At 60.5% G+C, this 115343-nt stretch carries 103 protein-coding genes, 2 tRNA genes and 1 pseudogene (2 of these 106 only partly in view); 58 read left to right on the forward strand and 48 right to left on the reverse strand.

Annotation, left to right across the window (positions count from 1 at the left end):
• Together EET67_RS00840 and EET67_RS00845 are read left to right on the forward strand one after the other, a co-directional pair.
• Positions 1–337 carry the 3' end of a type IV secretory system conjugative DNA transfer family protein gene (locus tag EET67_RS00840; RefSeq protein ID WP_210211080.1) on the forward strand. The gene continues 1268 nt to the left of window position 1, outside the view, so the window shows 337 of its 1605 coding nt (coding positions 1269–1605); the start codon falls outside the window, past its left edge; the stop codon is at positions 335–337.
• Positions 330–641, forward strand: coding sequence for a hypothetical protein (locus EET67_RS00845; RefSeq protein WP_128624305.1), 312 nt, complete (start codon positions 330–332; stop codon positions 639–641). The genes EET67_RS00840 and EET67_RS00845 overlap by 8 nt, the downstream gene beginning before the upstream one ends.
• A gap of 5 nt (positions 642–646) precedes the next feature.
• Here EET67_RS00845 and EET67_RS00850 read toward each other — a convergent pair whose 3' ends face one another.
• From EET67_RS00850 to EET67_RS00865, 4 genes are all read right to left on the reverse strand, one after another.
• Positions 647–901, reverse strand: a complete 255-nt coding sequence (locus tag EET67_RS00850; protein ID WP_128624306.1) for a hypothetical protein — start codon at positions 899–901, stop codon at positions 647–649.
• A gap of 130 nt (positions 902–1031) precedes the next feature.
• Positions 1032–1376 carry a hypothetical protein gene (locus tag EET67_RS00855; protein ID WP_128624307.1) on the reverse strand — a complete coding sequence of 115 codons (345 nt, stop codon included), beginning with the start codon at positions 1374–1376 and terminating at the stop codon, positions 1032–1034.
• Positions 1373–1582 carry a hypothetical protein gene (locus tag EET67_RS00860; RefSeq protein WP_128624308.1) on the reverse strand — a complete coding sequence of 70 codons (210 nt, stop codon included), beginning with the start codon at positions 1580–1582 and terminating at the stop codon, positions 1373–1375. The genes EET67_RS00855 and EET67_RS00860 overlap by 4 nt, the downstream gene beginning before the upstream one ends.
• Positions 1583–1611: 29 nt before the next feature.
• The gene (locus tag EET67_RS00865) at positions 1612–1845 is read right to left on the reverse strand and encodes a hypothetical protein (protein WP_128624309.1); all 234 of its coding nucleotides are present in this window, start codon (positions 1843–1845) and stop codon (positions 1612–1614) included.
• Between the two features lie 622 nt (positions 1846–2467).
• Between EET67_RS00865 and EET67_RS00870 the strand changes: the two genes are divergently transcribed.
• Complete coding sequence (locus tag EET67_RS00870) at positions 2468–3025, forward strand: hypothetical protein (RefSeq protein WP_128624310.1); 558 nt, start codon at positions 2468–2470, stop codon at positions 3023–3025.
• Between the two features lie 135 nt (positions 3026–3160).
• On the opposite strand, the gene EET67_RS00875 is transcribed toward EET67_RS00870, so the two are convergent.
• The 6 genes and pseudogenes from EET67_RS00875 to EET67_RS00895 form a co-directional block, all read right to left on the reverse strand.
• Positions 3161–5953 carry a TrlF family AAA-like ATPase gene (locus tag EET67_RS00875; RefSeq protein WP_128624311.1) on the reverse strand — a complete coding sequence of 931 codons (2793 nt, stop codon included), beginning with the start codon at positions 5951–5953 and terminating at the stop codon, positions 3161–3163.
• 12 nt (positions 5954–5965) lie between these two features.
• Positions 5966–9028: an Eco57I restriction-modification methylase domain-containing protein gene (locus tag EET67_RS00880; protein ID WP_128624312.1), complete on the reverse strand. Its 3063-nt coding sequence runs from the start codon at positions 9026–9028 to the stop codon at positions 5966–5968.
• Positions 9029–9032: 4 nt separating this feature from the next.
• Entirely contained in the window at positions 9033–10781 is a 1749-nt protein-coding gene (locus tag EET67_RS00885) for an N-6 DNA methylase (RefSeq protein WP_128624313.1), read from the reverse strand.
• Positions 10778–10978: a ribbon-helix-helix domain-containing protein gene (locus EET67_RS26380; RefSeq protein WP_128624314.1), complete on the reverse strand. Its 201-nt coding sequence runs from the start codon at positions 10976–10978 to the stop codon at positions 10778–10780. Before EET67_RS26380 ends, EET67_RS00885 begins: the two co-directional genes overlap by 4 nt.
• A 252-nt stretch (positions 10979–11230) precedes the next feature.
• Positions 11231–11535, reverse strand: a 305-nt coding sequence (locus EET67_RS25955; RefSeq protein ID WP_245450649.1) for a zincin-like metallopeptidase domain-containing protein, incomplete at its 5' end; no start/stop codon positions are given.
• A gap of 3 nt (positions 11536–11538) precedes the next feature.
• Positions 11539–12118: pseudogene (locus tag EET67_RS00895) on the reverse strand (ArdC family protein); the annotation flags it as partial.
• Positions 12119–12717: 599 nt separating this feature from the next.
• Here EET67_RS00895 and EET67_RS00900 point away from each other — a divergent pair.
• On the forward strand, positions 12718–12906 hold the full coding sequence (locus EET67_RS00900; protein ID WP_128624315.1) for a hypothetical protein: 189 nt from the start codon (positions 12718–12720) through the stop codon (positions 12904–12906).
• Here the strand turns inward: EET67_RS00900 and EET67_RS00905 are convergent.
• From EET67_RS00905 to EET67_RS00915, 3 genes are all read right to left on the reverse strand, one after another.
• Positions 12903–13634, reverse strand: a complete 732-nt coding sequence (locus EET67_RS00905; RefSeq protein WP_128624316.1) for a hypothetical protein — start codon at positions 13632–13634, stop codon at positions 12903–12905. The two genes, EET67_RS00900 and EET67_RS00905, sit on opposite strands and share 4 nt — an antisense overlap.
• Positions 13635–13718: 84 nt before the next feature.
• Complete coding sequence (locus EET67_RS00910; protein WP_128624317.1) at positions 13719–14096, reverse strand: stability/partitioning determinant; 378 nt, start codon at positions 14094–14096, stop codon at positions 13719–13721.
• Positions 14097–14098: 2 nt separating this feature from the next.
• Positions 14099–14785 carry a ParA family protein gene (locus EET67_RS00915; RefSeq protein WP_128624318.1) on the reverse strand — a complete coding sequence of 229 codons (687 nt, stop codon included), beginning with the start codon at positions 14783–14785 and terminating at the stop codon, positions 14099–14101.
• Between the two features lie 653 nt (positions 14786–15438).
• Here EET67_RS00915 and EET67_RS00920 point away from each other — a divergent pair.
• On the forward strand, positions 15439–16128 hold the full coding sequence (locus EET67_RS00920) for a helix-turn-helix domain-containing protein (RefSeq protein WP_128624319.1): 690 nt from the start codon (positions 15439–15441) through the stop codon (positions 16126–16128).
• Positions 16129–16262: 134 nt separating this feature from the next.
• Here the strand turns inward: EET67_RS00920 and EET67_RS00925 are convergent, their stop codons facing one another.
• The gene (locus EET67_RS00925; RefSeq protein ID WP_128624320.1) at positions 16263–16910 is read right to left on the reverse strand and encodes a DNA methyltransferase; all 648 of its coding nucleotides are present in this window, start codon (positions 16908–16910) and stop codon (positions 16263–16265) included.
• Between the two features lie 264 nt (positions 16911–17174).
• On the opposite strand from EET67_RS00925, the gene EET67_RS00930 reads away from it, so the two are divergent.
• Both EET67_RS00930 and EET67_RS00935 read left to right on the forward strand, forming a co-directional pair.
• Positions 17175–17435 (forward strand): hypothetical protein, encoded by a 261-nt coding sequence (locus EET67_RS00930; protein ID WP_128624321.1) that lies wholly within the window; start codon positions 17175–17177, stop codon positions 17433–17435.
• Positions 17432–19078 carry a recombinase family protein gene (locus tag EET67_RS00935; RefSeq protein ID WP_128624322.1) on the forward strand — a complete coding sequence of 549 codons (1647 nt, stop codon included), beginning with the start codon at positions 17432–17434 and terminating at the stop codon, positions 19076–19078. Before EET67_RS00930 ends, EET67_RS00935 begins: the two co-directional genes overlap by 4 nt.
• Here EET67_RS00935 and EET67_RS00940 read toward each other — a convergent pair.
• The 4 genes from EET67_RS00940 to EET67_RS00955 all read right to left on the reverse strand — a co-directional run bounded on the left by EET67_RS00940 (position 19049) and on the right by EET67_RS00955 (position 23142).
• A tRNA-Arg gene (locus EET67_RS00940) sits at positions 19049–19125 on the reverse strand. The two genes, EET67_RS00935 and EET67_RS00940, sit on opposite strands and share 30 nt — an antisense overlap.
• Positions 19126–19322: 197 nt before the next feature.
• The gene (locus EET67_RS00945) at positions 19323–20816 is read right to left on the reverse strand and encodes an ATP-binding protein (protein ID WP_128624323.1); all 1494 of its coding nucleotides are present in this window, start codon (positions 20814–20816) and stop codon (positions 19323–19325) included.
• A 36-nt stretch (positions 20817–20852) separates the two neighbouring features.
• Positions 20853–22283, reverse strand: coding sequence for a dihydrolipoyl dehydrogenase family protein (locus EET67_RS00950; RefSeq protein ID WP_128624324.1), 1431 nt, complete (start codon positions 22281–22283; stop codon positions 20853–20855).
• A 49-nt stretch (positions 22284–22332) separates the two neighbouring features.
• Positions 22333–23142, reverse strand: coding sequence for a TVP38/TMEM64 family protein (locus EET67_RS00955; RefSeq protein WP_245450650.1), 810 nt, complete (start codon positions 23140–23142; stop codon positions 22333–22335).
• Positions 23143–23509: 367 nt separating this feature from the next.
• On the opposite strand from EET67_RS00955, the gene rpmH reads away from it, so the two are divergent.
• The 5 genes from rpmH to yihA all read left to right on the forward strand — a co-directional run bounded on the left by rpmH (position 23510) and on the right by yihA (position 27430).
• Positions 23510–23644, forward strand: coding sequence for a 50S ribosomal protein L34 (rpmH, locus tag EET67_RS00960; RefSeq protein WP_128624325.1), 135 nt, complete (start codon positions 23510–23512; stop codon positions 23642–23644).
• 16 nt (positions 23645–23660) lie between these two features.
• Positions 23661–24014, forward strand: a complete 354-nt coding sequence (gene rnpA, locus EET67_RS00965; RefSeq protein WP_128624326.1) for a ribonuclease P protein component — start codon at positions 23661–23663, stop codon at positions 24012–24014.
• A 9-nt stretch (positions 24015–24023) separates the two neighbouring features.
• Positions 24024–25844, forward strand: a complete 1821-nt coding sequence (yidC, locus tag EET67_RS00970; RefSeq protein ID WP_128624327.1) for a membrane protein insertase YidC — start codon at positions 24024–24026, stop codon at positions 25842–25844.
• A gap of 282 nt (positions 25845–26126) precedes the next feature.
• Entirely contained in the window at positions 26127–26765 is a 639-nt protein-coding gene (locus EET67_RS00975; RefSeq protein ID WP_128624328.1) for a CatB-related O-acetyltransferase, read from the forward strand.
• Entirely contained in the window at positions 26762–27430 is a 669-nt protein-coding gene (gene yihA, locus EET67_RS00980) for a ribosome biogenesis GTP-binding protein YihA/YsxC (protein WP_245450651.1), read from the forward strand. Before EET67_RS00975 ends, yihA begins: the two co-directional genes overlap by 4 nt.
• 8 nt (positions 27431–27438) lie before the next feature.
• Here the strand turns inward: yihA and msrB are convergent, their stop codons facing one another.
• Positions 27439–27942, reverse strand: coding sequence for a peptide-methionine (R)-S-oxide reductase MsrB (gene msrB, locus EET67_RS00985; RefSeq protein WP_128624329.1), 504 nt, complete (start codon positions 27940–27942; stop codon positions 27439–27441).
• A gap of 179 nt (positions 27943–28121) precedes the next feature.
• Between msrB and argB the strand changes: the two genes are divergently transcribed.
• A complete protein-coding gene (argB, locus tag EET67_RS00990) occupies positions 28122–29015 on the forward strand; it encodes an acetylglutamate kinase (RefSeq protein WP_128624330.1) in 894 nt (297 codons plus the stop codon).
• A 346-nt stretch (positions 29016–29361) separates the two neighbouring features.
• Here the strand turns inward: argB and EET67_RS00995 are convergent, their stop codons facing one another.
• Positions 29362–29838 (reverse strand): Lrp/AsnC family transcriptional regulator, encoded by a 477-nt coding sequence (locus EET67_RS00995; protein ID WP_128624331.1) that lies wholly within the window; start codon positions 29836–29838, stop codon positions 29362–29364.
• A gap of 119 nt (positions 29839–29957) precedes the next feature.
• Between EET67_RS00995 and phhA the strand changes: the two genes are divergently transcribed.
• A complete protein-coding gene (gene phhA, locus EET67_RS01000; RefSeq protein WP_128624332.1) occupies positions 29958–30791 on the forward strand; it encodes a phenylalanine 4-monooxygenase in 834 nt (277 codons plus the stop codon).
• Between the two features lie 17 nt (positions 30792–30808).
• Here the strand turns inward: phhA and EET67_RS01005 are convergent, their stop codons facing one another.
• The gene (locus EET67_RS01005; protein ID WP_128624333.1) at positions 30809–31714 is read right to left on the reverse strand and encodes a DMT family transporter; all 906 of its coding nucleotides are present in this window, start codon (positions 31712–31714) and stop codon (positions 30809–30811) included.
• Positions 31715–31858: 144 nt separating this feature from the next.
• Here EET67_RS01005 and EET67_RS01010 point away from each other — a divergent pair, with 144 nt between their 5' ends.
• Positions 31859–32119: a DUF982 domain-containing protein gene (locus EET67_RS01010; RefSeq protein ID WP_128624334.1), complete on the forward strand. Its 261-nt coding sequence runs from the start codon at positions 31859–31861 to the stop codon at positions 32117–32119.
• A 69-nt stretch (positions 32120–32188) separates the two neighbouring features.
• Here the strand turns inward: EET67_RS01010 and EET67_RS01015 are convergent, their stop codons facing one another.
• Both EET67_RS01015 and EET67_RS01020 read right to left on the reverse strand, forming a co-directional pair.
• Positions 32189–32410: a hypothetical protein gene (locus EET67_RS01015; protein WP_128624335.1), complete on the reverse strand. Its 222-nt coding sequence runs from the start codon at positions 32408–32410 to the stop codon at positions 32189–32191.
• 66 nt (positions 32411–32476) lie between these two features.
• Positions 32477–32794 (reverse strand): hypothetical protein, encoded by a 318-nt coding sequence (locus tag EET67_RS01020; protein ID WP_128624336.1) that lies wholly within the window; start codon positions 32792–32794, stop codon positions 32477–32479.
• Between the two features lie 35 nt (positions 32795–32829).
• Here EET67_RS01020 and EET67_RS01025 point away from each other — a divergent pair, with 35 nt between their 5' ends.
• The 8 genes from EET67_RS01025 to EET67_RS01065 all read left to right on the forward strand — a co-directional run bounded on the left by EET67_RS01025 (position 32830) and on the right by EET67_RS01065 (position 41766).
• The gene (locus EET67_RS01025) at positions 32830–33864 is read left to right on the forward strand and encodes a BMP family protein (protein WP_128624337.1); all 1035 of its coding nucleotides are present in this window, start codon (positions 32830–32832) and stop codon (positions 33862–33864) included.
• Positions 33865–34024: 160 nt separating this feature from the next.
• On the forward strand, positions 34025–35548 hold the full coding sequence (locus EET67_RS01030) for an ABC transporter ATP-binding protein (RefSeq protein ID WP_128624338.1): 1524 nt from the start codon (positions 34025–34027) through the stop codon (positions 35546–35548).
• 243 nt (positions 35549–35791) lie between these two features.
• Complete coding sequence (locus EET67_RS01040; protein ID WP_128624340.1) at positions 35792–36841, forward strand: ABC transporter permease; 1050 nt, start codon at positions 35792–35794, stop codon at positions 36839–36841.
• On the forward strand, positions 36841–37785 hold the full coding sequence (locus EET67_RS01045) for an ABC transporter permease (RefSeq protein WP_128624341.1): 945 nt from the start codon (positions 36841–36843) through the stop codon (positions 37783–37785). The genes EET67_RS01040 and EET67_RS01045 overlap by 1 nt, the downstream gene beginning before the upstream one ends.
• Positions 37782–39071: an amidohydrolase family protein gene (locus EET67_RS01050; RefSeq protein WP_128624342.1), complete on the forward strand. Its 1290-nt coding sequence runs from the start codon at positions 37782–37784 to the stop codon at positions 39069–39071. The genes EET67_RS01045 and EET67_RS01050 overlap by 4 nt, the downstream gene beginning before the upstream one ends.
• Positions 39072–39148: 77 nt before the next feature.
• Entirely contained in the window at positions 39149–39406 is a 258-nt protein-coding gene (locus EET67_RS01055; RefSeq protein WP_170313202.1) for a hypothetical protein, read from the forward strand.
• 102 nt (positions 39407–39508) lie between these two features.
• Positions 39509–40429, forward strand: coding sequence for a DMT family transporter (locus EET67_RS01060; RefSeq protein WP_128624344.1), 921 nt, complete (start codon positions 39509–39511; stop codon positions 40427–40429).
• 170 nt (positions 40430–40599) lie between these two features.
• Complete coding sequence (locus EET67_RS01065) at positions 40600–41766, forward strand: Mrp/NBP35 family ATP-binding protein (RefSeq protein WP_128624345.1); 1167 nt, start codon at positions 40600–40602, stop codon at positions 41764–41766.
• Between the two features lie 120 nt (positions 41767–41886).
• Here EET67_RS01065 and EET67_RS01070 read toward each other — a convergent pair whose 3' ends face one another.
• Positions 41887–42339 (reverse strand): SRPBCC family protein, encoded by a 453-nt coding sequence (locus EET67_RS01070; protein ID WP_128624346.1) that lies wholly within the window; start codon positions 42337–42339, stop codon positions 41887–41889.
• 163 nt (positions 42340–42502) lie between these two features.
• Here EET67_RS01070 and EET67_RS01075 point away from each other — a divergent pair, with 163 nt between their 5' ends.
• Complete coding sequence (locus EET67_RS01075; RefSeq protein WP_128624347.1) at positions 42503–44305, forward strand: IlvD/Edd family dehydratase; 1803 nt, start codon at positions 42503–42505, stop codon at positions 44303–44305.
• Positions 44306–44493: 188 nt separating this feature from the next.
• Here the strand turns inward: EET67_RS01075 and EET67_RS01080 are convergent, their stop codons facing one another.
• From EET67_RS01080 to EET67_RS01100, 5 genes are all read right to left on the reverse strand, one after another.
• Positions 44494–45321 (reverse strand): ABC transporter ATP-binding protein, encoded by an 828-nt coding sequence (locus EET67_RS01080; RefSeq protein WP_128624348.1) that lies wholly within the window; start codon positions 45319–45321, stop codon positions 44494–44496.
• Positions 45318–46169 carry an ABC transporter ATP-binding protein gene (locus tag EET67_RS01085; protein ID WP_128624349.1) on the reverse strand — a complete coding sequence of 284 codons (852 nt, stop codon included), beginning with the start codon at positions 46167–46169 and terminating at the stop codon, positions 45318–45320. The genes EET67_RS01080 and EET67_RS01085 overlap by 4 nt, the downstream gene beginning before the upstream one ends.
• Positions 46170–46172: 3 nt before the next feature.
• Positions 46173–47081, reverse strand: coding sequence for an ABC transporter permease subunit (locus tag EET67_RS01090; RefSeq protein WP_128624350.1), 909 nt, complete (start codon positions 47079–47081; stop codon positions 46173–46175).
• An 11-nt stretch (positions 47082–47092) separates the two neighbouring features.
• Positions 47093–48097, reverse strand: coding sequence for an ABC transporter permease subunit (locus EET67_RS01095; RefSeq protein WP_128624351.1), 1005 nt, complete (start codon positions 48095–48097; stop codon positions 47093–47095).
• Positions 48098–48202: 105 nt separating this feature from the next.
• Complete coding sequence (locus tag EET67_RS01100) at positions 48203–49798, reverse strand: ABC transporter substrate-binding protein (RefSeq protein ID WP_128624352.1); 1596 nt, start codon at positions 49796–49798, stop codon at positions 48203–48205.
• Between the two features lie 454 nt (positions 49799–50252).
• Between EET67_RS01100 and EET67_RS01105 the strand changes: the two genes are divergently transcribed.
• The gene (locus EET67_RS01105) at positions 50253–52208 is read left to right on the forward strand and encodes a long-chain fatty acid--CoA ligase (protein WP_128624353.1); all 1956 of its coding nucleotides are present in this window, start codon (positions 50253–50255) and stop codon (positions 52206–52208) included.
• Between the two features lie 291 nt (positions 52209–52499).
• Here EET67_RS01105 and EET67_RS01110 read toward each other — a convergent pair whose 3' ends face one another.
• Positions 52500–53207 (reverse strand): HAD family hydrolase, encoded by a 708-nt coding sequence (locus EET67_RS01110; protein ID WP_128624354.1) that lies wholly within the window; start codon positions 53205–53207, stop codon positions 52500–52502.
• Positions 53208–53257: 50 nt separating this feature from the next.
• A complete protein-coding gene (pgi, locus tag EET67_RS01115) occupies positions 53258–54898 on the reverse strand; it encodes a glucose-6-phosphate isomerase (protein ID WP_128624355.1) in 1641 nt (546 codons plus the stop codon).
• A gap of 254 nt (positions 54899–55152) precedes the next feature.
• On the opposite strand from pgi, the gene pdxR reads away from it, so the two are divergent.
• Both pdxR and EET67_RS01125 read left to right on the forward strand, forming a co-directional pair.
• Positions 55153–56649, forward strand: coding sequence for a MocR-like pyridoxine biosynthesis transcription factor PdxR (gene pdxR / locus EET67_RS01120; RefSeq protein WP_128624356.1), 1497 nt, complete (start codon positions 55153–55155; stop codon positions 56647–56649).
• Between the two features lie 173 nt (positions 56650–56822).
• Complete coding sequence (locus EET67_RS01125) at positions 56823–58412, forward strand: trimethylamine methyltransferase family protein (protein WP_128624357.1); 1590 nt, start codon at positions 56823–56825, stop codon at positions 58410–58412.
• A gap of 289 nt (positions 58413–58701) precedes the next feature.
• Here EET67_RS01125 and EET67_RS01130 read toward each other — a convergent pair whose 3' ends face one another.
• On the reverse strand, positions 58702–59955 hold the full coding sequence (locus EET67_RS01130) for an oligosaccharide flippase family protein (protein WP_128624358.1): 1254 nt from the start codon (positions 59953–59955) through the stop codon (positions 58702–58704).
• 73 nt (positions 59956–60028) lie between these two features.
• Here EET67_RS01130 and hisH point away from each other — a divergent pair, with 73 nt between their 5' ends.
• Genes hisH through EET67_RS01145 form a run of 3 tightly spaced genes read left to right on the forward strand, consistent with a single transcriptional unit; the run spans position 60029 to position 62544 of the window.
• Positions 60029–60634, forward strand: coding sequence for an imidazole glycerol phosphate synthase subunit HisH (gene hisH, locus EET67_RS01135; protein WP_128624359.1), 606 nt, complete (start codon positions 60029–60031; stop codon positions 60632–60634).
• Positions 60635–61411: an AglZ/HisF2 family acetamidino modification protein gene (locus tag EET67_RS01140; protein WP_128624360.1), complete on the forward strand. Its 777-nt coding sequence runs from the start codon at positions 60635–60637 to the stop codon at positions 61409–61411. It abuts the gene before it with no gap.
• Positions 61408–62544, forward strand: coding sequence for an N-acetyl sugar amidotransferase (locus EET67_RS01145; protein ID WP_128624361.1), 1137 nt, complete (start codon positions 61408–61410; stop codon positions 62542–62544). The genes EET67_RS01140 and EET67_RS01145 overlap by 4 nt, the downstream gene beginning before the upstream one ends.
• An 87-nt stretch (positions 62545–62631) precedes the next feature.
• Here EET67_RS01145 and EET67_RS01150 read toward each other — a convergent pair whose 3' ends face one another.
• Both EET67_RS01150 and EET67_RS01155 read right to left on the reverse strand, forming a co-directional pair.
• Positions 62632–63909 (reverse strand): hypothetical protein, encoded by a 1278-nt coding sequence (locus EET67_RS01150; protein ID WP_128624362.1) that lies wholly within the window; start codon positions 63907–63909, stop codon positions 62632–62634.
• 318 nt (positions 63910–64227) lie between these two features.
• Positions 64228–64303 (reverse strand) — tRNA-Thr (locus EET67_RS01155).
• Between the two features lie 331 nt (positions 64304–64634).
• Here EET67_RS01155 and EET67_RS01160 point away from each other — a divergent pair.
• Positions 64635–65663, forward strand: a complete 1029-nt coding sequence (locus tag EET67_RS01160; RefSeq protein ID WP_128624363.1) for a hypothetical protein — start codon at positions 64635–64637, stop codon at positions 65661–65663.
• A 17-nt stretch (positions 65664–65680) separates the two neighbouring features.
• On the opposite strand, the gene EET67_RS01165 is transcribed toward EET67_RS01160, so the two are convergent.
• Together EET67_RS01165 and EET67_RS01170 are read right to left on the reverse strand one after the other, a co-directional pair.
• The gene (locus EET67_RS01165) at positions 65681–67282 is read right to left on the reverse strand and encodes a cisplatin damage response ATP-dependent DNA ligase (protein ID WP_128624364.1); all 1602 of its coding nucleotides are present in this window, start codon (positions 67280–67282) and stop codon (positions 65681–65683) included.
• 2 nt (positions 67283–67284) lie between these two features.
• Positions 67285–68295, reverse strand: a complete 1011-nt coding sequence (locus tag EET67_RS01170) for a ligase-associated DNA damage response exonuclease (RefSeq protein ID WP_128624365.1) — start codon at positions 68293–68295, stop codon at positions 67285–67287.
• 122 nt (positions 68296–68417) lie between these two features.
• Here EET67_RS01170 and EET67_RS01175 point away from each other — a divergent pair, with 122 nt between their 5' ends.
• Both EET67_RS01175 and pdeM read left to right on the forward strand, forming a co-directional pair.
• Positions 68418–70931: a ligase-associated DNA damage response DEXH box helicase gene (locus EET67_RS01175; RefSeq protein ID WP_128624666.1), complete on the forward strand. Its 2514-nt coding sequence runs from the start codon at positions 68418–68420 to the stop codon at positions 70929–70931.
• Entirely contained in the window at positions 70928–71629 is a 702-nt protein-coding gene (gene pdeM / locus EET67_RS01180; protein WP_128624366.1) for a ligase-associated DNA damage response endonuclease PdeM, read from the forward strand. The genes EET67_RS01175 and pdeM overlap by 4 nt, the downstream gene beginning before the upstream one ends.
• On the opposite strand, the gene EET67_RS01185 is transcribed toward pdeM, so the two are convergent.
• The 3 genes from EET67_RS01185 to EET67_RS01195 form a co-directional block, all read right to left on the reverse strand.
• Positions 71626–72420, reverse strand: a complete 795-nt coding sequence (locus EET67_RS01185; protein WP_128624367.1) for a TIGR02186 family protein — start codon at positions 72418–72420, stop codon at positions 71626–71628. The two genes, pdeM and EET67_RS01185, sit on opposite strands and share 4 nt — an antisense overlap.
• Positions 72417–73346, reverse strand: coding sequence for a sulfite exporter TauE/SafE family protein (locus tag EET67_RS01190; RefSeq protein ID WP_128624368.1), 930 nt, complete (start codon positions 73344–73346; stop codon positions 72417–72419). The genes EET67_RS01185 and EET67_RS01190 overlap by 4 nt, the downstream gene beginning before the upstream one ends.
• A gap of 181 nt (positions 73347–73527) precedes the next feature.
• Positions 73528–77274 (reverse strand): peptidoglycan-binding protein, encoded by a 3747-nt coding sequence (locus EET67_RS01195; protein ID WP_128624369.1) that lies wholly within the window; start codon positions 77272–77274, stop codon positions 73528–73530.
• Positions 77275–77678: 404 nt separating this feature from the next.
• Here EET67_RS01195 and EET67_RS01200 point away from each other — a divergent pair, with 404 nt between their 5' ends.
• The 9 genes from EET67_RS01200 to EET67_RS01240 all read left to right on the forward strand — a co-directional run bounded on the left by EET67_RS01200 (position 77679) and on the right by EET67_RS01240 (position 87560).
• On the forward strand, positions 77679–78143 hold the full coding sequence (locus tag EET67_RS01200; RefSeq protein WP_165899746.1) for a MerR family transcriptional regulator: 465 nt from the start codon (positions 77679–77681) through the stop codon (positions 78141–78143).
• 235 nt (positions 78144–78378) lie between these two features.
• Positions 78379–80166: an acyl-CoA dehydrogenase C-terminal domain-containing protein gene (locus tag EET67_RS01205; protein WP_128624370.1), complete on the forward strand. Its 1788-nt coding sequence runs from the start codon at positions 78379–78381 to the stop codon at positions 80164–80166.
• 17 nt (positions 80167–80183) lie between these two features.
• Positions 80184–81356, forward strand: coding sequence for an acyl-CoA dehydrogenase family protein (locus EET67_RS01210; protein ID WP_128624371.1), 1173 nt, complete (start codon positions 80184–80186; stop codon positions 81354–81356).
• Positions 81357–81567: 211 nt separating this feature from the next.
• Positions 81568–82776 (forward strand): acetyl-CoA C-acetyltransferase, encoded by a 1209-nt coding sequence (locus EET67_RS01215; protein ID WP_128624372.1) that lies wholly within the window; start codon positions 81568–81570, stop codon positions 82774–82776.
• 196 nt (positions 82777–82972) lie between these two features.
• On the forward strand, positions 82973–85195 hold the full coding sequence (locus tag EET67_RS01220; RefSeq protein ID WP_128624373.1) for an FAD-dependent oxidoreductase: 2223 nt from the start codon (positions 82973–82975) through the stop codon (positions 85193–85195).
• Positions 85196–85216: 21 nt separating this feature from the next.
• The gene (locus tag EET67_RS01225; RefSeq protein ID WP_128624374.1) at positions 85217–85525 is read left to right on the forward strand and encodes a DUF2218 domain-containing protein; all 309 of its coding nucleotides are present in this window, start codon (positions 85217–85219) and stop codon (positions 85523–85525) included.
• 9 nt (positions 85526–85534) lie between these two features.
• Entirely contained in the window at positions 85535–86098 is a 564-nt protein-coding gene (locus EET67_RS01230) for a thioesterase family protein (protein WP_128624375.1), read from the forward strand.
• A gap of 68 nt (positions 86099–86166) precedes the next feature.
• Positions 86167–86817, forward strand: a complete 651-nt coding sequence (locus tag EET67_RS01235; protein WP_128624376.1) for a S24 family peptidase — start codon at positions 86167–86169, stop codon at positions 86815–86817.
• Between the two features lie 8 nt (positions 86818–86825).
• The gene (locus EET67_RS01240; protein WP_128624377.1) at positions 86826–87560 is read left to right on the forward strand and encodes a thermonuclease family protein; all 735 of its coding nucleotides are present in this window, start codon (positions 86826–86828) and stop codon (positions 87558–87560) included.
• On the opposite strand, the gene EET67_RS01245 is transcribed toward EET67_RS01240, so the two are convergent.
• Together EET67_RS01245 and EET67_RS01250 are read right to left on the reverse strand one after the other, a co-directional pair.
• A complete protein-coding gene (locus EET67_RS01245; protein ID WP_128624378.1) occupies positions 87526–89175 on the reverse strand; it encodes a lysine--tRNA ligase in 1650 nt (549 codons plus the stop codon). The genes EET67_RS01240 and EET67_RS01245 overlap by 35 nt on opposite strands.
• Before the next feature lie 155 nt (positions 89176–89330).
• Entirely contained in the window at positions 89331–90317 is a 987-nt protein-coding gene (locus tag EET67_RS01250) for a diaminopimelate dehydrogenase (RefSeq protein WP_128624379.1), read from the reverse strand.
• Between the two features lie 190 nt (positions 90318–90507).
• On the opposite strand from EET67_RS01250, the gene EET67_RS01255 reads away from it, so the two are divergent.
• Positions 90508–90921, forward strand: a complete 414-nt coding sequence (locus EET67_RS01255; protein ID WP_128624380.1) for a tellurite resistance TerB family protein — start codon at positions 90508–90510, stop codon at positions 90919–90921.
• Positions 90922–90940: 19 nt separating this feature from the next.
• Positions 90941–91765 (forward strand): sterol desaturase family protein, encoded by an 825-nt coding sequence (locus EET67_RS01260; protein ID WP_128624381.1) that lies wholly within the window; start codon positions 90941–90943, stop codon positions 91763–91765.
• 105 nt (positions 91766–91870) lie between these two features.
• On the opposite strand, the gene EET67_RS01265 is transcribed toward EET67_RS01260, so the two are convergent.
• Positions 91871–92713 carry a transporter substrate-binding domain-containing protein gene (locus tag EET67_RS01265; RefSeq protein ID WP_128624382.1) on the reverse strand — a complete coding sequence of 281 codons (843 nt, stop codon included), beginning with the start codon at positions 92711–92713 and terminating at the stop codon, positions 91871–91873.
• Positions 92710–93042 carry a hypothetical protein gene (locus EET67_RS01270; RefSeq protein WP_128624383.1) on the reverse strand — a complete coding sequence of 111 codons (333 nt, stop codon included), beginning with the start codon at positions 93040–93042 and terminating at the stop codon, positions 92710–92712. The genes EET67_RS01265 and EET67_RS01270 overlap by 4 nt, the downstream gene beginning before the upstream one ends.
• Before the next feature lie 46 nt (positions 93043–93088).
• On the opposite strand from EET67_RS01270, the gene EET67_RS01275 reads away from it, so the two are divergent.
• Positions 93089–95035, forward strand: coding sequence for a glycosyltransferase family 2 protein (locus EET67_RS01275; RefSeq protein WP_128624384.1), 1947 nt, complete (start codon positions 93089–93091; stop codon positions 95033–95035).
• 28 nt (positions 95036–95063) lie between these two features.
• Here the strand turns inward: EET67_RS01275 and ppk2 are convergent, their stop codons facing one another.
• Entirely contained in the window at positions 95064–95963 is a 900-nt protein-coding gene (ppk2, locus tag EET67_RS01280; protein WP_128624385.1) for a polyphosphate kinase 2, read from the reverse strand.
• 207 nt (positions 95964–96170) lie between these two features.
• Here ppk2 and EET67_RS01285 point away from each other — a divergent pair, with 207 nt between their 5' ends.
• The 8 genes from EET67_RS01285 to EET67_RS01320 all read left to right on the forward strand — a co-directional run bounded on the left by EET67_RS01285 (position 96171) and on the right by EET67_RS01320 (position 105363).
• A complete protein-coding gene (locus tag EET67_RS01285) occupies positions 96171–97445 on the forward strand; it encodes an ATP-binding protein (protein ID WP_128624386.1) in 1275 nt (424 codons plus the stop codon).
• Between the two features lie 115 nt (positions 97446–97560).
• A complete protein-coding gene (gene phoU, locus EET67_RS01290) occupies positions 97561–98280 on the forward strand; it encodes a phosphate signaling complex protein PhoU (protein ID WP_128624387.1) in 720 nt (239 codons plus the stop codon).
• Positions 98281–98541: 261 nt separating this feature from the next.
• A complete protein-coding gene (locus tag EET67_RS01295; RefSeq protein WP_245450653.1) occupies positions 98542–99864 on the forward strand; it encodes a nucleotide sugar dehydrogenase in 1323 nt (440 codons plus the stop codon).
• A gap of 71 nt (positions 99865–99935) precedes the next feature.
• Complete coding sequence (locus tag EET67_RS01300) at positions 99936–101081, forward strand: Wzz/FepE/Etk N-terminal domain-containing protein (RefSeq protein ID WP_128624388.1); 1146 nt, start codon at positions 99936–99938, stop codon at positions 101079–101081.
• A 410-nt stretch (positions 101082–101491) separates the two neighbouring features.
• A complete protein-coding gene (locus EET67_RS01305) occupies positions 101492–102622 on the forward strand; it encodes a glycosyltransferase family 4 protein (protein ID WP_128624389.1) in 1131 nt (376 codons plus the stop codon).
• Positions 102623–102670: 48 nt separating this feature from the next.
• Positions 102671–103738: a non-hydrolyzing UDP-N-acetylglucosamine 2-epimerase gene (gene wecB, locus EET67_RS01310; RefSeq protein ID WP_128624390.1), complete on the forward strand. Its 1068-nt coding sequence runs from the start codon at positions 102671–102673 to the stop codon at positions 103736–103738.
• 58 nt (positions 103739–103796) lie between these two features.
• Positions 103797–104780 carry a Gfo/Idh/MocA family protein gene (locus tag EET67_RS01315; protein ID WP_128624391.1) on the forward strand — a complete coding sequence of 328 codons (984 nt, stop codon included), beginning with the start codon at positions 103797–103799 and terminating at the stop codon, positions 104778–104780.
• 13 nt (positions 104781–104793) lie between these two features.
• On the forward strand, positions 104794–105363 hold the full coding sequence (locus EET67_RS01320; protein WP_128624392.1) for an acyltransferase: 570 nt from the start codon (positions 104794–104796) through the stop codon (positions 105361–105363).
• Between the two features lie 81 nt (positions 105364–105444).
• On the opposite strand, the gene EET67_RS01325 is transcribed toward EET67_RS01320, so the two are convergent.
• On the reverse strand, positions 105445–106794 hold the full coding sequence (locus EET67_RS01325) for a DUF2793 domain-containing protein (protein WP_128624393.1): 1350 nt from the start codon (positions 106792–106794) through the stop codon (positions 105445–105447).
• Positions 106795–106970: 176 nt separating this feature from the next.
• On the opposite strand from EET67_RS01325, the gene EET67_RS01330 reads away from it, so the two are divergent.
• Together EET67_RS01330 and EET67_RS01335 are read left to right on the forward strand one after the other, a co-directional pair.
• The gene (locus EET67_RS01330) at positions 106971–108218 is read left to right on the forward strand and encodes a glycosyltransferase family 4 protein (RefSeq protein WP_128624394.1); all 1248 of its coding nucleotides are present in this window, start codon (positions 106971–106973) and stop codon (positions 108216–108218) included.
• 191 nt (positions 108219–108409) lie between these two features.
• Positions 108410–108925: a GNAT family N-acetyltransferase gene (locus EET67_RS01335; RefSeq protein WP_165899747.1), complete on the forward strand. Its 516-nt coding sequence runs from the start codon at positions 108410–108412 to the stop codon at positions 108923–108925.
• A 17-nt stretch (positions 108926–108942) separates the two neighbouring features.
• Here the strand turns inward: EET67_RS01335 and EET67_RS01340 are convergent, their stop codons facing one another.
• Both EET67_RS01340 and EET67_RS01345 read right to left on the reverse strand, forming a co-directional pair.
• The gene (locus EET67_RS01340) at positions 108943–109542 is read right to left on the reverse strand and encodes a sugar transferase (protein ID WP_128624396.1); all 600 of its coding nucleotides are present in this window, start codon (positions 109540–109542) and stop codon (positions 108943–108945) included.
• A 9-nt stretch (positions 109543–109551) separates the two neighbouring features.
• Positions 109552–110697, reverse strand: coding sequence for a DegT/DnrJ/EryC1/StrS family aminotransferase (locus EET67_RS01345; protein ID WP_128624397.1), 1146 nt, complete (start codon positions 110695–110697; stop codon positions 109552–109554).
• 221 nt (positions 110698–110918) lie between these two features.
• Between EET67_RS01345 and EET67_RS01350 the strand changes: the two genes are divergently transcribed.
• Complete coding sequence (locus EET67_RS01350) at positions 110919–112037, forward strand: DegT/DnrJ/EryC1/StrS family aminotransferase (protein WP_128624398.1); 1119 nt, start codon at positions 110919–110921, stop codon at positions 112035–112037.
• 186 nt (positions 112038–112223) lie between these two features.
• Complete coding sequence (locus tag EET67_RS01355) at positions 112224–113429, forward strand: O-antigen ligase family protein (protein WP_128624399.1); 1206 nt, start codon at positions 112224–112226, stop codon at positions 113427–113429.
• A gap of 129 nt (positions 113430–113558) precedes the next feature.
• On the opposite strand, the gene EET67_RS01360 is transcribed toward EET67_RS01355, so the two are convergent.
• Positions 113559–114077 (reverse strand): GcrA family cell cycle regulator, encoded by a 519-nt coding sequence (locus tag EET67_RS01360; protein WP_128624400.1) that lies wholly within the window; start codon positions 114075–114077, stop codon positions 113559–113561.
• Between the two features lie 341 nt (positions 114078–114418).
• Between EET67_RS01360 and EET67_RS01365 the strand changes: the two genes are divergently transcribed.
• On the forward strand, positions 114419–115343 hold the 5' portion of the coding sequence (locus EET67_RS01365) for an aspartate aminotransferase family protein (protein ID WP_128624401.1). 263 nt of this gene lie beyond the right edge of the window; 925 of the gene's 1188 nt are visible here — the first part of the coding sequence; the start codon lies at positions 114419–114421; the stop codon falls past the right edge of the window.

The following is a 115343-nucleotide window of genomic DNA, read 5'->3' on the forward strand; positions in this document are numbered from 1 at the left end:
CCAGGACCATGGGCTCGCGAAGATGCTGTCCGATGCGCTCGGTCAGCGCACCGTCAAGACCCTCTCGGTCAATCTCGGCCGCAAGGAAGACGACGACCCCGGCGAAAGCCGCGCGGAAGCGGCGCGCCCGCTCATGAGCCCGGACGAAATCCGGCTGATGCCGACGGGTCAGCAAATCCTGCTGATTCAATCTCACCCGCCGATCCGCGCGCAGCGCGTGCCATTCTGGACCGTCGCGCCCTGGCGCGACTGGGCCACACCCAATCCGGTCGAAGGCGCGCATCCGCGTCCAGAGCCGACATTCCGCCTGAACTACCGGGAGAAGCGCGATGACTGATCGTAGAGAGTTCGAGGTGAAGGTGGAGTCGGCCGCTTCCGACACCGCCATGCCGGACTGGGAGCGCCGCCTCTACGCGGGCGCAAATTGGCTTGATGGGCGGCTCGGTATTCGCTTTTGGACAATGGCAGGCCTCGTCATTGCCAGCCTCGTTGTCGGCACTCCGCATATTCTGGTCCACTATCAGTGCTATGGGCGCTGCGGCCAGAAGGCGACTGAGTCCAATTGCCAGTATTTCGGCGTGCGGGGTTGGCAAACGGCGGCACCGGAGCACGGCAAGTGTGCTCGGATCAGGCTGATATGATGGGACTATGCCCCATATTCCTCAGCAGCAGAGTGGTAGGCGTCGAGCAAGTCCAGTTCGGTGAAAGGTGTCTTTTCTGGCACCATCATGACGCGGCCCGTCAATGCGATCCCAGCCGGGATATATAGAACGTAACCGCCCTTAGACGACGCAGTCGCTGAACCGACACGGTGCACCTTGTGGCGCTTCTGTCCTTTGTATTCAAAATTCTCGAAAACGATTAGTTCGTAACGCTCTGTGGATTTTAACTTCGCGGCCATTCTGAAACTCCCTCCGGCAGAAATTGATATCAATTCTGAAGGTAGTTTTCATTTCAGACAAATATATTCGGCCGCCCTAATATAATTCGTGAGACAAATTCGCTTGGGCGACTGATTTTACAGCTATCCCTCAGAGAAGGGATAGCTGCCGATCTGTTGGGTCTTCGATGCCATAGACCCGACGAGCCTTTGCGATTGTTGTCTTGCCTTCGAAGGTCGGCTTCATGATCACGTGGTTGTGCACCTCCCACGACATCCAGATTTTCAGTCCCGCTCCCTGATAGGTCAGCGACAGTCGGTCGGGTCCGCCCGACCCACCAAAGATGCCCAATTCGAAGGCGAGCGCGTCAGCAAGTTCCTGGTGGGTAAGCCCTCGGTCAGCGCGATCCGCCCATCGGGCTTTACCGCCGGAGAAGCCCTGAGTCGCCATGATGAACCCTTCGCACTTGTCGGCTTCAGTGAGAATGCGCGTCATGGCACTTCCTCGCTTTCAGCATCGAAATGGATTTCGGCGAGTCGGTCGCAGGTACCGAAGTCGATGTTGGCTGCCACGCAGAAGTGTTTTAGATCGGCAAGCAGATCGCAGACGGCTTCTTCGTCGTAGGTGGGACTTTGTCCCCGGGTCCAGGCGGCGCGCGCGAGTGCGGCCATGGCGGTTTCGATATTCGCAGAATTGCGCATGGTGTTGTCCTCCGAGTGGGGAGGGGCGCTTACGCGCCCGCTCCGTTGTTGTTTTCACTCGGATGGCGGAGGACAATGCGCCCGCCGTTGACCGGAACCAAGTCGAGCTGAAGGGTGAGGCCTTCGCCGTCCTGATGCGTCCACGCCGCGCCGATGCGGGTCCAGAAGGCTTTGTCCTCGTTCCCGGCGACGTGCCAGGCGATGTATGCCGGGGCGCGATTTTCGCGGGCGGGGCGGCGGTTCTGCTTTTCGTTGCGTGCCATGATGGAAGCTCCTTTCGCTTGGGTTGATCTCGACACGCTGACCGTCAGAGCGGGCGGAGAAGCGGACGGTTCACGGCGGATGCGGTGGAGGGGAATCGCCCGGCTTGCAGCAAGCGCAGCGCGGCGAAAGTCGGGGACACCGCCGCATCACCCGTCAGGGCCAAAGGGCCTTGAACCGGATGCGCGCCCGGTCAAGTTCAGGCGTAATCAGTCGAGGTAATCCTTTGCGGAAGGTCCGGCGCTCAAATGTACCGCAGGGCAGAACAGCCGCTCCCCGCAACCGTGAGCGTTCTTGATTCAGCTGCGCACGACGCGGGAGGGATAGCTTTCTATGCCGCTCAACGCGGGAGGTGGCAGTTGACGTGGTGATGAGGCCGACACGTGAGCGCGAGGTAAATCCGGCGGCGGTGCGCGCTCGACCCCCGATGCGATAATATAACTTATGACAAATAAGGCGCGGATCAGAGCGCCAGATCAACGGTTTGCCACCCATCGGCCCGTTTGCATTCTGCAAACCGCCACGCACGAAAGCGACGCGCTGACAGCGTGACCAGCTTGTGGCCACGACCGGCGATGATGCGCCGATCATAAGGGATGCAGCTCGAACGAAGGGAGTTGCACCATGAAAAACGATCCCACCCAACATTCCGCCGGCCTGGAGCTGAGCGAGGATTTCGTAAATCGCGCCATCGCGCTGCGCGGCGGCAAGAACCTCGACGGCGCGTTCCTGATGGACCTGCTCGATGCTGGTCTGGCCATCATGGAGCTATCGGCCGGCAGCCACGACGCGCGTTGCAGCAATCCGGACTGCGAGGGCTGCCGCATCCGGACTCAGGAGCCGTCACCGACCATAATGGCGGAGTTCGCTGATGTTCATGCGCAGCTCGACCGCTCGTTGAAGCAAGCACAGGCCGGACATAAGACCGAGCGTGCGATCACCATGGTGGTGTCGGAAGCTAGCCTAATCTTCATGGCCTGGCTGGACCGCATGATCGAAGGCCGCATTCAGGGCGGGTTGCGCATCGTCGGCCCCGACATCGATGTCGACCAGTCGGCTGACATGGAACGTGCCGGGCGCTATCTTTCGAACCTCATGATCAACAGCCTGGAACAGCAGATGGCGGAGTTCGTTGAGGGCCGGCATCCCCTGCTCTTCCCGCGACGGGGCAAGCCGAGCTGAGTGCTCATTCCTGCAATTAAAATATAAACGGGCCGGCTCCTCGCCGGCCCGTTTATATTTTACGGTGGCCATCATTACGAGCAATGCCGTAGGCCGTCAGCGAGCGCCTAAAGGCATTGCCGATTACCGCAGGAGCTAAAAGCCGTATTTCTCTCGTCTGAGATTGAAGGCCGCCTCGCCGCCTTCCATGATGCGCTTTATGGCCTCACGGACATCAGGCACGTCGATAGCGCCTTCGCCAGCTATCTTGCCACCTGACTGATCGCCAGCTTTTCGATAGTCGCACCACGCGACCAGCTCAGCATCGCCGTTCACAACAAGGTTGGCATTGTGACTAACGAAAATGATCTGCCGCTTCCGCTTGGCGTTCCAAAGCTGTTCGACGATCTCCTGCATAACGGGATTGTCCAAGTCTTCTTCGGGCTGGTCGATGAGAAGCGGCGGCCCGATCTGGTTCAAAAGCGTCTTCAAGAGCGCAGTCGCCTGCTGACCGGCCGACGCGTTGCTGAAGGGTATGTAGTCGTTCTCGCGGGACCGAAATTCGAAGACGGGCTCGCTCTTAACGTCGATCAATGAGAGCGCAAGCCAGTCATCTGACTGGAGTTTGCGCGCAATGCGGTCAAGGTCGGTCGCGGTCAGACCTGCTGCAGCAAGCGACGCGGTATCCGGTCGAAGGTCCGCGCCCTCCTGCTCGGGTTCAAAAGCCGCGAGCTGTTCGAGCTCGGACAGGACGCGAGCCCAACGGTCCTGCGGGTTCTCTGCATCGACAATATAGGCTCCCAAGGCTTCAAGTTTCTCACGCCGGACATTGGAGCCTGACAACGACTCACGCAACCGGCTCACGAAATCGCCCGCATCGGCAAAGCGCTTGATATGAGCCCTGATGGCACCATTAGCATTCTCGGTCAGCTTCTGGCACTGACGGTCGAATAGCCCGTCCCGCTCGGCCTTGAGGTCATACCACTTCTGACGTTCAGCGGCGTAAACGTCCCCTGCCATGTTGAGGGATTTCAGTTCGTCCTGCAGCCGCACAGTCTCTTTGTGAAAGGCGGATAGCCTTCCTTCGATGCCTTGGAGCTGTTCCATGCGTTCGCGATGTGTCGAAGACCGACCGACCGCTGCGCTATACGCAGCCCGGAAACCATGGAGCCTCTGCCGCCATTCAGCCCAAGCCGTCCCATCTGCAGCATCAATCGGCTGCCTGACCTCACCAAGCAAGGAGTCCGCGACCTCACGCGCTCGTCCCATGAGCGCGGCATATTCTTCGTAAGCGGCCCTGAGCAAGACACCCTCGGGCGCGTCTGGCGACGGTTTGGCCTGGGCAAGGTTCCCGGCGATATTCGATGATAACGCTGACAGACCGCTCGCCAAGCTCTTTAGGTCAGCCAACCATCCATCGACAATATCCTCGGCCGCGTCGTAGGACTTCCCTTCATTGAGCAGACTCCGGTCTTCCTCCGATAAGCCGGTCAGAGAGTCGCGGATTGCGTCCGCCTGCTCTTGCAGGGATCTCGCTTCGAGAGCGCGTCGCGCGAGATCGTTCTGAAGGGCTTGCTGCCGGCGGCGGTTGGCGTAGGTTTGCCGGATGCGTTCGGCGCGTTCTTCAATCCGCCGGTCGAGCTGGTTCAACTCCGCGCGTATGGGCGCAGTGATAAAGCGCGCGAGTTCGTCTGTTCGCACGCTCACGTCACTAAGCTGCTTCTGGCTGTAGGCTTGAATTGGCAGAAGCGCGCGCACTTCGGCTTCATTGCACGGCCGCATATCATCGCTGCCAATTTTGATCAGCAAGCTTCCGTCTTTGCTGTCTCGCCGGACGACATGGACGACATCATTGACAGTGAAGCCGACATCGACGGTCGCGTTGAGAGGCTTTAGCGTGTTCTCAATGAGACGGCTGCGCCGCGATTGATAATTTGGCGCATCGGGATCATCCGACGCAGGTGGTTGGTCGCACAGTGCCCACCGTAGGTATTCCAGAATTGTGGATTTCCCCGTCCCGCGTCCGCCGATCAGGGTATTGTATTGCGGATTGAAGGACAGCTCCACCGGCCCGAGAAACTGGCTGTTGCTGACGCTGATACTCGATATGATCGCGGCGGGGAGCTGCGGCTCTTCGTGAGCAACGCGCGACTCCTGCGCAAGGCATGCCTGCCGCAGTGCTTCGGCTGTTGGGCGCACCCATTTTATCCAAGACGTGTGCTTGCCCAAATCGGCGTTATCTTCGCGGCGATTATCGGAGGTCTGTATGCAGGCAATGCGCTTGTTGCCCCAGTTCTTGTCCTTTCCAGCGAGGATGCTGATGGGGCCGGCCTTGAGGTCGCCGAGCTTGCCGTCCACATAGCCACCTACGAATGGCATTTCCTTGTACTTTGCCATCATGCCGTTGCGTAGTAGCGAGAATTTGCCCTCGCCTGTCACGTTTGGGTACACGATATAGCGGTCGCGCAGCCACGTGTGTTCGTCCAGTTTGTCCTTTAGAGCCTTTAGTGACTGGATATTCTCAAGCCTCTCGGTCTGTGCTGTCTTGGCAGCATTATCCGGCGCGGGATTGATTGCGAGTGCTGTAAGAACCGCGCCAAATCTGTTCTCTTCAAAGTCGGCATCGAGAATTAAGATCGCCTGACAAGGGACCGCGAGGGTCAACTCGATGCCGGGAAAAACGATCAGACGCTGCTCTGCCGCAAGCGGTTTTCCCTTCTCGTCCGTTTCAGCGAGCGAGGCCCTTTTAACGTACGGAACGAACGTCATGTCATGGTGATCGGTGATCGCAACCGCGTTCAGGCCCTTCTGTCGGCAAGCCTCAACAAGGCTAGTGGCATAAGCCATCCGCTCATCGTCGGTGACGCGGTCTGCGCCAGTCCACTGCAAGTCCCGTGGCGTGTGGACCTGAAAGTCGCAGCGGTAGAAGTGTGCCCCCTTATCAGCCATTCCATCACACCTCTAAACCGGAATTGGGACTGCGCGCACGATATCCATGTCCGCGTCCAACAACCCAAATGCCTCGCTAACGCGGGCCTCAATCCGAGTTTTCAAGTCCACTATATGCCGCTCGTTGGCCTGCCTCTGGTGCGGCGTGGCAAGCGTTCTTGCCGCTTCCAAGGCGTCAAGAAGCTCACGCACAAGCTGCTCGATATCAGCCCGCACGTGAGCTGCGGGCAAAGGCATCGGCAGGCCTTCTATGTACTGTTTGCCATGAGAGTAGTAGCCACCCTGGAAAACGCTTGTTTCCGTGCGAATGAACGCCTCACTCAGCGGATGGTGGAGAATGGCCAGAAGATACAGATTGCTCACATCCGCGCCGTCCTGCGGCCGGATCATATAGTACGGGCCATTTCCGCCCCCGGTGACGAGCGTATCAAGGTCATCGAATGCATACCGCGCTTCAAGTGCCAATGTGCGAACGATGATCTTCTCGCCGTGTATCTTCGTGAGGCTCTGAGACCGCCCGAACTGGTAGAATTGACGCTCAGCCGCCGATCCTCCCACGATGTTGCGGGCTTCAAGTTCAGCGCGGCGGGCGGACAGATAGGCCCAGCACCCAGGGAAATCCCGCTGCATCTCGGCTGGCTGGATTAGGCGCGCACGCATTCCCGCATTGTGCGGCACAAGCTCGTAGGGGAAGATCATCCACTGATTGGGTAAGGGCCGCTCATACTGGTGAATGATCACGTCCTGAAGACAAGGCTTCAAAACGCCTCGTTCGATAGGCCAGTCGCGGCCATCCCAGCGATGGACGATGGTTGCGGCTGTCTCTCCTACAGCCGGGAACATATATATCGCGTCGGCGCTCGTCTGAACACCGACACTGACTTCCGCGACCTGGCTTAGCGTGGTCGGGATTGCGGCGCGTATCCTGCCGAACAGGGCCTGCGTTTCCTCATTGGCGAACTGCCATGAGTCCGCGTTCAGGTTCGCGGCAGGTATGTCCCGCACCGTCGCAGGCGCGCCGTATCTCCATGATTCCAGACTGTCAGGGAGCTCGATGCGCACGGTCTGGCGACCGCCGCGATCAAGTACGAGAATGCATGTGTAATTGTCGATGGCGCGGCCGAAGACGCGCTTTGCGCCAAAATGGACGACATTGGCCAGCAGGCGCGGACCGGCAATCAACTGCCGAAGCGCCCGGCCGGCGCGGGTAGTCATAAACTTATGCTGGACGATCACGCCGAGTAGTCCTGCCGGGCGCAAGAGCGTGAGCGCGCGCTCAATAAAGAGCGCATACTTATCAAAATTGTGCTCACGGGCGGTGCTGTATGGCGAACGAGCTGACCGATAGAACGCCAGTTCCTCCGGCATATAGGTCTGCATGTGCTGGATGCGGGTGTACGGGGGATTGGCGACGACAATATCAAAGCCGCCACGCGCAAACTCTGCCGGAAACTCGGCGCGCCAATCGAACGGATTGACGCGCAGCCTCAATGCGGCTGGCATCGCTGCGCCTGTCGCCGCCCATTCGGCAGCGCTCACCAGGCTGTTGCCGAAGCGGATAGCGGAGTCGAGTTCTGGCAGGGCAGGCTGACGATGCCGGGCGATGTAGTCCCGAAGGCCGGCCTCATTCTCGTCCTCGATCAGCTTCAAGAGCAAGCTGAACCGCGCCACCTCAACCGCATTCGGGTCGATGTCCACGCCCCGTATGTGTTCCGTCAGGATGCGGCGGCGCTCTTCGAATGTCAGTCGCCAGCGACCGCCGACCACTTCGTAAATGCGCGTCCCGCGATGTGCGGCGGGTGTGTTGTTGAGATACCAGTCGAGATAGTGATCCAGCAGAAACTCGTATACCGACAGCAGGAAGATGCCTGAGCCGCAGCAGATGTCGGCTACCGTAAAGCCTGCCAGATCGGCGGGCGAACGCCCGGCAATGGCAGGCGTGAGTGTGCGGTCGAGGATGGCATCCACAATGTAGCGCGGCGTGGGCACAACCCCGCCGCTCTCGCGAACCTCCGGTTTGCTGACGATGAGGACATTGCCCGCTTCTATCGATATAACGTCGCCCAGAAACTGCTCGTAGATCTCTCCCAGTACTTCTGTCTCGACAACGGCGAACGTGTATGGGCTCTGGGGGTAGTAAAGCTCGTCGATGATGCTGTGCAGGACATCATCGCTGATGCGGACGCCAAGACGCGCATCATCAATGAGCCGGAAGAGGCCGGAGTCATAGAATGCGTCGGCCCGCCTCAGCTCGGCCACGAGCGCATCGAAAGTATTGGCCGTCGGAAGATTCTTCAGCGTCTCGTAACGTTCGATGTCGCGATCTTCGCAGATGCGCAGGAAGACGATACGGGACAGAAACAGCTGAACCGCGTAAGTCAGCTCGGCGGGACTGAGGCGCGGGTTGTTCGCATGAATGTTGATCGCGAGCCGGAGCCGCCATTCCTTTACCTGCCGCAGGAAAAGGTCGTCGAACTGATCGGCTCCCCGCCTCGTGACATCGATGGCATATCGAGCGTCGAATGCACCGGAATAGACTGCGTCCCGGGAGATAAGCTCCCAAAGCTCGTCAAACCGGGCTTCGAAATCCGTGTACTCAAAGACGTGCAATCGCGCGACGGCGGCATCCTGGCTGGGATCGGCGACCGGTTTGCAGTCATAGACAACGAGCTTGTGGAAATTCGTCAGCACCGAAATCGGCATGCTGGCGGAATAACCGTAGCGGCGCGTCTGGAACGCTGCTTCCCTGTCGCGGTCTATCGCGACACTGGGCTTCTTGGCCTCGACGAAAAACTTTCGTTGACGCGCCAGGCGCAATTCGTAGTCGGGCTTCTTTGAAAGCCTTTCTCCGACCTCAACCGTCGCTTCTTCGACAACCTCTCGCAGGGAGTTCGGCAAAGCGGCGCGGTTGTAGACATCCCAGCCGAACGCTTCAAGCAGAGGCGTTATAAAGTCCGTGCGAGCCTGAGTTTCGTTGTATCGCGGGCTAAGGTAGTCAGCCTCATTGCGGTGAAAACTGGCGACCAGCGCAGTAACGCGGGCCTTTGCTGCGGCTTTCTCTTGTTCGGTCGTCATGCCGTCACGTTGCGCGGCTGGCAGTGGCTGGCTTGCCCTGCTTCCTGCGCGCCATGCGACGGTCGCGCATCTTCGTCCAAATCGCCCTGAGTGTCTCACAATCGCGTTTCGACAAGCCCATATGGCCTTGGAGGACAACGCGCGCATTCTCTTCCAGAACGTCATCAAGCCGCCCCTTCCGCGTAAGGCGGTCGCTTTCTGCAAGAGGCATCGCGCCATTCAATTTCGCAGGCATCATCAACCGCTCGGCTTCTGTTGGCTCAAGCTCAAGGACGCCGCCTCCATAGCTTCGCCCTTCGATCTCTGCTGAAGCTGCGGTCAGCCAGGTGTAGGTGTTGGCGATGAGCCGCTCGGGTTTCGGGCCATTTGAGCGTAATCTGTGGATCGTGTCGGTCGAGGTCGCGCCGGCCTCGTTCAACACCATTCGGGGAAAATCATAAATCTGGCGGAATGTGAACGCGTCAGGTGTCCATATCGACGGGACAGCGTACCACGGGGTCCGGATAGAGCACTTGTAGCCGGTGTGAACGTCCTTCGCTTCGCCGTCACGAATATAGCGTGCGAGTGCTGCGCTGAGCCGCGCTCCGTTAAAAGGCTTCAAATCGAGGAGATGAACCCGGTCGCCGGCCGCGCTCAACGCATCCCAATCTTTCCGGTCGATACGAGCGCCTTTTAACTGAACTGAGCGGGAGACAAGCGGGATCGTGAATTTCTCAAGTCCCAGCTCCTTAACCTGCTCACCGGATAGCACGAAAAACTCGTTCTTCCCCGTAACGACGCCAACGTCGATGCTGGCGTGAGTCGATAGATCAGTCACAACGTCGGATGCGCGCAGTTCGCGCATAAACTCGATTTCGGCAACCGTCAGGAAGTATTTGAGCCACTTCTCATTTTCGTGGCAGAGAGTTTTGTGCTCAGCTTTAGCAATCAATTGCTTGGCGGGTTGCCTTATGATCTCGGCGACCGTTGCCTTTTCAGTTAATGCCATACGGCAGATATTGTCTGCCGATGGCTTGGCAAGTGCGCCATCAGCAAGCAAAAGAACAACCTCCTGCTCCGCTTTCTCGAAGAACAGCTCATTGCAAGCGACAATGTCGATGCGTGCAAAGCGGTCGTTGAGGAATGACCTCAACTGCGCGGCATATGTGACCTGTAGCAGTTCGGCCGGCAGGACGAGTGCGAGACGGCCGCCTGCCCGAAGGCTGGCCGCCGCCGTCACAACGAACGGAACCCAAATGTTAGTCAGCCGGTTCGGAGACAAGCCGAGCTGCCCCATAATGTCCATGGCCCGGCTTCGGTGCGGCTCTGGAAATGTTTGATAACGGATAAAAGGCGGATTGCCGACTACCGCATCAAACTTAGACGGGGGTCGCTTGCTCCACCATTCGAAGAAGTCGCCTGTCGCGACGACCTCGGTGGCCGCACTACCAAGTGCGCCGCGCAGAGCCTTGCGAGCCGCAGCGGCTTCATCATCGACGATCTCGACACCGCGAAGCTGCTGCCCGATTGAGGCCGCATCAGCGCCTACCGCAGAGAGCTGCTTTAGCGCTGCGGTCAGAAATGAGCCATTGCCGCAACTCGGCTCCAGCACTCGATCCGATGCTTTGCGGATGGCCCAAGCGCAGAGCCATTCGGCCAGCTGTGATGACGTGTAGTAGCCGCCTCGCAGTTTGTCTGCGTCAAGTTCCGTGAAGCGCCCGCTGTGGGTCTGCGTTGCGCTCGCCGATTTTTTTGCTTTTGATGTAGTGTTCATGGCCGACGTTTTCCTTGGCGAAGCTGGGGCTGCTTGTCATCCAGCATTCGCTCGACAGCCTCCCGGACGACCCAGGCGATTGACACGCGATTTCGTCGCGCGAGTTCTGCAACACGCGCGTACTGGTCGTCACTGAGGCTGACAGAAAGACGGTGCGCGGCCTTGTCGGCCGGCTCCGTCGGGCGCGGCAAAGACATACTTCCCCCCGAATCAGTGCTTCACCACACTACACCAGAGTGGTGCAAAATCTCAATCCAGAGAATGTTATCCCCTACGCTATTTTCTATAATAAGTTCAATGTTCTAAGCGGATTCCTGCTGCATTTATTCCATAGGAATCCATCCCGCCTTCATGTCCATGACCCCGCCAGCTACACTGGCGGCGACGGCGTGCCCACGAGCCCCACTCCGAGCACGCCATTCCGTCTGCATCGTGCGTAACGGCGGCCGCTATGCGGCCGCCGACTGTTTTTCCGGTTCAGCCGCTTCCTCCGGCGTCGAAAACTTCGCGAGGTAATCCGCCGCGCGCTGCGCATGGGCAGCGGCGGCGAAGATTGCCCGCTTGTCATCCTTCAGCGCTTTGAGCCACGAGGCGATATAGGCGGCGTGCTCCGCGCGCGGCGCGGGGGTCAAGGCGAGGCCGGCGCAGACAAAGGCCGCGCCCAGCTCGGCTACCAGCTCTTCCATGGCGTAGCCTTCATCCCCAAACCGCTTGCGCCCAAAATCCCGCGCAAGCCGCTTTTCATGCTTGGTCCNNNAGGCTTCCGGCTCCTTGAAGGCCACAAAGGGCGGCATCTGCACGCGATCCTCTGCCATGCTGTAGAAGGCCCGGTCCCCGCCCTCGCGGATCACGGCGCCGGTCGCTGTAAAGAACGCCTCCGCCCTCTCGATGCGCGCTACCGGCTCAAGGGCCGGTTCCTGCACGGCGTAGAAGTGCGCTGGCAATCCCTCCACCTGTTCGGCATTGAAAACGGTGTAGCCCTTCATGAAAGGAATCTCCCGCTCTAAGTCCTCGCCGGTCGCCTCGTCCTGTTCAGTGCGCTTGATGGTGTTGGCGTAAACGACAAGGCTCCCCTTCTCGCCCTTCCTCACCTGTCCGCCCAGCTCCTGCGCCTGTTTGTAGGTTAGCCACAGCGGGGCATTGAAGCCCTGCGCAGTGGCGGCTGCCCAGAGCATCAGAACATTGATGCCGCGATACGGGATGCCGCTTGCTCTTAAGGGCCGGGTGATGCGCCCGGCGGCGTGCTCGGCGTTCCAAGGCTTGAGCCATGGCCGCACGCCCTTTTCCAGCTCTGCAACAATCTGGTCGGTGATGCGCTGATAAACGTCTGTTGGCATTGGTCTTTCTCCTAGTCTTGTTGTGGTTGCGCCATGCAACCGGACTAGGCCCGCGCCAATGAGCGGGGGGTCGGCAGTCAGGACCGCCGCCGGGGACAGGGGTATCTCCCGGCCTGCACAAGCGCAGCGCGGAAGGTCGGGGAACGCCCCGGCGGCGTCCGTAGCGTTAGCGGAGGGCTTGGTCTTGACGGCTCCGGGGGCGGCACGCCCCCTACTGGTTTAAAAACGGCGGCAGCGCCGCCAGGGGGGCGGAGTCCCCTTCTGTCTTCAATGCGGCGGCGTCAGCGCCGCACGTCAGTGCGCCGGCAACGCCGGCTCCGCTCTGTTTTCTTGCGCGAGGGATTGAAACCGTCTGGCGGAGACGACGCAGCGGCTCCGGGCACAGCCTGAAAGCCCGGTCCGGCCCGCCGGACGCGCCCTCATCCTGATCTCTTTGCTTGTGTCAGCTCTGACGACGACGCCCAGATGGCGGCGTCCCCTTCTCCCTCATGTTTTGCTGAGGCCTTCCGGCCATGCAGTCCCGTTCCTTGTGCCGATTGTGTGTGTGTCCGGGCACGAACGGTCCCGATGTCCGGGGCCTTGAAAACAAGGAGGAACGAATGAACACCTTACTGACCATCAGCGAGCTGCAACATCGCACCGAATCCGACCTGCGGGCTCTGTTCCGTCAGGCGAGCCAGGCGCTCGCCCGCACGGCGGCGGGCACGCCGGAGCGCCGCAACAACCTCGCCACACTCGAAAACATCGCGCGCGCACTGGCGCACGCACCGGGAGCGCGGGGCTTTTAGCCCCCGCTTTTCCCCTCGGGGCCGCGCCGTACCGGCCGCTTGGACTGCACCGACATATGCCGCTCTGTTGCCTCCAGAGCCCGCCGGCAGTCCGCTAATGCCGGGTCGCCGAACAGCGGGTCGGCTGGAGAGCTATCTAGCAATGCGATCGCCTCTTTGATGGAGCGTACGGCCCGCTCGTGCTGGTCCTGCACTTCCGCCCCGATGGCCTGGAGCAGTAGGTCGACGACCGGCGCGCTTTTCCCGGATACGGAGCCCGCAAGCCGCAGAAGCTTCACAGCCGAGCGTAGGTAATGGAACGCCTCCACGTCTGAGGCGTGCCGGCTGCTGAACTCCGCGGCAACCCGATCTTCACGTTCGCGCGGTGCCGCGCTCAGGATCTCGTCAGCCTCATCGCTTTCATCCCGCACTTCCGCAACGCGCGCGATGCCGAGATGAGATTCGGCGACATCGTAGGCACTCTCCGAGCGCAGATAGACCACCGACGACCCGGGCTCGCCTTGCTCGTCATAGAGCATGACGAGCGCCCGGCGGCGTTCAACCAGCGCGCGCCGAACGCCCTCTAGGTACAGCTCCGCTGTCCCTACCTTGTCTATCCAGCAATTGACCGGAGGATGCGCGCGGCGAAAATCCGCGAACCTCTTGTTCAGTGCGTCGTGTAGGGCCGGGTCATCCTGCGGACGCCCCCACCAAGCCCCCTCATCTTTGTGATCCGCGCTGCCGGACATCGCGATTCTCTGCTTTGTCAGTCTAGATGCGCAGCCGCCTCAAAGCTGCGCCTGCCGCAGCCTACACGAAAGCCTGCCCTTTGATCAGCGGTTTTGCTTGTTCTCGGGGGCATGACCGTGTTCGCGCTGAAGAAGCGCGACGGCGCGCTCTAGCGTTTCTCCGAGTCCCCAGCCCTGCGCATCGGCAATCGCGCAAAACTCTTCAATCGTCTCAGGGCGGGCTTTCAGATTGAACTGCGCGTTGCGCCCTGTGCGCCGCCGGCGCGGTGGATCACTGCGCACGGGCGGCTTTACCACTTCGGGCTGCGGTTCCCGGCTGCGGAATCCAGCGGCGGCGGCGGCCTTCTCGGTCGCCACCTTGGGCGGCTTTTCATTGACCGCCGGGGCGCGCGGCATCCAATCGCTCGCATTGAAATCTTCGAGGGCATCGGCAAAGCCGAGATCAGCGCGGTTGTCGGTCATGATCACGCTACCTTGGCGGCAACCGTGCCGCCTTTCAGTTTCGCAATGACCTCGCCCGCAAAGGCCCGGGCGTTCTCGATGGCTCTATCCACATTGCTGACTTGGTCGCTGCGAAGATCAGACAGCAGTCCCCCGAAATCAAAGATATCGCGGAAGGCGGCACGCTCGACGATGGACGTGGAGAAGACATCGATCGCCGCCTTATCCAGCTGCTCGCGAACATTCCGCAGCGCGCGCGATGTGACGGCGGCGCTGGTGCGGGTCAGAAGGATGCTGTGAGGAATTTGCCGGCGCGAGAGGCGCTCTTGATTGCGGATCAGCCTGATGGTCTTGGCGGCGCCCTTCGCGTCCATAGACGCACCCTGCGCCGGGATGATGACAAGGTCTGACATGCCGATGGCATTGGCGACCATGAGGCTGGCCGTGCCTTCAAGATCGACGATGACGAACTGCGCTTTGGCCGCGGCGTTCTCGATAAGATCGACAATCGTGTCTTCGGTCACGTCCGCGATGATATCGATGTTGGATGGCTTGCCCGGCATTTTGCCCCACTGCGAAATCCAGCGCTCGGGGTCTGCGTCAATGACGGTGACGCGTGCGCCTTTGGCGGCAAGCTCTCCTGCAAGAAGTAAAGCTGATGTAGTTTTTCCGGCTCCACCTTTGGGATTGGCAAATGAGACTACAGGCATGCACGCTCACTATGTAAAAGATTAAATGAATCACCTTCTTACAAAATAATACCAGATAGCTACTGGCTACCAAACAGCAATCTATTGGTTATCCGATAGCTACCGGCTACTAAGCAGCAATCTAATAGATATCGGATAGCTAGTTGATATCCAGAAAGTAGCTTGCCGCTATCATTCAAGTAGCTATCAGGAAGCTATCCGTTAGCTAGCCGCTACCGCTTCCCGGCCCACACCGCCCGGAACTGAAGCAAATCGCACGCCGCAAGGCATGAGATATGACAAGAGATTCGGTGATTCTGCGGGTAATTGCACGATTCGGCTGTCTCAGGGTCGCGCCGAGAATCAGACAACAGTGCACGAAAGCCCTGCAAACCCGCATCGCGGGAGAACCGACTTGCTATAGCCGGAGACATTGCTGACAATTTGTTGTGGCTCCACAAGAGCCGCGCCAGTCTTCAATCACTCAAGAGGCGATTTTGAAATAACAAAAAGAAAACCCGCCAAGAAGGGCGGGTCGCTCGATAAATCGAGATATTCGTGAAATCAGCACTCCGAATATCTCATGCTCTAAAACTAATCGCAATACATTTTTGCGATGAGATCGCGCGCCCATATTTTCTGCGGGTTTTCTCCGAACGATAAGGAGAAACCAAATGACTATGCAAAATGATGCGCAGGCCGCTTTCATCGAATCGGCACGCGCCCTCAAGAATCGAGCCGTGCCCTCCCAAAGCCTGCGCGTTCCGACAATCGATCCCGAGCGCCGTCAGCGATCACTGCAGACTTGCCACCGTTATGCGGCAACCGAGCGTCCACGCCGCGCGGTCTCGCCCACGGGCAATGGCTACGTGCCGGAGCTGGCCGCGCGCATCGAAGACGATCCGAACCTTACCGACGGTGCGCGCCGCTGCGCGCGCAAACTGGCGGAGCTGACCTTTCGCCAGAACAGAGAAGGGCGGGTACTGCCGGTGACGGTCACTTACCTGGCTCGCGCACTTGGGCGCTGCCGCCGTTCGGTGCAACGCTATCTCAGGCAGTTGGAGGAGGGGGGCTATGTGGCGGTCGAGGTCGTAGCCTCACCGCGCTCGCGCATGTGCATCGGGCTCATGGTCCGACTGCTCGCGCCGCTTCTGGCCGCCCATCACCGTCAAAGCTGGCCGCAAAGCGCCCAGAACCCAGGGGCGACACCAGAGTCACTGAATCATAGGTTCAGGTTATTATTTCAAGGAAAGGCTTGCAGCATGCCCGTCGACCAATGGGCACTGCGATGCATGGACGGCGTGTTCCGTTCCCTTATGAAAACGAAACCGCTCACCGTACTGCCGCCGGTCCATCTCGCCTGAGAGAACGGCTGCACCAGCAAGGCTAATTGCGGCCCGGTAGAGGGGCGGAGTGGTCAGTATTGCCTTCAGGGGGTGGGTTTGGCGTGGTCAGTGCCAGAACCCGCCATAGCGCAACGTCACGAAAAGGCGGGGCGTTACGCCGCCAGCCTTCGCGCCGCGATCCGGTGATAGTTGCGGTCCAGCTCTATGCCGACATAGTCGCAATCTGCCTCGCAAGCCGCGACAAGGGTCGATCCCGAACCGCAGAACGGGTCCAGCACCAGCCCGCCTTTGGGGCAGAACGCCTCGATCAGGGGCTTCAGGATAGCCACGGGTTTCTGCGTCGGATGCAGGCGGTTCCCCGTGTAAGGGAAGTCGATGACATCAGCCGGCGGGTTCTCCGGCAAAGCGGGGCGGCCCTTGGCCAGCACATAGGCGGACTCGTGCGTGTAGCAGACGAACCGGGAAGCGGACGCGTATTTCTTCCGAAAGACGATGTGGCCTACGATCCGGAAACCGGCCGCGCGCCAGGCGCCAATGAAGCGGTCGGTCTGCGTCCAGCCGTAAAAGCTCACGCACAGGCTGTCGTTCTTCAAAACCCGGAACATCTCGCGCGCGGCCGGTCCCAGCCAACGGCCATTGTCGTCATTGATGATGCGGCGACCGTCGCGGGATTGATAGCGCACGAGATAGGGAGGGTCGGTCAGGATGAAGTCCACCGACCGGGCGGGCATCCGGCGCATGACGCTGATGCAATCACCCTGATGGATCACGTTGCGGGAAAAGAGACTGGTCTGGTTCATGGCGTCCTCCGGCCTTGTTTTTGCGTTTCGACGCGGAGGGACAGGACGGCTCGCCAAGGAGGCGGCGCACCGCAGAGAACACGGCCAACACGGGAGCGCATGCGAAGGAGCGGGCAGGCCGTTGCGCCGACGACTGCGGGCCGTCACCGCTGCGATACTCTCCGAAACGCAACAAGGCCGGATGCCAAACCGGCCCCGTTATCCCGCCTGACGTGACCAGACTGTGCTCAATCCAGCAGAGATGCTGCCGGGCAGTGTCCGGCCATGGACACGCCGGGCCACAAGCAGAATGATTGCGCGCATGCGGAGCGCCACGGCTTCCGCGTGGCCGATGATCTTGCGGACCTGCCGGTTTCGGACGGTGAGTTGGACGCCGTTGAAGCCTTCCTGATGGCCGCATTCCGGGCCGTGATGGCGGGCGAAACTCCGCCCAAAGCCAAGGATTCCGGCATTTCCGACTCGGATCAGCCGCAAACCCATGTTGATATCGACCAAGCAAACCGGGTTCGGAGACGAGCGCGATGAAGACCATGTCCGCATCTGCCGATCAGGGCGCGCCGCTCCGGGCCGCGCTTTATCTGCGCGTGTCCACAGGCCGGCAGGCGGAGAGTGACCTCTCGATCCCGGATCAGCGGCGGCAGGCGATGGCCTTCTGTGCCGCGCGCGGCTGGACCGTAGCTGCCGAATTCGTCGATGCCGGTTTATCCGGCACAACCGACAACCGGCCAGAGCTGCAACGCCTCCTTGAGATTGCCACGGGCGGCGGCTCGCCCTTCGATGTGGTTCTGGTGCATTCGCTCAGCCGCTTCATGCGCGATGCGTTCTTGCAGGAAATGCACGTCCGCCGCCTCGCGAAAGCTGGCGTGCGCCTTGTCTCGATGACGCAGGAAGTGGGGGATGACCCCGTCGGCGTCATGGTCCGGCAGGTCTTTGCGCTTTTCGATGAATACCAGTCGAACGAGATCAGGAAGCATGTCAGCCGCTCGATGAACGAGAATGCCCGGCAGGGCTTCTGGAACGGTGCGGCTCCGCCCTTCGGCTATACGACCGTCGCGGCCGGAGAGCGTGGCGCGCGCATCAAGAAAAAGCTCGCCGTCGAACCTGTCGAGGCAGAGACCGTGCGCCTCATTTTCCGGCTCCTGATGGAAGGAGACGGTATCTCCGGCCCGATGGGCATCAAGGCGGCGGTGTGCTGGCTGAACGAGCGCGGCTACCGCACGCGCGGCGGAGCGCGGTGGGGCATTGGTCCGCTGCATAACCTTGTGACCAACACGGTCTACAAGGGCGAGGCGGTTTTCAACCGCAAGGACTCCAAGACGCGCAAGGAAAAGCCGGCCTCCGAGCACATCGTCGTCGCCTGCGATCCGATTATCGACCCAGCCAAGTTCGACGCCCTTCAGGCGAGCCTCAAGGCCCGCAACCCGAAGGCCTCGCCGCCGCGCGTTGTCACCGGGCCGATCCTGCTGACCGGCGTCGCTACCTGCGCCAGCTGCGGCGGGGGCATGACAATCCGCACCGGCAAGTCCGGCCGGTATCGCTACTATGTCTGCGCCACCTGCGCCCAGAAGGGCAAATCGGCCTGCAAGGGCCGGTCAGTACCCATGGACCGGCTCGATGACGCAGTCATGGAGCGGATCAGCGAACAGCTCCTGACCCCGGAGCGGGTGGGGACGCTGCTGCGCGGCCTGATGTATCGCCAGACCCGCAAGGACGAAGACCACGTAAGCCGCCTGTCGGCGCTCCGGGGAAAACTGTCCGACGCCGAAAACCGGCTGAACCGGCTGTATCAGGCTATCGAGAACGGCATCGCCGATGCTACTGACCCGACCCTGAAAGACCGGGTGGCCGCCATCAAGACCGAGCGGGATATCGCTCAAACGGCTTTTGACCGGGCTGTCGCCGAAATGCGCCCGGACGCCCGGATCACAGAGGACAAGATCGCCGCCTTCGTCGAGGTCATGCGCCAGAACGTGCTGACCGGCGACACGTCCTTCCGCCGCTCATACCTGCGCGCCGTCATCGACAAGGTCGAGGTCGATGATACGGAAATCCGTATCCACGGGCGGCGGACGGTTCTGGAGCGTCTGGTGATGGGTGGCGGGGCCGCTCCGGCCGGAGTGCCCAGTTTTGTTCGTGAATGGCGCACCCGACAGGATTCGAACCTGTGACCTCTGCCTTCGGAGGGCAGCACTCTATCCAGCTGAGCTACGGGTGCCTGGCCGAAACGAAAAGTGCCCCGGCGGCAATCTGCGGCGAACCGCTCGATCCCGCGCTTCATAGCTGATGCATCCGCAGGCTTCAACGGGGAAATGGAGTTGGTGGCAACGCAGCTTCCAAACCCAATGGCAGCCGCTGCTCTACTTCTTGTTTTGCGGCGTTTCTGCGACGCGGGAGGATTTCGTCTGGCTGCAGCTAGGCAGGCCGGCGCAGATTGCCGCGGACCTGGTCGAGCCTGACAGGCTGATCGGGGATGGTCACGCAAAAAACAGTCCGTCCGCCGATGCTTTCCACAAGCTCGACCGTGCCGCCATGCGCCCGCACGAGTTCATGGGCGATAGCAAGACCAAGCCCGGTTCCCCCGCTGCGGGCGGAGCCGCGGAACGCCGAAAACAGGTTCTCCCGTGCCTTCTGCGGCAGGCCGGGGCCCGTATCGATAACCTGAATGCGACTGACGCTGCCTTGACGCTCTGCGGAGATGGACAGCCGGTTGACCGTCGCGTTTTCGCGATTGGTGGTCATGGCCTGGAGCGAGTTGCGGCACAGATTGGTGAGCACCCGCAAAAGCTGCTCGGCGTCGGCATCGACCTCAAAATCGGCATCGACGCCGTTGATGAATTCGACTTCGCCATCGGGTTCGATGCCGAGCAAGCCTTGCATTTCCTCGACGATCTGGCGCAGCCGCAGCCTGCGGCGGGCGGGCGCCGCTTCCTGCGTGCGGCCATAGGTCATCACCCCCTCGGAATAGGAGACGGCCCTGTCGAGCGCGCGCACCAGCTTCGGCGCCAGCGACTGGACCGTGGGGTCGTCCACCGTGCCTAGCCGGTCCGACATCAACTGAGCCGATGCCAGCATGTTGCGCATGTCGTGATTGATCTTGGAGACGGCAAGGCCGAGGTCGGCCAGATGCTTCTGTTCGCCGAGCGTTTTGTGCAGGCGCTGCTGCATGTCGGACAATTCCCGCTCCGCAACTCCGATTTCATCGGCGCGATGCTCCGGCTCGATGATGCGGCCGGGATCGTCCGGCGCCTGCGAGAAAGCCAGCATCGAGCGCGTCATGGTACGGATAGGCCGGATCATGATGCGGTCGATGGCGTAGAAGACGAGCGTTGCGGTGATGAGCGAGATAAGCAGCGAGAGGAGCGCTACATTGCGCGAATAGATCAGCATCGCTTTGCGCAGGTTGCTGTCCGGGATGATCAGCTCGAACTCCTTGTCGCTTTCGCCTACGGGTCCGAAGACACGCAGCATGCGGTCGCCGCCGAAAAACAGTGTATCGAGCGCACCGCCCATCGCCGCTGCCGGGCCGGTATGGGCAAGATCGACATGTTCATCGACCTGCGGCGGCATTTCGGCAACGACCAGAAGCCGCGAGATGCCAGCATCGCGCACGGCGATCGCCTTGGCGCCGATCGACATCAGCACATCGTTCTGCACATTGCGCGAGAGGTTTTCCGGATTGCCCTGAACCAGGAGTACGGACACCGCCGCTGCCGTCCCCAGGCGCTCTTCCAGCCAGCGCAGGCGAAAATTGGCAACCGAAGGCAGGAAGATCAGCACCTCGGCGATCATGACGAAAATGATGGTCAGGACGAGCAGCTTGGTCGACAGGCCCCGTGCCAACGACACAGCATGCGCGGGCGGGTCGCTTAGATTTGTTGTTGAATTGGTGGGGGAGTTGTCTGCCATCGAATCTGCCTCAACTCCTGATGTGCCAGAAGCCGCTCAGCCGAACAACCTTAGGAAGCTGACAAGGCGGCGCACCAGTTTCTTGCGCGTGGCCGGAACAAAATAAGTGATTGCCGCCCGTTTGCCAATTTCGCCCATGGTGGGATAGGGCACGACGATGCCGGCAATGTCACGCACATCCATGTTCTTGGATAGAGCCAGTGCCCAAATGGAGATCATTTCGGAGGCGTTGGCGCCGACGATGGAGGCACCGAGGATTTTTCCTCTTGTGCTCATCACCAGCTTGATATGGCCTTGCGTCTTGCGTTCGGCCTGGGCGCGATCGTTTTCCGCATAGGGCCAGCGCAGGATGCGAATGGCCTTGCCGCTTCGGGCGGCCTCGGCTTCCGTCAGGCCGACCTGAGCAAGTTCCGGATCGGTGAAGGTCACCCGCGGGATAATCTGGTGCTTTTCCCTCGCCCGAAGCCGAAACAGCATGGCGCGTGTGACCAGCCCGGCATGGTAATTGGCGACATGGGTGAATTGCAGCGAGCCAACCGCATCGCCAATCGCATAGATGCGGGAATTGCTGGTGCGCAGCCTGTCATTGACCTTGGGGCCTCCGCGATCGTCGCAGACCACGCCTGCCTTTTCCAAATGGAGGCTGGCGACATTGGCAGTCCGGCCTGCAGCGACCAGAAGATGCGTGCCGTCCATGGTCTGCGAGCCCTCATCGGTCTCGACATTCAAGCGCACGCCGGTTTTGCCGCGTCGCTCTATGCCGATGACCTTGGCATGCTCATATATTTCGACGCCTTCGCTGCGCATTTGCCTGAGCACGACGGCAGCGAGTTCCGGATCCTCCTTGCCCAGCGCAGTTGCCGCTTCGACGACGCTCACGCGCGACCCCAGCCGGGAATAGGCCTGCGCCAGTTCCATGCCGATTGCGCCGCCGCCAATGATGATGAGATGTCCGGGCCGTCGTGTCAGCTCGAAGATCGTCTCGTTGGTCAGGTATTTGACTGTGTCGAGGCCGGGAGTTGCTGGTATCGAGGGTTGTGAGCCGGTCGCCACGACAAAACGACGGGCGCGGATTTCAAAGTCGCCTGCAAGCAGGGTACGCTTGTCCTGGAAGTGGCCCTCCGCCTTGATGACATGAACGCCGAGGGCGGTGAATCGCTCAACCGAATCATTGGGCTCGATCGCAGCGATGATCTCTCTGATATGACGGTGGACTGCACGGAAGTCGATTGCGGGTTCGATATACTCGACGCCGAAAGCCGCGCCGTTTCGCATTATGTGGGCCTGTTTGGCCGCCGCTATCAGCGCTTTTGACGGCACGCAGCCATAGTTCAGGCAATCGCCGCCCATCTTGCCCTTTTCCACCAGCACGACGCGCACGCCGAAGGCTGCAGCCGCCGCCGCCACCGACAGCCCGCCAGAGCCAGCGCCGATGACGCAAATATCCGGGGTCAAGATTTTTGCCATCCATTGCTCTCTGAAAAACTGGAAAGGGCAGGCGGAAAAGCCGCCCGTGTCACTGGACGCGCGACGCCCAAGCCTTCTTTACGATGGTGGCAAGGATGGCGACAAGCGCGAGTACAATGAAGGCAATGGTGATTTGTGGCGTAATCAGGTCGCGGATGGTGACCTGCTGGCCGGCATCCCTAGCGGCGAGCAAGACGCTGTCGCAACCCTGGCCGAGCCAGGCATAGGCAAACGCGCCGGGCATAATCCCGATGAAGGTGGCCGCCACATAGGTCGAGAGCCGCACGTGGAAGAGGGCGGGCGCGATGTTGACCATGAAGAAAGGGATAAAGGGGGCAATACGCAGGGCGAGCAGATAGCCGAAGGCGTTTTTCTCAAAACCCTCGGAAAGCTTGCCTACCCGGCCGCACATGCGTTTGCGCACAAAGTCGCTGCATACGGTGCGGGCAGTCAGGAAAATCGCGGTCGCCCCGGCAGTCGCACCCAGCATTGCAAGCATGCCACCGAATAGCCAGCCGAACAGGAATCCGCCGAAGATCGTCAGTATCGATGCCGCCGGAAACGAGAAAGCCACCGCCAGCGCATAGAGGACCACGAAGCCGAGCGGCGCAAGCACCGGGTTGTCGGCAACCAGGCTTTTCAGCGCGATCTGGCTTTCGGAAAGGAAGGTGAGGGAGAGATAATGATGCCAGCCCATCGCATAACCGGCGAGCAGCCCTACGATAACCACGGCCAGAGGCATGAAACGCCAGCTCACGTTCCAGTGTCCATTCTTTCCGTAATCTGGCGTCATTCCTGTCATTGGATACGGTTGACTCTGAAGTGTTCGGGCGGGAGGTGTCGGGGCGCTGCCTCGCATATTTCCCATTCCGGCCACCGTTTGGCTTCCCATCATGGGTCCGGGCGGATCATTCCTGCAAGATATCCGTTGCCTGCATTTCAGTTGATGCACAAATCGCGTCGTGGCAAGGTAAGAGGATAACTATCACCGCCTATTGACTGAAGCGCACGTTAGGTTCACCGCTTCGTGTTCATAGCGCGGGCCATGACGCAAGCGGCGTTTCTTGGGTGGCGGCAATTGACTCCGCAGACCCTTCTTTCTATAAGCCCGCCACGCTCGGGCCATTCGTCCGGCGCAATTCATGTTGTGCCAAGACAAGACCGGCGAAGCTCCTGTTACAGAGTGACAGATACAAGAAGGGCCGCACCCCGCGGTATTAAAACAAATGAAGCGTACCTATCAGCCGTCTAAACTCGTCCGCAAGCGCCGGCATGGCTTCCGCGCGCGCATGGCTACCAAGGGTGGTCGGGGTGTCATTGCGGCACGCCGCAGCCGTGGTCGCAAGCGGCTTTCTGCCTGAGCGAAAGACGAGATCATTGCCGGACAACGGCAAATCTGGATTCTCGTCTCCGCCACGGCTTCGCAAGCGAGTCGACTTTCTGGCCGTCCGGCGTGGTGAAAAGCGCCGCGGGCGGTTTTTTCTGATGGAAGTTCTCGACCGGGGCGACGATAAATCTCCCCGCGTCGGCTTCACAGTCACCAAGAAAGTCGGCAATGCGGTTGTCCGTAATCGTGTCCGGCGCCGCCTCAAGGAGGCGGTCCGAACCCATGCAGCGGGTGACATGACGCCGGGCAAAGACTATGTGATCGTCGGTCGCGAGGAGATTCTTGATATCGCCTTCGACCAGCTTGCGGTGGAACTTTCACGGCGAATTCGCGGAACGCGTTAAGGGCTTTCGATGGAAAATAACCGAAACTTCCTCATCACGATCGCGCTGTCGGTGTTGATCCTGACACTATGGCAGGTGTTCTACATGAACCCGCGCATCGAGCGTGAGCGCGAGGTCGCCCGCATCGAGGCCGAACGAGTCGAAGCCCAGAAGCCGACGCAGCCGGCAGCGCCTGGCGTTGGCGGGTCGGATGTTCCAGCGCCTGCGCCAGGTTCAATGCCAGGCATTCCGGGAAGCGACGGTGGTGCAACCCAGGCGGGCCGCGATCAGGTGCTGGCCGGCTCGCAGCGCGTCCAGATCGACACGCCGAGTCTTGATGGTTCGATCAACCTGACCGGCGCGCGCATCGACGACTTGCGGCTGAAGCACTACCATCTGACCGTCGAAAAAGATTCCCCCATCATCGACCTGCTCAGCCCGTCCTCGCTTCCGAATGGCTACTATGCCGAGATCGGTTTCGTCGGCAATGAGGCGACGGGTACTGTTCCTGGACCGGATACGGTTTGGACGGCGGAACCAAATGCCACGCTGACACCGACGACACCGGTCACGCTTACCTATACCAATGACAAGGGCCTGACGTTCAAGCGCACCATTAGCGTCGATTCGGACTATATGTTCACGATCTCCGACACGGTGACGAATAGCGGGCAGGCACCGGTGTCTCTTGCCAATTACGGCCGCGTCATCCGCTTCGACAAGCCCACCACCGCAAGCATCTATGTGCTGCATGAAGGCCTTGTCGGCGTTACCGGTGAGGAAGGCCTGCAGGAAATCAAATATTCGAAGATCGAGGACGACAAGCAGGTCGTTCCCGGCAAGTCGAATGATGGCTGGCTTGGTATCACCGACAAATATTGGGCGGTTGCGCTGGTGCCGAGCGCCAAGCAGCCGTTCCAGCCGCGTTTCAGCTATTTTTCCGAGGGGCGCCCGCGCTATCAGACGGACTTCATGACCGACCCGCTGACGGTTGATGCCGGTAAGTCGGCAACCGTCGAGACGCTGGTCTTCGCCGGAGCGAAAGAGGTTGCCAAGGTCGATGCCTATGAGACCGATCGCAACATAAGGCAGTTCGAACTGCTGATCGACTGGGGCTGGTTCTATTTTATCACCAAGCCGATGTTCTGGCTGATTGACACGCTCTACAAGCTGCTCGGCAATTTTGGCCTGGCCATCATCGCCACCACCGTGCTGGTCAAGGCGGTGTTCTTCCCGCTCGCCAACAAGTCCTACGCATCGATGGCGAACATGAAGAAGGTTCAGCCCAAGATGCTGGAAATCCGCGAGAAATACGCGGACGACAAGATGAAGCAGCAGCAGGCGATGATGGAGCTCTACAAGACGGAGAAGATCAATCCGCTGGCCGGTTGTTGGCCGGTCCTGATCCAGATCCCAGTCTTCTTTGCGCTCTATAAGGTGCTCTACATCACCATCGAGATGCGGCATGCGCCGTTCTTCGGCTGGATACAGGATCTGGCGGCACCCGACCCGACCTCGATCTTCAACCTGTTCGGTCTCCTGCCTTTCGCAGTACCGGCCTTCCTGATGATCGGTGTGTGGCCGCTCATCATGGGCATCACCATGTTCCTGCAGATGCGCATGAACCCGACCCCGCCCGATCCGACCCAGGCGATGATCTTCACCTGGATGCCGATCATCTTCACCTTCATGCTGGCCTCGTTCCCCGCGGGTCTTGTCATCTACTGGGCCTGGAACAACTTCCTGTCGATCATCCAGCAGGGCGTCATCATGAAGCGGCAGGGCGTGAAGATCGAGTTGTGGGACAATCTTGCGAGCCTGTTCCGAAAAAAACCCAAACCGGCGGAATAGCCGGCACGCTGATATCCAGAGCATGATCCCGAAAAGTGGAAACCGGCTTTCGGGAAAGATCATGCTAAATAAATAGATAAAGCCCCGGATTGCCGGGGCTTTTTGCTTGCAGCTATGGACTGGCGGGGGTCGGACAGGTAGACAGACATTCCCGAAGAATGATCCGGCAGGAAGCAGTTCGATGGTCCATTAGGCGAGATCTGTTTCGTCGGTGCCGTTGCACCGGGACGGATCGCACTCATTGTTCCAGCCCTTGCGATACCCCTGACGACGGAACTTGCCATGTCCGGACCGAACCCAGACCTCAAGCACCCGCTGCCGATGCATCGCCGTGTCGGTTTCCTGAAACCGTTGGTGAGCGCCGAGAACATAGAAATTGGCGAATTCACCTATTATGACGACCCCAACGGACCGGAGCATTTCGTCGAAAGATGCGTGCTCTATCACTATCCCTTCATCGGCGACCGGCTGGTGATCGGCCGATTTTGCGCGATCGCTGAAGGCGCAAAATTCATCATGAATGGCGCCAATCATGCCATGTCCGGCTTTTCGACCTTTCCGTTCAATATCTTTGGCCACGGCTGGGAAGAAGGCTTCGATCCGGCGACTTGGGCACAGGAACTGCGCGGTGACACCATCGTTGGAAATGATGTCTGGATCGGCATGGAAGCTCTGATCATGCCGGGGATCACCATTGGCGATGGGGCGATCATCGCGGCGGGAAGCGTGGTAACGCGCGATGTGCCGCCTTATGCAGTTGTTGCGGGCAATCCGGCGAAGGTCGTGAAAGCCCGCTTCGATGCCGGAACCGTCAAGCGTCTGTTGGCGGTGGCATGGTGGAACTGGTCCAAGGATAAGGTGACGCGCAACCTTGACGCCATACGCGGTGCCGATATTGCAAGGCTGGAGCAGGCAGTATGACGCAGCAGACCAGACCCATGCCCGACACAGTGACCAGCGATCTTTTTACCGTCCCCTGGATTTTCATTCGCGGCGTTCCGTCGATGAAATTCTTGCCGCCGGAAGGCCCGCCCGAAATTGCCTTTGCCGGACGTTCCAATGTCGGCAAGTCCTCGCTCATCAACGGGCTCGTCCGGCAGAAGGGGCTTGCCCGCACTTCGAACACGCCCGGCCGGACACAGGAACTCAACTATTTCGTTCCCGACGGCTATTCAGGCGAGGGGGCGGATTTGCCGCCGATGGCGCTGGTGGACATGCCCGGCTATGGCTACGCCAAGGCGCCGAAGGACCAGGTCGACCAGTGGACGAAGCTGGTTTTCGACTATCTGAAAGGCCGCGTTACGCTGAAGCGTGTCTATGTGCTGATCGATTCCCGCCACGGCATCAAGAAGAACGACGAGGAGGTGCTGAGCCTGCTCGACAAGGCCGCCGTCTCCTACCAGATCGTGCTGACCAAGACCGACAAGATCAAGGCCGCCGGCGTGCCGCGGCTGATTGCCGAAACGCTGGAAAAAATTCGCAGGCGCCCAGCCGCATTTCCTGCCGTCATCGCCACCTCTTCGGAAAAGGGCGAGGGCATGGAGGAATTGCGCGAAGCAATCGCCCTCGTCGTGAATGGTGGCTAAAGCTGGCTCTACGCTGCCGTCGCCAGCCTGAAGGTCAATGCCAGGCCGTTGAGGCAATGGCGCTTGCCGGTGGGGGGAGGGCCGTCATCGAAAATGTGGCCGAAATGTCCGCCGCAGCGGCGGCAATGCACCTCGATGCGGGTCATGAACAGCGTGTTGTCTTCCTTGGTGCCGATCGCATCTGGCAAGGATTGCCAGAAGCTTGGCCAGCCGGTGCCCGACTCATATTTTGTCTCTGACGAATAGGCGGCGAGGTCGCAGCCGGCACAGTGGAAAATGCCCTTGCGCTTTTCGTTGTTGAGCGGACTTGAGCCGGAAGGTTCGGTGTCTTCCTCGCGCAGCACCGCGAATTGCGCCGGCGTGAGGAGTGCCCGCCATTCAGCCGCCGTTTTTTCGACCTCGAAGGTGCCGGCCATGGCCTCTGACGGTTTGCTCATACGCCAGAGCGCGGCGGTGCCGGAAGTGAAGGCGACGACGGCAGCACTGCTCAGCAGGAAATTGCGACGATTCATTTTTTGATCACTCCTCTTGAAGCCGAGCCTATGCCCTTGATTAGGTCACAGGCCAATCAACTCCCTTTGAAGTGACATCGAAAGGCTCGACAGGCGTCGCGCGCCCTGATCGAACCATTTGCCCCAAGATAGGTTTCCCGCTAGAACGCCGCCGCCGAACCTTTTTCCATGAGGTCAACATGACGGATATCGCTGCGACTGCTTCCGAACAGGCGCGACTGCTTTCAGCCGCGCTGCCTTATATGCAGCGCTACGAGAACAAGACCGTCGTGGTCAAATATGGCGGCCATGCCATGGGCGACAATGCCCTCGGCAAGGCCTTTGCCCGCGATGTCGCCCTTTTGAAGCAATCCGGCGTCAATCCAATTGTAGTGCATGGCGGCGGCCCGCAGATCGGCGCCATGCTCACCAAGATGGGCATTGAATCGAAATTCGAGGGCGGCTTGCGCGTCACCGACCAGAAGACAGTCGAGATTGTCGAGATGGTCCTGGCGGGTTCGATCAACAAGGAGATCGTCGCGCTGATCAATGCCGAGGGTGAATGGGCGATCGGGCTCTGCGGCAAGGACGGCAACATGGTCTTCGCCCAAAAGGCACAAAAGACGATGATCGACCCCGACAGCAATATCGAGCGGGTGCTTGATCTCGGTTTCGTCGGCGAGCCGGTCGAGGTCGACCGTACGCTTCTAGATCTTCTGGCCCGCTCCGAGATGATCCCAGTCATCGCTCCGGTCGCGCCGGGTCGCGACGGCCATACCTACAACATCAATGCCGACACCTTCGCCGGTGCCATCGCTGGCGCGCTCGGCGCCTCGCGACTCTTGTTCCTCACCGACGTGCCTGGCGTCCTCGACAAGGACAAGAAGCTCATCGACGAACTGACGGTTGCCGAGGCAAAAGCCCTCATCAAGGATGGCACCATTTCGGGCGGCATGATCCCCAAGGTGGAAACCTGCATCGAGGCGATCGAGCGCGGTGTCGAGGGCGTGGTTATCCTCAATGGCAAGACGCCGCATTCGGTATTGCTCGAACTGTTTACCGAGCACGGCGCCGGAACGCTGATCGTTCCCTGAATAAATAAAACCCCGCATCTTTCGATGCGGGGTTCCAGGTCAAGTCAAGCGAAAATCATCCAAAGCCAACTCGGCAGCGTAAATGCAACCTTAAGGCCAAAACGGATTTCGCCATCCGATGACCTGCTGGCTTCGAGATCAAGCGATGCAGTCAATAGCATCTCCAGTTCTCTTGCGCGTGGGTCCCTTTTGGCAGTCGCCATCGCGCGGTAGGCCAGCGTCCGGGAGCATTTCGTGTTTTTCAACAGTCTCGAGGCTGCCCCCATTCGCCACGACTGTTCCGAGTTGCGTCATACATGTGAATTAAAGCACGTAACGTCAATACTACTTAGGTTCTTTTCTTGGCTTACTTTCGCAAATGGGCCAGCGGCACGTGGCCCGGCCCCTTGATGTTTTGCAGTACGAGTTGGGTGTGAACGTCGCGCACGCCCGCCAGCCGCATCAGCCGGTGCATGACGAACTCGTTGAGATCGTCTACCGAAGGCACCATCACATGCAGCAGGAAATCGTGCTCGCCGGTCATCGTCCAGCAGGATGAAACCTCGTCCATCCGCCGGACCGCCGCGATGAAACGCTCCGGCGATTCGTCGCTATGGGTTGTCAGCCGCACCTGGATGAAGACTTCGACCGCGAGGCCAACCGCGCGGCGACTGACCAGCGCGCGAAAACCCTTGATGACACCCGCTTCCTGCAAGGCATCGAAACGGCGCGCGCAGGGGGTAGTCGACAGCCCGATCTCCTGAGCCACTTCCGATATAGGCTTGCGCCCGTCGCGCTGCAGGATGTCAAGCATCCTTATCTCGAATTGATCGAATTGAGGCATATCCGCTCCCATGACATGTCACTGGAGATAAATTACCTCAAATCTGGTCTGAGATGGCCTCAAAAATGAAAAACTGCTCCCGTTCCGGCGCTAGAATTGGCGGAATGGAGGAGTCCGCCATGAATATCAGCGTCGAAGCTTATGCCCGCGAATGCGCCGCACAGGGATTGCGTGGCAACTATTCGGTCTGCCGACCCGATTTCACGGTCGAGCAATCTTACGACTATAGCAACGAGGAGCAGGAGGTATGGCGCATCCTTTGCGACCGCCAGACCAGGTTGACCAGGCGACTGGCGCATCGCTCTTATCTCGACGGGGTCGAGGCGCTCGGTCTGCTCGAGAAAATCCCTGATTTCGATGAGGTGAGCGAGAAACTGCACGGCCTCACCGGCTGGCAACTCGTTGCCGTGCCGGGCCTCATTCCGGCCGAGCCGTTCTTTGTGCATCTGACCAATCGGCGTTTCCCGGTTACCAATTGGCTGCGCCGCAAGGAGGAGCTCGACTATATCGTCGAGCCGGACATGTTTCATGATTTCTTCGGCCATGTGCCGGCCCTGACCCAGCCCGCCTTTGCCGATTTCATGCAGCAATATGGCGAGCGGGCCGCCGGCCTGATCGAACTCGGCGGCCATGACATGATCTCGCGGCTTTATTGGTATACCGCCGAATACAGCCTGATGCAGGAACCGGGCCAGCCGCTCAAGGCCTTCGGGGCCGGCCTGATGTCGTCTTATAGCGAGCTGCAATTCGCCGTCGAAAGCCCCGACGCCCATCACGTGCCGTTCGACATCGCAACCGTGATGCGCACGGGTTATGAGATCGACAAGTTCCAGCGGGCCTATTTCGTGCTGCCGTCCTTCGAGACGCTGCGCGATGCTTTCCAGAATACCGATCTGGCCGCGCTGATTGCCCGCTACAAGGATGACCCGCCGCTCGACCCGGCAACGATCTGAAAGGTTTGGCCGCGGCTCTATCCAACGGCAAGCAGCATCAAAATGCCGCCGACGATGAAGATGCAGCCGGCGATCTCCAGCCGGTTGATCTTCTCACGGAAGAAGAACACCGACGAAGCGAAGGTGAAGAGCATCTCGATTTGCGCCAGCGATTTGACGATGGCCGCCTGCTGCAGCGTCATGGCCATGAACCAGCCGAAGGAAGCCGATGCCCCGACGAAGCCGGTGAAGAGCGCCGGCTTCCACGCCTTGGCGATGCGGCCGATCTCCTCGCGATCCTTCCAGAGCATCCAGCCGAACATGATCAGCGTCTGGAAGACGATGACAAAGCCCAGTGTCACCGCCGCCTGCATCATGAAGTTGGGACCGCCCAGCGAGAGCGAGGCCGCGCGATAGAAGACCGCCGAGACGCCGAAGCAGGTGCCCGACGCAAGGCCAATCAGCGCATTGCGGCTGAGCAGCGACGACAGCATGGTGCGCCAGCTTACATGCATATGGGCAACCGAAATGAGCATCACGCCAAACACGCTGATGGCGATTGCGGCGATCACTCCGGCGGTCACCTTTTCGCCAAGGAAGACCAGCGCAAACAGCGCCGCCTGCGCCGGCTCGGTGCGAGAATAGGCGGTTCCGACCGCGAAATTGCGGAAGGAGAACAGGTGGATGAGCAGAAATGTTGCCGTGATCTGGCCGATGCCGCCGATGATGGCCCAGGCAAAGAAGGTGGGGTTCAGCGCCGGCAGGCTGTACCCCATGCCGAAATGCAGGACGCCGATGAAGAAAAGCGCGAAGGGAAAACCGAAGCCGAAGCGCACGAAGGTCGCGCCGGTCGTTTCCATCACGCTCTTCAGGTGCTTTTGAACCACCGAGCGGAGATTCTGCAGGAAGGCTGCAGCGATCGTGATCGGGATCCAGAGTTCCATGGCAGATTTTTCACGGGTTGGAGAGAGCGGCGGGCGGGATTGACCGAGCCATTACTGGTTCCCGTCGCTACGGGCAACTCCCGCTCGGGCGGCGCCCCGCGCTTTGGCCTCGCATTCGCGCCGGCAAAGGCGTAAGAGCAGAACATGCGAAATGATCGATTTGAAATTCCTGTTTCGGTCCGGTTAGGTCCCGGCGGCGAGCCGAGGCTTTTGAGGTCGGCGCATGAGGCCTCTGAATTCCTGTTGCATGAGTGGCCGGGAAAGAGGACGCCGAAGCAGCGCGCGGCAATCCAAGCCTGCTATGACGCCGAGAGTGGCAACAAGCCTGCCATGACGGCGCGCCGCGCTCTCGTTGCGGCCGCCCGCGAGGCGGACATTCTGGTCAACGACAAGACCCACCACTGAAGCCGGCGACCGGCGTGTTCCATGGTCGTTGATGAGCCACTAACTCGGCTGCTTCAACCTTGTGGCGAACTACTGCCTGGCTTCCGAGTTACCCTTCGCAGCCTGCTTGCGGGTTCGTCTGGCTGGCGCAGGGCTCTTGGCAGCCGCATCACGTTCGGCTTCCTCTTTTTCAAGCCGAAGCTGCCGCAGCCGTGCCGTCTTTCTTTCGCGCGCGGTTGTTTCGGCGCTCATGATCTGCCTGGCTGCAGCATCGGTCCGGGCGATTTTCTGTTCGGCTGCCAAAAGCTTCATTGTCGTACTCCTCTTATACTGATGGTGCAGATCTTCTCCGCTGAGGGCTGCAACTCAGGCAGCGCCCTAGGTGGCGTCGCTGCTCTCCACACTGTCGATCCTGCGTTCGGTTTTGCTTGCCTTGGCATTGGCTTTTGCGGCCTTCTTGGCAGCCTTGATGCGGTCACGCTCCCTGCGTTCGTGATTATAGTTGGGCTTCTTGGCCATAGGCTGCTGGTCCTTTCGTTCTTGCTGCGCAAACTCCTGATATAGGCCTTGAGCCGCAAAAGGCCAAAGGCTGGCGGAGGCTTGCCTCAGCCAGTGGTGGATAGGCCCGGCAGCCGATTGCCGGGTTTCTGAAATTCGAATAGCTTTGACCGGATGATAAAAAGCGGGGCTGGACATGGGGTCCGGACCGAAAGCCGGAGTGGGTGGTGACAATGTCCAGAAGAGGAAATCTCAGCGAATTTTCCGGCCTTTCGCGCCGCGCAGTGTTGAAGGCTGCGGGGGCGAGTGCCGTCCTCGCCACGGCCGGCCTGCCGATGCGTGCCTTTGCCGCCGATCCACTCAAGGTTGCGGCCGTCTACACCGTGCCGGTCGAGCAACAATGGGTGAGCCGCATCCACAAGGCGGCCAATGCTGCAAAGGAACGCGGCGATATCGAATATGTCTATTCGGAAAACACCTCCAACAACGATTATGAGCGCGTCATGCGCGAATATTGCGAGGCCGGCCACAAGCTGATCCTGGGCGAGGTCTTTGGTGTCGAAGACGCCGCTCGCGCCGTCGCCAGGGACTATCCGGATGTCGCCTTCCTGATGGGGTCGAGCTTCAAGCCCGATGACGCGGTGTCGAATTTCTCGCCCTTCGACAACTATATCCAGGACGCGTCCTATCTCTCCGGCATCATTGCCGGTGCCATGACCAAATCGAAGAACATCGGCATGGTCGGCGGCTATCCGATCCCGGAAGTCAACCGGCTGATGCATGCCTTCATGGCGGGCGTGAAGGAAAGCGCGCCTGACGCCAAGTTTCAGGTCGCCTTCATCGGCTCGTGGTTTGATCCGCCCAAGGCCAAGGAAACGGCCTTCGCACAGATCGATGGTGGCGCCGACCTGCTCTATGCCGAGCGCTTTGGCGTTTCTGACGCCGCTAAGGAAAGGGGCGTACTGGCCGTCGGCAATGTCATCGACACCCAGGCCGATTATCCCGAGACCGTGGTTGCTTCGGCGCTGTGGCATTTCGAGCCGACGCTCGACAAGGCGATCGCGGACGTCAAGGGCGGCAGCTTCAAGGCCGAGGATTACGGCGTCTATTCCTTCATGAAGAATGGCGGCTGCACGCTTGCTCCGCTCGGCACTTTCGAGGGCAAGGTGCCGGCAGACGTAATGGCCAAGGTTACGGAGAAGGAAAAGGCGATCAAGGACGGGTCTTTCACCGTCGAGATCGACGATTCCGAGCCGAAGTCGAACTGATGGCAGCGTTCTTCTCCCCGTTCACGGGGAGAAGATGGCGGCAGCCAGATGAGGGGGCAAGAGCTTGCGTTGCCAACCATGCGCTGCCCCTCATCCGACCCTTCGGGCCACCTTCTCCCCGTGAATGGGGAGAAGGATCGCCAAATGTGATCCCCGTTCCATGACTCTTCCCGATGCTTACGTTCTTCGCCTTTCCGGCATAACTAAGCGGTTCGGCCCGCTGGTCGCCAATGACGCGATCTCGTTCGAACTCAAGCGCGGCGAGGTCATCGCCCTGCTTGGCGAGAACGGCGCCGGCAAGACCACGCTGATGAACATCCTTTTCGGCCACTATGTCGCCGATGAGGGAACGGTCGAGGTGATGGGCAAGAAGCTGGCGCCGGGCGATCCGCGCGCCGCACTCGATGCCGGCGTCGGCATGGTGCATCAGCATTTCACGCTCGCCGAGAACATGACCGTGCTGGAAAACATTGCGCTTGGCACGCAGAGCCCGTGGAAGATCAGGCTCGACCGCGTTGCTGCGCGCCGGCGCATCGGCAAGCTGTCATCCGATTTCGGCCTGGCGCTCGATCCGGACGCGACGGTGGCGTCGCTGTCGGTGGGAGAGCGCCAGCGCGTCGAAATCCTGAAGGCGCTTTATCGTGATGCACGCATCCTGATCCTGGACGAGCCGACCGCCGTTCTGACGCCGAGCGAAACGGATGCACTGTTTCGCACGCTGAAGCTGCTGGTGGCGCAGGGCCTGTCGATCATTTTCATTTCGCATAAGCTGCACGAAGTCATGGCGGTGAGTGACCGTGTGCTGGTGCTGCGTGCGGGAAGGCTTGCCGGCGAGCGGGCGACGGAGGGCAGCAGCCGTTCGGAGCTTGCGGCGCTCATGGTCGGCCAGCATGTCGCAAGCCCGACAGTCGGCGAACCGAAGACCGGCTCCGTCCTGCTCGAATTGAAGAATGTTTCGACCTCAGGGCAGGGGTCCTCCACCCGGCTTGACGACGTCTCGTTGGTACTGCGCGCCGGCGAGATCACCGGCCTTGCCGGCGTTTCCGGCAACGGGCAAGCAACGCTTGCAGCGCTGATTGCCGGCACGCTGAAGCCCTCTTCCGGGCAGATGGCGATTTCCGGCGCGCAGGTGGCCGACTGGACGCCGCGCGCGGCCTTGAGCCGTGGCATCGGGCGTATCCCGGAGGACCGCCACGCAGTCGGAACCATCGGCGACATGAGCGTGACCGAAAACGTCATCTCCGAACGCTATGGCACGCCGCGCTTCAGCCGCCGCGGATTTCTCGATTGGCGCGCCGCGCGCAATTTCGCCGAGGAGATCATCCGCGACTATGACGTCAAATGCCCCTCGCCCGAGGCGCGCATCCGCCTGCTTTCGGGCGGCAATATGCAGAAGCTCATCCTCGGCCGGGCGCTCGATGCCGATCCGGTGATTATCCTCGCCAACCAGCCGACGCGCGGGCTGGATGTCGGCGCGGTCGCCTTCGTCCACCGCCGGCTGCTCGAAGCGCGCGAGCGCGGAGCGGCAATCCTGCTGATCTCGGAAGATCTGGAAGAGGTGTTGACCCTGTCGGATCGCATTCTGGTGATGTCGAAAGGCCGGTTGTCCTCGCCTTCGAAGCGCGGCGAACGCAGCATCCGTGAACTCGGCGAATTGATGGCCGGGCAGGGGGAAGCGGCGTGATGACAATCCGTGCCGAAAGCAACCTGGCGGCGCAGCCGTTCTACGTTACCCCCCTCTGGCCTGCCGGCCATCTCCCCCTCAAGGGGGGAGATCGGCTTGCAGCTGCTTCGCCACCCTCTCTCCGGCGCTGGCGATTATGCGCAAGGGCCGGCGCCAGCGTAATCTCCCCCCTTGAGGGGGAGATGGCCGGTAGGCCAGAGGGGGGTGCTCTCCCGCCAATGTCTCGAATTATTGGAAGAAACCATGCGGCTTGAGCCAAAACCCGCTCCGTCGCTGGGCGTCACGCTGTTGTTTCCGGTCGTGGCAATTGCGGCGACGCTGGTCTTCGCCTCGCTCCTGGTGCTGGCTGCGGGCGCTTCGCCCTTTTCGGTATTCTACCTCGTCGCCAAGGGCGCGGCGGGCTCGCAATTTGCTATCCTCGAGACGCTGACGCGGGCAACGCCACTGATCTTCACTGGGCTTGCGGTGGCCGTCGCCTTCCGCGCCAAGCTCTGGAACATCGGCGCGGAAGCGCAGCTCTATATCGGCGGCGTCGTCACGGTGGTGCTCGGCACCGGCGCCTTGCCGCTGCCGGCGATCGTGCTGGTGCCGCTCATCCTGGTTGCCAGCATGGTGGCCGGCGCGCTGCTGCTTGCCGGCCCCGCCGTGCTGAAGACGCGCTTCGGCGTCGATGAAGTGGTGACGACGCTGCTTCTGAATTTCATCGTCGTCCTGTTTGTCTCGATGCTGCTGGAAGGCGTGTTGAAGGACCCGATGGGCCTTGGCTGGCCGCAATCGCAGCGGGTGATAGCCGATGCGCAACTGCCGCGGCTGATCCAGGGCAAGCGCCTGCATTTCGGCTTCGTCATTGCCGTGGTCGCGGCGGTTGTCACCTGGGTGATCATGAAGAAGACCGTGCTCGGCTATGAGATGCGGGCCGTCGGCCACAATCCGGAAGCCGCGCGCTTTGCCGGCATTCCGGTCAACAGGGTGCTGATGAAGACAGCACTTCTGTCGGGTGGGCTGGCGGCGCTGGCAGGCTTTTCGGAAGTGGCGGGGCTGAAGGGCAATCTGACGCTCGACCTGTCGCCGGGCTATGGCTACACCGGCATCGTGGTGGCGATGCTCGCCATGCTCAACCCGCTCGGCGTGATTGCCGCCGCCATATTCGTCGCCGGCATCTTCGTCGGCGCCGACGCCATGAGCCGCACCGCCGGCGTGCCGAGCTATATCGCGCAGGTGATGGTGGCGACTGCGCTGCTGACCATGGTCACCGCCATCCTGCTGACGCGCTACCGGGTGAGGTGGAAGTGATGGACCAGGCCCTCGACATCCTCCTCCAGACCTCATTCTGGGTGGCAGCGGTCCGCATCGCCTCGCCGCTGATCTTCGCCACCATGGGCGAACTGATCTGCGAGCGTGCCGGCGTGCTCAATCTCGGCATCGAAGGCATTATGACGGTGGGCGCATTCGCCGGCTGGTTCACCGTCTATTCGGGCGGCGACCTGTGGGCCGGCGTGCTGGTGGCCGCGATCGCCGGCGCCTGTTTCGGCCTGCTGCATGGCACGCTCACGGTGCCGCTTGGCCTGTCGCAGCATGTGGTGGGCATCGGCATCACGCTGTTTGCCACCAGCCTGACCTATTTCACCTATCGGCTGGCGCTGCCGGAAGTTACGACGCCGCCCAAGATCGTGCCCTTCCAGCCGTTGCCGATTCCCGGCCTGTCGTCCATTCCCATTCTCGGCGAGGCGCTGTTTTCGCAGACACCGCTGACCTATCTGGCCTTCGCCACCGTGGCGATTGTCGCCTGGATGCTCTATCGCACGCCGATCGGGCTGGCCCTGCGCGCAGCCGGCGAAAACCCGGCGGCGGTCGAGGCTCAGGGCATCAGCGTCACCGGCGTGCGCATCGGCGCGGTGATGGTCGGCAGCGCGCTGATGGCGGTGGGCGGCGCGTTTCTCACCATGTCGGCCTTCAATTCCTTCTTTTTCGAGATGATCAACGGGCGCGGTTGGATCTGCATCGCGCTGGTGGTGTTCGGCTCGTGGCGGCCGGGCAAGGCGCTGCTCGGCGCCATATTGTTCGCCGCCTTCGACGCCTATCAGATCCGGCTGCAGCAACTGTCCGGGGGCGTCGTGCCCTATCAGGTGTTCCTGATGATGCCCTATGCTCTGTCGATCCTGGCACTGATATTGGTGGCGCGCCGCGCGACCTATCCGAGAGCGCTGATGATACCCTACCAGAAAGGCGAGAGATGAGTTTTGACCTGATCCTGCGTGGCGGCATCCTGCCTGATGGGCAGACCGCCGATATCGGCATCAAGGGCGACAGGATTGCGGCCATCGAGCCGAAGCTGGCGGCCGAGGCGCGCGAGATCGTCGATGCCACCGGCAATCTGGTCTCCCAGCCCTTCGTCGATCCGCATTTCCACATGGATGCTACGCTTTCCTACGGCCTGCCGCGCATCAATGTGTCGGGCACGCTGCTCGAAGGCATTGTGCTGTGGGGCGAATTGAAGCCGCTTTTGACCCATGAGGCGGTGAAGGAGCGCGCGCTTGCCTATTGCGACTGGGCGGTCTCGATGGGGCTGCTTGCCATCCGCAGCCATGTCGATACCTGCGACGATCGGCTGCTCGCCGTCGAGGCACTGCTGGAAGTGAAGAAGGAGGTGGCGCCCTATCTCGACCTGCAACTCGTCGCCTTCCCGCAGGACGGCTTCTACCGCTCGCCAACGGCGCGCGACAACACCATCCGCGCGCTCGACATGGGCGTGGAGATCGTCGGCGGTATCCCGCATTTCGAGCGCACGATGGCGGACGGCACCCGTTCGGTGACGGAATTGTGCGAGATCGCGGCCGAGCGCGGCCTGATGGTCGACATGCATTGCGACGAGACCGATGATCCGCTCTCGCGCCATATCGAGCAGCTCGCTTATGAGACGCAGCGCCTCGGCCTACAGGGCCGGGTGAATGGCTCGCACCTCACCTCCATGCACTCCATGGATAACTACTATGTCTCGAAACTGCTGCCGCTGATTGCAGAAGCCGGTGTCTCCGCCTGTCCCAATCCGCTCATTAATATCGTGATCCAGGGTCGCCACGATACTTATCCCAAGCGACGCGGCATGACGCGCGTGCCCGAGATGCTGAAGGCCGGCATCAAGGTCGGTTTCGGTCAGGATTGCGTGCTCGACCCGTGGTATCCGCTCGGCACCGCCGACATGCTCGACGTCGCCTTCATGGGCCTGCATGTGGCGCAGATGACGAGCCCGGCGGATATGCGCCAGTGCTTCGACATGGTGACGAAGACCAATGCCGAGATCATGGGGCTCGAGCATCTCGGGCTGGAGGTCGGCAAGGCGGCAAGCCTCGTCGTGCTGGATGCTGGCAACCCGGTGGAAGCGCTGCGCCTGCGGGCCGAGCGTTTGTGCGTGATCTCGCGCGGCAAGGTCGTTGCCAGCCGCGACAAGCGCGAAACGAAGCTGTCGCTTGCCGGCCGGCCGGCCACGATCAACCGCCGGCATCGGGCGCCAGCGCCGCAATAGGCTGATGGCCGTCCTCCCCAACAGTTCCACAATTCCTTGTCAGGATGCGCGTGCTCGACAGGGAGGATCGATCAATGATGCCCCGGATTTGGCCAGTGGTGGCGCTTGCAGCTCTGGTGGCCGGTTGCACAACCATGACGCCGGAGGAACGCCGCGCAGCCGACGAGGCGAAATGCCGTTCCTACGGCTTCACCAAGCGCAATGACGCTTTCGCCGAATGCCTGCAGCGGCTGGACCTCGATCGCAGGGCCGATCTCCGCTATCGGGCGGATTTCAACAGTTGGTATGGGCCATCCATCTACCGGCCGGTGCCTCTATATCTCCTGCGGCCGTGACCGCCTGTATAGGTAGTTTCCTCTCGCCACGGCCTCTGCACTGGTTTATTCGCTTGGCATGCGCGGGCGTCTTGCCTGCTTCACCCTGAGCCGAAAGAAGCCATGAACCTTCGTCACGCCTTCTCCTTGCCGAAGACGAACCTCGTCCTATTGGGCATCCTTCTGATGCTGGTGGGCGATTTTTTCTTCGCGTTGAACGACGCGATGGGCAAATGGCTGGTGGCAAGCTACTCGGTCGGGCAGGTGCTGCTCATCCGCTCCTGCGGCGCGTTTCTGGTGCTGGGTCCGATGCTGGCCAGGCAGGGCCCTGGAAGGCTGTTTCGGATGGAGCGAGTGGACCTCCAGATATTGCGCGTCGTCATGGCCACCGCCGATACCGGGCTCTTCTATGCGGCTGTGGTCTACCTGCCGCTCGCCGACGTGATGACCTTCTATATGGCGGCGCCGATCTACGTCGCAGCGCTGTCGCATTTCTTCCTTGGCGAGAGGGTGCGCTGGCGGCGCTGGCTCGCCATCATCATCGGCTTCTGCGGCGTGGTCATCGCGCTTCGTCCATCCTCGGCCTCCCTTTCGCTGGCCTCGGTCTTCGCACTGGCGGGGAGCCTTTCCTTTGCGATCATGCTTATCCTCAACCGGCGGCTGCGAGGCACGCCCGACGTCACTCTCGTCACCTGGCAAACGCTGGGTGCGCTGGTGGTCGGCCTGGTGCTGAGCATCGGCGCCTGGAACACGCCGGGGCCGTTTGATCTTTCCGCCCTGCTTCTGCTCGGCGTCGTCTCAGGCGCTGCGCATATGATGATCACGCGCGCGCTGAAACTTGCACCCGCCTCGACGCTCGCGCCACTGCAATACACACTGCTGCTTTGGGCGATTGTGTTCGGTGTGATCTTTTTCGGCGATATTCCCGATCAACAGATGCTGCTAGGCTCCGCCATCATCGTCATTGCCGGCCTGTTCATCTTCCACCGCCAGAACGTGGTGGCAGAGGTGCCGCCCGAGAACGTGCCACGCAACGTGCACTGAGTTTGACCGGCACCGCCCCTCGTCGTGACAAAGTCGTAGACGAGCGTTGCCTGCTTGGTGTTCGGCCCGAGTTGGACTATCTAAAAGGTGAGCATGAGTTTCATCATTGGCCGGAAGCAATCCGCCCTGCGGGGGCGCAACGGCCTGGGGGAGCATGAAAGAAGATCACCATGACAAGCGTTAGCAAAGATGCCGTTCTTGAGCGGCTCAAGACCGTCGCTGGGCCCGATGCGTCTGGCGACATCGTCAGCCAGGGGCTGGTTTCTGATATCTTCATTGCCGACGGAAAGGTCTTCTTTTCCATCACCGTGCCGGCTGCTCGCGCCAATGAAATGGAGCCGTTGCGCTCTGCGGCCGAGCAGGCGGTGAAGGCAATTCCGGGTGTGGCCAATGCCATGGTCGCGCTTACGGCGGAGAAAAAAGGCGGCGGCATGGAAGCGGCGGTGCCGCCGCGTCCCGTCTCCAGCCCGGCGGCAGCTCCTGCCGGCCGACACATGCACGCACCGTCCGGTCATCTGCCGGGAAAGCGCGGGGTGCCGGGCATCGAGGCCATTATCGCGGTCGCCTCTGGCAAGGGCGGCGTCGGCAAGTCCACCACCGCCGTCAATATTGCACTCGGCCTTGCGGCAAACGGGTTGAGGGTCGGCGTGCTCGATGCCGACATCTACGGCCCCTCCATGCCGCGCCTGCTCAAGATTTCCGGCCGTCCGCAGACTGTGGACGGCAAGGTGCTGAAGCCGATGGAAAATTACGGCCTCAAGGTCATGTCGATGGGCTTCCTCGTCGATGAGGAAACGCCGATGATCTGGCGCGGTCCCATGGTGGTCTCGGCATTGACGCAGATGCTGCGCGAGGTCTCGTGGGGTGCACTCGACGTGCTGGTTGTCGACATGCCGCCCGGTACTGGCGACGCACAACTGACCATGGCGCAGCAGGTGCCGCTGGCGGGCGCCGTCATCGTCTCCACGCCGCAGGATCTGGCCCTGATCGATGCCCGCAAGGGGCTCAACATGTTCAGGAAGGTCGATGTGCCTTTGCTCGGTGTGGTCGAGAATATGAGCTATTTCCTCGCTCCCGATACCGGCAAGCGCTACGACATTTTCGGCCATGGCGGTGCGAAAAGGGAAGCCGAACGCCTGGGCGTGACCTTCCTTGGCGAAGTGCCGTTGCAGATGGAGATTCGGGAAACGTCGGACGCCGGCATGCCGGTGGTCGTGTCCAAGCCGGATGGGCCGGAGGCCAAAATCTATCGCGACATCGCGGCGAAGGTGTGGGAGCGGGTGCAGCAAGAACGCGGGCTTTCTGCTGCCGCGACACCGAAGATCGTCTTCGAATAGGCCAGAACCTTAACCTCCCCTGGATGGGGGAGGCCGCGCCGCAGGCGCGGGTGGGGCCAGTAAGGAACCCACCCCGATCCGTTTAGCGGATCACCCCCATCGAAGGGTAAGGCGGAGCGCCTATTTCGCGCTCACCTTCTCGTTGAAGCTTGAAAAGAACTGTCCGGCCAGCTTCTTGGATGTGGAGGTGATCAGCCGGCTGCCAAGCTGGGCGATCTTGCCGCCGACATCAGCCTTGGCTTCATATTTGAGCACGGTGGTGTCGGGCCCGTCCTCGGTCAAGGTGACATCCGCCCCACCCTTGGCGAAGCCGGCGATGCCGCCTTTGCCTTCGCCGGCAATCGTATAGGAATGGGGCGGGTTGAGGTTCTTCAACGTGACCTCGCCGGCGAAAGTCGCCTTGATGGGGCCGATCTTGAGCACCACGCTCGCAGTCATGTCGGTGGGAGAATTCATCTCCAGGCTCTGGCACCCGGGGATGCACTCTTTCAGAACCTCGGGATCGTTCAGCGCTTCCCAGACTTTCTGGATCGGGGCCGCAATCTGCTCTTCACCTTCAATGACAAGGGCCATGGCTAAATCTCCATCTGCGTGACCCTGGATGCCTAGCCGAGCCTGCGGTCCTTGTCTATCGCACCAAGGTGCCAGTACGGTCAGCGGCATGGTGAAGACGTGCCGCCCTTGCGGTGGGTTCGGGCTTGCCATATCCATTAAATGCGGCACTGCGGAGGATATCATGGCTGTTGGCTCCAAGCGCAAGAAATTCCGGTCGCAGGAATGGTTCGACAATCCCGACAATCCGGGCATGACTGCGCTCTATCTCGAGCGCTATCTCAATTACGGTCTGACGCGTGAAGAACTGCAATCGGGAAAGCCGCTGATCGGGATCGCCCAGACTGGCTCCGACCTGTCGCCCTGCAACCGGCATCATCTGGAGCTTGCCAAGCGGGTGCGTGCCGGCATTGAAGCGGCCGGGGGCATTCCCTTCGAATTTCCCTGCCATCCGATCCAGGAAACCGGAAAGCGCCCGACGGCTTCGCTGGACCGCAACCTCGCCTATCTCTCGCTGGTCGAGGTTCTCTATGGCTACCCGCTTGACGGCGTGGTGTTGACGATCGGCTGCGACAAGACCACGCCGGCCATGTTGATGGCTGCCGCTACCGTCAATATTCCTGCGATTGCGCTCTCGGTCGGGCCGATGCTCAATGGCTGGCATCGTGGCGAGCGCACCGGTTCTGGCACGATTGTCTGGAAATCGCGCGAGCGGCTTGCGGCCGACGAGATCGATTATGACCAGTTCATGGAGATCGTGGCGTCTTCCGCACCCTCGGTCGGCTATTGCAACACGATGGGTACGGCCACGACTATGAACAGCCTGGCCGAGGCGCTGGGCATGCAACTGCCTTGTTCAGCTGCTATTCCGGCGCCTTATCGCGAGCGCGGCCAGATTTCCTATGAGACCGGCAGGCGCATCGTCGCCATGGTGCATGAAGACCTGAAGCCCGCCGATATCATGACGCGCGCCGCCTTCGAAAATGCCATAGTCGTCAATTCGGCGATCGGCGGATCGACCAATGCGCCCATCCATCTGAATGCCATCGCGCGCCATCTCGGCATCGAACTCGACAATGACGACTGGCAGGAAATCGGCCACAAGATACCGCTGCTGGTCAACCTGCAGCCGGCCGGCGAATATCTTGGCGAGGATTATCACCATGCCGGCGGCGTCCCGGCGGTGGTGAAGGAACTGATGACAGCCGGTCTGTTGCCGCATCCGGACGCCTTGACCGCCAATGGGCGCTCGATCGGCGAAAATTGCGCATCGGTGGAAAATCTCAACCCGGCAGTGATCCACCCGGTATCTGATCCGCTGAAGGAAAATGCCGGCTTCATCAACCTGAAGGGCAATCTCTTCGACAGCGCCATCATGAAGACCAGCGTGATCTCGCCGGAGTTTCGCGAGCGCTATCTGTCGAACCCGGACGACCCGGAGGCTTTCGAGGGCAGGGCGATGGTGTTCGACGGGCCGGAAGATTATCACGCCCGCATCGACGACCCCGCACTCGGCATTGATGAGCACACGATATTGTTCATGCGCGGCGCCGGGCCGGTCGGCTATCCCGGTGCAGCCGAGGTGGTGAACATGCAACCGCCGGCATACCTCATCAAGCGAGGCATCCATTCACTGCCCTGCATCGGCGATGGCCGCCAGTCGGGAACCTCCGGCTCGCCGTCGATCCTCAACGCCTCGCCGGAAGCGGCGGTCGGCGGCGGGTTGGCACTGCTGCAATCCGGCGACCGTGTGCGTATCGATTTGAAGAAAGGTACGGCCGATATTCTGATCGGCGAGGAAGAGTTGCAGCGCCGGCGCGAAGCGCTGGAGAATGAAGGCGGTTACGCTTATCCCGCCCACCAGACGCCGTGGCAGGAGATCCAGCGCTCGATGGTCGACCAGCTGGCGCAGGGCATGGTGCTGAAGCCGGCGGTCAAATACCAGAAGATTGCGCAGACCAAGGGCATCCCGCGCGACAACCATTGAAGCAACGCGGCTTCCCCTTCCCGTTGAGGGAGGGTTTATAGAATTCGACCCCCACTCCGGTTTGCTTTGCAAACCACCTCTCCCCCGCTCGACGGGGGGAGAGGTGCCAAGCGAAGCGAGGTGGAGTGGGGATAGGTCGCACTGTATGCGATTGTCCTGGCGTTGAGCGGAGAGGCAAGCGTGCCGTCTCAGGCCGCCTTGCGCGCGAGCCTTGCTTTGATACTGGCGACGTCGGCGCGCGGCGTCGCGGCAAACAGCGTCTTGGTGTAGCTGTGCTGCGGGTTGGAGAACACCTCGTCCCGGCTGCCATATTCGACGGCCTCGCCGAAATACATCACCATCACCTCGTCGGCGATGTAGCGCACCACCGAAAGGTCGTGGCTGATGAAGACATAGGTGAGGTTGAATTCGTCCTGCAGGTCGGCAAGCAGGTTGAGCACCTGCGCCTGCACCGAAAGGTCGAGGGCCGAGACCGGCTCATCGAGCACCAGCAGGCTGGGATTGAGCATCAGCGCGCGGGCAATCGCGATGCGCTGGCGCTGCCCGCCGGAGAACATATGCGGATAGCGATTAAAGTGCTTGGCCTCCAGCCCGACCTTGAGCAGCATCTTCATGGCGAGGTCGCGCCGCTCGCCGGCGGATTTGTCGGTGTTGATCAGAAGCGGTTCGCCCAGCACGTCGCCGATCTTCTGGCGCGGATTGAGCGAACCATAGGGGTTCTGGAAGATGATCTGGACCTTGCGCCGCAATTCCGGCGTCAGGCCCGCCTTGGAGATGTCGATCTGCTGGCCGTCGATGAAGAGTTCGCCGGAAGTCGCCGGGTCGATCAGGGTGATGATGCGGGCAAGGGTGGACTTGCCGCAGCCGCTTTCGCCGACGATGGCCAGCGTCTTGCCCTTTTCGACCGAGAAGCTGACGCCCTTGACGGCATGCACGGTGCGGGCTTTCGTGAACAGGCCGCCGCGCACATGATAGTCGCGGGTGATGTTTTTGCCTTGAAGAACGATATTGCTCATGAGGCCGCTCCCGCGGGTGCGTCTTCGCCCAGGTAGTCGGCGATCGTCGGCAGCCGGTCGCCGACGGCATTGTCGGGCAGCGCCGAAAGCAGGGCTTTGGTGTAGTTGCTTTTCGGGGATTCGAACAGCGACAGCACGTCCGCTTCCTCCATCTTGCGCCCCTTATATTGCACGATGACGCGGTCGGCGGTCTCGGCCACGACACCCATATTGTGGGTGATCATGATGAGGCCCATACCGTGCTCGGCCTGCAGCTTCATGAGCAGGTCGAGGATCTGCTTCTGGATCGTTACGTCGAGCGCGGTGGTCGGCTCGTCAGCGATCAGGAGCTTGGGGTTGCAGGCAATCGCAATGGCGATCATGACGCGCTGGCACTGGCCGCCCGACATCTGGTGCGGATAGGAGCGCAGCCGCTCCGCCGGTTCGGGGATGCCGACCTGATGCAGCAATTCGATGGCGCGCTCGCGCCGCTGCTTCTTGTCGAGGCCCATATGGACGCGCAGCACTTCCTCGATCTGAAAGCCGACGGTGAAGCACGGATTGAGGCTTGCCATCGGCTCCTGGAAGATCATCGCCATGTCCTTGCCGATCATCTTGCGACGATCTGGCAAGGTGAGCTTCAGCAAGTCCCTGCCGGCAAAGACCATGCGGTCCGCGCTAACCTTCGCCGTCCAGGGCAGGAGGCCCATGACGGCGAGCATGGAGACGGATTTGCCGGAGCCCGATTCGCCGACGATCGCCAGCACCTCGCGCTGGTCGACTGACAGCGAGACGCCGTCGACGGCGCGGAACGGGCCGCTGGCGGTGGCGAATTCAACGACGAGGTTTTCGATTTCGAGCAGGGCCATGGCTTACGACCTCTTCAGTTTCGGGTCGAGCGCATCGCGCAAGCCGTCGCCCATCAGATTGATGGCGAGCACCGTGATGAGGATCGCCAGTCCCGGGAAGGTCACCACCCACCAGGCGCGCAGGATGAATTCGCGCGCTTCGGCAAGCATCGTGCCCCATTCAGGCGTCGGCGGTTGCGCGCCCATGCCGAGGAAGCCGAGTGCGGCGGCATCGAGGATGGCGTTGGAGAAGGAGAGCGTCGCCTGCACGATCAACGGCCCCAGGCAGTTGGGCAGGATGGTCTTGAACATCAGCCGGAAATTGCCGGCGCCGGCAACGCGCGCGGCGGTGACATATTCGCGGTTCTTCTCGGCCATCACCGCAGCCCGGGTCAGACGCACGAAATGCGGCTGCAGGACGAGCGCGATGGCGATCATCGCATTGGTGAGGCCAGGCCCGAGCACGGCCACCAGCACCAGCGCCAGAAGCAGCGAGGGGAACGCCAGGATGACGTCCATGACGCGCATGATCAGCGTGTCGAGCCAGCCGCCGAAATAGCCGGCGATGACGCCGATCACGATGCCGCCGGTCAGCGCGATAGTGGTGACGATGACGCCGATGAACAGCGAATATTGCGCGCCATAGAGCAGGCGCGAAAGCATGTCGCGCCCCACCGCATCGGTGCCGAGCAGATAGGAAACGCGCCCGCCCGCCTCCCAGAAAGGCGGCAGGAGGACGGCGTCGCGATATTGCGCATTGGGCAGGTGAGGGGCCAGCACCGGCGCCAGGATCGCGATCACGACCAGGGCCAGGAAAACCCATAGGCCGATCACGGCGCCGCGATTTTCGGAGAAATAATACCAGAACTCCGCCAGCCGGGCGCGCCGGGACGGATCGACGGAAATGCTTTCAATGGCGGTGGTGTCTGCCATGATGTATCTCCTCAGCGCCTTATACGCGGATTGATCAGGCCGTAGAGCAGATCAACGATGAGATTGACGACCATGATGATGCCGGCGATCAGCAGCAGGCCGCCCTGGATGACGGGATAGTCGCGGCGGAACACCGAATCGACCATCCATTTGCCGATGCCCGGCCAGGAGAAGATGGTCTCGGTCAGAATGGCGCCGGCAAGCAGGACGCCGACCTGCAGGCCGATAGTGGTGACCACCGGGATCATCGCATTGCGCAGCGCATGGACGCCGATCACCCGGAAGGGCGACAGGCCCTTGGCGCGAGCGGTGCGCACATAGTCCTCGCCAAGCACTTCGAGCATGGCCGAGCGCGTCTGCCGGGCAATGACCGCGAGCGGAATGGTGCTGAGCACGATAGTAGGCAGCAGCAGGTGGCTCACCGCCGACTTGAAGGCGCCCGACTGCCCTGAAAGCAGGGAATCGATCAGCATGAAGCCGGTGACCGGCGGGAAGAAATACATCAGCGAGATGCGGCCCGACACCGGTGTCCATTGCAGGATGCCGGAAAACAGGATGATGAGCAGAAGTCCCCACCAGAAGATCGGCATGGAATAGCCGACAAGCGCGGTTCCCATGATGGTCTGGTCAAACAGCGTGCCGCGCTTTATCGCGGCGAATATGCCGGCCGGGATGCCGAGCACGATGGCCAGGATGATGGCGCAGACCGACAATTCCACCGTGGCCGGAAACAGCACGAAGAACTGGTCGAGAATGGACGACTTGGTGACGATGGAGGTGCCGAAATCGCCACTCAGCACGCCGCCGAGATAGTCGAGATACTGCGTGATCATCGGCCGGTCGAAGCCCAGCTCATGCGAAATCTGCGCATGGCGCTCGGGCGACATCACACGTTCGCCGGACAGGAGGGCGACCGGATCGCCCGGCAGGAGCCTGATAAAGGAGAATGCAATGATTGAGACCCCGATGAAGGTCGGGATCAGGACGGCGAGCCGCCCCAGAAGAAACCGGAGCATGTCAAACCTTCGGTGAGTTTTCCGCGGGTCGCGGACCAGAATAGCACAAAAGTGCATAGGGGCGCTTGCATGGCAAGCGCCCCGGATGCTGGTTTCTAGTCGAATTTATTCGGCCAGGTCAACACCCTCGAAGGCGAAATCGCCGAGCGGGCTCTGGTGGAAGCCTTCGACTTCCTTGCGCATCGGCACGACCGAGAGCGAGTGGTCGAGCGTCGCCCACGGAGCCTCGCGCTTGAACACTTCCTGCGCCTGCTCATAGAGCTTGGCACGCTCGGCCTGGTCGGAAGTGGTCTTGGCCTGGACGACGAGCTTGTTGAACTCCTCGTTGCACCACTGCGCGCGGTTGTTGCCGCCCACGGCATCGCAGCCGAGCAGGGTGTGCAGGAAGTTGTCCGGGTCGCCATTGTCGCCGGTCCAGCCGAGGATCACCGCGCCGTCGCGGTCCTTGGCCTTGGAGCGCTCGAGATATTCGGCCCATTCATAGGACACGACCTCGACCTTGACGCCGACCTTCTCGAAGTCCGACTGGATCAGTTCGGCCGCGCGGCGGGCGTTGAGCATGTAGGGACGCGCCACAGGCATCGCCCAGACCTTCATCGACAGATCCTTGACGCCGGCTTCCTCGAGCATCTTCTTGGAGGCTTCCGGATCGTATTTGTCGTCCTGGATCGCGTCATTATAGGACCACATCGTCGGCGGGATCGGGTTCTTGGCCGGCGTTGCCGCGCCCTGGAACACCGCGTCCACGATGGCCTGCTTGTTGATGGCCATGTTGAGGGCCTTGCGGACCTCGACCTTGTCGAACGGCGCCTGGGTGGTGTTGTAGGCGAGGTAGGCGATGTTGAGGCCTTCCTGCTCCACCACCTTCAGGTTCGGATCAGCCTTCATCGCTTCCACGTCGGCCGCGTTCGGGAACGGCATCAGGTGGCATTCGCCGGCCTTCAGCTTCTGGTAGCGCACCGCCGCGTCGGTGGTGATGGCAAAGACCAGGTCGTCGATCTTCTGCTTGCCGTTCCAGTAATCCGGATTGGCCTTGTAGCGGATGACGGCGTCCTGCTGATAGGCGACGAAGGCGAAGGGACCGGTGCCGAGCGGCATCTGGTTGAGCTGGTTCATCTTACCGTCGGCGGCAAGCTTGTCGGCATACTCCTTGGACATGATCGAGGCGAAAGGCATCGCCACATTGGCCAGGAACGGGGCTTCCTTTTCCTTGAGCGTGAATTTCACCGTCATGTCATCGACCTTCTCGATCGAGGAGATCAGGTCGGGGAAGCCCATGCCGTTGAAATATTCCCAGGCGGCGCCCGCAACATATTGATGCCACGGATTGTCGGCCTTGAACTGGCGCTCGAAAGAGAAGATCACGTCGTCGGCGTTGAGATCGCGGGTCGGCGTGAAGAATTCGGTGGTCTGGAACTTGACGCCGGGGCGCAGCTTGAAGGTGTACTGCAGGCCGTCATCCGAGATTTCCCAGCTCTCGGCCAGGCCAGGCTCGGTCTCGGTGGTTCCAGGCTTGAACTCGAGCAGGCGGTTGTAAACGGTGTGGGCGGCGGCATCGAAGGTCGTGCCCGACGTGTAAAGTCCAGGGTCGAAACCCTCCGGTGATCCCTCCGAGCAATAGACGAATGTCTTGGCGCTCGCAGCGCTGCTCAACACGGTTGCAGCCATAAGCGCAGCCGCGAAAGTCAGTTTTCTTATCATTGGTTACTCCCTGAGATTGTTCCGAGCCTTTCGTTCAAGGCTCGCGAGCCGGCATATAAGCACCGTTTTTCGTACTTTGGAACTGCCCGCACGCATTCCCTACGGTAAGCGGAATGCTTTGCCAGGCTGACAGCAATCCAGGAAACTATTCTCTATTCAGACAAGATGGAGCAATGACGCGAGGTATTGCCATTGCCTGATCGATGAATTCGCCTGGTCAAGTCTTCGGTATGCCGGTGTGGTTTGCCGGCTGTAGCAATGGATGCCGACATGAACCAGATAGCCGGCGCTTCCGGGTCTAGTGACGCTACGGTACGGCTTGCGCTATTCGCCGTTGTATCAATAGATACGTGCAAGGCCGTCTCGGCTCGGGCCCCGACTGATCAAATCGGGCAAAATTGCAAGCAACGAGTGGCCATAAGCAGACCGTTACAGGCAACAGAGGGAGGGACAGGTGACCAAGGCAGCGCGCAAGACGGCCAAGGCGACAGCCGCGGCATTGCAGGCCGAAAAGCCTTCAGGAAAAACCTCTTCCACAAAAGTGAAATCCACTGCACCCGCTGAAAAGCCCAAGGCGAGATCCGCCTTGAAGCCGGCAGAAAGCGCCTCGGTCAAGGCTTCCGCTGCGCGCAAACCCGCAACGGCACAGAAGCCGCCAAGGCAAGCCGCCGCCAAGCCGGCAGCCGGGAAAGCGCCGGAGAAGCCGGCTACCAAGCCGAAAGCGCCGCCCGCCTCTGCGACCATCGACAAACGGCCATGGCTGAAAAGCTACCCCAAAGGAGTACCGGCCGAGATCGCGCCGCTGGAGTTCGGTTCCATCGGCGACCTTCTGGTCAACGCTTCGAAGAAATATGCCGCGCGGCCTGCCTTTACCTCGATGGGCAAGACCATCAGCTTTGCCGAACTTGAGCGCCTGTCGGCGGCGTTCGGCGCCTATCTGCAATCGAAAGGATTGGCAAAGGGCGCGCGGGTGGCGCTGATGATGCCGAATGTCCTGCAATATCCGGTGGCCATGCTCGGCGTCTTGCGTGCCGGCTATACGGTGGTGAATGTCAATCCGCTCTATACGCCGCGCGAACTGGAGCATCAGCTCAAGGATTCGGGCGCCGAGGCGATCGTGATCCTCGAAAATTTCGCTGCTACCTTGCAGGCGGCACTGCCGAAGACGCCGGTCAAGCATGTCGTCGTCGCGGCCATGGGCGATATGCTCGGCCTCAAGGGTGCCATCGTCAATCTGGTGGTGCGCCGCGTCAAGAAAATGGTTCCGGCCTGGTCCTTGCCCGGCCATGTGAAATTTCCCGCTGCCCTGAAGCAAGGTTCGGCCCGGACCTTCAAGCCGGTGAAGGTCGGTGGCGACGATATCGCCTTCCTGCAATATACCGGCGGGACGACCGGCGTATCGAAAGGCGCCACGCTGCTGCATCGCAACGTGCTTGCCAATGTCGCTCAACTCGCTTTGTGGGTGGAGGACGCCTATACCGTCAAGCCTAAGCCGCAGCACCTGACCTATATCTGCGCGCTGCCGCTCTATCACATCTTCGCGCTGACGGTGAATGCGCTGATGGGCATGCAGCAGGGCGCCCACAATATCCTGATCCCCAATCCCCGTGATATTCCAGCCTTCATCAAGGAGCTGAAGAAATACCCGTTCCACATCCTTCCGGGGCTCAACACGCTGTTCAATGCGCTGCTCAACAATGAGGAGTTCCGCAAGCTGGACTTCAAGCCGCTGATCCTGACGCTCGGCGGCGGCATGGCGGTTCAGCGGGCGGTGGCCGAGCGCTGGAAGGCCCTCACCGGCAACAGCATCACCGAAGGCTATGGCCTGTCCGAGACCTCGCCGGTGGCGACGGCCAACCGCGTCAATGGCGGCGAATTCACCGGAACGATCGGTCTGCCGATCCCGTCCACCGAAATCGCGATCCGCGACGAGAAGGGCCGCGACCTGCCGCTGGGCGAGGTGGGCGAGATCTGCATCAAGGGCCCGCAGGTGATGGCGGGCTATTGGAAGCGGCCGGACGAAACCGCCAATGTGATGAGCAAGGACGGCTTCTTCAAATCGGGAGACATGGGCTTCCTCGACGAGCGCGGTTACACCAAGATCGTCGACCGCAAGAAGGACATGATCCTCGTTTCCGGCTTCAACGTCTATCCGAACGAACTGGAAGATGTGGCCGCCCAGCATCCGGGCGTGCTGGAGGTCGCCGCCATCGGCGTGCCGGACGAGCATTCGGGCGAGGTGCCGAAACTGTTCGTGGTCAGGAAGGACCCCAATCTGACCGCCGAGGATCTGCTCGCCTACTGCAAGCAGAACCTGACGGGCTATAAGCGCCCGCGCCTCATCGAATTTCGCGACGAACTGCCCAAGACGCCGGTCGGCAAGATCCTGCGGCGCGAATTGCGGGGGTAGAGCCTGCCGTTTTCCATCACGGAATGGGTCCCGGATACGCTGCTCGCTTCGCTGCGCAGCGTTCCGGGGTGACGCGGTTTTAACGACGCCGTCATCCCGGAAGCCGTAGCGAAGCGGAGGCTATCCGGGACCCATTCCGCTGTGCTCCACACCACTGGACAGTCCAGGGCAGCCTCAGCCCTTGCCCGGTTGGGTTTCATTCTCCGCCCCTTTTGCCATGGAATTGAATCCGGCTCCTGGTCGCTTGCGCTCCCTTGAACGGGATGACGGTGAAGCAATGCTTTGACCACCTCAACCCCTCGCCAATAACTCCGGCAGATCGGCGATCGATCCTAAAATGACATCGGCCAGCGGGGCCAGCGTCTCACGTGTGCCTGTGCCGGAAAGAACGCCGATGGCCAGGCCCGCGCCGCCGGCCCGCGCCATTTCCAGATCGTGCCGGTTGTCGCCGACCATGGCGATCTCGGAAGGCTTCAGGCCGGTCAGGTCGGCGAAGGCATAGATCGCATCGGGCGACGGCTTGGGGTTGGCGACGGCATCATAGCCATAGGCGGCGTCGAACATCTGAGCAACGCCGAGCGCCAGCAGCGTCTTTTCGGCGCCGCTGGTGGAATCATTGGTGGCGACGCCAAGCCGGAAGCCGCCTGCGTGCAACCGGGCGATCGCATCCTTGCTGCCGGGCAGTGCGACTGATTGTGCAGCGCCCTGTTCAGCGGTGAAGTGGTTGAAGCCGGCGGTCATCGCCTGCCGCGTCTGCGCGTCCACTTGCGGATACCAGAGCGCGACGATGTCTTCATTGGTGCCCGCCGCAAACACGGAGTCGGCCTTGAAGCATTTTCGTTCGAAATCGTAACCTGCGACTTCAAGCAGGGCATCGGCGGATGCACGGTCGCCGCCGGCGGCCTGCAGCGCCAACAGGTCGCCAATGGCAAACCAGGTCGCCTGGAAATCGATCAAAGTCCCGTCCTTGTCGAACAGGATGCCCTTAATGCCCCGCAATGCGTCTACTCCGTTGCTTGGATCAGTTCACTCAAAGTGAGGGCATGCTGTCAGCCGGCTCTGAGCTTGTGGATATGACGCACGAGGCCGGCCGTCGAAGCGTCGCTGCGTGCGGCATCTTCTGTACCTTCCACGACAGGAAGAAGTCCTGTCGCCAGTTCCTTGCCGAGTTCGACACCCCATTGATCGAAGGAATTGATGCCGAACAGCACGCCTTCCACGAAGACGCGATGTTCGTAAAGCGCAATCAGCCGGCCCAGCATATGCGGATCGAGCTTGCGGTAGAGAAGGGTGATGGAAGGGCGGTTGCCCGGGAACACGCGATGCGGCGCCAGACGGTCGACCTCTGCCACCGCCATGCCTTTCGTCAGCATCTGCCGGCGCGCTTCCTCCAGCGTGCGGCCCTTCATCAGGGCCTCCGACTGCGCCAGGCAATTGGCGACCAGCAGATTGTGGTGGTGACGCAACTCCGGTTCGTGTCCCTCTGCGGCGGCGAGGAATTCGACCGGAATGACGTCGGTGCCTTGGTGCAGGAGCTGGAAGAAGGCGTGTTGGCCGTTGGTTCCGGGCTCGCCCCAGACCAGCGGTCCGGTCGGCGTCGTCACGCGGATGCCGTCGAGCGTCACCTGCTTGCCGTTCGACTCCATGTCGAGTTGTTGCAGATAGGCCGGCAGGCGCGCGAGGCGCTGGTCGTAAGGGATCACGGCACGAGCTGGGTAGTTGCAGATCACGCGATGGTAATAGCCGATCAACCCCATGACGACAGGAAGGTTCTCCAGCAGGGGGGCGGTAGCGAAATGCCGGTCCATCTCATGCGCGCCGGCAAGGAATTCGCTGAAGCATTGCGGTCCGATGGCGAGCATAACCGGCAGGCCGATTGCCGACCACACCGAATAGCGCCCGCCGACCCAATCCCAGAAACCGAAGACACGCTCGGGCACGATGCCGAAAGAAGCGACCTTGTCCAGCGCCGTCGAGACAGCGGCGAAATGGCGAGCCACCGCGTCCGCACCCAGCGCCGTTTCGATCCATTTGCGGGCCGTCTCGGCATTGGTCATCGTCTCGATGGTGGTGAAGGTCTTGGAAGCGATGATGAAGAGCGTGGTCTGCGGGTCGAGCGGCTTCAGCGTGTCGTGGATATGGGCGCCATCGACATTGGAGACGAAATGCGCGCGCGGTCCGTCATGATAGGGCGCCAGCGCCAGCGTGGCCATTGCCGGCCCGAGATCGGAGCCGCCAATGCCGATATTGACGATATCGGTGAACTTGCGGCCTGTCGCCCCCACAACCGCACCGGATCGAACCGCATCGGAAAAACGGGCCATCGCCTCGTGTACGGTGCGAACCCCGCCCATCGCGTCGTGGCCGTCCACCATCACCTTGGCGTCGGCACTGTTGCGCAGTGCCATATGCAGGACGGCACGGCCTTCGGTGACGTTGATTTTCTGGCCGGAGAACATCGCTTCCCGCCGCTCCGGCAGCTTCGCCGCCAGCGCGAGCTTTTCAAGCAGGCCCATCGTAGATAATGCAACCGCGCATTTCGACCAGTCGAGCAGCAGGTCGCCCTCGGTCAGTGAGAAACGACAGAAGCGCTGCGGGTCGGATTTGAATGCTTCGCGCATATTTGTCGGCGCCTTGGCCCGGTCGTCTCGAAGTGCCGTCAGTGCTGTGTGCAAGGGAGTGTCGGTCACCGCAGTCTCCAGGCTGATTTCATGTTCGCGACCTTATCAGACGGTCCTGATCATGGAGAGAGTTTGACGCAACCGCGCCATATAAATTTTCAAACGATTAGATGAGCGTCTTCAACAGCTTGTGCCAGCGCGGATGGATCACTGGCATAAATCATAACGATTAGAAAAATTCATTGGTGCAACATGTTGGACCAGAGCTAGGCTCCACTGGTCCACAAAAGACAAAATGCTGCGCCTGTTTTAGGAAAATGCTCATGCCACAGAGAAACGATACGGCCATTTGGTCGGGGTTGTTCAGGATTTCGGCAGAATCGGGCCAGACGTTGCAGGCGCAAATCCGCCAGGCCATTGTCGCCGCTATTCTGGACAGGCAAATCGCGGCTTCGATGCCCTTGCCGTCCTGTCGGATACTCGCAGAAAAGCTCGGAGTTGCCCGAGGAACGGTCGTGCTGGCCTTCCAGCAACTCGTCGACCAGGGTTTTCTGGTGGCGCGCGAGCGGCGTGGCCATTTCGTCAATCCCGAGGTGCTGGCGACCCCCGCCAAGCCGCAGCACAAGGCGTCGGACGCTGCCAATGAGATCGACTGGAAGGCGCGCCGGCAGATTGCCGCCAGCGATCTGCAACGCCCCTCCAGCATCCAGAACAACTGGATCAAGTCGTCCTACCCGTTTGTCTATGGCCAGTTCGATCCGGCATTGTTCCCGACGGCCGAATGGCGCGAGTGTAACCGCATGGCGCTCGCCGTCCTCGAGATACGTAATTGGGCGGCTGACATGGTCGATCGCGACGACCCGTTGCTGATCGAGCAGATTCAGGCGCGTCTGTTGCCGCGCCGCGGCATCTTTGCCAATCCCGACGAGATCATCGTCACGCTGGGGGCGCAGAACGCGCTCTATATGCTATCGACGCTGCTGATGACGAAGGGCAGCAAGGTCGCCATGGAAGACCCTGGCTATCCGGATGCCCGGGGCATTTTCCAACTGGCCGGCGCTGACATCTACCCCACGCCGGTCGATCAACAGGGCATCGTCACTTCGGCGATTCCGTCCGATGCCGGGTTTGTCTTCGTCACTCCGAGCCATCATTGTCCGACGATGGTGCCGCTCAGCGAGGAGCGGCGGCGAGACCTTTTGGCCCGCGCCTCTCTCAACAACCAGGTCATCATCGAGGACGGTTATGACAGCCAGTTGCTGGATGAGGCTCCGCAGCAGGCGCTGAAAAGCGTCGATCGCTCGGGTCGTGTCATCTATGTCGGCTCAATGTCGAAGACGCTCGCTCCGGGTCTGCGGCTTGGCTACATCGTTGCTTCGGCCGATCTGATCGCCGAATTGCGGGCCTTGCGCCGCTTCATGTTGCGCCATCCGCCCGCCAACAATCAGCGCGCCGTGGCATTGTTCCTGTCGCTCGGGCACCATGAAGCGCTGGTGCGTCGCCTTTCCACCGCCTTCGAGGAGCGCCGCAAGCGCCTGGTCCAGGCGATCTCCGCCTTTCTGCCCGATTGGCGCCCGACCGATTCGGCCGGGGGAACGTCGATCTGGCTCGAAGGGCCGCGTGGAACGGTCGCGCGTGACCTGTCCGAGGCGGCCGCCGCCCGCAGCGTCATCATTGAGCCCGGCGATCGCTTTTTCTACCAGGCTGAAAGGCCGTCGCGCTTTATGCGGCTCGGCATTTCCTCCATCGCGCTCCAGCATATCGAGCCCGGTATTCGCGAGCTTGCAACTGCGGCAGGGCGCAGGCCGGCTGCGGCCTGACCACATGCACCTGCCGGTCCTTCCGGCCGGTTTTTCTGGCATATCGGGCGCAATCCGGTGGCACATACGCAGGCCCCCGCCGGCGCTGCATAGTCATGTCAATTGGGGATTAGGATCATCCTGACCGGAGGGACATCCGGCGCGATGATGCTTGCGAAAGGTGGAGATTTCGCATGTCGACCGCCCTTGACGAGCGTGATGCCAAGCCAGCCGGTCAACCTATACGCCGGTCGGGAGGACGCGAGGCGCGCCGGGCGATGCGGGCAGCGCCACTGGCCGACGATATCCGCCCGATACGGCCCGGCTTGGAAGGTGGTAGGTACAAACCGTTGGGCCAGGATGATCTGGCCCGGATTCATGAAGCGGTCTTGACGCTGCTTGAAACCGTCGGCTTCGCCAACGCTATTCCAAGCTGTATCGAGGCGCTTACCCGTGTCGGCGCTAGCTACGACGCTGATGGCCGTATTCGCTTTCCGCGCGAATTGGTGCTGGCTACGATCAAGACGGCGGCGCGCAATTTCACGCTCTACGGCCAGGACCCAAGGCATGACATGCAGGTCCAGGGCACGCGCGTCCACTATGGTACGGCCGGTGCGGCCGTCCATCTGGTAGATGTCGAGAGGCGCGAATATCGCGAATCGCTGCTGCAGGACATCTATGATGCGGCACGCCTCGTCGAAGGTCTGGACAATATCCACTTCTTCCAGCGGCCCATGGTACCGCGCGATATTCCTAATCCGGCCGACATGGATTTCAACACGCTCTATGCCTGCGTGATGGGGACATCCAAGCATGTGGGCACCAGCTTCACGGTTCGCGAGAACGTCGCGCCCGCGCTGGAGATGCTCTATGCGATAGCCGGCGGCGAAGAAAATTTCCGCGCGAGGCCGTTCGTTTCCAACTCCAACTGCTTCGTCGTGCCGCCGATGAAATTCGCCGAGGATGCCTGCGGCGTTCTCGAGTCCTGCGTTGAGGGCGGCATTCCGATCCTGCTTCTGTCGGCCGGGCAGGCGGGTGCGACCGCACCGGCAGCCATTGCCGGGGCTGTGGTGCAGGCAGTGGCGGAGGTGCTCGCCGGCCTCGTCTATGTCAATGCGCTGAAGCCCGGCCATCCGGCAATTTTCGGCACGTGGCCCTTCGTATCGGATTTGCGCACCGGCGCCATGTCTGGCGGATCGGCCGAACAGGCGCTCCTGACCGCCGCCTGCGCGCAGATGGCGCAGTTTTACGATCTCCCCGGCGGATCGGCTGCCGGCATGGCCGATTCCAAGCTGCCCGATATCCAGTCTGGCTACGAAAAGGGCATCACCAATGTCATGGCGGGCCTGTCGGGCCTAAATCTTGTCTATGAATCGGCCGGCATGCATGCTTCGCTTCTCGGTTTCTGCCTGGAAAGCCTGATCATCGATAACGACATGCTCGGCCACTGCCAGCGCTGCGTGCGCGGGATCGAGGTGACCGATGCGGCACTATCAATAGACACCATCGCCGAGGTCTGCCTCAACGGGCCCGGCCACTACCTCGGCAACGAGCAGACGCTCAGGCTGATGCAGACGGAATATTTCTACCCGGCCATCGGCGACCGTTTCAGCCCCAAAGAGTGGAATGAGAAAGGCAAGCCCGACATCCTGCAGCGCGCCATCGTCGAGAAGAAGCGGGTGCTTGCGGAACGCTTTCCCCGCCATGTGCCCAGGCAGGTTGATGACCGCCTGCGGGCGAAATTCGCCAATATCCTCCTGCCACGCACCGGCATGGGCGGTTAGGGCCTTTCCAGCAAAAGTGTGAAACGGTTTTGCGTTCGGAAATGCGGCCAAAACAAAAGTTTAGAGCCGTTCCTCGATTCTGTTTAAACCAGAACGGCTCTAGAGATCTGAAATTCAGAAGAAGGGTAAGCGGGGTTCCGAAGTGGAGCCTGTAGCCATCCCGACCTCTCCAATGCGTGCTGCCGGTTGATGGCAGTAGGCCGCAATGAGCGTCCGGCTGCATCCGTCGTTCGGCCGTTCCTATGCCTTTTGGTGATCGTTGCCGCCTGATTCTTAAGTGATCTTGCTTTCAGGCTTTCGAGCGGTTGCCTTTGGCAAAGCGTTGAATGAAGCCAAAATAAATGCAGTACATCAATGCGCCAGAGGCACTTAATGCGACAAGTGACGAGAGCGCTCCACCAAACCATATGCCGACACAGCAGGCCAGGGAGGTCGTGACCAACAAGCTAACCTGCCACTGAAAATCCTCTTTCTGCCGCCCGGCAATGTAAAACACGACGCTTACCGGCGAGACAACGAAGTTGATGAAGAGCATCGGAGTAAGAATCTGCGTATAATTCGCGGAGGTAACCCACTGTTCGCCGAAAACCAAAGAAAATAATGGCTCGGCAAAGACGAGAAGTATCGTGAATCCGGGTAGGCCGACGAGGATAAGTATCCACGCGACCTTCTTCACCGACTGCCAGCAGGTGCCGGTTTTTTCGTACTCGCGTGCGGCGTGTGAATAGAAGACTTCACCGATTGCCTTGCCGACAAAGCGGGACGGCGTGGCGATGACCTGGTAGGCCAGGGACAGGAAGCCGGTTTCCTGCAATCCGAAGAATATGGGGAACAGTATAAACGGCATTCTCGATGCAAGGGTGTTGACGAGATCGGCAGGTAGGCTGAACTTGATAAAGTTGCGGTTCGCGCTGAATATCTCTGCGGCGGTGCTTTTGTGCACCCCATGAAGCGGCAGGAGATGTCGCATCAGCATCAGGACATATATGAGATTTCCAAGTGCCAGCGCGACAATCAGGCCATAGGATTCCACAGAAAGTAGCCCGAAAACGATTGCCGCCGCCGCAAAGCAGCCGGACTGGGCAAACCTGGCGTATGAGACGAGCGAAAAGAACTGTAATCGGTTGTTGAAAAGTGTGAGGGTTCGGTTGGCTGCCGTCAGGATGGCCACTAACGGCCCAAAAAAAGACCATATTAGCAGTTGCGTACCATCAAACCCGTAGAGGAAGCCAGCGATCAGCGCACCTATTACCGAGCAGATGATCCCCCCAAGAAGTGCCATCAAAAGTGTCATAATCGCGATATTCTTCGCTTGCTCATCCGTTGAGGAGACGATAATCCCGTGATCGACTCGTAAGGTGATAACGATTGCCAGCAGAGTGGATATCGAGAGCACCAGGCCGTAGACGCCGAACTCTTCAGGCCCATACAGCCGCGTGAGTACGGGTGAGATCAGAATCAGGATGATTTGCGAAAGACTGGTGCCTAGCGCCTGCACCAGCATATGAAGCTGGAACGCACCGAGTTGGAAGGGATTGCGCAAGCCTGAGGTTCTCCTCTGAACATCTGTGTTCGTCGCGCCGACATGCGAGGTGGGCAGTTATCGGAAACGATCTATGATTGCAATTGTTGACCACGGATACGCCAATATCCGATCCGTCGACCGGATGCTCCGGCGTATGGGTCATCTTCCCATTATAGCCGATCGGCCGTCCGATCTGCGCAATGTCGACCGGATTGTCTTGCCGGGCGTCGGGGCCTTCAACGGTCCTATGCATCGCCTGAAGGAACTGGGCTTGATCGATGCGCTGCATGAACATGCCATTATTCGCCAGCGCCCCATTCTCGGTATTTGCGTCGGCATGCAAATTATGACCAATCGCAGCGAGGAGGGCGCGGCTGAAGGACTCGGCTGGGTGGATGGCGAATGCCGCAAGTTTACGCCTGACAGCGAGCACAGATTGCGTGTGCCTCATATGGGGTGGAACAAAGTGGATGCTCAGCCCCGGGCTGAACTTTTCCGTGAACGGGAATCGAAATTTTACTTCGTGCATTCCTACTATGTCTCATTGGCGGACCAATCGCTCATCGCCGCAAAATGCACTCATGGCGTCGATTTCTGCGCTTCGTTCCAAAAAGAAAATATTTTTGGGGTGCAGTTCCATCCCGAGAAGAGCCATCGTTATGGTATGGCTCTCTTGAAGGCTTTCATGGATATCTAGATGCTTCTTACCCGAACGATCCCCGTTCTCCTTCTTCATGGGAAGGGGTTGAATAAGACGCGGCGCTTCGAATATTGGAAATACTTGGGAGATCCCGTAAACGCCGTACGGATATTCAATGAAAAAGAGGTTGATGAGTTAATCGTCCTGGATATCGACGCATCTCGCAACGGCTTTGCCCCTCGCATCAACGAAATCGTCGAACTGGCCGGCGAGTGCTTCATGCCAATGTGCTACGGTGGAGGCATAACGGACATAGAACAAGTCCGCCGCTTGCTTGGTGAGGGAATCGAGAAGGTATCCCTCAATACCTCGGCTCACAACAATCCAGGGTTGGTGGAGGAGGCGGCGCGATATTTCGGTTCACAAAGCATTGTCGTTTCCATTGACGTGCGCGAAACCAGCCCGGGCCGCTGGTCGGTATTTTCGAATTCTGGGCGGCAGGACCGCAAGGTCGATCCCGTATCATTCGCTGTCCAGATGCAAGACCGCGGCGCAGGTGAAATTCTGCTGTATGACATCGATCGGGACGGCACCAAAAGCGGGTACAACCTTGATCTGATCGGCCGGGTTTCCGAGTCGGTGGATATTCCTGTTGTCGCCGCCGGGGGTGCGGGGCATCTTGGCCACCTCCAGCAGGCTATTCGCGCCGGCGCGCATGCAGTCGCGGCAGGCTCGCTCTTCGTGCTGATCGGTCGCCTCGATGGTGTTCTGATAAGCTATCCGGCCCAGGCCGAACTTGAGAGGCTCTATGCGGGCCTGGGAGAATTTGCATGAACGCGCCGGTGAGATCGCATTACCAGATCTGTGTCCGCTGTATCATGGATACTACCGATCCGGATATCAGTTTCGACGCCGGTGGTGTCTGCAACCACTGCAGGCGCGTCGACGAGGAACTGGTCGGCAAGAAATGGTTTCCAGACAATGGCCGGGAGAAACTCGACGCGATCGTTGCGCGGATCAAGAAGGATGGAGCGGGCAAAGAGTACGACTGTGTCATTGGCCTGAGTGGCGGCGTTGACAGCTCGTATCTGGCTTACGTCGTTGTCCGGGATCTGGGACTTCGACCGCTGGCGATCCATGTCGATGCCGGCTGGAACTCAGAAATAGCAGTTCATAATATTGAGCAGATTGTCAGGAAGCTGGACATCGACCTTTATACCGAAGTGGTCGATTGGGAAGAAGTCCAGGATTTGCAGCGCGCCTATTTTCGGGCAGGGGTGGCAAATCAGGACGTCCCGCAAGATCATGTGTTCTTTTCCGCGCTTTATGAGATAACGGTAAAGAAAAAAATCGGATACTTTCTCAGTGGCGGGAATTTTGCCACGGAGTCTATTCTGCCTTCAGCTTGGGGCTACAACGCCGTTGACTCCACTAATTTGAATGCGATTCACAAAGCTTTCGGCGAGCGCCCGCTTCGAAGCTACAAAAGGATGAGTTTTCTCCAGAATTATTTTCTCTTTCCATATGTTCACAGATTGAAGCGCATCCGGCCGCTGAATTACCTGCCCTATGAGCGTGACGCAGCCATCGCCTTCATTGAGAAGGAGCTTGGGTGGAGGAACTATGGAGACAAACACCATGAATCGCGCTGGACGCGCTGGTTCCAGGCACACTACCTGCCCACGAAGTTTGGCTTCGATAAGCGTCGTGCGCACCTGTCCAGCATGGTGATGGCTGGTGAAATAACACGTGACGAGGCATTGCGCCGTATGGAGCAGCCTCTATACGCACCGGAAGATTTAAAGATCGACGAGGATTTCGTTATTAAGAAGTTGAACATTAGCGAGAATGAATTCCGAAGCATAATGGCCTCTCCGCCTCGCCATTATTCAGACTTCAAGAACGACGAGTGGTTTTATAATTTGAAGAATAAGATACGTGAAATCGTGCAAAAGGTGAAAAGCTGACCGGCTGTAGGCTCGGTCTCATTCTCCAGGCGCAACAGCATGCCAGTGTTGAGTTCCATCCATCAGGAGATGCGGTTGCTTCGATGGTCAGGGTGATGACTTGGGGTGTGAGGCCGTACGTCTGGCAGCGGGTGCCTCCATCACCATCAGCACGAAGAGCGATGCAAGCATGCCGTGCGTGAGCAGCATTGTTAAAAAATCTGTTCCGGTGAACATAGTCATCATCTGGACGGCGAGCATTGCCGCAACCAAAGGCAGCCCCAAATATCGCCCGTAAGTGTTGAGGAAGGCAATCACCAATCCCACACAGATCGAATAGGCGACCATCCCCCAAAGACCAGCTTGGGCGAAACCATTTCCAATGAAGCCGGTATTTGCAGCAGTGGCGGGATTCTGAAAGAATTCCTTACCTATCAGATTCGCTGGCGGCAGTTCATAGGGAGAGGAAATCATGCCCATGGTCAGTCGTGAGGCAGACCAATAGTATCGTGGGTTGTCCCAGAAAAACTCTATATGATTGAAATCCAGAAGGGCGGGAACCATAAACCCGCGCTTTACGATTATATCAACGAACCATCCCCAAATGGATCCGGCTCCCACCATGAAGTACATGGCAGCGTCTATGAAGCCGATTAAAAATATGATCATAAGGACGATCAGGACCCTGGAAAATTGGGGTGATCTGGTCAGCACAAAATAGATTCCCAAAGCCACCATTGGGTAAAGCAGAACTCCTCGATGGCTGACAAATCCATACAGCAAAATAGAAGAGATTATCATCACGATAACGACCGTGTATCTTCTGGTCATCAGACCAATCACGGCGCCCATGGGTATTATAATCTTTGAAAAAATCGTAGATAGATAAGCAAAAATTCCAGGAATGTTTTCAGCCGCAGTATCTCTGAAATCGTAAACGCGCGAAATGTTGAGATTGAAGTTTTTAAATCCGGCAACATATGCCATGATTAAAATATAAAATATAGTCAGAATTACCATGATGCGCATGATTGCGTTGGCGCTAAGCTTGGCAATTCTAATTCTTCGTAATGGTATTGCGCTTACAAAATACACAATAAGGCAGGCAAGCCCTATGGAGAAGGCAATATAATTAGGCTTGTCCGCCAAAGCGTACATCACGGCCGATGGCACGATATAAGTTGCCAGGAGGAGATTGAGAAAAAAGCCCCTGGCGCTCCCGTCCGCTGGTGTTAACAGAACGAAGGTGGCGAGAGCGAGAGATGAAGCAACGAGTTTGGCGCCGTTTGGCTGATCTGGAAAACCTATATAGCCGGCTGCCGGGGAAACGTAATAAGCGTAAAGGCCCGAAAGCATCGAGAACACGATGAAGTAAGGGATGAGCATTTTTACTCTCCCTCGATTCGCCATTGTTTACGCCCCTGGACCACACTCGATCGGTGCCGACTTTATCGGCTATCGCGGCTCATTCGCACATCCACTCCGGCACTTCAAGTGAAGCGGCTGAATCCGCCAACCGCGCCAGATTTTGATGCAATGAGGCCGTGAGGCTCCCTTTGGGTCACGAAGATTGGAGGACGGAAATCGCCAGGTCGGGCATCGAGACTGGTGTAAAAAGTTGGGTTTTGCCCCTTTGGGTATGAGACCCAAAACCGCTTTAGCGCGCTGTTTACGGTGTAGATTGCTGTTTTTATTGGGAGATTTTGGTGCCGCTTGCGTGACTCGAACACGCGACCCCATCATTACGAATGATGTGCTCTACCAACTGAGCTAAAGCGGCGACCGGACGCTATATTAACCGCGCCGAAGGCGAGGGCGTGATAGCTTCATTGCGCGGCAAATTCAAGACGCCATCATGAGGATTTACCAGAGGTTCGTCAGGCGAGGTCCAAGACAGCGTATTCAGAGTCAAAATTGACGGCGGGCTCGTGATCCGCGTCTGCATGGCAAGGCCATTGAAGGCGGTAAAAAACGCCTGCCATGTAACTTTACGGGGAAAAACGGGATTCATCGCCCGATTCACATGACATAATGCCTGTCCGGGGCGTTGCCTGATGCGTCGGCTGCGTCTAACCATCTGTCGATACAGGCTGAAATCGTGGGGAAACGGTTTGGATGCTATCGAAAAGGCGATCCGAAACGCCTTCGAAAAGGGAAACGCCGAGGATCGGGACTTTCGCGAGAAGGTCTATCGCTCAGCCTTTGCGGCGCTGGACCGGGCGCTGAAGGCGAGCCCCACGCTGACCGTCGAAGCGGCCATCAACCGCCGCAAGGCGCTGCAGGCGACGATAACGCAAATCGAATCGGAATTCGTTCCCGTTGTGCCGGCGGTCGAGCCGATCGCCTCCCGGTCGCAATCCGAACCGCGGCTGGACGACATTCGGCCGCAGCGCGACGAAGGCCCCGTGCTGGACGCGCCGCGCAAGGCAGCGAGACCGGCCAGCGCAGCCGTTGCGGTCGAGGGTGAGCGCATCGAAACCCGGGCGCGCAGGAAGCGGCGGATTTTTCCCCGTCTTTTCATCGGTGCCACACTTCTGGCAGCGATCGTGATCGGCGGCTGGTGGGCCTTCCAGACCGGCCTGCTCAAGACCCCGGCCGAGCGCGATACCAGCATTCCGAACCCGCCGCAGAGCGTCCAGGACGAAGACTATATCCCCGAAAACGAGGCCGCGCCGATCGCGCCGGGCCAGGCGGACCCCGACCGTGACTGGATCAACGTCTTCTCGACCGCCGACGCTGCGATGGTGAGCTCGCCGGGTGAAACCACGGCAGAAGTTATGCAGGATGAATCCGGCAGCTTCCTGCGCATACGCTCAGGCAAATCCGGGTCGGCGATCCTGTTCGATATCGGTCAGGGCGTGCTTGAGCAACTGGCCGGCAAGACGGCCACATTCGATATCGTCGCCCGCGCCGAGGAAGGCAAGGAAACCGAAATGTCGGTGGATTGCAATTTCGGCGAACTGGGCGATTGCGGGCGCAAGCGCTATGCGGTCGGCTACGAGAAGGGCGACTATCTGTTCGAGGTCGATTTCAGCGGCAAGCAGCCCGGTGCCGGCGGCACCATCGCGATCAACTCTGACTTTGCCAATGAGGGCAAGGCAGTCGATATCTACGAAATCAAGGTGTCCGTGTCGCAGTAGGCTGCCGTCACCGGCTTTCAATCCAGCAAGGCTTGCAGCGTCTCGATCCGGTCGGCTTCATGCGGCGGCTTGTCCCAGCGCAGCCGGGAAATGCGCGGAAAGCGCATCGCCACGCCCGACTTGTGCCGTGTCGAACGGTTCAGCCCCTCGAAGGCCACTTCCAGCACCAGCCCATGGCTGCGATCGGCACGTACTGAGCGCACCGGCCCGAAACGCTCCACCGTATTGTCGCGCACGAATTTGTCGATCTGGCGCAATTCCTCGTCGGTGAAGCCGAAATAGGCCTTGCCGACCGGCACCAGCTCGCCGGCGCCTTCAGGGCCCGACCAGACGCCGAACGTATAGTCGGAATAGAAGCTCGAGCGCTTGCCATGGCCGCGCTGCGCATACATCAGCACGGCATCGACGGTGAAGGGATCGCGCTTCCATTTGAACCAGGGTCCCTTGGGGCGGCCTGCCAGATAGGGCGAGTTGCAGGCCTTGAGCATGACGCCTTCGATCACCGGATGCGGTGGGTTGCGGCGCATGTCTTCGAGCGCCTGCCAGTCGGCGAAAGGCACCAGCGGCGAAAGGTCGAAGCGAGCCAGATCGAGTTGTGCCACGAAGCTTTCCAGCCGCATGCGCCGCTCCGCGAAGGGCAGGCTCCGCAGATCCTCCTCTCCTTCCTGCAGCAGGTCGTAGCAGCGCACGAAGACCGGATACCGCGCCTGGATCTTTGCCGAGACGGCCTTGCGGTTCAGCCTTTGCTGGAGGTCGGAGAATGTGCCGGTCTCCCGCTGCGGATCGCCGACCAGCAATTCGCCGTCCAGCACGCCTTCGAAATCCATGCTTGCCGCAAGATCGGGGAAGGCAGGCGAGACGTCGTCGCCGGTGCGCGAATAAAGCCGACGCATGCCGCCTTCGCAAACCGCCTGCACGCGGATACCGTCCCATTTCCATTCGGCGGCGTAATTAGCCGGGTCGAGCTTTTCGAGATCTCCGTCACCGACCGGATTGGACAGCATGACCGGCCGAAACAGCGCCTTTGCCGTTTTTTCCGGGCGTTCAGCCTTGCCCTCGAGCCAGGCGAAAAGCTCGCCATAGGGTGGCTTGAGACCGTGCCACAATTCTTCGATCTCGGTGACGTCCACGGGGCCGAGATCGGCCACCGCCTGTTTGGCAAGCCTTGCCGAAACGCCGATGCGCAGGCCGCCTGTCACCAGCTTGAGGATGGCATAGCGGGCCGAAATATCGGCCCGGTCGAGCAGGTTCGCCACGATGCTGGGGCCATCCGACCGGCTTGCTGTCTGAAGCGCACTGACCACATCAGCAAGCGTGGGTGTGTGGTTGTCCTCAAGCGCTCGGGGTGGATCGGGCCAGACCAGCGAGACGGTTTCGGCGAGGTCGCCGACATAGTCGTAGGAATAGCCGAACAGCACCGGGTCCATGCGTTCGGAAATCAGCATGCGCAGCATCGCCGGCTTCACCGCCGCAATCGAAAGGTCGCCGGTGATCGCCGCCAGTGCCAGCCCGCGATCGGGGTCTTCGGTCGCGCGGAAATAGTCGGTCAGCAGGGTGAGCTTGCCATTGCGCGAAGGTGTCAGCACCAGCCGGTCGAGTAGTTCGGCAAAGCGGTTCATGCTCAATCGCCCTCGTCTTCATAGCCGACGAGATGCAGCGGCCTTGCGGCAATGCCGTTCAATTCGCACCAGCGCACCAGCGCTTCCTCGCGGCCATGGGTTACCCATACTTCCGAGGCGCCGGTCCCGGTGATGGTCTCAGTCAGCTCGTCCCAGTCGGAATGGTCCGAGATGATCAGCGGCAGTTCCACGCCGCGCTGCCGGGCACGCTGGCGGATGCGCATCCAGCCCGAGGCGAAGCAGGCGACCGGATCGGGGAAGCGCCGCGCCCAGCGGTCGGCGAATGCCGCCGGCGGGCCGACAATGATCTCGCCGGCGAAGTCGCCCTTCGTGCCCGTTTCGACCGTTGCCGGCTCAAGCGTACCGAGGGCGACGCCTTGGCTCTCGTAATAGTCGCAGAGCTTTGCCAGCGCGCCATGGATGAAGATGGTCCGGTCATAGCCGGCGTCGCGTAGCAGCCTTATCACGCGCTGCGCCTTGCCGAGCGCATAGGCGCCGACGAGATGGGCGCGCTGCGGAAACTGCTCGACCGACTTCAGAAGCCGCGCAATCTCCTCGCGGTCGGATGGATGTTTGAAAACTGGCAGCCCGAACGTAGCCTCGGTGATGAAAACATCGCATTGGATCGGCACGAAGGCCGCGCAAGTCGGGTCCGGGTGGCGCTTGTAATCGCCCGAGGCAACGATGCAGGTGCCGTTCTGCTCGACGGCGATCTGCGCCGAGCCAAGCACATGGCCGGCCGGATGGAACGTCACGCCGACGTCGCCGATCGCCAGTCTCTCCCCAAGCTTTGCCGCCTGCGTCGTGCCGGCAAAATCGCTGCCATAGCGCAATCCCATGATGTCGAGCGTCTCCGCCGTAGCCAGCACCGAGCCATGGCCGGCGCGTGCGTGGTCTGAATGGCCATGGGTGATCAGCGCTCGGTCCACCGGCCTGATCGGATCGATGTAGAAATCGCCGGGCGGGCAATAGAGGCCTTCGGGGCGGGGATGGAGCAGATCGCGTGCGCGCATGCGTCCAAGATAGTGACTTGCAGCGCACAGAAAAGCCCGGATGAACGCAGGGACCGAAAAATGATCCCGTTTTGTTCCCAAAGTGGCTTGGCGGCTATCGTGCGGCGCGCTACCTGTCTTGCGTGAATATCGAGGCGTACCCACAAAGAGAGTTGAACGCGCTGCTGCCGCAGCGCTTCCAGAACTGGTTTGCCTTGCGCGGCTGGGCGCCGCGGCCGCACCAGTTCGAACTGCTCGCCCGCGCCCAGGCCGGCCATTCAGTGCTTTTGATCGCACCGACCGGTGCCGGCAAGACGCTGGCCGGCTTCCTGCCGACGCTGGTCGATCTTGAGGCACGACCCAAGCGCCGGCCGGGTGGGGCGCATCGCGGCATCCACACGCTCTATATCTCGCCGCTCAAGGCGCTGGCGGTCGATATCGAGCGCAATCTGGGCAAGCCGGTCAGCGAAATGGGCCTGCCGGTTGCGATGGAGACGCGAACCGGCGACACGCCGGCGCACAAGCGGCAGCGCCAGAAGCTTGTGCCGCCCGATATTTTGATGACCACGCCGGAGCAATTGGCGCTGCTGATTGCCGGCTCGGATGCACAGCGCTTTTTCGCCGATCTGCGCTATGTCGTGCTCGACGAGTTGCATTCGCTGGTCACGTCCAAGCGCGGCCATCTGCTGGCGCTGGGGTTGGCGCGGCTGCGCAGCCTCGTTCCGGGTCTTCAGGCGATCGGTCTGTCCGCCACCGTCTCCGACCCGGACGAATTGCGCCGCTGGCTGGTCAGCCAAAACCCGCCCGGCAACATGGCCGATCTCATCACCGTTTCAGGCGGCGCCAAGCCCGAGATCACCATTCTCGATTCGGACGAGCATGTGCCCTGGTCCGGCCATTCGGCACGCTATGCCGTTCCCGAAATCTATGAGGCGGTGAAGAAGCACCGCACGACGCTGCTGTTCGTCAATACGCGCAGCCAGGCCGAATTCCTGTTCCAGGAATTGTGGCGGGTCAACGACGACAATCTGCCGATCGCGCTTCACCACGGCTCGCTCGATGTCAGCCAGCGCCGCCGTGTCGAAAAGGCGATGGAGACCAATTCGCTGCGCGCCATCGTCGCCACCTCCACGCTCGATCTCGGCATCGACTGGGGCGATGTCGATCTGGTCATCCATGTCGGTGCGCCGAAGGGGGCGAGCCGGCTTGCACAGCGCATCGGTCGTTCCAATCACCGCATGGACGAGCCGAGCCGGGCGATCCTCATCCCGGCCAATCGCTTCGAGGTTCTGGAATGCCGTGCCGCCCTTGAGGCCAACTATCTCGGCGCGCAGGACACGCCGCCGCTGGTCGATGGCGCGCTCGATGTGCTGGCCCAGCATGTGCTGGGCAGCGCCTGCGGCGCGCCGTTCAATGCTGATCTGCTCTATGACGAGATCAGGAGCGCCGCGTCCTACATCAATCTCGATCGCCATACCTTCGACCGGGTCATCGATTTCGTTGCCACAGGCGGCTATGCGTTGCGCGGCTATGAGCGCTATGCGCGCATCCGCCTGACGAAGGAAGGCCTGTGGCGGGTCAGCCATCCGCGCGTCGCCCAGCAATACCGGCTCAATGTCGGCACCATCATCGAAGTGCCGGCGCTGAATGTGCGCTATGTTCGGCAGGGCAGGGGTGCCGTCGGTCGCGGCGGGCCCACGCTCGGCAAGATCGAGGAAGCCTTTCTGGAAACGCTCGTGCCGGGCGACACGTTCCTGTTTGCCGGCAAGGTGCTGCGCTTCGAGGGCATTCGCGAGAATGAATGCTTCGTCTCGAACGCCCCCGGCAGGGATGCCAAGGTTCCCTATTATGGCGGCGGCAAGTTTCCGCTCTCCACCTATCTGGCAGGCGAGGTGCGTGCCATGCTGGCCGATCCAGACCGCTGGAAGCGGTTGCCCGATCAGGTGGCCGACTGGCTACGTATGCAGGCCGACAAGTCCGCGCTGCCGAGGCGTGAGGATCTGCTGGTGGAGACCTTCGCACGCGGCGAGCGCCATTACATGGTCGCTTATCCCTTCGAGGGCAGGCTGGCGCACCAGACATTGGGCATGCTGTTGACCCGTCGTCTGGAGCGCGCGGGTGCAGGCCCCTTGGGCTTCGTGGCGACCGACTATGCGCTGGCCATCTGGGCGCTCGGCGACATGGGGCACATGTTCCAGCGCCGGCAATTGCCTCTTGCGGAGCTTTTCGATGAAGACATGCTGGGTGACGACCTCGAGGCGTGGCTCGCCGACAGCTGGATGCTCAAGCGCACCTTCCGCGCCTGCGCACTGATTTCCGGCCTGATCGAAAAGCGCCACCCCGGCCAGGAAAAGAGCGGCCGGCAGGTGACGGTCTCGGCCGACCTCATCTACGACGTGCTTCGCGCCCACGAGCCGGACCACATTCTGCTGCAGGCGACCCGAACCGATGCGGCCGCGGGCTTGCTCGATGTCAGGAGACTGGCCGAGATGCTCTCGCGCATTCGCGGTCGAATCATGCATAAACATCTGGAGCGCATTTCGCCGCTGGCCGTGCCGATCATGCTTGAGGTCGGCAAGGAGCCTGTCTACGGCGCGGCGAGTGACTCGCTGCTTCTGGAAGCGGCGGACCTGATCGAGGAAGCTATGGGCGAATGAGAACCGCGGCCCGGACACAAAGCGAGGCGATAGTGATTGCCGGCGAGCGTGTCGTCTGCGATCCGCGCGGCGTGCTCTACATGCCCGACATGGAATTGCTGGTCGTTTCCGACCTGCATCTGGAGAAGGGGTCTTCCCTTGCCCGGCGCGGATCGCTGTTGCCCCCCTACGACACCGCAGCCACCTTGCAGCGGCTTCAGGCGGTGATTGCGGACTATGCGCCAAGGCGCGTCGTCAGCCTAGGTGACAGCTTCCATGACGGCGAGGGCGCGGCACGCCTGCCCGAAATCTTCCGGTCACGACTGGAAGTCCTGATGGATGGCCGTGACTGGTACTGGGTCGCCGGCAATCACGACCCGCAGCCGCCGGACGGCGTTTCGGGACGGACAGTGCAGGAGATTGCCATCGGCGGGCTGACCTTCCGCCATGAACCATCCGCTCATCCGATCGAGGGGGAGATCGCGGGCCATCTCCACCCTTGTGCGCGCATCGTCCAGCGTGGGCGCTCGGTGCGGCGGCGTTGCTTTGCCAGCGATGGCAGTCGCGTGGTCATGCCTGCCTTCGGCGCCTATACCGGCTCTCTCAACGTGCTGGACCGCGCCTATCACGGCTTGTTCAGCTGGCCGGATTTCCGGGCCTATATGCTTGGCTCCAGCCGTGTCTTCGCGATTGCCGGCGCACTGCTTCGGCCGGGTTAATCCTTGCGGAATACCAAGCGGCCGATCCAGCCCGTCAGCATGGCAAGCAGGACGGCGAAGATGCCGAACCAGAAGGCATGGTTGTTGGCGAAGCGATAGATCGTCTGCTCGAAGCCGGACTTGTAGATGGCAAGTTGCGCCGAGGTTTCCTTAACGAAGACGCCACTGCGGAACAGGAAGGCTCGGGCGCGGTGGGTGCCGACCGGCACATTGGGGGCAAGCGAAACCGTGGCGCGGAACAGATTTGCCGAGAGAAACTGCACGCCGCCGATGCGCTCGCTATAAAGGCCCACGGCCTTCTTGCGGTCGCGCAGGGCGGCGGTGAATTCCTCGATGGTCGCCGGGCTGCTTTCGGTGTCGTCCGACACCCTGATGTGCAGATTGTCTGCGCCGAGTGACAGCTGCCTGTAACTGGCGGGCTGGGTGATGTCGCGCATCGCCCTTGTCGTGGCGACGGAATAGGAAACCGGCACATTCTCGAAGGTCTCGGATTGGGTGTTGATCCACATGCCGAGTACGCGATCCTTGCGCCTCACGACCACAGGGCGCGCGGGCCCTTCCAGCACCACGATGACATCGTAGCGACCCTGCCGGTTGATCAGCGGATCGGCATTTTCGATGGCGCCGAAAATGGTAAGGTCGGCGCCGGAAAAATCGGTGGTGATGGCGACACGGTCGGTTGACAGGCCGATCTGGATATTTTCCGGGGCGGGTTCCTGGGCAAGCGCTGCTGCCATCCCGCCCCAGGCGGCGCATAGTGACAGGGCCAGCATCGCGGCGGCGCGCCTCATATATGCCCCCCGCCAATGCCGCTGAGGGAATAGATGTCCTGGGGCCGTACGAACAGGTCGAAGGCAAGCCTGAGCGCCACGGCAAGCACCAGCAGCGCCAGCAATGCGCGAAGCTGTTCACCACGCAGCTTCTGGCCTGCCTTGGCGCCATATTGCGCGCCGGCCACGCCGCCGATCATCAACACGAAGGCCAGCACGATGTCGACGGTCTGGTTGGTCGTCGAATGGACGATGGTGGTGTAGGCGGCAACGAAAATGATCTGGAACAGCGACGTGCCGACAACGACATTGGTCGGCACTTTCAGCAGGTAGATCAGGGCCGGCACCATTATGAAGCCGCCCCCGACGCCCATGATCGACGACAGGAAGCCGATGCCTGCGCCAAGCACCAGGACCGGGATCACACTGACGAAAAGTTTCGAGGCGCGAAACCGCATCTTCAGCGGCAGACGGTGAATCCAATTGTGCTGACCCGGTTTCTTCAGCGCCGGCGCCACGCCGCTTTTGCTGCGGCGGATGGCGTTCAGGCTCTCGATCATCATCAGCGAGCCGACAGTGCCCAGGAGCGCCACGTAAAGCAGCGAGATGAACAGGTCCAATTGTCCGATGCTGCGCAGCAAGGCAAAGACGTAGATGCCGGCCGTCGATCCGACGATGCCGCCAATCAAAAGCATCGTACCGAGCTTGAAGTCGAGCGTGCCGCGCTTGAGATGGGCCAGGGCTCCCGAAAACGACGAAGCGATGACCTGGTTGGCGCCGGTGGCCACCGCGATTGCCGGCGGGATGTTGTAGAAGATCAAGAGCGGGGTGATGAGGAAGCCGCCACCGACGCCGAACATGCCGGAGAGAAAGCCGACTGCCGCGCCCATGGCGAGCAGGACAATCACATTTGCCGACAGTTCCGCGATCGGGAGATAGATGCCCACCCGTTAAACTCTACACCATTTGCCCGCCGACGAGGCCGTCCCTCGCCCTCGCTCGTTACCGTGCTCTTGCGCCGAGATTACGGCGGAAAATCAGACTTCCGTACAGTCTAAAACAAAAAGCATGTCAACAGGTTAATGGAGCAGAGGCGGACAGGTCGTCCCGGAAACGACAGGCCGGCGGTCATTTGCGCGCCAGCAGGGCGCGAACGACCTTTTCATTGACCTCGCCGGTGGGTTCCATGTCGTTGTCCTTCTGGAACGCGGCGATAGCGGTCTTGGTCTTTTCACCGAGCACGCCGTCGGCATTGCCGGCATCGTAACCGTTCTTGTTGAGTATGGCCTGGATGTTGCGGACCGCCTTCTTCATGTCGATGCTGGCGGTCGTCGTCGGGCTCTCCTGCCACGCTTCGGGGATCTCGACCGAATTGGCCAGGGCGTTGAGCGGCTTGGGCTTCCACAATTCGGTTGCGGCGCGGGCGCGTTCCAACTGCTCGGGCCGCAGCGAGTTGGCGATCTCGTCGCGCTTGGCGGCGGCATCCTTGTCGCCGGTCTTGGCGACGAGGGCAAACCATTTGTAGGATTCTTCAAGGCTCTGGGCCATGCCGACGCCCTTGGCCGCCAGGATGCCGAGATTGTATTGGCTGTCCTTGACGCCGAGTTCGGCCGCCTGGATGAACCAGCGCGTTGCCGATTCATTGTCGGTCGTGCCGTCGGCGCCCATGGCGAACAGCACGGCGAGGTTATGCATGGCGCTGGCATTGCCCTGCGCGGCGGCGAGCTGGTACCAGGTCTTGGCTTTCTCGATGTCGCGCTCGACGCCGAGGCCCTTCTCGTAGAAATTGCCGATACGATACTGCGCCGGAGCAAAGCCCAGCTCAGCCGATTTCTCGTACCATTTGGCCGCTGCCGCCATGTCGGAGGTAACACCCCTTCCATCCGCATAGCGCGAACCGACCTCGAACAGGGCCTTGGCATCGCCGGCGTTCGCCGCGTCGCGCAGCGGGATCGGTCCTGCTTCCAGCGGCACGCTGATGGCCGGAGCGGCTGCCTGGGTAGGAGCCGCCTCATTCGGCACGAGCGGTGCGGTGGCTGCAATCGGATCGGCCTCCAAGGCGCCGTCCGCCTTGGGTGCGGCCGAGGCCGTGTCGACTTCCGATGATGTGGGAGCGGCGGCTGGTTCCACAGACGGTGACGCCGCCATCTCGGCCGATTGTTCAGCCGGGTCGGTGAGGGTGTTGGCGGTAATGGATCCGTCTTCGGCACCGAGGCTGTCCATCGGTTCGTCAGCTGCAGCGGCGGCAGTTTCAATGTGTTCCTGAGAAATGGCCGGTGCAGGCACGGTCTCTGCCATTTCGGTGTCATCCGCCAGAAACGCCTTGCCCAGTTGCAGGCCGGCAAGCGCCATCATGATTGCGGCTGCCGCCATCAGGATCGGCTTGCGTCGCGCCTTGAGAAGATCGCCTACGCGCAGCGCCCGCACCGGCCCCTTGATGTCGGAGTGACGCTTGAGCGCTTCGGCTTCGGCCGCCGCTGCCTGCGCCGCGCGGCGAGCGGCAGCGATGAAGTCGGATTTCGCGGCATCGGTCTCGGCCTGCCGGCCCGTCTGTCCACGCTCATCGCGCACGCGCTTCATGATGGCGTTGAGATCGGGTGCGCCCGAGCCGGGTGTCAGCGGACGGTTTGCCAGTTTCGGATCTAGCGGCTCGTCGAGATCGACGGCCGGAACATCGTCCACCGGAAGCGTTTCCGGTTCCGCCGGCATTGCGGCGGCATGGCCTTTTCTGCTGAAAACACGTGCCAGCCCGCTGAGCATCGAGCGTGAACGGGCCTCGGGCTCGTCATCCGCGATGGTATCGGAATCAAGTGCGGCGGCCGCGGCCGCGACTGCTGCTTCGGCCGGCGTCCTGGCTACCACCTGCGGAGCGGCCTCGGCGATATCGGAGCGATCGAGATCGCCGAGGTCGTCGAAAAGCGGGAGGCTGTCCTCGACGACGAGCGAGGGTGTGTCCTGAGCCGCCATCTTGCGCAACGGAGCGCGCGGGGCTACCTCCGGCGCAGCCTCCGAACCATTACCCTGTTCGAGCGAACCGAGCCGGTCGACGATCTTCAGCAGCGTATCGTGGATTGCTTCGAAGGTTCTGGCGTTGCGCTCATCCGACCGGCGCGTCAAAGTCTCCAGCGCCTTCAGGTCCTCCGCGAGGCCGGAGACGGCTTCGGTCTGCATCTGCGAGCCGCCGAACGAGTGCACGGCATTTTCAGCGGCCTGCCGGGCGGCTTCGAGGATGGCGTCGTGGCTGCCTGCAATCGATCTTTCGATCTCGTTAAGGCGAGGCCCGATGTCTTCGAACTCGGGCAGGGGAGCCGATGGGCGCGCCAGATGTTCTGTCAACCCGGCGACCTGCGCTTCCAGGTTGCGGATAAGGTCGGGGTCGACGCCGGAATATTGGCTGGCGGAGTGGTCGAGCCGGTTGGAAATAGCCTCGAGGCGCGCCTCCAGGCTACGAATGGTATCGTTGTCCGACAGATCCGGCTTGCGGCTTTCGATCCTTTCGGCAAGCGCGCCGAAGCGGGCATCGATCGCCTGCATGATGCCTTCATTGTCGAAGGCCGAGGTCGCGGCGCGCTGGTCGAGCCGCGCTGCCACTTCCTCAAGCCGCTGTTCGAGGTCGCGAAAGAGCATGTTGCCATGTTCGAGCGCATCGTCCTGACGCCGCTCGATCACGCTGGCGAGCAGGTCGAAGCGCTTCTCCACGCCCTGGAAAATATAGTCGGCATCCGCTGCCGCCGGTGCCCGGTCGATCTTTTCGGCAATGCTGCCGATCTGATTGGCCAGACGCTCGACCGCCTGCTCCGGCAGATGGATCTGTGCGGTGATTTCGTCGACGCGCCGGGACAGAAGATTGAGACGATCCATGACCTCGGCGTTTGGCCGCTGGTCGCCTGCAACCTCTTCGATCTGATGGGCTAGCGAGACAATTCGGGCCTCGATTCGTTCGAATGGCTCGGGGTCGAAATTCGGCATCTTCGCTGCTGCCGTGGAAGCCACGATGGCCCGTGAAATTTCGTCCAGCCGCTCTTCGATCAGGCCGAGCGTGGTTGCATCGCCATGTTCCTGCTGGCGTGCGAAATGGTCGACGGCGCCTGCCAGCGCGCGCACTTTCTCTTCCAGCGAGCGAAGCGACAGCGATTCAGGCAGGTTGCTGACCGCGTCGCTGATCTGCTCCAGCCGCGCGGTAAGTGTGGCCAGAGCCGGGTCCTGCATCCGGCCGGTGGAAACACGATCTTCGAAATCCGACCAGCGGCGATCGAAATCGTCCCAGCGCCGATCGACCGACAGCACGGTCTCCTCGCGCGCCAATGTGTCGAGTGCTTTCCTGACCTGCTCGACTTCCAGGCGCAACATATTGATGCTCTTGTCGTCGCTGCGCTCGGAGAGGGAATTGATGGCGCTGGACAGCCTTTCGAATTCGAGGCCCAGTTCGCTTGCCCCCCTTGCGGTGCCTGTCGAATAGGCGCGCCCCATATCCTGGCGCAGCGCTTCGAATTCGCGCCGCATGCCCGATGTGACCTGCTGGCGCAATTCTTCGCGCAATTGCTGCAGCTCATCGGCGATCTTGCCGAAGGCCGCCACCCCGTCTTCCTGGCTGCGTACCCGCTGAAGGTCACGGGCAATCGCCTGATAGGAAGGACCAGTCGAGAGGGAGGTGCGCGCATTGGTAGCCGCTACTCTCTCATCGGCAGGCGGGTTCGGCAGGTCGGTGGAATTTCCTCCGGTCCGCGTGCGATCGTAAGCGTCGGAGGGCGCTTGTGAATGGCCGATCCGCTGTTCGAGATTTGCCAGCGATCGGTTCAGGTCTTCAAGCGTCGTATACGGCCTGCGCGGCCTGCCGGCGTTCAGTGATTCCAGATAGGAGCGCTTGCTGTTCATTGAAACGTCCGTTCGCCAGTTCTGGTTGGTCTCAAAAGTCCTTCGGGGGCCGGACGCGGGCCGTCTGCGAAAGGCGGCAGAACAAGACTTCCCCCACGCTGCGGAAGGCCATGAATAATTTCGTTAGGAGACTCTTCACGACCACCCGACACGCCCACATTTCACCCAACGTGGTAAACAACGCGTTAACCAAGCTTACCGATATGAAAAGCATAGTGCAGCAGAACGGCTGGCATCGATTGCGCGCTTGCAACGTGAAACGGGCGAGCTTATATATCAGTCTTACGTAAACGTAAGCGGTTTGCTTGGGCGGCTGGCTTGCGTATCCAGGAAGGCACGACTGGAAGCGACATCCCCCCAAAGCTTCCATTCCGGCATTCCTGCGGATGCCACGGGGAAAGCAAATGACCATGAAACTCGTCAAGGTCGGCGAAAACGCTGTTGCCGACGATAGTGCAGACAATGCGGCCGATCATGACCTTGCCCGCATTGGCGATATTGCGAAGAAATACGGCGTAACTCTGCGCACCTTGCGCTTCTACGAAGACAAGGGCCTGTTAACTCCGAAACGCGAAGGCAGCACACGGCTTTATTCGCGTCGCGAGGAAGCAAGGCTGAAGCTGATCCTGCTAGGTCGCAAGGTCGGGTTCTCATTGCGCGACGTCAAGCAGATGCTGGATCTGTACGATCCGAAAGGTGCCAACACCAAGCAGCTGCGCTTGACGCTTGAGAAGTCGGAAAAGCAACTCCAGCGTCTCACGAAGCAACGCCAGGCCATCGATGAAGCCATCGAGGAGTTGACGGCCGGCATGACGCTCGTGGGGGAGATGCTAGGCGCTCGTCCAGTGCCGGTTGCAGCCAACGGCTGACCCGCTTAGCGGCACAAGGCCACGTCGACATCACGCCGTGCGAGGCAGCAGCCTCGCGCGGCGTTTTGCGCATGCGCAGACGAAAAGGTAGTTGTGCCACGGGGCCTCGCGGAAAAATTGCAGTTGCCCAAAATTGACGTTTACGCAAACGTCAATTACTGCTATGCCGCATGACAAGAGCGGGCTGATGCCTGAACCGGGCGTCGGCGCCGCATGATTGCTGCGGAGGATCAAGATGCCGTCATACAGGGCGCCGGTTGCAGACACGCTTTTTGTGCTGAAGGATGTGCTGGGCTACGAGCGCTACAGCAATCTGGCCGGCTTCTCCGATGCATCGCCGGACGTCCTCGACGCAATCCTTGCCGAAGGCGCCAAACTTGCCGAAAACGCGCTCCAGCCAACCAACCGCGCCGGCGACATCGAAGGCTGCGTGCGCCATGACGATGGCTCGGTGACCACGCCGAAGTCTTTCAGGCAGGCCTATGAGCAATATCGCGATGGCGGCTGGGTGGGGCTTGCCGTTCCTGCCGAACATGGCGGGCAGGGCCTGCCCTATGCGGTGCATTCGGCGGTCGGCGAATACATGTCCTCGGCCAATATGGCGCTGATGATGTATCCGGGCCTGACGCAGGGCGCGATCGCCGCGATCCTCGCCCATGGCTCCGACGAGCAGAAACAGAAATACCTGCCGCGCATGGTCGAAGGGACCTGGACCGGAACCATGAACCTGACCGAGCCGCATTGCGGCACCGATCTCGGCCTGCTGCGCACCAAGGCGGTACCAAATGGCGATGGCAGTTACAGGATTTCCGGGCAGAAGATTTTCATTTCCGCCGGAGAGCACGACCTGGCCGACAACATCATCCATCTGGTGCTCGCCCGCATCGAGGGTGCGCCGGAGGGGGTCAAGGGCATCTCACTGTTCATCGTGCCGAAGGTACTGGACGATGAAGATGGCCGGCGCAATGGCGTTTCCTGCGGCTCCATCGAGGAGAAGATGGGCATTCACGGCAACGCCACCTGCGTCATGAATTACGACGAGGCGACCGGCTATCTGCTCGGGCCCGAGCATGGCGGCCTGAAGGCCATGTTCACCATGATGAACGAGGCGCGTCTCGGCGTTGCCCTGCAGGGCCTGGCGGTCTCCGAAGCCGCCTATCAGAACGCCGTCGCCTATGCGAAGGAGCGTTTGCAGGGCCGCTCGCTGTCGGGCGCCAAGGCTCCCGACAGACCGGCCGACCCGATCATCGTCCATCCCGATATCCGCCGGGCGCTGATGATCATGAAGGCCTTCAATGAGGCCGGCCGCGCGCTGATGCTGGCGACGGCACTCAATTCAGACATCGCCCATCGTTCGCCGGACGAAGCCGAGCGGCAGGCGGCCGACGATCAACTCTCGCTGTTGACGCCTGTTCTCAAGGGCGTGCTGACCGACAAGGGCTTCGACCATGCGGTGATGGCACAGCAGGTGTTCGGTGGCCATGGCTATATCGAAGAACACGGCATGAGCCAGTTCGTGCGCGATGCCCGCATCGCCATGATCTATGAAGGTGCCAACGGCATCCAGGCGCTCGATCTCGTCGGCCGCAAGCTGGCGCAAAATGGCGGCAGCGCCGTGCAGGCCTTCTTCAAGGAAGTCGGCGATTTCTGCGAGGAAAACCGTGCCGACGAGAAGATGGCGCCCTACACCAAGGCGCTCAAGAAAGGTCTGAACGACCTGCAGGCCGCTACCATGTGGCTGATGCAGAACGCCATCCAGAAGCCGGACAATGCCGGCGCCGCCTCCACCGACTACATGCATCTCTTCGGCCTTGTCGCGCTTGGCCATATGTGGGGCCGCATGGTCAAGGCCGCGCAGGAAAAGCTTGCCGCCGGCGCGGGCGATGCCGCTTCCTTCTACGAGAACAAGCTTGTCACCGGCAGCTATTTCATGGAGCGTATCATGCCGGAGACGGCAACCCGTCTGGCGCGCATCTCAAGCGGAGCCGATACAATGATGGCGCTGCCGGCGGAGGCGTTCTGACGTCGCGAAGGGAGAGCGTGTTGACCAACCCAGGCGAAATCCTCGGCCTGCCCAAGCCCGGCTGGATGTCGGAAGACGTCGCCATGCTCTACGACATGGCGACGAAATTCCTGGAAGCCGAGATTGCGCCGCGCTACGAGGAATTCGAGAAGGCTGAGAGCTTCGATCGCGACAGTTGGCGCAAGGCCGGTGCGGCGGGGCTGCTTTGCGCCTCCATGCCGGAGGCATATGGCGGTTCGGGCGGCACATTTGCACATGAAAGCGCCATCATGGAAGCCATTTCCCATGTCGGGGTGGACGGCTTCGGCATCGCGCTGCACAGTTCCATCGTCGCGCCCTACATCCTCCTCTACGGGTCGGAGGAGCAGAAGCGCAAATGGCTGCCGAGGATGGCGACCGGCGAACTGATCGGCGCCATCGCCATGACCGAGCCCGGTGCTGGATCTGACCTGCAGGGCGTCAAGACCAGTGCCGTCAAGGACGGCAACCATTATCTGATCAACGGCTCCAAGACCTTTATCACCAACGGCCAGCTTGCCAATCTCATCATCGTCGTCACCAAGACCGATCCGTCCAAGGGCGCGAAGGGAACGTCCCTGATCGTTGTCGAAACCGACGAGGTCGAGGGCTTCGAGCGCGGCCGCAACCTCGACAAGATCGGCCTGAAATCCAACGACACGTCCGAACTCTTCTTCAACGATGTGCGGGTGCCGACGGCAAACCTGCTCGGGGCGGAGGAAGGGCAGGGCTTCGTCCAGCTCATGCAGCAATTGCCGCAGGAGCGCCTGCAGATCGGGGCGACCGCAATTGCCGCCGTCGAGCGCGCACTGGCGCTGACCATCGACTATGTCAAGGAGCGCAAGGCCTTCGGCAAGGCGGTGATCGACTTCCAGAACACGCAGTTCAGGCTGGCCGAACTGAAGACGGAAGCCACCATTGGCCGCGTCTTTTACAATGATTGCGTTGCCCGCCACCTCGCCGGCGGGCTCGATCCGGTTACCGCCTCCATGGCCAAATACTGGCTCTCCGACCTTCAGGGCAAGGTCGTGGATGAGTGCCTGCAATTGCATGGCGGCTATGGCTATATGAATGAATATCCGATTGCGCGCATGTATCGCGACGCCCGTGTACAGCGCATCTATGGCGGCACTAACGAGATCATGAAGCTGTTGATCGCGCGGAGCTTGTGACGAGGAAAGTTGAACCACCCCGCTCCAGCCCTTCTGGCCACCTCTCCCCTTGCCTGGGGGAGAGGAAAGGCGCCCAGCTTGCGGCCGGCACTTCCTCTCCCCCGTTGATCGGGGGAGAGGTGTCGAGGCGAAGCCGAGACGGAGTGGGGGTCGATTGATGCAAGCGAAGCTATGGTGGTTCCGCCCGGTTTCGCCTTAGAGGAGAGAAAATATGGCTGACGCTTTTGTCTATGACGCCGTGCGCACCCCGCGCGGGCGCGGCAAGAAGGACGGCGCGCTGCATGAAGTTCCGGCGGTGCGGCTTGCGGCCCGCACGCTGGAAGCCCTGCGCGACCGCAACGGGCTGGACACCGGCACGGTCGACGACATCATCTTCGGCTGCGTCGATCCGGTCGGCGAGGCGGGCTCGGTCATTCCGCGCGCCGCCGCCTTCGAGGCCGGCTATGACACCAAGGCGCCCGGCATGCAGATTTCGCGCTTCTGCGCCTCGGGTCTCGATTCCATCAATCTCGGTGCGGCCAAGATCGCCCAGGGCGCCGACGATATCGTGATCGCGGGCGGGGTGGAAAGCATGAGCCGTGTCGGCATGGGCATGTCGGGCGGCTCATGGTTCATGGACCCGTCGGTCGGCCTGCCGGCCTGGTTCGTGCCGCAGGGCATTTCGGCGGATCTCATCGCCACCAAATACGGCTTTTCCCGCGACGACGTCGATGCCTATGCGGTGGAAAGCCAGAAGCGCGCCGCCCATTCCTGGGAAAAGGGCTATTTCAAGAAGTCCGTCATCCCGGTGAAGGACCAGAACGGCCTCACCATTCTTGACCATGACGAGCATATGCGCCCCACCACCGACATGCAGTCGCTGGCAGCCCTCAACCCGTCCTTCGTCATGCCGGGCGAGATGGGCGGCTTTGACGCTGTGGCTGTCCAGAAGCACCCGGAGGTCGAGGCGGTCAACCACGTCCACCATGCGGGCAACTCCTCGGGCATCGTCGATGGCGCAGGGGCGGTTCTGCTCGGGTCCAAGAAGGCCGGCAAGGCGATGGGGCTCAAGCCCCGTGCGCGCATCCGCGCCTTCGCCAATATCGGCTCGGAGCCGGTGCTGATGCTGACCGGCCCAGTCGACGTCACCGAAAAGCTGCTGAAGCGGGCGAAGATGAAGCTGTCCGACATCGACCTGTTCGAGCTCAACGAAGCCTTCGCCGCGGTCGTACTGCGCTATATCCAGGCCTTCGACATTCCCGGCGACAAGATCAACGTCAATGGCGGGGCGATCGCCATGGGCCATCCGCTCGGCGCCACCGGTGCCATGATCTTCGGCACGGTGCTGGACGAGCTGGAGCGGCGCGACCTCAACACGGCGCTGGTCACGCTCTGCATCGGCGCCGGCATGGGCACCGCGACGATCATCGAGCGGGTCTAGCCACCTCTTACCCTCCCCCTTGTGGGGAGGGTCGGCGCGTTAGCGCCGGGGTGAGGGCTATGATGAAGTACGGAGCCTCTTACCCCCACCCCGCTCGTTTCGCTCGCGACCCTCCCCACAAGGGGGAGGGTAAGCCAGTCGCCACCGTCGCGCCCCGCGCTGACGCCACCGGATTTTCAAGGAGGGAACCACTCCAATGGCTGACTACAAGAACTTCACCGTCGAAACCGATGCCGATGGCATCGCCCTCGTCACCTGGGACATGCCGGACCGCTCGATGAATGTCTTCACCGAGCAGGTGATGTCGGAACTCGACAGTATCGTCGATCAGGTCACGGCCGATGTCGCCGTCAAGGGTGCGGTCATCACCTCGGGCAAGGAGACCTTCTCCGGCGGCGCCGATCTTGCCATGCTGCAGAAGATGCTGGGCCTGTTCCAGAAGGAAAATTCGCGCGATCCCGATCATGCGATCAGGCTGCTGTTCGACAATGTCGGCCGCATGGGCCAGCTCTTCCGCAAGCTGGAGACCTGCGGCAAGCCCTGGGTCTCGGCGATCAACGGCACCTGCATGGGCGGCGCCTTCGAAATGTCGCTTGCCTGCCACGGTCGCATCGCGGCCGACTCGGATGCGGTCAAGATGGCGCTGCCGGAGGTCAAGGTTGGCATCTTCCCCGGCGCCGGCGGCACCCAGCGCGTGCCGCGCCTGACCGACCAGCAGCAGGCCCTGCAGATGCTGACCTCCGGCCAGAACCTGACGCCGCAGCGTGCCAAGGCGATGGGGCTGATCCATGAGATCGCCGAGCCGAAGAAACTGGTCGCCGCCGCCAAGGCGATGATCAAGGGCGGGCTGAAGCCGGTCCAGCCCTGGGACGAGAAGGGCTTCAAGCTGCCGGGCGGTCCGATCTATTCGGCGGCCGGCGCCAATCTGTGGCCGCCGGCAATCGCCATCCTGCGCCGCGAAACCTATGGCAATTATCCGGCCGCAAGCGCGATCCTGAAATGCGTCTATGAAGGCCTGCTGGTGCCCTTCGACACCGGTTTGAAGATCGAGCAGCGCTATTTCACCGAGATCCTGCGGACGAAAGAAGCAGCGATGATGATCCGCTCGCTCTTCGTGTCGCTGCAGGAACTCAACAAGGGCGCGCGCCGGCCCGAAGGCGTTCCGCCAACGAAGTTCAGGAAGATCGGCATCATCGGCGCCGGCTTCATGGGCGCCGGCATTGCCTATGTGACGGCCAAGGCCGGCATCCCCGTAGTGCTCATCGACCGCGACATGGAGGCTGCCGAAAAGGGCAAGGCGCATTCCGACAAGCTGGTCTCGGAGCAGATCAAGAAGGGGCGTGCCAAGGCCGAGGATAAAGAGCGGCTGCTGTCGCTGATCACACCCAGCGCCGACTATGCCGACCTTGCCGGCAGCGATCTCGTCATCGAGGCGGTGTTCGAGGATTCCGAGGTCAAAAAGGCGACGACCGAAAAGGCCGAGGCCGCGCTGAAGCCGTCATCCGTCTTTGCTTCCAATACCTCGACTATCCCGATCACCAGCCTGGCCAAGAACTCCGCCCGGCCGAAGAACTTCGTCGGCATCCACTTCTTCTCGCCTGTCGACAAGATGATGCTGGTTGAAATCATCCTCGGCAAGAAGACCGGCGAGAAGGCGCTTGCGGTTGCCATCGACTATGTCCGCGCCATTAAGAAGACGCCGATCGTCGTCAACGACACGCGCGGCTTCTATGTCAATCGCTGCGTGCTGCGCTATATGTCGGAAGCCTTCAAGATGCTGATTGAGGGCGTGCCGGCCGCCATGATCGAGAATGCGGCGCGTGCTGCCGGCATGCCGGTAGGCCCGCTGGCGCTGACCGACGAGACGGCGATCGATCTTGCCCAGAAGATCATGAAGCAGACCATCCGCGATCTTGGCGAGAAGGCGGTCGATCCCGAGCAGATGAAGCTCATCGACACGATGGTCGACACCCATGGCCGCTTCGGCCGCAAGAACGGCAAGGGCTTCTACGACTATCCGGAAAAACCGGCCAAGAAGCATCTGTGGCCGGGCCTGAAGGACCTCTACAAGCAGCGCAATCCCGACAAGATCGATTATGAGGAATTGAAGCAGCGCTTCCTCACCGTCATCGCGCTCGAGGCCGCTCGCGTCATGGAGGAGGGCATCGTCACCGACCCGCGCGAGGCCGATGTCGGCTCGATCCTCGCCTTCGGCTTCGCACCTTATACCGGCGGGGCCCTGTCCTATATCGACGGCATCGGGGCGAAGGAGTTCGTCCGCATCGCCAAGACCTTGCGCAAGAAATATGGTGCCGAATTCAAGGCGCCGAAGCTTCTTCTCGACATGGTTGAAAAGGGCGAAACCTTCTATCAGCGCTTCGATCCCTATGCGAAGGAAGAGGCGAAGAAGGCGGCATAGGTCGCCGAAAGGAAAGCAAAGATGGCGACATACAGGGGCAGTGCTGAAACGGCCAGCGCCAGCCGCTACCTCCAGCAATTATGCAAGCACTGGAGCCATAAATTCGCGGTCGAGTTCGATCCTGCGCATGGGCGGATCGAATTCGACCCGGAGACGGTCTGCGAGCTCGACGCAGGCATAGACCGCCTTTCGGTTCGCCTCGATGCCGCCGATCCGGAGCGGGCCGAGCGCATGAAGCAGGTGATTGCAGATCATCTGAAGCGCTTCGCCTTTCGCGAGGATTTCGTCCTGGCGTGGGACGCCGCCGCGCCCCGAGCCTCCGGCGTCTAGGCCAGACGGATGTATGTCTGGGCTCGCCTGGCCAGGATGGCGCTCACCACCAAGAGTCGCGGCAGGTTTGAGATGGGCGACAAGGGAAGGCTCGCCTTCCGCTGCCTGCCGACCGATATCGACATCAATTACCATCTCAACAATGCCCGCTACATGATGCTGGCCGATGTCGGGCGCATCGACCTCTTCCTGCGCGCCGGGCTGATCGCCAGCGCGCGGCGCAATGGCTGGGCGCCGATGCTCGGTGGCCTGCAGATCGTCTTCGTGCGCGAAATCAGGCTGTGGCGCCGGTTCGAGGTCGTCTCTACCATCGAGACTTGGGAGGGCACCCAGGTCATCGGGCGGCACGAATTCGTGCTTGTCAACGGTGAGACAGCGGCTGTGATACTGACCACGGCGGGCATCTATGACCGCCGCAGGCGCCGTTTCGTCCAAATCGAGGAATTGTTCGCTGCCCTCGGTTACAATGCCTCCCCCCGCGCGCCGACAGAGGCAGAGCGTGCCTTCATGGCGTCCCATGTGGGCCTGCGCGCAAACGCCAAGAGCGGTGATGGCCGGGAAGTCTCGTCTTGACGCTTCTGGACATCGCACCGACCTCGCGTTAAAGGTATATTTTCCTGTTTTGACGCGAGATCACGCCGATGCTTTCGCACGACCGGGTCTGGGCCGCCATCGATGCGCTGGCCGAACGCTACTCTTTGTCTGCCTCCGGGCTGGCCAAGAGGGCCGGACTGGATTCGACAGCCTTCAACAAATCGAAGCGGGCGTCCGCCGACGGAAGGCCGCGCTGGCCGTCGACCGAATCGCTTGCCAAGATCATTGAAGCGACCAATTCGTCGCTCGACGAGTTCATGAGCCTGCTTGAGGACCGCGCCTCTGCTGCCGACCGGCAGCTACCGGTTCAAAAACCGACTGTACCGCTGCTGGGTTTTGCCCAGGCCGGTGCCGGTGGGTTTTTCGATGATGCCGGCTTTCCGGCGGGCCAGGGCTGGGACCTGATCGAGCTTCCGGCCCAATCGACCGAGAATTCCTATGCGCTTGAAGTCCAGGGCGATTCCATGCTGCCGCTCTACCGGCATGGTGACGTGCTGATCGTCGATCCGGGAGTCCAGGTCCACAAGGGAGACCGTGTTGTCGTCAAGACGCATGGCGGCGAGGTCATGGCAAAGGTGCTGGCGCGCCGCACGCCAAAGATGATCGAGCTTCACTCGATCAATCCTGAGCATCCCGGCCGCAATCTCGCCGTAACCGATGTCGACTGGATGGCGCGCATCGTCTGGGCAAGCCAATAGGCGCGGTGATGCGTCCGGGTGTATTGGCCACCTCGATCGTGATGCTGCTCGGTGTCGGCCTTGCGATTCTGCGCGGCGGCGCGCTCATCACTGGGCAACAATCCGAAGCGACGATGGCAGACCAGCCGCCCGTTGCAGCTTCTCCCAAAACTGACAGGCCGCTGCCACCTCGGTCGCCTGCCCCCGAGCAGGACAAGCCGGAACCAACGCCCGATGTGACGCAACTGGAGCGCATCGCTCCACGCGAGCCGCTGGGCGATCTCGGATCGGCCGCCCCGCCTCGCCCGAAGAATGGAGGCACCATCCTCTACCAGCCGCTTTCGCCCGCTGCCGGAAAGATCGAGGCCATGGGCTATTCGATTGTGCTTGCAGGCATCGAACAGCCCGACCCTGAGGAAAGCTGCGATTTCGAGGGCAAGGCCTGGCCATGCGGTGCGCGGGCGCGCTCCGCCTTTCGGGCTTTCCTGCGTGGCCGCGCCGTCAATTGCGAGATCGCGCCGGAAGCGCAAAAGACGGCTTCCATCACCACGAGTTGCCGGCTGGGCAAGCAGGACGTCGCGGAGTGGCTGGTTGAGAACGGCTGGGCGCGCGCGGCACCGGGCGGTCCTTATGCCAGGCTTGCCGAAGATGCCCGCGCGCAGGGCAGGGGCCTTTATGGACCGCCGCCTGCCGCTGCCGCACCGCCAGTGGCGCTGCCGATACCCTCGATTACGCCAGCTGGCCCGCCAGAGCCTTTTCAATAAGCGCGCGCGTCTCTTCGATGCCATAAAGGGCGGCAAAGGACCCAAAGCGCGGGCCGCGCTCCTGGCCGATCAGCACTTGATAGATCATCTGGAAGAAGGCGACTGACACGCCGGGACCGCCTTCCGGGCTCTTTTTCGTGTGGTCCTGATAGCGTTCGATTTTACGCGCCACGTTGAGCGCCGCGTTCTGGATCTCCTCGCTGCCGGCGTTGGCAGGAAGTTCTGCAAGGCTTTCCGACAGGCTCTGGAGCGCCGCACGCTCGATCTCGTCTGGCGCCCGGTAGGATTTTTGCGGCTTCACGAAATCGTCGAAATAGCGGATCGCATAGCCGGCAAGCCGGTCGAGTTCGGGATGCGTCTGCGGTGTCACGCCTTCCGCATGGCGTGAGATGAAGCCCCAAAGCACATCCTTGTTCTGCGCATTCGAAGCGCTGACCAGGTTGAGCAGCAGCGAGAACGGCACCGGTAGGTCGATCCTGGGCGGATTGCCGTAATGCATGTGCCAGACCGGATTGCCGAGGCGGTTCTTCCAGTCCTGCCGCTGATAGGCCGACAAATAGGTGTAATATTCGTCCACCGCCTTGGGGATGACGTCGAAATAGAGCTTCTTGGCCGCCCTCGGCTTCTGGAACATATAGAGGCCGAGGCTTTCGGTTGGCGCATAGGTCAGCCATTCGTCGATGGTGAGCCCGTTTCCCTTGGACTTGGAGATTTTCTGGCCATTTTCGTCGAGAAACAGCTCATAAACGAAATGTTCCGGCGCCCTTCCGCCAAGAATTTCGCAAATACGGTCGTAAATCACCGCATTTGTCTGGTGATCCTTGCCAAACATCTCGAAATCCACGCCGAGAGCGGCCCAACGCATGCCGAAATCCGGCTTCCATTGCAGCTTCACCTTGCCGCCGGTGACGGGCAGCGTCGTTTCCTCGCCATCCTCGTCGTCAAAGGTGATGGTGCCGTTTTCAGCATCAACGTGCTTCATCGGCACGTAGAGTACGCGGCCCGACTTGGGCGAGATCGGCAGGAACGGACTGTAGGTCGCCTGGCGTTCCTCGCCAAGCGTCGGCAGCATCACCGCCATGATGTCGTCATAATGGGCGGCCGCGCGCAGCAGCACCTCATCGAAGCGGCCGGACTTGTAATATTCCGTTGCACTGGCGAATTCGTAGTCGAAGCCGAAAGTGTCGAGAAAGCGGCGCAGCATCGCATTGTTGTGATGGCCGAAGCTTTCATAATCGCCGCCGAACGGGTTCGGCACCGCAGTGAGCGGCATGTGCAGATAGGGCTCGAGTGCTGCGCGGTCCGGCACATTTTCGGGAATCTTGCGCATTCCGTCCATGTCGTCGGAAAAGCACAACAGCCGGGTCTTGACCTTGTCCTGCGTCAGCACGCGAAAGGCATGGCGCACCATCGAGGTGCGCGCGACCTCGCCGAATGTGCCGATATGCGGCAGGCCGGAGGGGCCGTAGCCGGTTTCGAACAGGACGGTCTCGGGAAATTCGCCGCCTTTGTAGCGGGCCACGATTTTTCGCGCTTCCTCGAAGGGCCAGGCTTTGCTTTCGGCTGAAGCGGCCAGAACCTCGGGGTTGAGTTCGCTGATATGTGGGCCCGTCATGTCATTGTTCCTGCATCCATCGCCGGCCAGAGCCGACGCGCCTGCTCTAAGGCTCGCGACGATGGGCGTCAACGATTGCAAGGGTTTTTCCTTGCGGCGCAAGGACGCCGCCTCCGGGCTCTTCCAAGCCTGCCGCCGCCGGTCGTATTTGCTGCCTATAGTTGCTCGGCGCGCAACTGGGCGGGGCTTTTCGGCGAAAGCAGTCCAGGCGCGACGTCGAATACGGTCATGGCACCATATTGGCCCATCGCGTTCAGGCGGTGCACGGCTCGCGCATAAGCCACGAGCACGCTGGCGGTGAATTCCGGATTGCTGCCGAGCTTGAGGCCGTACTCGATCACCTGGGCGTTTTCTTTCGAGGTGTTGCCGCTGCGGATGACGAAGCCGCCATGCACCATGGCCTGGTGATCGCGTGCCAGGTCCTCGGCAGAGATGAAATTCACCGTGGTGTCGTACTCGTCGAAATAATGCGGCATGGTGACGATGGCATTGTGTACCTGTTCGGCGTCCGCACCCTCCTCCAGCACGACAAAGCACTCGCGCCTGTGCTTCTCGCGGGTGGTAAGCGTCGGGCGTGAAGCGCTGCGGACGCGGTCTACGGCTTCCTTGACGGGGCGGGTATATTGCACGGCACCCGCAACCCCCGGCACTCGCCTGACAGCATCCGAATGGCCTTGGCTCAGCCCATCGCCCCAGAAGGTGTAGGTCGCGCCATCCGGCAGAAGCGCCTCACCGACGATGCGGTTGATCGAAAACATGCCCGGATCCCAGCCGGCCGATATCAGTGCCGTCCGGCGGTTCGCCCGTGCCGGTGCGTCCACCGCAGTGAAATATTCCGGAATTCGCGCATGGGTGTCGAAACTGTCGACCGTATTGAACAGGGCGGCCAGTTCTGGGCCCTGCCGAGGCAGATCGTCCTTCGATCCGCCGCACAGGATCAGCACGTCAATGCGATCCGTGTGATCCGGCAGCGCACTCATTGCATGTACCGGCGTCACCGCATCCCTTGGCTTGAGATGCTCGGGCGACCGGCGGGTGTAGATACCGACGAGCCGCATATCGGGGTTTTTCGCAATGGCAGCTTCCACGCCGCGTCCGAGGTTCCCGTGCCCGGCGATGGCGACCCGGATTTGCTCAGCCATTAAAGATTCCCTCATGCAATTCGAATGGTCGTGAGGGATAGCAAATAAATCGTCGCGATCAAGCAGGTCCTTGCCTGTCCGCACAGCTCCAAGGCCCGTGACGATAGGCGTCAATGGTCGCATGGGTTTTTTCTTGCCGCGCAGGGGCGCCGCTCCTAACTTCGCCCCGTATCATGCGAGGATATGAAGAATGCCAACCCCTACCACCCATGAAGCACTGATCTATCTCATGGTGATCACATCGGCTTCGGACCGGGACATGACCGATGTGGAACTGGCGCGAATTGGCGATGTCGTCCGCTCCTGGCCGGCGTTCGAGGGCTTCAACGATCAGAAGCTGATCGGCGTTGCCCAGGATTGCCAGAAGCTTCTGCATGAGCCGGAGGGACTTGGCGGCGTGCTTGCGATCGCGGCGCGTGCCATTCCTGAACGGCTGCGCGACACTGCCTATGCCGCAGCGCTTGAGGTTGCCGCAGTCGATCTCGAAATGCGGCTGGAAGAAGTGCGTGTCCTTCAGTTGCTGCGCCAGAGCCTCGACCTCGACGCTGTCGTCAGCCATTCAATCGAACGCGCGGCGAAGGCACGGCATCGCACTTTGACGTGATGCCTTTGGAGATGCTGCGATGGATGGGGTGATCCCTGGCGAGGCTGCCATACGCATGGCGGCATTCCTGGCGATCTTCGCCTCGATGGCCGTCTTCGAATTGTGGTCGCCGCGGCTGGAACGGCCGGAAATGGCGTCGGCGCTGAAATCACGCCGCTGGTTCACTAATCTGTCGATGGTGGTGATCTCTTCGCTTGTTCTGCGGGTGATCTTTCCCGCGGCGGCCGTCGGTGCCGCCGCCCTTGCCGAAATGCGGGGCTGGGGCTTGCTGCACATGGCCGGGATCGACGGGATCTTCGGTGGCGTCTTTGCCTTTGTGGTGCTCGACCTTGCCGTCTGGCTTGAACATGTGGTGAGCCATAAGATCCCGTTTTTGTGGCGCATCCACCGCATGCACCATTGCGATGTCGGCTTCGACGTGACGACGGGACTGCGCTTCCATCCGTTCGAGATACTGATCTCCATGGTCTGGAAGGCGGCTGTCGTGATTGCGCTCGGCGCCCCGGTGCTTGCCGTGTTGCTGTTCGAGATCGTGTTGAACGGCTCGTCCATGTTCAGCCACTCCAATATCCGCATAGGCGCGCGGGCCGACCGCCTGTTGCGTCGCGTGATCGTCACGCCCGACATGCATAGGGTTCATCACTCCGCCGAGCGTGCCGAGACCGATTCCAATTACGGCTTCAATTTTTCTCTCTGGGACCGGCTGTTCGGCACCTATGTCGAACAGCCGCGCCGCGGTCATGACGGCATGACGATCGGCCTTGCCGAATATCGCGGGGATGAACCGACCCATATCGGCTGGCTGCTGCGGCTGCCGTTCCTGTCGAACCGCAGGTCGAAATAGGCTTGAGCAGCGGACGTTCTGACGAACGCGACCCCGCTGCTCGGACTCGGTTTCTTTAGCCGCATTTGTGCAACGCCAGACGATTCCGTCTGGCTGCAAACCGCTCTAGTAGAAACCGATCGGGAAATAGCGCAGATACAGCTCGGCGAAGCGGCCTTTCACCGATATCTCATGCAGCGCGTAGTTGAGTGCGTCTGCCAGTATAGGATTGTCGGGAGCAACCGCGATGGCAAGGCCGGTTCCCAGATATTCCGGCGCCAGATAGGGCCCACCGGCAAAACGACAGCATCGGTCCGATTCTTCTCCCGCCAGCCAGAATCCAAATCGCATGCCATCGCCGAAGGCAGCAGCGATTTTGCCCTCTTTCAGATCGTCGAACAGCCATTCCTGCCGGCTATATGTAACCACCCTGGCCTTCGAAAAATAGTCGCGCAGCATGCCCTCATGGGCAGACCCTGCCATCACGCCGATCCGTTCGTTCTCGACAGCCCTGAAGATCGGTTCGCCCAGCGGGGAACTCTTGCGGGTGAGGAAGCGGGCTGGAAACTGCAGATAGGGCCGGGAGAAAGCATATTTGGCACGGCTTTCCTGGGTTATCGCAATGCCGGCAATGATCGCCTCGCCCTGTCCGTCATGCAGCGCCTTTTCCAACTCGCCCCATGGCAGCGCCTGGATCTGGCATTTCGCCGAAATGTCGAGTTCAGCGCAGATTGCACGTGACAGATCGACATGCAGACCTGAGAGGCGGCCGTTCGGGTCAAGAAAATTGAATGGCGGAAAATCGGTCGTCGTCAGGAAACGCAGGCGTTCGAGCGTCGACAGGTCCGGTTTCACCAGTCGTTCCTTGGCATCCCAGAATACCGGTACGTCCGGTTCGGCGGCGCGCGCTGGCGACCACGCAAGGCTTGCCGTGAAAAATAGTAGGAAAACGACCGACGCAAGATTCACTTCTGCCTGCTCCGATTGCTGAACGGTTCGAACCTTGTCGAGTCCGGTGGATCGTTGTGGGGAGCTTTAACTTGCCAGCCGGCGCGACGCAAAACGATTGTTCGGCCGGAGAGTTCGTGACCCGCGGCCGGACATATTTTGTGGCTGTTCCGGTCACTCGCAAGGCTCTGATGCTTTTTGGCTATGGCCGGGCTGGTTTTGCCGTGCATAATCACGATGGGATGCAGCATTGGGGGATGTTGCTGTGAGGGTTGACTTCCAAAGGCGGCGGCATTGCCGCCATTCGGATCGACGGTGCGCAACGGTAAAATCCGTTGTTTCTTGTGCATTTCGCGTAACGGCTGAATCGACCGGCCAGCTTGCTGCCGGTGCGAGATGGTTGCTGTAGAGGCAAGGCGAGCAACCGGCACGGCTGCCACGGCAGATGGCGCCAAGGGCTTTCATCCCGAACTCGAGAATGCCAACGAGAACGGAATAAGCCTGTTTGGTGCGCTGGTACTGCCGGAAATCACCGCCTGGCGGCCGGTCCTGGATCGGTTGGGCATTTCAGTGTCCACCTGCATCGGGCTAGCCTCGCGGGCAGGGGGCAGCGGTTCGAGTTTCCAGGCTGAACTGCTGGCTTCCGGTATCGTTACCGAGGCGGAGTTCTATCATGCGGTCGCCCAGGAACTTGGCGTGGCTTTCGAAGCCGACCCGGACCCGCAGAAGCTTGTCATGCGTCAGGTCGACGGTTTGGCACTGCTGCGCCGCGGCGGCCACCGCATGGCGGCGCAGTTGGAGGATGGGCGAGGGGGCCTTGGTCATCTTGCCGCGCCGGACGTATCGGATTGGCAGCGCCTGAGGCGGTGTCTTCATGAGAAGCCTGCGTTGCGTCATCGGATAAGGATCGTCGCGCCCTCCGAACTTCGGCAAGCTATTCTTTGGCGCTCCCGTGAGGCGTTGACGCGCCTTGCGCTCACCAGCCTTTATGAGCAACGACCCGATTGTTCGGCCCGTTATGTGGTGAATGCCTATCAGGCCTTCGCACTGGGCCTGCTCATCGGTGCGATTCCCCTGGCCATGCTTCTGGCCCCGAAAAGCGCGCTTGTGGCACTGCATATCGTGCTGTCGCTGTTCTTTTCTGCCTGCGTCGCGTTGCGCGTAGCAGCGATCTTCTGGCTGCCTCCACCTTCCACCGGATCGTTGCCGGCCGTGTCCCGCGATATCCCGGTCTATTCTGTCCTCGTCGCGCTCGACAAGGAAGCCGAGGTGGTCCCCGACCTTCTTGTCGGGCTCAGTCGGATCAACTGGCCGGCAGGCAAGCTCGAAATAAAGCTTGTCTGCGAGGAAGACGACGCAGACACCATTCACGCCATCATGAACCATCCGCTCGGCGCCCGTGTCGAAATCATTGTGGTGCCCGACACGCAGCCACGCACCAAGCCAAAGGCGCTGAGCTACGCGCTGCCACTGACCAGCGGCGAATTCATCGTCCTTTACGATGCCGAAGACCGTCCTCATCCCATGCAGTTGATGGAGGCTTGGCAGCGCTTCCGCGATTCAGGCCCGGGGCTCGGTTGTCTGCAGGCCCCGCTCGAAGTGTCGAATCGCGGTGCGGGCATGATCGCGAACATGTTCGGCTTCGAATATGCCGCGCTTTTTCGCCGGTTGCTGCCGTGGCTCGCCGCCAATCGCCTCATGTTCCCCCTCGGCGGTACCTCGAATCATTTCCGCAGATCTGTGTTGGAGGAGGTCGGCGGGTGGGACCCCTACAATGTGACCGAGGATGCCGATCTCGGGTTGCGCCTGGCACGTTTCGGCTACCGCGCCGAGACCATTTCATGCCCGACGCTGGAGGACGGGCCGGAGGATTTCAGGACCTGGCGCCTGCAGCGGATGCGCTGGTTCAAGGGCTGGATGCAGACCTGGCTGGTCCATATGCGGGCGCCTGCACGGCTGGCGTCCGAACTGCCCCTGGCATCTTTCTGTCTTGCTCAAATCCTGTTTGCCGGCATGGTCCTGTCGGCCTTGCTCCATCCGTTCCTTTTTCTGTCCGCACTGCTCCTGATGGTACAGTCCAGCGCAGGGGTGCCGCTGGGCGGGTGGCAGAAAGCCTTGCTGGTCTTCGATTCGGTCAACGTCACCCTGGGCTATCTGTCTTTCATGGTTCTGGGCGGGCTCGCGCTCAGCCGGCAGGAGCGCAAGGGCTATTGGAAGGTCTGCCTGTTTACGCCCGTCTACTGGCTGATGCTGTCGATTGCCGCCTGGTGCGCTCTCTACGAGCTTTGCAAGCGACCGCATCACTGGAATAAGACACCGCACCGCAGATCGCAGTACCTGTGACGACCGGAAAAGAACTATCGGGTCGCTGTTATTTCAGGAAATCGGGTCCCTCGCCGATGATCTTCTCGTCCGCCTTGCCGATGACTGCGAGATCGCGACCGGCATAGGGCAGGGTTGAGAGTATGCGCCGCATGACTTCGAGTCTTGCCCGCCGCTTGTCATTGGAACGCACGATGATCCAGGGCGCTTCGGGCGAATGGGTGCGCTCCAGCATCAGGTCGCGCATCTTCGTGTAGTCGTCCCATTTGGTCATGCCCGCAATGTCCATCGGCGAGAATTTCCAATTGGTCAAAGGACTGTGGCGACGGTCATGAAAGCGCTTGAGCTGCATTTCCTGCCCGATATTCAGCCAGAATTTGAACAGGTGGATTCCCTCGTTGACGAGCAAGCGTTCGAAACGCGGCGTCTCGGCCAGGAACTGCTCATGCTGTTCATGCGTGCAGAAGCCCATCACGGGCTCGACACCGGCACGATTGTACCAGGAGCGATCGAAGGTGACGAACTCGCCTGCCGTTGGCAGATGCGTCACATAGCGCTGGTAGTACCATTGCCCGCGCTCGGTTTCGGTCGGTTTGGTCAGGGCCACGTTTCTGGCATTGCGCGGGTTCATATACTGCCGCAGTACATTGATCGTGCCGCCTTTGCCGGCAGCATCGCGCCCTTCGAGCACGGCCAGAACCCGGCTTCCGGTCGCCTGCATCCATGCCTGCAGCTTGACGAGCTCGATCTGTAGCTCTTCCAGCGTTTTCTTGTATGTCTTGCCCGGCATCTTCTCGTCATAGGGATAGTCGCCTGAGCGTAGCTTCTTCTTGTCGATCCAGTTCGGCAGTTTCGGATCGTTGATGTCGAAATTTCTCTCTGTGCCGTCGACCACCAGGCGCAATGGACCGGCGACTGTCGTATCGGCATCCTCTGCTGCATCTTTCATGGGCACAACCTCCTCGATGAAATGGACGCTACAGCATGAAGGGAGAAAGAGCGAAATGGTTTCCGCCGAATTCGATGAGAAAACAAAAAGATAGAGCAAGCTGGAGATTCCGTTTGGTCCCATCATGCTGTATTGGGTGCTTGTCGAACCTGCCCGGTGCCTCAGGCTAGGGCCCGTCAGGTCGTGTCCCGCCTGGCTGGATGTGCGATGACCGAGGCAAGCAATGAAAAACGTGGCCGTCGCATGATGCGCTTGTTCATCCACAGATTCCGACAGAATCGGTGGATGTTGGCTGCCGCTGTTGTTTGCGTGCTGGCTGTCCATATGATTGCCGATGGCGCAGGACCCGTGGCAATCGCCATTGCCGTGCTCCTTGTCTGTGCCGCCCTTGCGCCAAGCAGAATGCCGCGCGAGCGCGCCGCCGAAGCGGTCGCGGCAGCCGGCCATCACGCGCTCGAAGGAATGTCCGGCGAACATCTTGCGGCAGCGGTGACCGATCCTCTGATCGTGTTCGATGGGGACGGTGCGATCGTCCACGCCAACCAGGCGGCGTTCGATGCCTTCGGCAATCTCACACCCGGCATATTGCTGCTGCTGAAATTTCGTGCCCCGGAAATGCAGGAAATGATCCAGTCGGTTCTGTTCGGGCGGGTCTCGTCGCGCGAAATCGACTATGTCGAGCGTGTGCCGATCGAGCGTGCTTTCCGTGTTACCGCTTCGGCAGTTGGCAGGGGCACCGGCCTTTATGTGCTGGTCTTCAAGGACCAGAGCGAGGCGCGCCGCATCGACCGCATGCGGGCCGACTTCATCGCCAATGCCAGCCATGAATTGCGCACGCCGCTGGCCTCCATTTCAGGCTTCGTCGAAACGCTGCGCGGGCCGGCACGCGATGATGCGGCGGCACGCGACCATTTCCTTCAAATCATGCAGAACCAGACCGTGCGGATGGCGCGTCTGATTGATGACCTGCTGTCCCTGTCGCGGCTGGAGATGCGACCCACCTTGAAACCCGGCGTCAGGATAGATTTGCGCGGTCTCGTCCAGAACGTCATCGATTCTCTGGCTCCGCTGGCAGCCGAGACAGGCGTGAGCATCGAGCGGGACTTCCCGGACATGACGCTGGAAGTGTACGGCGACCGTGACGAACTGTTTCAGGTGTTCGAAAACCTTCTGGAAAACGCCTGTAAATATGGTCAATCGGGCGGACGGGTGGCCATATCGATCGCCGGGCCCTTATCCAGTCCCGAGGGAGAAACCACGGTCACCATCCGTGATTTCGGCCCAGGAATTGCCGAGGAGCACATCCCACGCCTTACCGAGCGCTTTTACCGTGTTGATGCCGGCGCCAGCCGTGCCCAGAAGGGCACCGGCCTTGGCCTGGCCATCGTCAAGCACATATTGGCCCGCCACAATGCCCGGCTGTCGATCCGTTCGACGCTTGGCGAAGGTGCGGCTTTCACGGTGCATTTCCCGCCTGCATGAATACCTTCCCAATAGCCGCTAAATCTCTGCTGCCCGCACTGCAGCTGTTTCTTTTTTCCGTCATGTAGCTAGCCTATGAGTGTAGATTCAGGGCTTTCGGGAAAACGGGTATTCCATGCAATCGCACCATATTGTCAGTGCCTATGATGACGAGCTGAAATTCCTTACCCGCAAGATCGCAGCGATGGGGGGGCATGCCGAGCGTATGGTCGACCAGGCGATCGTAGCCCTCGTCAACGCGGATCCGGAACTTGCGCAACAGGTTGTCCGCGACGACGCCACCCTGGACGAGGCCGAACGCGAGATCGACGATCGGGCCATCGTCATCATCGCCAAGCGGCAGCCGGTTGCAGGCGATCTGCGCGAAATCATCGGTGCAATTCGCATTTCCGCTGATCTGGAGCGGGTGGGTGACCTCGGCAAGAATGTTGCCAAGCGTGTCGTTGCCGTGGCCGAGGGCCGTCAGCCGGTCAGCCTTTATCGGGGATTGCAGGCATTGGCCGAACTGGCGCTGACACAGCTCAAGGAGGTGCTCGACGTCTATGCCTCCCGCTCGGTGGAACGCATCGAGTTCGTCCGCGATCGCGACAACCAGATCGACGCCATGTACACGTCCCTGTTCCGCGAACTCCTCACCTATATGATGGAGGACCCGCGCAATATCACGCCCTGCACACATCTGTTGTTTTGCGCCAAGAATATCGAGCGCATTGGCGACCATGCCACCAACATTGCCGAAACGATCTATTACGTGGTTACCGGCGATCAGATGCCCCCGGAGCGTCCGAAGCAGGACAAGACGCATCGCGTTACCCTTGCAGTGGATACGCAATAGGCTGGCCTGTCAGGCGATTTCCCCAGGTTTTGCGATGAAGCGGGCCCGGTCACGCTGGTCTTTTTGCCTGTCGTGGGTGGGCACGATTGTCGTAGGGCGGAGGAAGTTCTTGGAATTTTACATCGCTTCGGATATGCAGCGCGCACAGAGCACTGTGAACACAGCCTGTTAGGCGCGTCTGGCATATCGAGGCAGCAAGCATTTTCCTTTGACTCGGATGTCGATGCCGGGACATTTCGACGGCTTCCGGAGATCACGATTTTGAACAGCTATTCCAGCACGCATGCGGGCCTGGTGGCCGCTTTCGAGCAAAAAACTGCACGCATTGGCATTCTCGGCCTGGGCTATGTTGGCTTGCCGCTTGTGCTTCGTTTCAGCGAAGTCGGTTATAAGGTTGTAGGCTTCGATATCGACCAGTCCAAGGTGGATGCGCTCCTCGAAAAGCGGAGCTATATCGACCACATCTCCTCCGACAAGATCGGTACGGCAATCGCCGGCGGCTTCCAGCCGACCACCGACTTTTCTCGCGCTGCCGAGGTGGACGCGCTGATCGTCTGCGTGCCGACGCCCCTCGACAAGCACCGCGAGCCCGATCTCAGCTTTGTGCTGGATACGGTCGATTCCCTGCTTCCCTATGTCAGGCCGGGGCAGGTCCTTTCATTGGAAAGCACCACCTATCCGGGCACGACGGATGAGGAGTTGCTGCCGCGCATCGAATCCCGTGGCCTGAAGGTCGGATCGGACTTTTTCCTCGTCTACTCGCCGGAGCGGGAAGACCCGGGCAACAAGAATTTCACCACGCGCACGATCCCCAAAGTGTGTGGTGGCCATACGCCGGCCTGTCTGGAAGTGGGGCTCGCTCTTTATGGACAGGTCATCGACAAGGTGGTCCCGGTAAGCTCGACGCGGGCCGCAGAATTGACCAAGCTGTTGGAAAACATCCAGCGCGCAGTCAATATCGGCCTGGTCAACGAGATGAAAATGATCGCCGACAAGATGGACATCGACATCTATGAGGTGATAGACGCGGCGGCGACCAAGCCCTTCGGCTTCACGCCCTATTATCCCGGCCCCGGCCTCGGTGGACACTGCATCCCGATCGATCCGTTCTACCTCACCTGGAAAGCGCGCGAATATTCCGTCAACACCCACTTCATCGAGTTGGCGGGCGAGATCAATCGCGACATGCCGGCGTGGGTGGTCGAAAAGATCGCGGACGCCCTCAATGACCGCAACAAGTCGCTGAAGGGCAGCCGCATTCTGGCCCTTGGCATCGCCTACAAGCGCGATGTCGACGATATGCGTGAGTCGCCCTCCGTTATCGTGATGGAATTGCTGCGCGCCAAAGGAGCGCTGGTCGATTATTCCGACCCCAATGTCCCTGTCTTTCCGAAGATGCGCGAGCACAAGTTCGATTTGGCCTCAGTGGCGCTGACGCCCGAGGCGCTTGCATCCTATGATGCCGTGGTTCTTTTGACGGATCATTCGGATTTTCCCTATGACCAGATCCTGGAGCATTCACGCCTTGTTGTCGACACGCGCGGCAAGTATCGCCAGCCCCACGAGCGGCTGATAAAGGCTTGAGCGATCACGGCGTCGTAACGGGGCGCCGCCATGATCGAATGATCCTTGCGACTATCTGAAGGGATGCGGATTTGGAGAATGAGAGACATACGGAAATAGATCTGCGCGTGCTCATCGGGCAGCTTTGGCGAGGAAGGCTCACCATCGTCCTGGTGACAGCGCTGTGCGTTCTTCTGGGAGGACTTCTCTATTTCGTCGCACCGAAGACCTACGAATCGGTCGCGACCTTCTTTCCGTTGAGGCAGTCGCTATATGCCGAATATATCGACTTGGCGTCAGCGACAGCCTTGCCGTCCGCCGTGGATGGCGAGATCGAGCGTGGCGATCTCATCAAGACTGCGTTTCCCTATACTCGCAATGATCTCCTCAGCGAATTCACGACCTATCTGCAAAACCCTGCCCATCTCCTGCAGGGTGTTCAGGAAAGCGGCATCGTCTCATCAGAAGGAGCCGAGGCTGAGCGCAATGCGGCGGCTCTTTCCTTTGTACGGCGCATTGCATTTACCGCACCGACCGAAAAGGACCCGGGTTTCAAGATGCGCGTGCGGGCGAACAACCCGGAGGCGCTTGATCGCTTCGTTTCCTGGACTGTGAGCCAGGCCGGCGTTGATCTTGCCGAGGGGATCAAATCGTCGGTTGTTCGCAGGATCGAGGCAGGCAATAAGCAAAGGAACGATGCGATAGCCCAGTTGCGCGTCGAGATTGCCTCCCGCAAGGCGAGGGCGGACATAGCACGCAAGGACGAGATGGCCGTTTTGACGGAACAGGCTCGGATTGCGCGCTCTCTCGGCATCAAGGAGCCAGTGGCCCTGCAATCGCTGAGCGCGCAGGGACAATCCGGCGCAGGTGCCTCCGCGCAGGTGTTTTCGGGAGATCAACCGACTTATTTCCAGGGCAGTGCCGCCCTGGAGGAGCGTATAGCGCTGCTGAAGGATCGCAAGGACGGTGATCCCTTCATCTTTGACCTGCGCGACCTGGAACGGCAGGTTTATGTGCTCGAAAACGACACTCGTGCAGAGCGCCTGAGCCAGAGGCTGGACCAATCGCCGCTGAAGGACCCCGCTACCGCTCCCATGGTGGAGTACAGTGCCATCGGCGCCAGCCCGGTGAAGGTTTTCCCCAAGCTCAGCCTGTTCGGTGCGGGCTCTCTGCTTATCGGCCTGATTCTCGGATCGGGCCTGGTGCTTTTGCGGGCTGGTGCCGCGAAGCGACATTAATTCGTCACTAGGATCCAGGGAGCCTGGTTTGAGGGCAGGGAAGTGGGTGTGGCTCAACTGAATGATATTTGCTGCATTTCCCGCGAGAACCCGTTTTTCATAAACGTGACAGCATTCTGGTGATTGGCTGTTTGCGGTTTCTGCGTGGTGCCGGCAGTGTGTGGTGTCCTCGTATTCCACCGATGCTGGCCATTTTCCTTCCACGGGATCTTCGGCAAACACGAGATGTATCGGACGGGACTTTGTCCAAGCCGAGTTGGATATCATCATTATTTACAGGATTGGTGTCGGAATTGTCATTTGTGCGCGTTTCGATCATATGAACTGGCCAATGCCTCATTTTTCGACCGATTAGCAGGTCCTGCTCCCCTTGGACCTCTGGGTCGCCGCGAATACAAATCGGGAATGGAATGAAACAATCTTCACGCGGAAAGATCGTCGCTCACCTCACGTCGGTGCACCCTCGCTATGACACGCGTATTTTCTTGAAAGAGTGTCGCAGCCTCGCGTCGGCAGGCCATCGAGTTTCCCTTGTAGTAGCTGACGGCTTGGGAGATGAAGAGAAAGATGGCGTTTGCATTCTCGATGTCGGCAAACCCCGCAACCGCCTGGACAGGATGACAGGTGTAACAAGAAGGGTGATGGCGCGCGCGCAATCAATTGGCGCCGATATCTACCACCTGCATGATCCGGAGCTTCTGCCGGTGGGACTCGCTTTGAAACGAAACGGGGGCCGTGTCATCTTCGATGCGCATGAAGATGCGCCTCGGCAAATTCTCTCGAAATTCTACCTCCATCCAATTGTGCGCCACTCGATTTCGTGGCCCCTGGGGGTACTCGAGCGCTATTCCTGCCGTCGTTTTGACAAGGTGATAGCGGCGACGCCTGCAATCCGCAAAAAATTTGATGAACTGAGGATTCCCGCAGTCAACATCAATAATTTTCCTTTGCTGGGCGAACTTGAGACAGAAGCTCCATGGGACCATAAGCAGAAAGAAGTTTGCTATATTGGCGGCATCACGGCTATCCGCGGCATCCGCCAAGTGGTCGCCGCTATGGCAATTGCCAGATCGGGCGCGCGCCTGAACCTTGGCGGCCCATTCCCCGAAAAGGATGTTCGCAGCGATGTAGAACAATCGCCGGGCTGGAGTGCAGTCAATGAACTTGGTTTCGTTTCCCGTCCAGAAATGAGGGAAGTGTTGGCTCGCTCGCTGGCTGGCATAGTGACGTTCCTCCCCGAACCCAACCATATCGAGGCACAGCCGAATAAAATGTTCGAATACATGTCTGCGGGCATACCTGTGATCGCATCCAACTTTCCCTTATGGCGCGAGATTGTTGAAGGGAATGAGTGTGGACTTTGCGTTGACCCGCTGGACCCCTCGGCCATAGCCGCCGCCATTGACCATCTCGTTGACAATCCGGGTCACGCCCGACGAATGGGTGAAAATGGTCGCCTTGCAGTTCAGGAACGATTCAACTGGACAGTTGAGGAGCGTAGCCTTCTGAGCCTATACGAAGAACTTCTGCCGCAGGCTTGAGTCCACGACCCAGTATCAATTCTTCAAACTCAAAGATCACATGACGCCATGAAAACAATTGCTACCATCGTCGGCGCGCGGCCGCAGTTCATCAAGGTCGCGCCGGTCAGTCGCGCGCTTGCCGCAACCGGTGCGATCAGAGAAGTGCTCATCCATACCGGCCAGCATTTCGATGCTGATATGTCCGACGTGTTTTTTGAAGAGCTTGGCATTGCCAAGCCCGACCATCACCTTGCCATCCATGGTGGTGGCCACGGCGCCATGACGGGTGCGATGCTGCAAAAGCTTGAGCCGCTGCTGGAGGAAGTGAAGCCTGATCGGGTTCTGATCTATGGCGATACCAATTCCACGCTGGCGGGGGCGCTTACAGCGGCCAAGCTGCACATTCCGGTTGCCCATGTCGAGGCAGGCCTGCGCTCCTTCAACCGCGCCATGCCCGAAGAGATCAATCGCATCGTTGCAGACCAGCTCTCCGATCTGCTGTTCAGCTCGACCGACACTGCCACCGCCAATTTGAAGCGGGAGGGCGTGGATGAAGCCCGCATTTTCCAGGTGGGCGACGTCATGTACGATGCCGCCCTGCAGTTTTCCGAACGGGCAAGGCAGCAAAACAGCCTGCAGCGCTTCGGTGTCGAGCCGGGCAATTACGCTCTCGCTACGATCCATCGTGCGGAAAACACCGACGATCCGGCGCGGCTGCGCAACATTGTCGAAGCGCTCGAGGAAGTTGCACAAACACTGCCCGTGATTCTACCGTTGCATCCGCGCACGGCAGGTCGGATGAAAACGGCAGGCCTTGCGTTCTCCAATGTGCGGACGACGACGCCTCTGGGCTATCTCGACATGGTCGCGCTCGAATCGCAGGCCGCCGTCATCGCCACCGATTCCGGTGGAGTGCAGAAAGAGGCCTTCTTCTACAAGGTACCGTGCGTCACGCTGCGTGACGAAACCGAGTGGGTGGAACTGGTTGAGCTGGGCTGGAACCGCCTGGCGTCCCCCTCCGGCGGTGGGCTTGCACAGGCGGTGCTGCAGGCAATCGGCAGCAAGGGCTCCTCGGGTCAACCCTATGGCGATGGCCGCTCGGCCTCGACCATAGCTGAAATACTGGGACGATAATTTCCCAGGAAAGGGATCTGCCCGACCCCACTTATCTGGAACAGGAATTTGTAAGTTCATGGCATCGATCGCACATATCGGCTACGGCTATTGGGGCAAGAACCTGGCCCGGAATTTTTCCGAGCTCGGCGTCTTGAAAGCCATTATCGACCCTGACCCGAAGGCTGCGGCTGCTGCGGCGGCCGCACTTGGTGTGAAGGCAATTTCATTCGAAGACATGCTTGCCGCGCCTGGCATCGATGCGGTGTCGATCGCCTCTCCAGCCGAAATGCATTTCAGCCATGCCATGGCGGCGCTGGAGGCTGGCAAACACGTCTATGTCGAAAAGCCTCTGGCGCTGGACATTGGCGAAGCCGAGCGGCTGCATGCCGAGGCCCTTCGCCGCGGGCTGACGCTGATGGTCGGCCACCTGCTGCAATACCACCCGGTCTATGTGCGGCTGCGCGCGATGGTCGAAGAGGGCGAACTGGGGCGCTTGCTCTATGTTTATTCCAATCGCCTCTCGCTGGGCAAATTCCGGCGCGAGGAAAATGTTCTGTGGTCGTTTGCGCCGCACGACATTTCGATGGTGCTCGGCCTCTTCGGCGACGAGCCTTCCCATGTGACCGCGCAGGGCAATGTCTCCTATACGCCGGGCATTGCCGATATGGTGACGATGCAGATGCATTTCCCCGGTGGCGGCAGCGGACATGTCCAGGTGTCATGGATGCACCCGTTCAAGGAGCAGCGGCTTGTGGTCATTGGCGAGAAGGCCATGGCGGTGTTCGAGGACAGCCAGCCCGACTGGGAGCAGAAGCTGAAGCTCTACCGGCACCGTATTGATTGCAGCGGCCCCGTACCGATCCCTGAAAAGGCTGATGCCGAGGCAATCACGGTGCCGCGCTCGGAGCCTTTGCGCAATGAATGCGCGCATTTCATTGCCTGCGTCGATGAGCAGCGCAAGCCGATTACCGATGGTGTCGAGGGCCTTGCTGTCCTGCGCTGCCTGCAGAAGGCGGAATTGGCGCTGCGTGACAATTTGGGCCATCAGGCCGCGAGATAAGGATACTCAATAGATGAGCAAGGAAAGCTTCGTTCACGAAAGCGCCTATGTCGATGACGGCGTGGAACTCGGCGCAGGCACCAAGATCTGGCACTTCAGCCATATCCTCAAAGGCAGCCGCCTCGGTGCGAATTGTTCGGTCGGGCAAAATGTCATGATCGGCCCAGATGTAGCCGTTGGCGACAATTGCAAGATCCAGAACAATGTCTCCCTCTACAAGGGCGTTGACCTGGAAGACGGCGTGTTTTGTGGTCCGTCCTGTGTTTTCACCAATGTTCTCAACCCACGCGCGGAAGTTGAGCGGAAGGACGAGTTCCGCAAGACGCTCGTGCGCCGCGGCGCAACGATCGGCGCCAACGCCACCATCGTCTGTGGCAATCAACTGGGAGAATATTGCCTGATAGCCGCCGGCGCGGTTGTGACAAAGGACGTGCCGGCCTTCGCCTTGATGGCAGGTGTGCCGGCCCGGCGTATCGGCTGGGTTTCGCGCGCAGGCGAGATTTTGGATGAAACGCTCATATGCCCGCGCACCAAGGAGCGTTACGAGCGTGCCGGTGAAACCCTACGGCTTGTCGAGGCGTAGAAGCCATCCCGTACATGATGAAACACTCTGATCATGGAGAGCGGCAACATTGCCGCTCTTTGCCGTTTCCAGTTACCGGTCCTAAGCAAGCCAACGATTGAATCCGGCGATCACTCCGACATTGTCGTCAACCTGGGTGATGCCGCCCATCAGTGCTGGACAGGCAAGCAGGTAGCGATTGCCTGCCGTCGCGGCATTGATGTTGCAAGGCATTGGCTGGTATCCAGCATTGCTTCGCGGGGATTGCTCATCGAGCACCGTCATGGATACCCAGCCATCGGCAGGCGAAATCACGACGTGATTGTTGCTGGCCACGCCATTCTTGATGAAGGTCTGCCCTGGATACCAGCGATAGACGATCGGTGCGTCGAGAGCGCGCACATACACATGAAATGTCATCATCGGGACCCGCGGACCGTCTGTGAGATAGGTGCTCAGGAAGTAACTCGTTCCTCCAAGCACGACCGGAGTCGTGGCTGTTCCCGCCCCTACGGTGATCTGCGCAACATGGAACTCGACGCCATAACGTCGTGAGGCCGGGTCTCGGATCGTATCAACCAGGTTCTTGATCTCTGGAGCGAGCGCACCGCCGGTGCCGCCATAGTCATTGTTGTTGGTGATGTATTTGCCAAAGGTGGCGACCGTCGCGCCGTTATACAGCGTGAGGTAAGCTGGAAAGGCGAAGGCGCCAACTGCAGTGTCCCTCGCACCATTGCCAGCGAAGCGGCCGCTGTCAGGGAGCAGGCTGACGGCAAAATCGCTCAAGATATTGGGGGAGGAAATTCGGCCGGTACTCCGATTGATTTTCAGCGCCTGCTTCCAGTTCGCTCCATCCGAACTCACCTTGATCGCCAGGTCGTTATCGCCAACCAGGCCGATCTCGGCACGGCCTGAAAAGCCCGATTGCAGGAGCAGGGAAAGCACATTCGATGCGCCTTCCTTGTTCATGGTGTAACGCAGGTCACCGTCGCCGCCATCGGCTACAGCCAGCGCTGTCCAGAGCGCCTTGTTGAGTTTTGCTGAAAACGGGTTCAAGCCGTCTGCCGTGGTGCCAAGGCCCAGTTGCGTCAGGTTCTGAAGCTCGACGGACCCATTGGTAAAGCGCTCCCAAGCCGAACCGCCCCAGTACACCGGAATGGCTTCATCGATCACCCAGGCAAGCCAGCCCTGCAGTGGCGCCAGGAAATTCCAGCCGCCATCACGCCAGACCGCCACCATCCCGTCCTTTCCCTGCCAGTCCCCGACGGCAGCCGCCGCGACGATATAGCGGTCGCCATCGCTTTCGCCGCCGGCAGGCGCGGTGAGAGTACGGCTGACAACAGCGAGTTGTACGACTGCATCGAGCAAGTCGAGAGCTTCGTTATGGGTGACATGTTTCTGCGCCTGGCTCGGCATGATGTAGGGAAGTGTGAGATTTGCGCTGCTTTCCATAGTTCGTACCCGCGTTGGAGATGCCTTGCACGAGTATGGAGCCGTGTTGTAGGGGGTGGATAAAATCGTGGACGTCTACCCTTCAACTCAAGACGAATGCGTAAATGTAGCTCGATTGACGAGTCCACGTCGTGGGTGCGGCTGGACAATGCCGGCACCGGTACGGGAACTAGGCTTTGAATATCTGGTACATCCACCATTATGGCGGCGGCCCAAATCTGGGCTCGTATGATCGGCCTTATCAGCTCGGCAAGGCCTGGCAGGAGCTTGGCCATTCCCCGACCGTTTTTATCGCGGCGTTCCACCATCTTCTCCAACGGCAGCCGCCGCTGGAAGCCGAGCTTTCGATCGACGGCGTCCGCTATCTGACAGTCCCGGCCCGGCCCTATAGCAAGAACGGAATAGACCGCCTCCTGAATATTTGGGATTTTTCCAGGAACCTGTATTCGGCCGGACGCACCTTCGGCGAGAGGATCGCTCCGCCGGATCTGGTGATCGCCTCGTCCCCTCATCCGTTTACGATCTTCCCGGCGCATAAGCTGGCGCGTTGCCACGGTGCGAAGCTCGCCTTCGAGATCCGCGATATCTGGCCCTTGAGCATCACGGAAATCCTCGGCACGTCGCGGCTGCACCCCTTCGTGCAGATGTGCGCATTCGCCGAGCGCTTTGCATTGAAAAACGCCGACCTGATCGCCTCTGTCCTGCCGCGCGCGGATCGCTATCTGGCCGAGCGCGGCTATGGGAGCAAGCCCTTCGTCTGGGTTCCGAACGGCATTGGCATGAGCAGGGCAAAAGCCGAAAGCTTCTCAAGCGAGGCTGGGCAACTCGCAAGCGAGAAACTCAAGGAGTGGAGAGCGCAAGGAAAGATCAGCATCATCTATACGGGCTCGATCGGTAAGCCGAATGCCATCGACCTTCTCCTGAAAGCCATCGCCTACGGAGAATCGACCGGTGAGGGAGAGCGTTGTGCGGCCCTCATCGTCGGCAAAGGCGAGCAAGTGGAGGCACTGCAGGCTTTCGTTTCTAAGAAACGTCTCTCCAACGTGCATTTCTCCGGATCAGTTCCAAAAAACGATGCAGTATCCCTCCTGAACGGGGCCGATATTGGTTATGCTGGGCTGAAGAACATCGAATCCCTTTTCGGCTACGGTATTTCCCCAAACAAGATTGCCGACTACTTCCAGGCGTCGTTGCCGGTTATCCTGCCGATCGCTCCCTGTGGAGACCCGGTTTCGGAATCGGGCGGAGGGATTGCCCGCAAAGCCGAAACGCCGGAAGCGGTGTGGGAAGCCTTGCGCGAACTCATCCTTCTGACGCCCGAAGAGCGCAGCGCACTCGGCGCGAAAGGCAAGGCATATGTAGCGCGCGAATACGACTACAACGAGATCGCCAGACGCTATGTCGAGGCGGCCAGGCAGCTTTAGAGGCGAAGAACGGGAGCATCGGGGAGCCGGCAGTTGCGTGCCATGTGACCCGATGTTAGTATACCTTATTTCTCTTCTATTCTCTCAGAGAATATTTAATCGAGCAGGCGAGATTCGGTAACGTAATGGAAATAATACAAGTTACCAAAGAAAATACTGCGCTATATTTGGATGGCATTGCGAAGGTTCATATGTCTGCCTATTCGCATGGCCATTTCACGTCGACGTTTAATCATGAGAAGCTAAAGGAATACAATCGGCTGCTGCTCGACAATTCCGACATATCCCTCGTGGCAGTGGAGGATGGCCGGGTGGTCGGATTTATGATCTCTGGAGAAGCGGTATCGCGAGGCGTTAAGGAGTTCACGCGGCAAAACAGGCTATACCTGATTTACAAGCTATTGCTCCGGCCTGATTTTCTTGCTGCGAAGGCCTTTGGAAAACTGAAGTCGATGGCATCGCAATCTGGACCGGTGACCAGATATAGACTGCTTTCCATTGCCACCGATGCTTCCGCCCAGAGCACTGGTGTCGGCAGGCAGATTCTGGCCGCACTGGAGGACAAACTCAGGGAGCGCGGGCTCGACAGCTACGGCTTGTCCGTCAGATTGGATAATCCGCGCGCGGTGCAGTTCTATCAGCGCAACGGGTTTATGGTCGAGAGGGAACAGCCCGGCGCGTTATATTTCAGGAAGGACTTGAGGTAGGCAGCGGCTGCCACCGTTCAGCCTTTGACGATCTTGGCCAGCGTTCTGCCGATCAGCTGAATGTCGAGCCGCAGGGAGCGCTCATCGACATAACGCTTGTAGAGCGCGAACTTCCTCGGCATCACCTCATTCACATAAGCGGTTTCCGGATCTTTCGCGCGGGCAAGGATTTCCGCCTCGTCACTGAACTCGATGGCCGCGAAGTCGGTTATGCCGGGGCGGACAGACAGGATCACAGAGCGCTGTTCCGGCGTATAGCGGGCCATGAATGCCGGCACCTCCGGCCGCGGGCCGACGAGTGACATCTCGCCCTTCACGACGTTGAAGAGTTGCGGCAACTCGTCGAGCTTCGACTTGCGCAGCAGATGGCCAATGCGGGTGATCCTCGGATCGGAGCCGACCGTTATCTGCGGCCCCTCCGATGGCGCGTTTCGGCGCATCGTCCGGAACTTGATGATGCGGAAAGTCCTGCCGAGATATCCGACCCGCTCCTGGAGGAAAAAGGCTGGCCCCGGGCTTTCGAGACGAATGGCGAGCGCAATCACCGCCAGCAGTGGCGACATCAGCAACAGACCTGCAAGGCTGGCAGTGAAATCGAAGAGCCTTTTAGCCGACAAGTGCAGGCCTCAGCTGAAGGCGTTACGAATGACGGTGATCACTTCTTCCACCTCATCAGGCCGCATAGCCGAAAAAAGCGGCAGCGACAGGCAACGTTCGAAATAGGACGTGGCCACGGGAAAGCGATTGTCTCCAAGCCCGTATCGACCGTGCCAGTAACTCATCCGATGCAACGGCGTGTAGTGGACCGAATAGCCGATCCCGGCAGTATTCAGGGCCGTCTCGAGGTCTTGCCGCTTAATGGGGGCATCCAGCGTCAATCTGATCGGGAAGAGATGCCAGGCATGCATATCGCCATCGGCTGCATCGGGTGGCAGTTCGATCGGCAGCCCGGCAAGCCCTTTGCGATAAGCCGCGGCGGACTCGGCGCGTCTGGCGCGCATGTCCAGGGCCCTGGCAAGCTGCGTGCGGCCTAGCGCGGCTGCGATATCAGTAAGGTTATACTTGAAGCCGGGCGCAACGATGTCGTAACGCCAGCCGGCGGAGTCACCCTGGAACCGGCGAAATGCGTCTCTGTCGATGCCGTGCAGCCGCATGGTCCGACAGCGCTGGGCAACGGAATCGTCGGCGGTGACGATCATGCCGCCTTCGCCTGTCGTTATGGTCTTGTTGGCGTAGAAGCTGAACACGGTGGCGAAGGTGCCGTGCCGGCCGATCGTCTTGCCGCCGGCCGTTGCCGGAAAGCTGTGGGCGGCGTCCTCGATGATGACGAGGCCGTGTTGCGCGGCAATTGCTTGCAGCTCTTCCAGATTGGCCCCCAGTCCGCCGAAATGCACCGGCACGATCGCCTTCGTTCGCGGCGTTATCGAACGGACCACTTCCTGCGGGTCGATGCAAAGCGTATCGGGCAGGACATCTGCAAACACGACCTCGGCGCCGAGATAGCGCGCGACCTCTGCCGTTGCCGTGAAGGTTAGATCAGGAACGATTACTTCGTCCCCCGGCCCGATGCCCGCGGCTTCCAGTGCCAAATGCATGCCGGATGTGTTGGAATTGACGGCAATGGCATGCACGCCGCCACCCATTGCCTCGGCAAACTCGCGCTCGAACGCAGCACATTCCGGGCCTGTGGTCAGCCACCCGGACCGCAGAACTTTGACAACGGCTTCGATCTCCGACTCGTCGAGATCAAGCCGAAAATACGGTACAGCCATATTTGATTTTTCCTCAAAATTACCTGGCCAGGCAGTAGCCGGCCCCAACGGGTCCCTTCTTACACAGCTTGCCCGGTTGCAACCAGTCTTAATAGCGGTCGGCCAGGTCAATTGCCTGCAGATTGTGGTGGTTGCGTCCTGGGCCGTCTTGCCTTAGTCACACGGGACAAAGTCAGGGTCATATCCCCCTTCACGCGCCAACATCATATGGAAGCCAGCCAATGACCATCGCCTTTATCGATCTCGCCGCCCAGCAGGCCCGCCTTCGGCCTACGCTCGATCAGGCCATCGCCCAGGTGCTCGACCAGGGCCAGTATATTATGGGGCCGCAGGTGCGTGAGTTGGAAGAGCAGCTGGCCGCTTTCTGCGGTGCGAAGCATTGCCTGTCCTGCGCCAATGGCACCGATGCGCTGCAGCTCGCCTTGATGGCGCTCGGCATCAAGGCTGGAGATGCCGTCTTCGTCCCCTCGTTTACCTTTGCGGCAACCGCGGAAGTGGTGCCGTTCCTGAATGCCACGCCGGTCTTCGTGGATTGCCTGCCGGATACGTTCAACATGGATCCGGAGAGCCTCAAAAGGGCTATCGCGCATGCCAAATCGATCGGTCTCAAGCCGGCCTGCATCATCCCGGTCGATCTGTTCGGCCTGCCCGCCGACTATGACGTCCTCATCGCCATTGCGCGCGAGAACGGCATGAAGGTGATTGGTGACAGCGCCCAAGGCTTCGGCGGCGTCTACAAGGGGCGGGTGACCGGCACCATCGGCGACATCACCACGACGTCGTTCTTCCCGGCAAAGCCGCTCGGCTGCTATGGCGATGGCGGCGCGCTGTTTACTGAAGACGATGAACTGGCGGCGTTGATTGATTCCTTCCGCGTGCACGGCAAGGGCTCGCACAAATATTATAATGAGCGTATCGGCATGAACAGCCGCCTGGACACGCTTCAGGCAGCGATCCTCATGGAAAAGCTGGCGGTCTATGCCGACGAGATCGAGAAGCGGCAGGCTGTTGCCTCGCGTTACACTGCCGGCCTGTCGAACCGCTTCGAGACGCCTTACATCCCCGATGGGCTGAAGAGCATCTGGGCGCAATACACGCTGAAAACCGCCTCCACGGCGGAGCGCGATGCCTTCCAGCAGCGGGCCAAGGAAGCCGGTGTACCCACTGTCGTTTACTATCCAGTGCCGCTGCACCGCCAGAATGCCTACAAGGATTTTCCGTCCGATCCGGCAGGGCTGTCCGTCAGCGACGATCTGGCAAGCCGTGTGATCAGCCTGCCGATGCATCCCTATCTGGAGCAGGCGACGCAGGAAACCATCATTGCTGCGGTGGCCGGCTGATCTGGTGTTGATCTGTGCGACCAGCCGGACACGGATGGTCGCTATATGAAAAACACCGCGCCGCCCTATCGCCAGTTGACGTTTCCTACCTATAAGAGGATCAACGCGCTGTTGTTTCGCAGCCGCCACTATCCGTCGGCGCATCTGCCTTGCGCTGGCACCCGCACAGCTTAAGCGGCATCAGGCATGAAGTTCACGACACGGTCATTTCTTCTGCGTCGGCGTATCGACAGCTGGATTTTGCTGGCAGGTGCGGTGAGCCTGCCTTTGCGGATAGGCCTTGCTGGGGTCGCAACATTCTTGTTTTCCTGCATAGGCGCTTATCTGGTCGCGGCTCGGCACCGGTCTGTCCGGTTCTGTTCGAACAGGTTCCAGCTATTTGCCGTTCTGTATGCAGTCTGGTCGTGCAGCCTCATCCTGTGGCGCGACGACCATCCGCTGGATGATCGCCAACTCGGCTACAGCCTGCTGTTTGCACTGTTTGCATTTGCAGGGGCGGGCATGGTGCTGGTTGCCAGGCCCATGCGCATATTCGTGCTCGGCTCGCGCATAGGGGTGGCGCTTGCACTTGCGGTCGCTCTTGGAACGTCGCTGCTGTTTGGAGGACGGATCGGCATCGGCGGCAATGAAGCAGTGTTCGGTTTCGTGGTGGCGGTCGCCGTACTGGCCGCCACCATTCCGATAGGCGCTCCGCCCAAGTGGGCGCCGAACGGGCCGTATTATCTGATCATCGGCAGCGGCGCCGCCCTGCTTTCCGAGACCCGTTCAGTCATAGCGGTCCTGTTGATCTTCGCATTGGTCGAACTCGCCCTTGCGCTGAAAAGCTATTCCGTTCGCGCAAAAGCAGGCACAGCGGCAATTATGCTGGCGGTTCTTGTAGCGATAGCGCCGCAAGCAAAGGACTTCATCGAACGCAGGGTTATCGCAACGACGCTCATTTACAGCGGGTTTCTGGAGCAAGCCGATTATTCGGGCAGAATCCGTCTTGCGATGTGGAAAGGTTCCGTTGAGATTATTGCAGAGCATCCGGTTGCCGGCGTTGGTTCCGGGGTCAAGATGCAGGCGGTCGGCGACAGGCTGGACCCTTCCGACAAGATCGCAGAGAAATTCCACCATGTTCACAACTCGGTTCTGGATGAGTTGCTGAGCCATGGCCTGATCGGACTGTCGCTGATGCTGGCGGCGCTCGCATCTGCTCTTGGGTTCATTTGGCGCCACAGCGGCGTTACCGCCGAGAGGCGGAATCTCGTATATTTCTTTTTGCTTACAGTCTCTTATGGCGCGCTCCACAACCCGTTCCTGCACGAGACCACGCTTGGAGCAATTTTCCTCTATCTCGGAGTGTTCAACGCAGCGCTAAGGCAACGGCGTTTGTCCTTGGCCTCGGCCTGACTTGGCCAAGGCACCGGTCCCCCGGATCCAGGTTAAAAGTAGTCGCCAAGAGCGCGCTGCGATGAGGCCGGGCAGATGGGTCTGTTGCTTCGAGGGGGATTTGCCCGCATTCGCAAGCCGTAGCCCCCGTCAGCGGCTCCTGCGCCGCTCGGCAGCCGGCTGAAATGCGATCTTTGCATGATATTTGCAGTAGGGGCCAGTTTCTGCTGCGTCATTACCGCAAAAATGGAAATCCTCCGACAGCGGGTCGCCATTTGGCCATTTGCAGGTGCGCTCGTTGAGCTCCACCAGTTGCAGGTGCCGTGAAATCGGCACCACCACGTCTTCGACCGGGCGGATATAGTGGCGGGCAACGGGCTCGGCGTCGAACTGGGTCTGCAGGGCAGTTGCGCCGATTGAGGTGACGGTGCGCGTGGTGGTTGTGCTGCGGGTCGCCACCGGCTTCACGCTGGCCGCGCCATTGGCAACCTTCTTCTGGCGGGCAGGCGCTGCTGTCGCACGTCCGCGGCTCGAGAGCTTCAGCCGGTGGACCTTGCCGATTACCGCATTGCGGCTGACACCGCCCAGCTGCGCCGCGATCTGGCTGGCGCTAAGGCCTTCCGCCCACAATTTCCGAAGGGTTTCGACGCGCTCGTCAGTCCAATTCATGAGAGCTTGCTCCTGCTGCAATTGTGCGGTTGCCGGAATCCTTTCCCGTCCCGACACATGTCAGGTCGACACCACATATATAGGGTGATTAGGTGTGCCGCACGAAATCTGGTTTTTTCTTGAGTTCAAACTACCCTACTGGCTGACTCCGTGACAAGAGTCCGGAGTGCAACACCGAATCGGTTTTTGAGGTTTTCCCCAACTTGCCCGCGTAAAGGAGCCAGGGGCTTGGTAGGTGTGGTTGCGTGACGTTTTCGTTGACTTCATGGCCGGAAAGGCAATATGCCCAATAAGCCGCCGCTTGGGCGGCTTTTTGGTTTTCCGACACCGGAGAGCATATAATGAGCGGTTCGGCGATTTACGATACTTTTGCGCGTGCGCCTCTTTCCTTCGATCGGGGCGAAGGCGTCTGGCTGATCACGCAGGACGGCCAGCGATATCTTGATTTCGCCGGGGGCATCGCAGTCAATTCGCTTGGCCATGGCCATCCCGCTCTGGTTGCGGCGCTCACCGAACAGGTCGGCAAGCTGTGGCACACTTCCAACCTGTATGAGATCCCGGAGCAGACGCGCCTTGCGGAACGGCTGGTCGCGGCTACATTCGCCGACAAGGTGTTCTTCACTAATTCGGGTGCCGAGGCACTGGAATGCGCGATCAAGACGGCCCGTCGCTACCATTATGCGGCCGGCCGGGTTGAGCGGTTCCGTATCATCACCTTTGAAGGGGCCTTCCACGGCCGCACGTTGGCAACCATCGCCGCCGGCGGCCAGAAGAAATATCTCGAAGGTTTCGGCCCGAAAGTCGAGGGCTTCGATCAGGTTCCGTTCGGGGACATGGAAGCGCTGGAAAAGGCAATCACGCCCGAGACTGCGGCGATCCTGATCGAGCCGGTACAGGGCGAGGGCGGCATCCGGGAGGTTCCGGCCCAGATCCTGAAGCATTTGCGTGAACTGTGCGACCGCAATGGCCTGCTACTGATCTTCGATGAAGTTCAGTGCGGTGTTGGGCGCACCGGCAAGTTCTTCGCGCATGAGTGGTCCGGTGTTACCCCGGATCTGATGGCGATTGCCAAGGGCATCGGCGGGGGCTTTCCGGTCGGCGCCTGCCTTGCCACGAGCGAGGCAGCTTCCGGCATGATAGCTGGCGTGCATGGAACGACCTTCGGGGGCAATCAGCTCGCCATGGCGGTGGGCAACGCGGTGCTCGATGTCGTACTGGAGCAGGGCTTTCTGGAGGATGTCGCGCGCAAGGCGTTGCTGATGAAGC

The sequence above is a fragment of the Borborobacter arsenicus genome, assembly GCF_003934165.1.
In the GTDB taxonomy this organism is placed as follows: domain Bacteria; phylum Pseudomonadota; class Alphaproteobacteria; order Rhizobiales; family Rhizobiaceae; genus Pseudaminobacter; species Pseudaminobacter arsenicus.

Coding starts and splice junctions, on each gene's coding strand:
- EET67_RS00845 (WP_128624305.1), top strand. CDS start 330: ATGACTGATCGTAGAGAGTTCGAGGTGAAGGTGGAGTCGGCCGCTTCC.
- EET67_RS00850 (WP_128624306.1), bottom strand. CDS start 901: ATGGCCGCGAAGTTAAAATCCACAGAGCGTTACGAACTAATCGTTTTC.
- EET67_RS00855 (WP_128624307.1), bottom strand. CDS start 1,376: ATGACGCGCATTCTCACTGAAGCCGACAAGTGCGAAGGGTTCATCATG.
- EET67_RS00860 (WP_128624308.1), bottom strand. CDS start 1,582: ATGCGCAATTCTGCGAATATCGAAACCGCCATGGCCGCACTCGCGCGC.
- EET67_RS00865 (WP_128624309.1), bottom strand. CDS start 1,845: ATGGCACGCAACGAAAAGCAGAACCGCCGCCCCGCCCGCGAAAATCGC.
- EET67_RS00870 (WP_128624310.1), top strand. CDS start 2,468: ATGAAAAACGATCCCACCCAACATTCCGCCGGCCTGGAGCTGAGCGAG.
- EET67_RS00875 (WP_128624311.1), bottom strand. CDS start 5,953: ATGGCTGATAAGGGGGCACACTTCTACCGCTGCGACTTTCAGGTCCAC.
- EET67_RS00880 (WP_128624312.1), bottom strand. CDS start 9,028: ATGACGACCGAACAAGAGAAAGCCGCAGCAAAGGCCCGCGTTACTGCG.
- EET67_RS00885 (WP_128624313.1), bottom strand. CDS start 10,781: ATGAACACTACATCAAAAGCAAAAAAATCGGCGAGCGCAACGCAGACC.
- EET67_RS26380 (WP_128624314.1), bottom strand. CDS start 10,978: ATGTCTTTGCCGCGCCCGACGGAGCCGGCCGACAAGGCCGCGCACCGT.
- EET67_RS00900 (WP_128624315.1), top strand. CDS start 12,718: ATGAACACCTTACTGACCATCAGCGAGCTGCAACATCGCACCGAATCC.
- EET67_RS00905 (WP_128624316.1), bottom strand. CDS start 13,634: ATGTCCGGCAGCGCGGATCACAAAGATGAGGGGGCTTGGTGGGGGCGT.
- EET67_RS00910 (WP_128624317.1), bottom strand. CDS start 14,096: ATGACCGACAACCGCGCTGATCTCGGCTTTGCCGATGCCCTCGAAGAT.
- EET67_RS00915 (WP_128624318.1), bottom strand. CDS start 14,785: ATGCCTGTAGTCTCATTTGCCAATCCCAAAGGTGGAGCCGGAAAAACT.
- EET67_RS00920 (WP_128624319.1), top strand. CDS start 15,439: ATGACTATGCAAAATGATGCGCAGGCCGCTTTCATCGAATCGGCACGC.
- EET67_RS00925 (WP_128624320.1), bottom strand. CDS start 16,910: ATGAACCAGACCAGTCTCTTTTCCCGCAACGTGATCCATCAGGGTGAT.
- EET67_RS00930 (WP_128624321.1), top strand. CDS start 17,175: ATGGACACGCCGGGCCACAAGCAGAATGATTGCGCGCATGCGGAGCGC.
- EET67_RS00935 (WP_128624322.1), top strand. CDS start 17,432: ATGAAGACCATGTCCGCATCTGCCGATCAGGGCGCGCCGCTCCGGGCC.
- EET67_RS00945 (WP_128624323.1), bottom strand. CDS start 20,816: ATGGCAGACAACTCCCCCACCAATTCAACAACAAATCTAAGCGACCCG.
- EET67_RS00950 (WP_128624324.1), bottom strand. CDS start 22,283: ATGGCAAAAATCTTGACCCCGGATATTTGCGTCATCGGCGCTGGCTCT.
- EET67_RS00955 (WP_245450650.1), bottom strand. CDS start 23,142: ATGCGAGGCAGCGCCCCGACACCTCCCGCCCGAACACTTCAGAGTCAA.
- rpmH (WP_128624325.1), top strand. CDS start 23,510: ATGAAGCGTACCTATCAGCCGTCTAAACTCGTCCGCAAGCGCCGGCAT.
- yidC (WP_128624327.1), top strand. CDS start 24,024: ATGGAAAATAACCGAAACTTCCTCATCACGATCGCGCTGTCGGTGTTG.
- EET67_RS00975 (WP_128624328.1), top strand. CDS start 26,127: ATGTCCGGACCGAACCCAGACCTCAAGCACCCGCTGCCGATGCATCGC.
- yihA (WP_245450651.1), top strand. CDS start 26,762: ATGACGCAGCAGACCAGACCCATGCCCGACACAGTGACCAGCGATCTT.
- msrB (WP_128624329.1), bottom strand. CDS start 27,942: ATGAATCGTCGCAATTTCCTGCTGAGCAGTGCTGCCGTCGTCGCCTTC.
- argB (WP_128624330.1), top strand. CDS start 28,122: ATGACGGATATCGCTGCGACTGCTTCCGAACAGGCGCGACTGCTTTCA.
- EET67_RS00995 (WP_128624331.1), bottom strand. CDS start 29,838: ATGCCTCAATTCGATCAATTCGAGATAAGGATGCTTGACATCCTGCAG.
- phhA (WP_128624332.1), top strand. CDS start 29,958: ATGAATATCAGCGTCGAAGCTTATGCCCGCGAATGCGCCGCACAGGGA.
- EET67_RS01005 (WP_128624333.1), bottom strand. CDS start 31,714: ATGGAACTCTGGATCCCGATCACGATCGCTGCAGCCTTCCTGCAGAAT.
- EET67_RS01010 (WP_128624334.1), top strand. CDS start 31,859: ATGCGAAATGATCGATTTGAAATTCCTGTTTCGGTCCGGTTAGGTCCC.
- EET67_RS01015 (WP_128624335.1), bottom strand. CDS start 32,410: ATGAAGCTTTTGGCAGCCGAACAGAAAATCGCCCGGACCGATGCTGCA.
- EET67_RS01020 (WP_128624336.1), bottom strand. CDS start 32,794: ATGTCCAGCCCCGCTTTTTATCATCCGGTCAAAGCTATTCGAATTTCA.
- EET67_RS01025 (WP_128624337.1), top strand. CDS start 32,830: ATGTCCAGAAGAGGAAATCTCAGCGAATTTTCCGGCCTTTCGCGCCGC.
- EET67_RS01030 (WP_128624338.1), top strand. CDS start 34,025: ATGACTCTTCCCGATGCTTACGTTCTTCGCCTTTCCGGCATAACTAAG.
- EET67_RS01040 (WP_128624340.1), top strand. CDS start 35,792: ATGCGGCTTGAGCCAAAACCCGCTCCGTCGCTGGGCGTCACGCTGTTG.
- EET67_RS01045 (WP_128624341.1), top strand. CDS start 36,841: ATGGACCAGGCCCTCGACATCCTCCTCCAGACCTCATTCTGGGTGGCA.
- EET67_RS01050 (WP_128624342.1), top strand. CDS start 37,782: ATGAGTTTTGACCTGATCCTGCGTGGCGGCATCCTGCCTGATGGGCAG.
- EET67_RS01055 (WP_170313202.1), top strand. CDS start 39,149: ATGCCCCGGATTTGGCCAGTGGTGGCGCTTGCAGCTCTGGTGGCCGGT.
- EET67_RS01060 (WP_128624344.1), top strand. CDS start 39,509: ATGAACCTTCGTCACGCCTTCTCCTTGCCGAAGACGAACCTCGTCCTA.
- EET67_RS01065 (WP_128624345.1), top strand. CDS start 40,600: ATGACAAGCGTTAGCAAAGATGCCGTTCTTGAGCGGCTCAAGACCGTC.
- EET67_RS01070 (WP_128624346.1), bottom strand. CDS start 42,339: ATGGCCCTTGTCATTGAAGGTGAAGAGCAGATTGCGGCCCCGATCCAG.
- EET67_RS01075 (WP_128624347.1), top strand. CDS start 42,503: ATGGCTGTTGGCTCCAAGCGCAAGAAATTCCGGTCGCAGGAATGGTTC.
- EET67_RS01080 (WP_128624348.1), bottom strand. CDS start 45,321: ATGAGCAATATCGTTCTTCAAGGCAAAAACATCACCCGCGACTATCAT.
- EET67_RS01085 (WP_128624349.1), bottom strand. CDS start 46,169: ATGGCCCTGCTCGAAATCGAAAACCTCGTCGTTGAATTCGCCACCGCC.
- EET67_RS01090 (WP_128624350.1), bottom strand. CDS start 47,081: ATGGCAGACACCACCGCCATTGAAAGCATTTCCGTCGATCCGTCCCGG.
- EET67_RS01095 (WP_128624351.1), bottom strand. CDS start 48,097: ATGCTCCGGTTTCTTCTGGGGCGGCTCGCCGTCCTGATCCCGACCTTC.
- EET67_RS01100 (WP_128624352.1), bottom strand. CDS start 49,798: ATGATAAGAAAACTGACTTTCGCGGCTGCGCTTATGGCTGCAACCGTG.
- pdxR (WP_128624356.1), top strand. CDS start 55,153: ATGCCACAGAGAAACGATACGGCCATTTGGTCGGGGTTGTTCAGGATT.
- EET67_RS01125 (WP_128624357.1), top strand. CDS start 56,823: ATGTCGACCGCCCTTGACGAGCGTGATGCCAAGCCAGCCGGTCAACCT.
- hisH (WP_128624359.1), top strand. CDS start 60,029: ATGATTGCAATTGTTGACCACGGATACGCCAATATCCGATCCGTCGAC.
- EET67_RS01140 (WP_128624360.1), top strand. CDS start 60,635: ATGCTTCTTACCCGAACGATCCCCGTTCTCCTTCTTCATGGGAAGGGG.
- EET67_RS01145 (WP_128624361.1), top strand. CDS start 61,408: ATGAACGCGCCGGTGAGATCGCATTACCAGATCTGTGTCCGCTGTATC.
- EET67_RS01150 (WP_128624362.1), bottom strand. CDS start 63,909: ATGCTCATCCCTTACTTCATCGTGTTCTCGATGCTTTCGGGCCTTTAC.
- EET67_RS01165 (WP_128624364.1), bottom strand. CDS start 67,282: ATGAACCGCTTTGCCGAACTACTCGACCGGCTGGTGCTGACACCTTCG.
- EET67_RS01170 (WP_128624365.1), bottom strand. CDS start 68,295: ATGCGCGCACGCGATCTGCTCCATCCCCGCCCCGAAGGCCTCTATTGC.
- pdeM (WP_128624366.1), top strand. CDS start 70,928: ATGAGAACCGCGGCCCGGACACAAAGCGAGGCGATAGTGATTGCCGGC.
- EET67_RS01185 (WP_128624367.1), bottom strand. CDS start 72,420: ATGAGGCGCGCCGCCGCGATGCTGGCCCTGTCACTATGCGCCGCCTGG.
- EET67_RS01195 (WP_128624369.1), bottom strand. CDS start 77,274: ATGAACAGCAAGCGCTCCTATCTGGAATCACTGAACGCCGGCAGGCCG.
- EET67_RS01200 (WP_165899746.1), top strand. CDS start 77,679: ATGACCATGAAACTCGTCAAGGTCGGCGAAAACGCTGTTGCCGACGAT.
- EET67_RS01205 (WP_128624370.1), top strand. CDS start 78,379: ATGCCGTCATACAGGGCGCCGGTTGCAGACACGCTTTTTGTGCTGAAG.
- EET67_RS01215 (WP_128624372.1), top strand. CDS start 81,568: ATGGCTGACGCTTTTGTCTATGACGCCGTGCGCACCCCGCGCGGGCGC.
- EET67_RS01220 (WP_128624373.1), top strand. CDS start 82,973: ATGGCTGACTACAAGAACTTCACCGTCGAAACCGATGCCGATGGCATC.
- EET67_RS01225 (WP_128624374.1), top strand. CDS start 85,217: ATGGCGACATACAGGGGCAGTGCTGAAACGGCCAGCGCCAGCCGCTAC.
- EET67_RS01230 (WP_128624375.1), top strand. CDS start 85,535: ATGTATGTCTGGGCTCGCCTGGCCAGGATGGCGCTCACCACCAAGAGT.
- EET67_RS01235 (WP_128624376.1), top strand. CDS start 86,167: ATGCTTTCGCACGACCGGGTCTGGGCCGCCATCGATGCGCTGGCCGAA.
- EET67_RS01240 (WP_128624377.1), top strand. CDS start 86,826: ATGCGTCCGGGTGTATTGGCCACCTCGATCGTGATGCTGCTCGGTGTC.
- EET67_RS01245 (WP_128624378.1), bottom strand. CDS start 89,175: ATGACGGGCCCACATATCAGCGAACTCAACCCCGAGGTTCTGGCCGCT.
- EET67_RS01250 (WP_128624379.1), bottom strand. CDS start 90,317: ATGGCTGAGCAAATCCGGGTCGCCATCGCCGGGCACGGGAACCTCGGA.
- EET67_RS01255 (WP_128624380.1), top strand. CDS start 90,508: ATGCCAACCCCTACCACCCATGAAGCACTGATCTATCTCATGGTGATC.
- EET67_RS01260 (WP_128624381.1), top strand. CDS start 90,941: ATGGATGGGGTGATCCCTGGCGAGGCTGCCATACGCATGGCGGCATTC.
- EET67_RS01270 (WP_128624383.1), bottom strand. CDS start 93,042: ATGCACAAGAAACAACGGATTTTACCGTTGCGCACCGTCGATCCGAAT.
- EET67_RS01275 (WP_128624384.1), top strand. CDS start 93,089: ATGGTTGCTGTAGAGGCAAGGCGAGCAACCGGCACGGCTGCCACGGCA.
- ppk2 (WP_128624385.1), bottom strand. CDS start 95,963: ATGAAAGATGCAGCAGAGGATGCCGATACGACAGTCGCCGGTCCATTG.
- EET67_RS01285 (WP_128624386.1), top strand. CDS start 96,171: ATGACCGAGGCAAGCAATGAAAAACGTGGCCGTCGCATGATGCGCTTG.
- phoU (WP_128624387.1), top strand. CDS start 97,561: ATGCAATCGCACCATATTGTCAGTGCCTATGATGACGAGCTGAAATTC.
- EET67_RS01305 (WP_128624389.1), top strand. CDS start 101,492: ATGAAACAATCTTCACGCGGAAAGATCGTCGCTCACCTCACGTCGGTG.
- wecB (WP_128624390.1), top strand. CDS start 102,671: ATGAAAACAATTGCTACCATCGTCGGCGCGCGGCCGCAGTTCATCAAG.
- EET67_RS01315 (WP_128624391.1), top strand. CDS start 103,797: ATGGCATCGATCGCACATATCGGCTACGGCTATTGGGGCAAGAACCTG.
- EET67_RS01320 (WP_128624392.1), top strand. CDS start 104,794: ATGAGCAAGGAAAGCTTCGTTCACGAAAGCGCCTATGTCGATGACGGC.
- EET67_RS01325 (WP_128624393.1), bottom strand. CDS start 106,794: ATGGAAAGCAGCGCAAATCTCACACTTCCCTACATCATGCCGAGCCAG.
- EET67_RS01335 (WP_165899747.1), top strand. CDS start 108,410: ATGTCTGCCTATTCGCATGGCCATTTCACGTCGACGTTTAATCATGAG.
- EET67_RS01345 (WP_128624397.1), bottom strand. CDS start 110,697: ATGGCTGTACCGTATTTTCGGCTTGATCTCGACGAGTCGGAGATCGAA.
- EET67_RS01350 (WP_128624398.1), top strand. CDS start 110,919: ATGACCATCGCCTTTATCGATCTCGCCGCCCAGCAGGCCCGCCTTCGG.
- EET67_RS01355 (WP_128624399.1), top strand. CDS start 112,224: ATGAAGTTCACGACACGGTCATTTCTTCTGCGTCGGCGTATCGACAGC.
- EET67_RS01360 (WP_128624400.1), bottom strand. CDS start 114,077: ATGAATTGGACTGACGAGCGCGTCGAAACCCTTCGGAAATTGTGGGCG.